The sequence below is a fragment of the Phaeobacter sp. G2 genome (genome assembly GCA_025163595.1).
In the GTDB taxonomy this organism is placed as follows: domain Bacteria; phylum Pseudomonadota; class Alphaproteobacteria; order Rhodobacterales; family Rhodobacteraceae; genus Pseudophaeobacter.
In genome coordinates this window covers 342,244-457,586 of sequence record CP104100.1, presented here as the reverse complement: position 1 = coordinate 457,586, position 115,343 = coordinate 342,244, and the positions used below count along the sequence as shown (strand labels likewise).

General features: G+C 60.4%; 97 protein-coding genes and 1 tRNA gene (2 of these 98 only partly in view). 56 read left to right on the top strand and 42 right to left on the bottom strand.

Features of this window, described 5'->3' with window-relative positions:
- The 6 genes from sthA to N1037_02125 all read left to right on the top strand — a co-directional run.
- Positions 1–588 carry the 3' portion of a Si-specific NAD(P)(+) transhydrogenase gene (gene sthA, locus N1037_02150; protein ID UWS81294.1) on the top strand. Its footprint begins 942 nt before the window's first position, so the window shows 588 of its 1,530 coding nt (coding positions 943–1,530); the start codon falls outside the window, past its left edge; the stop codon is at positions 586–588.
- A complete protein-coding gene (locus N1037_02145; GenBank protein UWS79845.1) occupies positions 585–1,043 on the top strand; it encodes a YaiI/YqxD family protein in 459 nt (152 codons plus the stop codon). Before sthA ends, N1037_02145 begins: the two co-directional genes overlap by 4 nt.
- 389 nt (positions 1,044–1,432) lie before the next feature.
- Complete coding sequence (locus tag N1037_02140; protein ID UWS79844.1) at positions 1,433–2,395, top strand: DMT family transporter; 963 nt, start codon at positions 1,433–1,435, stop codon at positions 2,393–2,395.
- A gap of 14 nt (positions 2,396–2,409) precedes the next feature.
- Positions 2,410–3,030 carry an HAD family phosphatase gene (locus N1037_02135; GenBank protein ID UWS79843.1) on the top strand — a complete coding sequence of 207 codons (621 nt, stop codon included), beginning with the start codon at positions 2,410–2,412 and terminating at the stop codon, positions 3,028–3,030.
- Complete coding sequence (locus N1037_02130; GenBank protein UWS79842.1) at positions 3,027–3,944, top strand: NAD(P)-binding domain-containing protein; 918 nt, start codon at positions 3,027–3,029, stop codon at positions 3,942–3,944. Before N1037_02135 ends, N1037_02130 begins: the two co-directional genes overlap by 4 nt.
- Complete coding sequence (locus N1037_02125; protein ID UWS79841.1) at positions 3,941–4,885, top strand: alpha/beta hydrolase; 945 nt, start codon at positions 3,941–3,943, stop codon at positions 4,883–4,885. Before N1037_02130 ends, N1037_02125 begins: the two co-directional genes overlap by 4 nt.
- 62 nt (positions 4,886–4,947) lie before the next feature.
- Here N1037_02125 and N1037_02120 read toward each other — a convergent pair whose 3' ends face one another.
- Together N1037_02120 and N1037_02115 are read right to left on the bottom strand one after the other, a co-directional pair.
- Positions 4,948–6,189: an MFS transporter gene (locus tag N1037_02120; protein UWS79840.1), complete on the bottom strand. Its 1,242-nt coding sequence runs from the start codon at positions 6,187–6,189 to the stop codon at positions 4,948–4,950.
- A 99-nt stretch (positions 6,190–6,288) separates the two neighbouring features.
- Complete coding sequence (locus N1037_02115; GenBank protein ID UWS79839.1) at positions 6,289–6,744, bottom strand: hypothetical protein; 456 nt, start codon at positions 6,742–6,744, stop codon at positions 6,289–6,291.
- 269 nt (positions 6,745–7,013) lie between these two features.
- Here N1037_02115 and zapE point away from each other — a divergent pair, with 269 nt between their 5' ends.
- Positions 7,014–8,087 carry a cell division protein ZapE gene (gene zapE, locus N1037_02110; protein UWS79838.1) on the top strand — a complete coding sequence of 358 codons (1,074 nt, stop codon included), beginning with the start codon at positions 7,014–7,016 and terminating at the stop codon, positions 8,085–8,087.
- A 160-nt stretch (positions 8,088–8,247) separates the two neighbouring features.
- On the opposite strand, the gene N1037_02105 is transcribed toward zapE, so the two are convergent.
- From N1037_02105 to N1037_02090, 4 genes are all read right to left on the bottom strand, one after another.
- A complete protein-coding gene (locus tag N1037_02105) occupies positions 8,248–9,522 on the bottom strand; it encodes a bifunctional folylpolyglutamate synthase/dihydrofolate synthase (GenBank protein ID UWS79837.1) in 1,275 nt (424 codons plus the stop codon).
- 102 nt (positions 9,523–9,624) lie between these two features.
- Positions 9,625–10,569 (bottom strand): acetyl-CoA carboxylase, carboxyltransferase subunit beta, encoded by a 945-nt coding sequence (gene accD, locus N1037_02100; GenBank protein UWS79836.1) that lies wholly within the window; start codon positions 10,567–10,569, stop codon positions 9,625–9,627.
- A 61-nt stretch (positions 10,570–10,630) separates the two neighbouring features.
- A complete protein-coding gene (locus N1037_02095) occupies positions 10,631–11,521 on the bottom strand; it encodes a CPBP family intramembrane metalloprotease (protein UWS79835.1) in 891 nt (296 codons plus the stop codon).
- The gene (locus N1037_02090) at positions 11,518–14,742 is read right to left on the bottom strand and encodes an ABC transporter transmembrane domain-containing protein (GenBank protein ID UWS79834.1); all 3,225 of its coding nucleotides are present in this window, start codon (positions 14,740–14,742) and stop codon (positions 11,518–11,520) included. The genes N1037_02095 and N1037_02090 overlap by 4 nt, the downstream gene beginning before the upstream one ends.
- Before the next feature lie 437 nt (positions 14,743–15,179).
- On the opposite strand from N1037_02090, the gene N1037_02085 reads away from it, so the two are divergent.
- The 3 genes from N1037_02085 to N1037_02075 all read left to right on the top strand — a co-directional run bounded on the left by N1037_02085 (position 15,180) and on the right by N1037_02075 (position 17,265).
- Positions 15,180–16,004, top strand: a complete 825-nt coding sequence (locus N1037_02085) for a hypothetical protein (GenBank protein UWS79833.1) — start codon at positions 15,180–15,182, stop codon at positions 16,002–16,004.
- Positions 16,005–16,121: 117 nt separating this feature from the next.
- Complete coding sequence (locus tag N1037_02080; protein UWS79832.1) at positions 16,122–16,883, top strand: DUF6478 family protein; 762 nt, start codon at positions 16,122–16,124, stop codon at positions 16,881–16,883.
- Between the two features lie 10 nt (positions 16,884–16,893).
- Positions 16,894–17,265, top strand: coding sequence for a hypothetical protein (locus tag N1037_02075; protein UWS79831.1), 372 nt, complete (start codon positions 16,894–16,896; stop codon positions 17,263–17,265).
- Positions 17,266–17,297: 32 nt separating this feature from the next.
- On the opposite strand, the gene N1037_02070 is transcribed toward N1037_02075, so the two are convergent.
- From N1037_02070 to gpmI, 6 genes are all read right to left on the bottom strand, one after another.
- Positions 17,298–18,044, bottom strand: a complete 747-nt coding sequence (locus tag N1037_02070) for an isocitrate lyase/phosphoenolpyruvate mutase family protein (protein UWS79830.1) — start codon at positions 18,042–18,044, stop codon at positions 17,298–17,300.
- The gene (locus tag N1037_02065; protein UWS79829.1) at positions 18,041–19,105 is read right to left on the bottom strand and encodes a trifunctional transcriptional activator/DNA repair protein Ada/methylated-DNA--[protein]-cysteine S-methyltransferase; all 1,065 of its coding nucleotides are present in this window, start codon (positions 19,103–19,105) and stop codon (positions 18,041–18,043) included. Before N1037_02065 ends, N1037_02070 begins: the two co-directional genes overlap by 4 nt.
- Before the next feature lie 93 nt (positions 19,106–19,198).
- Positions 19,199–20,296: a ribosome small subunit-dependent GTPase A gene (gene rsgA / locus N1037_02060; protein ID UWS79828.1), complete on the bottom strand. Its 1,098-nt coding sequence runs from the start codon at positions 20,294–20,296 to the stop codon at positions 19,199–19,201.
- A gap of 202 nt (positions 20,297–20,498) precedes the next feature.
- Positions 20,499–21,839: a S41 family peptidase gene (locus N1037_02055; protein ID UWS79827.1), complete on the bottom strand. Its 1,341-nt coding sequence runs from the start codon at positions 21,837–21,839 to the stop codon at positions 20,499–20,501.
- A 7-nt stretch (positions 21,840–21,846) separates the two neighbouring features.
- Positions 21,847–22,995, bottom strand: a complete 1,149-nt coding sequence (locus N1037_02050; GenBank protein ID UWS79826.1) for a peptidase M23 — start codon at positions 22,993–22,995, stop codon at positions 21,847–21,849.
- 55 nt (positions 22,996–23,050) lie between these two features.
- Entirely contained in the window at positions 23,051–24,568 is a 1,518-nt protein-coding gene (gene gpmI, locus N1037_02045) for a 2,3-bisphosphoglycerate-independent phosphoglycerate mutase (protein ID UWS79825.1), read from the bottom strand.
- Between the two features lie 419 nt (positions 24,569–24,987).
- Between gpmI and N1037_02040 the strand changes: the two genes are divergently transcribed.
- Together N1037_02040 and N1037_02035 are read left to right on the top strand one after the other, a co-directional pair.
- Positions 24,988–25,452 carry a DUF1203 domain-containing protein gene (locus N1037_02040; protein ID UWS79824.1) on the top strand — a complete coding sequence of 155 codons (465 nt, stop codon included), beginning with the start codon at positions 24,988–24,990 and terminating at the stop codon, positions 25,450–25,452.
- Positions 25,453–25,876: 424 nt separating this feature from the next.
- The gene (locus N1037_02035) at positions 25,877–27,535 is read left to right on the top strand and encodes a hypothetical protein (protein ID UWS79823.1); all 1,659 of its coding nucleotides are present in this window, start codon (positions 25,877–25,879) and stop codon (positions 27,533–27,535) included.
- Positions 27,536–27,561: 26 nt separating this feature from the next.
- Here the strand turns inward: N1037_02035 and N1037_02030 are convergent, their stop codons facing one another.
- Together N1037_02030 and N1037_02025 are read right to left on the bottom strand one after the other, a co-directional pair.
- The gene (locus N1037_02030; protein ID UWS79822.1) at positions 27,562–27,693 is read right to left on the bottom strand and encodes a hypothetical protein; all 132 of its coding nucleotides are present in this window, start codon (positions 27,691–27,693) and stop codon (positions 27,562–27,564) included.
- A 47-nt stretch (positions 27,694–27,740) separates the two neighbouring features.
- On the bottom strand, positions 27,741–28,670 hold the full coding sequence (locus N1037_02025; protein ID UWS79821.1) for an ABC transporter ATP-binding protein: 930 nt from the start codon (positions 28,668–28,670) through the stop codon (positions 27,741–27,743).
- Positions 28,671–28,752: 82 nt separating this feature from the next.
- Here N1037_02025 and N1037_02020 point away from each other — a divergent pair, with 82 nt between their 5' ends.
- Together N1037_02020 and N1037_02015 are read left to right on the top strand one after the other, a co-directional pair.
- Complete coding sequence (locus N1037_02020; protein UWS79820.1) at positions 28,753–28,935, top strand: zinc-finger domain-containing protein; 183 nt, start codon at positions 28,753–28,755, stop codon at positions 28,933–28,935.
- Between the two features lie 26 nt (positions 28,936–28,961).
- Positions 28,962–29,612: a TIGR02117 family protein gene (locus N1037_02015; protein ID UWS79819.1), complete on the top strand. Its 651-nt coding sequence runs from the start codon at positions 28,962–28,964 to the stop codon at positions 29,610–29,612.
- A 9-nt stretch (positions 29,613–29,621) separates the two neighbouring features.
- Here N1037_02015 and N1037_02010 read toward each other — a convergent pair whose 3' ends face one another.
- Positions 29,622–30,002: a hypothetical protein gene (locus N1037_02010; GenBank protein UWS79818.1), complete on the bottom strand. Its 381-nt coding sequence runs from the start codon at positions 30,000–30,002 to the stop codon at positions 29,622–29,624.
- A gap of 402 nt (positions 30,003–30,404) precedes the next feature.
- Between N1037_02010 and polA the strand changes: the two genes are divergently transcribed.
- Positions 30,405–33,227, top strand: coding sequence for a DNA polymerase I (gene polA / locus N1037_02005; protein ID UWS79817.1), 2,823 nt, complete (start codon positions 30,405–30,407; stop codon positions 33,225–33,227).
- Positions 33,228–33,884: 657 nt separating this feature from the next.
- Here the strand turns inward: polA and N1037_02000 are convergent.
- Both N1037_02000 and N1037_01995 read right to left on the bottom strand, forming a co-directional pair.
- Positions 33,885–34,640, bottom strand: a complete 756-nt coding sequence (locus N1037_02000) for a TIM barrel protein (GenBank protein ID UWS79816.1) — start codon at positions 34,638–34,640, stop codon at positions 33,885–33,887.
- Between the two features lie 117 nt (positions 34,641–34,757).
- Positions 34,758–35,357: a DUF1285 domain-containing protein gene (locus N1037_01995; protein ID UWS79815.1), complete on the bottom strand. Its 600-nt coding sequence runs from the start codon at positions 35,355–35,357 to the stop codon at positions 34,758–34,760.
- Positions 35,358–35,421: 64 nt separating this feature from the next.
- On the opposite strand from N1037_01995, the gene N1037_01990 reads away from it, so the two are divergent.
- The 4 genes from N1037_01990 to N1037_01975 are packed head-to-tail and all read left to right on the top strand — an operon-like array spanning position 35,422 to position 42,261.
- The gene (locus N1037_01990; GenBank protein ID UWS79814.1) at positions 35,422–36,429 is read left to right on the top strand and encodes a MoxR family ATPase; all 1,008 of its coding nucleotides are present in this window, start codon (positions 35,422–35,424) and stop codon (positions 36,427–36,429) included.
- Positions 36,426–37,349 (top strand): DUF58 domain-containing protein, encoded by a 924-nt coding sequence (locus N1037_01985; protein ID UWS79813.1) that lies wholly within the window; start codon positions 36,426–36,428, stop codon positions 37,347–37,349. The genes N1037_01990 and N1037_01985 overlap by 4 nt, the downstream gene beginning before the upstream one ends.
- Positions 37,346–40,192 (top strand): DUF4159 domain-containing protein, encoded by a 2,847-nt coding sequence (locus N1037_01980; protein ID UWS79812.1) that lies wholly within the window; start codon positions 37,346–37,348, stop codon positions 40,190–40,192. Before N1037_01985 ends, N1037_01980 begins: the two co-directional genes overlap by 4 nt.
- Before the next feature lie 11 nt (positions 40,193–40,203).
- Positions 40,204–42,261 (top strand): hypothetical protein, encoded by a 2,058-nt coding sequence (locus N1037_01975; protein ID UWS79811.1) that lies wholly within the window; start codon positions 40,204–40,206, stop codon positions 42,259–42,261.
- 65 nt (positions 42,262–42,326) lie between these two features.
- On the opposite strand, the gene pbpC is transcribed toward N1037_01975, so the two are convergent.
- Both pbpC and N1037_01965 read right to left on the bottom strand, forming a co-directional pair.
- Positions 42,327–44,354, bottom strand: a complete 2,028-nt coding sequence (gene pbpC, locus N1037_01970) for a penicillin-binding protein 1C (protein UWS79810.1) — start codon at positions 44,352–44,354, stop codon at positions 42,327–42,329.
- 116 nt (positions 44,355–44,470) lie between these two features.
- Positions 44,471–49,819 carry an alpha-2-macroglobulin family protein gene (locus N1037_01965; GenBank protein UWS81293.1) on the bottom strand — a complete coding sequence of 1,783 codons (5,349 nt, stop codon included), beginning with the start codon at positions 49,817–49,819 and terminating at the stop codon, positions 44,471–44,473.
- Positions 49,820–50,196: 377 nt separating this feature from the next.
- Here N1037_01965 and N1037_01960 point away from each other — a divergent pair, with 377 nt between their 5' ends.
- Positions 50,197–52,500, top strand: a complete 2,304-nt coding sequence (locus N1037_01960) for a response regulator (protein ID UWS79809.1) — start codon at positions 50,197–50,199, stop codon at positions 52,498–52,500.
- Positions 52,501–52,510: 10 nt separating this feature from the next.
- Here the strand turns inward: N1037_01960 and yaaA are convergent, their stop codons facing one another.
- The 3 genes from yaaA to N1037_01945 form a co-directional block, all read right to left on the bottom strand.
- Complete coding sequence (gene yaaA / locus N1037_01955) at positions 52,511–53,281, bottom strand: peroxide stress protein YaaA (GenBank protein ID UWS79808.1); 771 nt, start codon at positions 53,279–53,281, stop codon at positions 52,511–52,513.
- Between the two features lie 39 nt (positions 53,282–53,320).
- A complete protein-coding gene (gene recQ / locus N1037_01950; protein ID UWS79807.1) occupies positions 53,321–55,393 on the bottom strand; it encodes a DNA helicase RecQ in 2,073 nt (690 codons plus the stop codon).
- Positions 55,394–55,594: 201 nt separating this feature from the next.
- On the bottom strand, positions 55,595–55,882 hold the full coding sequence (locus N1037_01945; protein ID UWS79806.1) for a YggT family protein: 288 nt from the start codon (positions 55,880–55,882) through the stop codon (positions 55,595–55,597).
- Between the two features lie 133 nt (positions 55,883–56,015).
- On the opposite strand from N1037_01945, the gene N1037_01940 reads away from it, so the two are divergent.
- The 13 genes from N1037_01940 to N1037_01880 all read left to right on the top strand — a co-directional run bounded on the left by N1037_01940 (position 56,016) and on the right by N1037_01880 (position 66,431).
- Complete coding sequence (locus tag N1037_01940; protein ID UWS79805.1) at positions 56,016–56,564, top strand: acyl-CoA thioesterase; 549 nt, start codon at positions 56,016–56,018, stop codon at positions 56,562–56,564.
- 57 nt (positions 56,565–56,621) lie between these two features.
- Positions 56,622–57,986 (top strand): MFS transporter, encoded by a 1,365-nt coding sequence (locus tag N1037_01935; GenBank protein UWS79804.1) that lies wholly within the window; start codon positions 56,622–56,624, stop codon positions 57,984–57,986.
- Positions 57,983–58,852 (top strand): penicillin-insensitive murein endopeptidase, encoded by an 870-nt coding sequence (gene mepA / locus N1037_01930; GenBank protein UWS79803.1) that lies wholly within the window; start codon positions 57,983–57,985, stop codon positions 58,850–58,852. The genes N1037_01935 and mepA overlap by 4 nt, the downstream gene beginning before the upstream one ends.
- An 11-nt stretch (positions 58,853–58,863) precedes the next feature.
- Complete coding sequence (locus N1037_01925) at positions 58,864–59,772, top strand: esterase-like activity of phytase family protein (protein UWS79802.1); 909 nt, start codon at positions 58,864–58,866, stop codon at positions 59,770–59,772.
- Positions 59,773–59,869: 97 nt separating this feature from the next.
- Positions 59,870–60,103 carry a hypothetical protein gene (locus N1037_01920; protein ID UWS79801.1) on the top strand — a complete coding sequence of 78 codons (234 nt, stop codon included), beginning with the start codon at positions 59,870–59,872 and terminating at the stop codon, positions 60,101–60,103.
- Positions 60,104–60,255: 152 nt separating this feature from the next.
- Positions 60,256–60,879 (top strand): queuosine precursor transporter, encoded by a 624-nt coding sequence (locus N1037_01915; protein UWS79800.1) that lies wholly within the window; start codon positions 60,256–60,258, stop codon positions 60,877–60,879.
- Positions 60,880–60,970: 91 nt separating this feature from the next.
- On the top strand, positions 60,971–61,390 hold the full coding sequence (arfB, locus tag N1037_01910; GenBank protein UWS79799.1) for an alternative ribosome rescue aminoacyl-tRNA hydrolase ArfB: 420 nt from the start codon (positions 60,971–60,973) through the stop codon (positions 61,388–61,390).
- Positions 61,391–61,457: 67 nt separating this feature from the next.
- Entirely contained in the window at positions 61,458–62,204 is a 747-nt protein-coding gene (locus tag N1037_01905) for an SDR family oxidoreductase (GenBank protein ID UWS79798.1), read from the top strand.
- Positions 62,201–62,554 carry a cupin domain-containing protein gene (locus N1037_01900; protein ID UWS79797.1) on the top strand — a complete coding sequence of 118 codons (354 nt, stop codon included), beginning with the start codon at positions 62,201–62,203 and terminating at the stop codon, positions 62,552–62,554. The genes N1037_01905 and N1037_01900 overlap by 4 nt, the downstream gene beginning before the upstream one ends.
- Positions 62,555–62,744: 190 nt before the next feature.
- A complete protein-coding gene (locus N1037_01895; protein UWS79796.1) occupies positions 62,745–63,776 on the top strand; it encodes a P1 family peptidase in 1,032 nt (343 codons plus the stop codon).
- An 88-nt stretch (positions 63,777–63,864) separates the two neighbouring features.
- Positions 63,865–64,329 carry a c-type cytochrome gene (locus tag N1037_01890; GenBank protein ID UWS79795.1) on the top strand — a complete coding sequence of 155 codons (465 nt, stop codon included), beginning with the start codon at positions 63,865–63,867 and terminating at the stop codon, positions 64,327–64,329.
- A 186-nt stretch (positions 64,330–64,515) separates the two neighbouring features.
- The gene (idi, locus tag N1037_01885) at positions 64,516–65,058 is read left to right on the top strand and encodes an isopentenyl-diphosphate Delta-isomerase (protein ID UWS79794.1); all 543 of its coding nucleotides are present in this window, start codon (positions 64,516–64,518) and stop codon (positions 65,056–65,058) included.
- Between the two features lie 113 nt (positions 65,059–65,171).
- Positions 65,172–66,431: a flavin-dependent oxidoreductase gene (locus tag N1037_01880; protein ID UWS79793.1), complete on the top strand. Its 1,260-nt coding sequence runs from the start codon at positions 65,172–65,174 to the stop codon at positions 66,429–66,431.
- A gap of 251 nt (positions 66,432–66,682) precedes the next feature.
- Here the strand turns inward: N1037_01880 and glpK are convergent, their stop codons facing one another.
- The 3 genes from glpK to panB form a co-directional block, all read right to left on the bottom strand.
- Positions 66,683–68,167 (bottom strand): glycerol kinase GlpK, encoded by a 1,485-nt coding sequence (gene glpK / locus N1037_01875; GenBank protein UWS79792.1) that lies wholly within the window; start codon positions 68,165–68,167, stop codon positions 66,683–66,685.
- Positions 68,168–68,282: 115 nt separating this feature from the next.
- Positions 68,283–69,125 carry a pantoate--beta-alanine ligase gene (panC, locus tag N1037_01870; protein ID UWS79791.1) on the bottom strand — a complete coding sequence of 281 codons (843 nt, stop codon included), beginning with the start codon at positions 69,123–69,125 and terminating at the stop codon, positions 68,283–68,285.
- A gap of 8 nt (positions 69,126–69,133) precedes the next feature.
- The gene (gene panB, locus N1037_01865) at positions 69,134–69,967 is read right to left on the bottom strand and encodes a 3-methyl-2-oxobutanoate hydroxymethyltransferase (GenBank protein UWS79790.1); all 834 of its coding nucleotides are present in this window, start codon (positions 69,965–69,967) and stop codon (positions 69,134–69,136) included.
- Between the two features lie 164 nt (positions 69,968–70,131).
- Between panB and N1037_01860 the strand changes: the two genes are divergently transcribed.
- From N1037_01860 to N1037_01830, 7 genes are all read left to right on the top strand, one after another.
- Positions 70,132–71,610 (top strand): ABC transporter substrate-binding protein, encoded by a 1,479-nt coding sequence (locus N1037_01860; GenBank protein ID UWS79789.1) that lies wholly within the window; start codon positions 70,132–70,134, stop codon positions 71,608–71,610.
- Between the two features lie 70 nt (positions 71,611–71,680).
- Positions 71,681–72,097 (top strand): cupin domain-containing protein, encoded by a 417-nt coding sequence (locus N1037_01855; GenBank protein ID UWS79788.1) that lies wholly within the window; start codon positions 71,681–71,683, stop codon positions 72,095–72,097.
- Between the two features lie 5 nt (positions 72,098–72,102).
- Entirely contained in the window at positions 72,103–73,050 is a 948-nt protein-coding gene (locus N1037_01850) for an ABC transporter permease (GenBank protein UWS79787.1), read from the top strand.
- Positions 73,047–73,859: an ABC transporter permease gene (locus N1037_01845; GenBank protein UWS79786.1), complete on the top strand. Its 813-nt coding sequence runs from the start codon at positions 73,047–73,049 to the stop codon at positions 73,857–73,859. Before N1037_01850 ends, N1037_01845 begins: the two co-directional genes overlap by 4 nt.
- Complete coding sequence (locus N1037_01840) at positions 73,859–75,451, top strand: dipeptide ABC transporter ATP-binding protein (protein UWS79785.1); 1,593 nt, start codon at positions 73,859–73,861, stop codon at positions 75,449–75,451. The genes N1037_01845 and N1037_01840 overlap by 1 nt, the downstream gene beginning before the upstream one ends.
- On the top strand, positions 75,448–75,921 hold the full coding sequence (locus N1037_01835) for a GNAT family N-acetyltransferase (GenBank protein ID UWS81292.1): 474 nt from the start codon (positions 75,448–75,450) through the stop codon (positions 75,919–75,921). Before N1037_01840 ends, N1037_01835 begins: the two co-directional genes overlap by 4 nt.
- A 22-nt stretch (positions 75,922–75,943) precedes the next feature.
- Entirely contained in the window at positions 75,944–77,416 is a 1,473-nt protein-coding gene (locus tag N1037_01830) for an aldehyde dehydrogenase family protein (GenBank protein UWS81291.1), read from the top strand.
- A gap of 132 nt (positions 77,417–77,548) precedes the next feature.
- Here N1037_01830 and pncB read toward each other — a convergent pair whose 3' ends face one another.
- From pncB to pncA, 3 genes are all read right to left on the bottom strand, one after another.
- Complete coding sequence (gene pncB, locus N1037_01825; protein UWS79784.1) at positions 77,549–78,838, bottom strand: nicotinate phosphoribosyltransferase; 1,290 nt, start codon at positions 78,836–78,838, stop codon at positions 77,549–77,551.
- Positions 78,839–78,957: 119 nt separating this feature from the next.
- Entirely contained in the window at positions 78,958–81,234 is a 2,277-nt protein-coding gene (locus N1037_01820; GenBank protein UWS79783.1) for an ATP-binding protein, read from the bottom strand.
- A 105-nt stretch (positions 81,235–81,339) separates the two neighbouring features.
- Positions 81,340–81,939, bottom strand: coding sequence for a bifunctional nicotinamidase/pyrazinamidase (gene pncA, locus N1037_01815; protein ID UWS79782.1), 600 nt, complete (start codon positions 81,937–81,939; stop codon positions 81,340–81,342).
- Between the two features lie 165 nt (positions 81,940–82,104).
- Here pncA and N1037_01810 point away from each other — a divergent pair, with 165 nt between their 5' ends.
- Together N1037_01810 and N1037_01805 are read left to right on the top strand one after the other, a co-directional pair.
- On the top strand, positions 82,105–83,016 hold the full coding sequence (locus tag N1037_01810; protein UWS79781.1) for a rhodanese-related sulfurtransferase: 912 nt from the start codon (positions 82,105–82,107) through the stop codon (positions 83,014–83,016).
- A gap of 297 nt (positions 83,017–83,313) precedes the next feature.
- Positions 83,314–84,234 (top strand): PAS domain S-box protein, encoded by a 921-nt coding sequence (locus N1037_01805; protein ID UWS79780.1) that lies wholly within the window; start codon positions 83,314–83,316, stop codon positions 84,232–84,234.
- Positions 84,235–84,284: 50 nt separating this feature from the next.
- Here the strand turns inward: N1037_01805 and N1037_01800 are convergent, their stop codons facing one another.
- The 5 genes from N1037_01800 to gcvT form a co-directional block, all read right to left on the bottom strand.
- On the bottom strand, positions 84,285–84,743 hold the full coding sequence (locus tag N1037_01800; protein ID UWS79779.1) for a helix-turn-helix domain-containing protein: 459 nt from the start codon (positions 84,741–84,743) through the stop codon (positions 84,285–84,287).
- A gap of 1 nt (position 84,744) precedes the next feature.
- Positions 84,745–87,045: a heavy metal translocating P-type ATPase gene (locus N1037_01795; GenBank protein ID UWS79778.1), complete on the bottom strand. Its 2,301-nt coding sequence runs from the start codon at positions 87,043–87,045 to the stop codon at positions 84,745–84,747.
- A gap of 247 nt (positions 87,046–87,292) precedes the next feature.
- Entirely contained in the window at positions 87,293–90,151 is a 2,859-nt protein-coding gene (gcvP, locus tag N1037_01790) for an aminomethyl-transferring glycine dehydrogenase (GenBank protein ID UWS79777.1), read from the bottom strand.
- Between the two features lie 111 nt (positions 90,152–90,262).
- Complete coding sequence (gene gcvH, locus N1037_01785; GenBank protein UWS79776.1) at positions 90,263–90,628, bottom strand: glycine cleavage system protein GcvH; 366 nt, start codon at positions 90,626–90,628, stop codon at positions 90,263–90,265.
- Positions 90,629–90,660: 32 nt separating this feature from the next.
- The gene (gcvT, locus tag N1037_01780; GenBank protein UWS81290.1) at positions 90,661–91,758 is read right to left on the bottom strand and encodes a glycine cleavage system aminomethyltransferase GcvT; all 1,098 of its coding nucleotides are present in this window, start codon (positions 91,756–91,758) and stop codon (positions 90,661–90,663) included.
- Positions 91,759–92,049: 291 nt separating this feature from the next.
- Here gcvT and N1037_01775 point away from each other — a divergent pair, with 291 nt between their 5' ends.
- Positions 92,050–92,664 (top strand): XRE family transcriptional regulator, encoded by a 615-nt coding sequence (locus tag N1037_01775; GenBank protein ID UWS79775.1) that lies wholly within the window; start codon positions 92,050–92,052, stop codon positions 92,662–92,664.
- 62 nt (positions 92,665–92,726) lie between these two features.
- On the opposite strand, the gene N1037_01770 is transcribed toward N1037_01775, so the two are convergent.
- Together N1037_01770 and N1037_01765 are read right to left on the bottom strand one after the other, a co-directional pair.
- Entirely contained in the window at positions 92,727–93,014 is a 288-nt protein-coding gene (locus N1037_01770) for a DUF1330 domain-containing protein (protein ID UWS79774.1), read from the bottom strand.
- Between the two features lie 4 nt (positions 93,015–93,018).
- Positions 93,019–93,720, bottom strand: coding sequence for a GntR family transcriptional regulator (locus tag N1037_01765; protein UWS79773.1), 702 nt, complete (start codon positions 93,718–93,720; stop codon positions 93,019–93,021).
- Between the two features lie 107 nt (positions 93,721–93,827).
- Here N1037_01765 and N1037_01760 point away from each other — a divergent pair, with 107 nt between their 5' ends.
- From N1037_01760 to N1037_01720, 9 genes are all read left to right on the top strand, one after another.
- The gene (locus N1037_01760) at positions 93,828–94,430 is read left to right on the top strand and encodes an amino acid synthesis family protein (GenBank protein ID UWS79772.1); all 603 of its coding nucleotides are present in this window, start codon (positions 93,828–93,830) and stop codon (positions 94,428–94,430) included.
- Positions 94,402–96,144, top strand: coding sequence for an alpha/beta fold hydrolase (locus tag N1037_01755; protein ID UWS79771.1), 1,743 nt, complete (start codon positions 94,402–94,404; stop codon positions 96,142–96,144). Before N1037_01760 ends, N1037_01755 begins: the two co-directional genes overlap by 29 nt.
- Positions 96,141–97,178: an LLM class flavin-dependent oxidoreductase gene (locus tag N1037_01750; protein ID UWS79770.1), complete on the top strand. Its 1,038-nt coding sequence runs from the start codon at positions 96,141–96,143 to the stop codon at positions 97,176–97,178. The genes N1037_01755 and N1037_01750 overlap by 4 nt, the downstream gene beginning before the upstream one ends.
- Before the next feature lie 26 nt (positions 97,179–97,204).
- Complete coding sequence (locus tag N1037_01745; protein UWS79769.1) at positions 97,205–98,668, top strand: aldehyde dehydrogenase; 1,464 nt, start codon at positions 97,205–97,207, stop codon at positions 98,666–98,668.
- Between the two features lie 142 nt (positions 98,669–98,810).
- A complete protein-coding gene (locus N1037_01740) occupies positions 98,811–99,509 on the top strand; it encodes a fumarylacetoacetate hydrolase family protein (protein UWS79768.1) in 699 nt (232 codons plus the stop codon).
- A 503-nt stretch (positions 99,510–100,012) separates the two neighbouring features.
- Positions 100,013–101,059, top strand: coding sequence for a TRAP transporter substrate-binding protein (locus N1037_01735; protein UWS79767.1), 1,047 nt, complete (start codon positions 100,013–100,015; stop codon positions 101,057–101,059).
- A 77-nt stretch (positions 101,060–101,136) separates the two neighbouring features.
- A complete protein-coding gene (locus tag N1037_01730; GenBank protein ID UWS79766.1) occupies positions 101,137–101,718 on the top strand; it encodes a TRAP transporter small permease in 582 nt (193 codons plus the stop codon).
- A complete protein-coding gene (locus tag N1037_01725; GenBank protein UWS79765.1) occupies positions 101,715–103,220 on the top strand; it encodes a TRAP transporter large permease in 1,506 nt (501 codons plus the stop codon). The genes N1037_01730 and N1037_01725 overlap by 4 nt, the downstream gene beginning before the upstream one ends.
- 175 nt (positions 103,221–103,395) lie before the next feature.
- A complete protein-coding gene (locus tag N1037_01720; protein UWS79764.1) occupies positions 103,396–103,845 on the top strand; it encodes an acyl-CoA thioesterase in 450 nt (149 codons plus the stop codon).
- Positions 103,846–103,886: 41 nt separating this feature from the next.
- Here the strand turns inward: N1037_01720 and N1037_01715 are convergent, their stop codons facing one another.
- Both N1037_01715 and N1037_01710 read right to left on the bottom strand, forming a co-directional pair.
- Positions 103,887–105,101 carry a winged helix DNA-binding domain-containing protein gene (locus N1037_01715; protein UWS79763.1) on the bottom strand — a complete coding sequence of 405 codons (1,215 nt, stop codon included), beginning with the start codon at positions 105,099–105,101 and terminating at the stop codon, positions 103,887–103,889.
- Positions 105,101–106,060, bottom strand: a complete 960-nt coding sequence (locus N1037_01710; protein UWS81289.1) for a LacI family DNA-binding transcriptional regulator — start codon at positions 106,058–106,060, stop codon at positions 105,101–105,103. Before N1037_01710 ends, N1037_01715 begins: the two co-directional genes overlap by 1 nt.
- 235 nt (positions 106,061–106,295) lie before the next feature.
- Between N1037_01710 and N1037_01705 the strand changes: the two genes are divergently transcribed.
- The 4 genes from N1037_01705 to N1037_01690 all read left to right on the top strand — a co-directional run bounded on the left by N1037_01705 (position 106,296) and on the right by N1037_01690 (position 109,369).
- A tRNA-Arg gene (locus N1037_01705) sits at positions 106,296–106,372 on the top strand.
- 155 nt (positions 106,373–106,527) lie between these two features.
- Positions 106,528–107,382 carry a hypothetical protein gene (locus N1037_01700; GenBank protein ID UWS79762.1) on the top strand — a complete coding sequence of 285 codons (855 nt, stop codon included), beginning with the start codon at positions 106,528–106,530 and terminating at the stop codon, positions 107,380–107,382.
- Between the two features lie 41 nt (positions 107,383–107,423).
- On the top strand, positions 107,424–107,852 hold the full coding sequence (locus N1037_01695; GenBank protein ID UWS79761.1) for a MobC family plasmid mobilization relaxosome protein: 429 nt from the start codon (positions 107,424–107,426) through the stop codon (positions 107,850–107,852).
- A complete protein-coding gene (locus tag N1037_01690; GenBank protein ID UWS79760.1) occupies positions 107,846–109,369 on the top strand; it encodes a relaxase/mobilization nuclease domain-containing protein in 1,524 nt (507 codons plus the stop codon). Before N1037_01695 ends, N1037_01690 begins: the two co-directional genes overlap by 7 nt.
- Before the next feature lie 22 nt (positions 109,370–109,391).
- Here the strand turns inward: N1037_01690 and N1037_01685 are convergent, their stop codons facing one another.
- The 5 genes from N1037_01685 to N1037_01665 form a co-directional block, all read right to left on the bottom strand.
- On the bottom strand, positions 109,392–110,555 hold the full coding sequence (locus N1037_01685) for an RES family NAD+ phosphorylase (GenBank protein UWS79759.1): 1,164 nt from the start codon (positions 110,553–110,555) through the stop codon (positions 109,392–109,394).
- A gap of 236 nt (positions 110,556–110,791) precedes the next feature.
- A complete protein-coding gene (locus N1037_01680; protein ID UWS79758.1) occupies positions 110,792–111,082 on the bottom strand; it encodes a HigA family addiction module antitoxin in 291 nt (96 codons plus the stop codon).
- A gap of 23 nt (positions 111,083–111,105) precedes the next feature.
- A complete protein-coding gene (locus N1037_01675) occupies positions 111,106–113,205 on the bottom strand; it encodes a hypothetical protein (GenBank protein UWS79757.1) in 2,100 nt (699 codons plus the stop codon).
- Complete coding sequence (locus N1037_01670; GenBank protein UWS79756.1) at positions 113,192–114,880, bottom strand: hypothetical protein; 1,689 nt, start codon at positions 114,878–114,880, stop codon at positions 113,192–113,194. Before N1037_01670 ends, N1037_01675 begins: the two co-directional genes overlap by 14 nt.
- Positions 114,877–115,343, bottom strand: partial view of a Fic family protein gene (locus N1037_01665; GenBank protein ID UWS79755.1) — the end only. 712 nt of this gene lie beyond the right edge of the window; 467 of the gene's 1,179 nt are visible here — the last part of the coding sequence; its start codon lies off the right edge, out of view; its stop codon occupies positions 114,877–114,879. The genes N1037_01670 and N1037_01665 overlap by 4 nt, the downstream gene beginning before the upstream one ends.

Genomic DNA, 115,343 nt, shown 5'->3' with positions numbered 1-115,343 from the left:
GGCCACCCGTCGCTGGCCTCCACCTCGTTGCAGCAGGGCCGTGTTGCCGCCTGCCACGCGCTGGAAACGCCCACCCTGCCGGAAAGCCCCTGGTACCCCTATGGCATCTATTCGGTGCCAGAGATGTCCACCTGCGGCATGTCCGAAGAGGAACTGCAAGAGCGCGGCATCCACTACGAAATCGGCGTCGCCCGCTTCCGCGAGACCTCGCGCGGGCATATCATGGGGCTGGAACACGGCATGCTGAAGATGCTGATCAGCCTCAAAACCCGCCGGGTTCTGGGGGTACAGATCGTCGGCGAAGGCGCGACCGAGCTGATCCACATCGGCCAGGCGGTGATGAACCTGCAGGGCACCGTGGACTACTTTGTCCAGAACACCTTCAACTACCCCACCCTGGCCGAAGCCTATAAGATCGCCGGGTTGGACGCCTTTAATCGGATGCCCATCCCCGAGGAATTCAAGGCGAAAAAGCCTGCAAAATCGACTGAAAAGGCCCCGGCCAAAGCCTCAACCAAAGCCCCAACCAAAGCCAAGGATAAACCCGCCGAGGCCAGCAAAGACACTGACGAAAAGACAGCCAAGTGAGCGCGCTCTATATTGATGCGGATGCCTGCCCGGTCAAAGAAGAGGCCGAGCGGGTGGCCAGCCGCCACAAGCTGAAAATGTATGTGGTCTCCAACGGCGGGTTGCGCCCCTCGCGCAATCCGCTGGTGGAGAATATTATCGTCTCCGAAGGCGCCGATGTCGCCGACATGTGGATCGCCGAGCGCTGCGGCACCGGCGATGTGGTTGTCACCGGCGACATCCCGCTGGCGGCCAAATGTATCGAAACCGGCGCCCAGGTACTGCGCCACAATGGCGAGCGTTTCACCCCGGCCAATATCGGCCAGCAACTGGCGATGCGCGATCTGATGGCCGACCTGCGGGCCGCCAATCCGCTGGGGGCCGGCGGCTCTGGCAAGGGCTTTACCAAGGCGGATCGGTCGCGTTTTCTGGACGCATTGGAACGCGAGATCCGCGCCGCGAAGTCAGCAACCTGAGTGTAAGAAACCCTTTTACAAAAGCGATTTTTGCACTGTCTGGGACTTGGCACTGCACTCTGTGATTTCACCGGCACAGAATTGACCGGGATGAGCCGCCGCCAGGCTGACAGGATCCGTCGCCTCCAGCAGGTCGCGGGTCAAGGAGGGCCGCAAGGCCCCCGCGTCAGCGGCTTGTCCTTGAGGCGGGATCTGTTGGTATAGACTGGAGGAGGCGTGTTTGAAGGGCAGCATGCCCCCTCAAACAGCTTCTCAGCAAATAAAATTTCTGCCAGCCACAGGTGCAGGAGCTGGCACTGCAAAATCTTTTCCGCGCCAGCCCCGCGCCGCCATTGCCCCAGCCCGGTTTTTGCGCGATGCATTTCCCTGTAGCGCACAGGGAGGCTTTGATGAGCGACACGATGAAAGTCAGCCTTCTTGGGCTCATGGCTGCTGCCGGCTCGGCCATTTGCTTTTCCATCATCGACGTCTTGGTCAAATTCCTGTCCGGGGATTATCCGCTCTATCAGGTGGTGTTGCTGCGCTCCTTGGTAGCGATGCCCATCCTGCTGCTGATCCTGGTGCCGCTAGAGGGCGGTTTTCACGTCTTGCGCACCCGCCAGCCCAAACTGCACCTGATCCGCTGTTGCGCGGTGCTGTTTGCCAATATCTGTTTTTACACCGGGCTTGCCACCATGCCCATGGCCGATGCGGTGGCGATTGCCTTTGCCACGCCTCTGATCGTCACCCTGCTGTCGGTGGTGCTGTTGGGCGAACGGCCCGGCATCTGGCGCTGGAGCGCCGTTGCAGTGGGCTTTATCGGCGTGTTGATCATCATGCGCCCAGGTCCCGGCACCTTTCAAGCCGCTGCCCTATTGCCGTTCTTTGGCGCCTGCGGCTATGCCACTCTGCATGTTCTAACCCGCCGCGCCGGCGGTGCCGACAGCCCTGCGGCGCTGACCTTTTATCCCTCGCTGGCCTTTATGACTGTCAGCGCCCTTGTCGGGCTCACCACCGGAGATGGCCGCTTTGCCACGGGTGACAGCGCCGCGCTGGATTTCATCCTGCGTGCCTGGATCTGGCCCGCTGCAGACGATTGGTGGGCCTTTGTCGCCCTTGGGCTGACCGCCTCTATCGGTGGCTATCTGATCAGTTTTGCCTATCGCCAGTGTGAAGCTGGGCTGGTGGCCCCCTTTGAATACATCGCCATGCCCCTGGCGGTGCTCTGGGGTATACTGGTGTTTCAGGAATGGCCCGATTTGCCGGTCTGGCTCGGAAGTGGCTTGATCATTGGCGCCGGTCTTGTTTCCCTCTGGCGCGAGACCCGCAACAACCGCCCGCCCAGTCGCCCACGGCCCCGCTCCACAGGATAGGAAACAGCAGACCCATGACCATTGAAGCCGTCGTTTTTGATATCGGCAATGTGCTGATCCAATGGGATCCCGAACGGTTCTATGACGCCCGTCTCGGCGTTGAGGACCGCAAGCGCCTGTTTGCCGAGGTGCCCCTGCACGACATGAACCTTGACCTGGATCGCGGCGCCCCCTTTCGCGCCTCGGTCTATGATCTCGCCGATCAGCACCCCACCTGGGCCGAAGAAATACGCCACTGGCACGACAGCTGGCTGGCGTTTGCCCACAGCGATATCCCGCAGTCGGTCCGACTGCTGCGCGCCCTGCGGGCCAAGGGTGTGCCGGTTCTGGCGCTCAGCAACTTTGGTATCGGCACCTTTGAAGTCGCCGTCACAGCCTATCCCTTTCTGGCTGAGTTTGATCAATCCTACATTTCGGGCCATCTGGGCTGTATCAAGCCCGATGCCGAGATCTACCAGCATCTGGAGCAGGGGGCAGGCCTCACTGCGAACCGTCTGCTGTTTGCCGATGACCGCCCTGAAAATGTCGCCGCCGCCGAGGCGCGCGGTTGGCAGGGCCATCTTTTCACCACCCCCCAGGCCTGGGCCGCGCGCCTGGTCGAGGCCGGATTACTCTCAGAACAGGACGCCCAATGAGCATTCCCATGATCACCTTTGACGCCGGCGAAGCCCTGCTGGACTGGATCGACTTCACCAAGGCCCTGACCCGCGGCCACGACCTGCCCAAGGCCGAGATCGGCGATACCTTTCTGTACCGCGACCCGGATACGCTGCTCAGCCGCTCTGCCTGGATTGATGGCATGGGGCTGGCGGTCAAAACCGCCAATATCTTCCCGCGCAACCCTGATGCGGGCAAGCCGATGATCAATGGCTCGGTCTGTCTGTATTCGGATCTCGACGGCACGCTGGAAGCGCTGGTGGATTTCCATCTGGTGACCAAATGGAAGACCGCAGGCGACAGTCTGCTCGGCGCGCTGCGGCTGGCCAACCCCGACAGCCGCGAGGTGCTGATTGTCGGCGCTGGCACCGTTGCCGGATCGCTGGTTGAGGCCTTTGGCACCGCCTACCCGCAGGCGCAGATCCGCATCTGTAACCGCACCCAATCCAAGGCCGAAGAGCTGGCGGCGCGCTACCCCGGCACCGCCGTTGCCACCGATCTTGAAGCGGCGGTCAAAGCGGCAGATATCATCGTCACCTCAACCATGTCCTCCAGCCCGGTGATCAAGGGGGAGTGGCTGCGCCCCGGCCAGCACCTGAACATGATCGGCGCCTATCGCCCCGACATGCGCGAGGCAGATGATACCGCCCTGACCCGCGCGCAGATCTATTGTGACAGCTTTGACACCACCCTGGATCATATCGGCGAGTTCAAGATCCCGCTGGCCGAGGGCGTGATCCAGCGCAGCGATGTGCTGGCGGATTTCTACAGCATCGACCAGTTTCCGGCCTATGACCCTGCCGCGATCACCCTGTTCAAAAACGGCGGCGGCGCCCATCTCGATCTGATGACCAGCCATCATGTTCTGGAGAAATGGAAAGCCGCCGCATGAGCTGGCTGCTGCTCTCCGGCCTGCTGTTTCTTGGCCTGCTGTTGCTGGGCCCGTTGCCGCTGGTGCGGGAGCGGTGGCGCAGGACCATGGGGCCTGGGGCGCGCAATGCCGCACCGGGGCGCTTTGCCCGCCTTTCGCGCGGGCTCACTCATTATCAATGGCACGGCCCCACGCGCGGGCCCATTGCTGTCTGCGTGCATGGGCTCACCACGCCCTCTTTTGTCTGGGGCGGTCTTGCCGAGGGGCTGGTGGCCCAAGGCTACCGCGTGCTGACCTATGATCTCTACGGGCGTGGCTTTTCTGACCGACCCGCAGGGGCGCAGGACAAAGCATTCTTTGTCACCCAGCTGGAAGATATTCTGGCGCATGAAGGGATCACCGAAGATATTACCCTGGTGGGCTATTCCATGGGCGGCGCCATCGCCACGGCCTATACCGCAACCCATCCCGACCGCATCCGCACGCTGGTGCTGCTGGCCTCAGCCGGGCTGAAAACCGAACCGGGCAAGATGGGGCGCTTCATCCGGGACCACAGCCCCCTGGGCGACTGGCTGATGCTGGCGCTTTTTCCCCAACTTCATCGCCGTGGCTGTGAGGCAGAGCGCGCCCTGCCCTCTTCGGTGCCCGGCATCGTCGATCTGCAGAAAAACGAGCTGCGCTACAAAGGCTTTGTGCCAGCGGTTCTGGCCTCATTGCGCGGCATACTGGCCGAAGACAGGGGCGATGATCTGCGCCAGATCCATCGCAGCGGCGTACCGATCCTGGCGATCTGGGGGGATGCGGACCAAGTAATACCCATCAGCGCGGTGGGGCGGATGACCGAACAGGCGCGCTCTGCCCGTCAGGAGGTCATCAAATCCGCCGGCCATGGGCTGCCCTACACCCATACCCAGGAGGTGCTGGAGATCATCGCTGCCAACAGTCGCAACCGGCTTGACTAAAGGCGCAGGACAGCGCGGCCTTTGCGCTTAGCGGGGGGGCGACTTTGCCATATCAGCGCAGGTCAGGCAGCCTGCGCCATCGGGGCTTTCTCCCGTACCGGCAGATGCACCACGGCGCTAAAGGCCCCGACCGCAACGCCAATCCACCAGACAAAGGTGTAATCGCCGTAGACATCATACATCCGCCCGCCCAGCCAAACGCCTAAGAAACCGCCCAGCTGGTGGCTAAAGAACACAATGCCGTAAAGCGTACCCATGTAGCGCAGCCCGTAAAGATGCGCGATCAGGCCAGAGGTCAGCGGCACCGTGGCCAGCCAAAGTGATCCCATGACCACCGAGAAGATGATCACGCTCATCGGGGTGATCGGCAGCAGGATAAACATCGCCGCCACCACCGTGCGCGCCGTGTAGATCCCCGCCAGCAGGTATTTCTTGCTGTAGCGATTGCCCAGCCAGCCGGCAAACAGCGTGCCGCCCACATTGGCGGCGCCAATCAGAGCAATCGACACCGCCCCCAGGGCAGAGGTGGTGGTAATACCAATGCTATGCAGCGCCCCACCCGGCAGGATCGGCCCGCACATTTCAGTGACAAAGGCGGGAAAATGCGCGGTGATAAAGGCCAGCTGATAGCCGCAGGAAAAGAACCCGAGGAAGATCAGGGTAAAAGACGGATCCTTAAAGGCCTGCTTCAGGACAGATCCCATACTGGCCTCAAGCTCGGCCTTGCTGGCCGCCTGCGGGGCGCGCATCAGCGGCAGGGTCAAAATGAGGGCCAGTACCGCACCGGCAAAAACCAAGAACACCGATTGCCAGCTCATCATCGACAGCAAATATTCCGCCGTAGGCGCGCCAATGATCTGGCCGGCAGACCCGGCAGCGGTGACAATCGCCAACGACATCGACCGGTTTGCATCGGAGCTGGCCCGCCCCACCACCGCCAAAACCACGCCAAAGCCGGTGCCGGCGATGCCAAAACCCACCAGCCATTCATAGGCCTGCATTTCAAGCGGCGTGGTGGCACCAGAGCTGAGCACCAGCCCGGCAGCATAGATGATCGCCCCCAGAACAATGGCCTTACGATCGCCGATCTTTTCTGCCAGCGCGCCAAAAATCGGCTGGCCAATCCCCCAGGCCAGATTCTGGATGGCGATGGCCAGGGAAAACTCGGCCCGCAGCCAGCCAAATTCCTCGGCGATGGGGATCTGAAACACCCCAAAGGAAGCCCGCACAGCAAAGCTGGCCATGATAATAACGCAGCCGACAATCAAGACCGGCGTAAAAAGGGGCGCAGCACTGCGGGGCATGGGGTATTCTCCTGATCAGATTGGCGAGAGTATGGGAAATCTCCCCCCGGTCAAATCAAAGATATTGCTTTCCCAGTTAAGCAAATTTGATGTGACCTCTTATCCCTCGGATACCCACACCACACTAGGAAAGAACAACTCACTTGGTGCCGAGTTGAATTCATCCCGCCATTTCCGATTTACCCGCAAACACTCTACCTCTGTCCCATAAAGCGATCTGACATCCCCCGACAGGACCCTCAGCGACTTTGAAAACAGGCTTAGATAATCGATTTCACGGAGGATCGGCTCCATACCACGCCGCAGTGTTTTGCTACCCAGCTTTAGCGTGATCTGACGAAAAAACTCATGTGCGTGGGGAAAACGAACCCCGACTTTAAAACCAGCACAAACATAGGGTTTGCCTTCGTGCTGAATTATTTTGTGGTAGCTGATGACCGGATGGACAGTTTTTCCATCCACAACCTCCGATTCATAATGCCCTTTAACCGTAAAGCTACTATCCAGTTTGTGTTTAATGAGGGGCGCCGCGGTCAGGTTATTTGATGTGAGCACTGAACAAATCACGCTGAGAGCTATCACCCAGACATAGCTAGAAACATGACAAATCGATTGGTTTGGAGAGCTGCTAAAGAATCGCATAAATCAATGCCCGCCTTAGAAAATTCACTTGAAGCAAGGGTGCAACTTTTGCGAGCAGTATCAACCTCAATACCGCTTTAACTTGTGCACTCGACAGGCTTGCAAACAGGTTTTGGGTGCCCAATAGCACTGCACGCACCGGATATCTTTTCAATCAGCGACGAGCACGGTAAGCCTAGCCCATGACCAATCTCAGCACGCTTTACGCCCAAAAGATTGCCGATGGCGATCTACGCCCCGACCCCGCACAAGAGGCGGTTCTGCCGCAATTCGACCGGATCTCAGCCGGGTTGCAGGCCGAGCCGGTGAAACGCGGGCTGTTTCGCCGCGCCAGCCCACCGCCTGCGCCAAAAGGTCTGTATCTGTGGGGCGGCGTGGGGCGAGGCAAATCCATGTTAATGGATCTCTTTGTCGACAGCCTCGGCGATATCCCGTCCCGGCGGGTGCATTTCCATGCCTTCATGCAGGAGATCCACGCCAAGATGCACGATGCCCGTCAGCAGGGGGTGCAGGACGCGCTGGCGCCGGTAGCGCAGGAGGTGGCAGACTCGGTGCGGGTCCTGGCCTTTGACGAGATGCAGATCTCTGACATCACCGATGCGATGATTGTTGGGCGGTTGTTTGAGGCCCTGTTCAAGGCAGATGTCTGCGTGGTGACCACGTCCAACCGACTGCCCGATGAGCTGTATAAGAACGGGCTGAACCGGCAGCTGTTTTTGCCCTTCATCGACCTGATCAAGGAAAAGATGGAAATCTGGGAGATGGTCAGCCCGGTGGATTACCGCCAGGACCGCCTGAAGGGCAGCGAGGTCTATTTTGCGCCGGCGGATGCGCAGGCCCGCGCCAGCCTGCAGGCCATCTGGGAGGATCTCTCCGGGGGCGATGCACAGCCGCTTACCCTAGAGGTAAAGGGGCGCGAAGTGGTTCTGCCGGCCTTTCGCAATGGTGTGGCCCGGGCGCGTTTCTTTGATCTCTGCGGCAAGATGCTCGGCCCAGGGGATTATCTCGCCATTGCAGAAGAGGCGAAGGTCCTGGTGCTGGAGGATATCCCCCGGCTCAGCCGCAACAACTTCAACGAGGCCAAGCGCTTTGTCACTCTGATTGATGCCCTGTATGAGGCGCAGGTCCGGCTGATCTGCTCTGCCGCAGCAGAGCCAGAGTTTCTCTATGTCGAAGGGGATGGCGCCTTTGAGTTTGAGCGCACAGCCTCGCGCCTACGCGAGATGCAGGACCAGGATTGGGGCCAGGCAGAGTAAATGGGCTTTGCCCCCTTACAGCGCCGGCACTCAGCTCCAGGATATTTTGGGCCAAATGAAAGCGCCACCGCGCCGCGTCAGCGGCGCCGGGCCCAACGGGCGGGGATCATTCTGCAAGAATGATCCAAGACGGGCGGGAGCCCCCCCTTGCCGGACCTGATCAGCCGTTTTCACGCAGGATATGGCCTGCAAGGTAAAGGGAGCCACAGATCAGCACGCGGCAGTCTGGCGCTTTTTGCAAAATTGCCTGCAAAGCCTCTGCAGCGTTTGCGGCGGTTGTGGCCTGCAGCCCCACCGATTGCGCGGCGGACTGGGTTGACTCGGCTGGCAGGGTGTTGACTTCATCAGGGATTGAGATGGCCGTGAGGCTCTGGGCTTGCCGGGCCAGGGGCGCTAGATATCCACTGACATCCTTGGTGTTGAGCATCCCGCAAATCAGATGGGTCGGCCGCTTCGGCAGCCCTGCCAGGACCTGTTCCAGCGCCAGCCCTGCCGCTGCATTGTGGCCACCATCCAACCAGAGCTCGGCCTGTCCTGCCGCCGCAACCAGCGGACCGGATGTCAGCCGCTGCATCCGTGCGGGCCAGCGCGCCTGTGTCATGGCGGCCTCGCAGGCGGCTTCCTCCGCGCCCAGGTGGCGCAGGGCGGCAAGCGCCGCGCCGGCATTTTGCACCTGATGCGCCCCCAAAAGCGCCGGCATCGGCAGGTCCAGCAAGCCACGCTCATCCTGGAACACCAGCCGGTCGCGCTCCTGGCTCACATGCCACTGCTGACCAGAGGCAATCAACGGAGCCCCCAGACGCGCAGCTGTGGCCTCGATGACCTCCAGGGCCTCATCCGGTTGCGGGCCGACAACCACTGGCACCCCTCGTTTGATAATCCCGGCCTTCTCGGTGGCAATCTTGGTCAGGGTATCGCCGAGGAATTGTTCGTGATCAATGGAGATCGGCGTGATCACCGTGAGCGCTGGCTGGGCAATCACATTGGTGGCATCCAACCGCCCGCCCAGGCCGACCTCCAGCAGGGTGTAATCCGCCGCCGTGCGGGCAAAGGCCAGAAGAGCGGCCACTGTGGTGATTTCAAAATAGGTGATGCTCTCGTCGCCATTGGTCGCATAGCATTCATCCAGCACCTCGGTGAGATGCTGTTCTGTGATCAGCTCTCCTGCCAGACGGATACGTTCATGGAAACGCGCCAGATGCGGCGAGGTATAGGCATGCACGGATTTGCCCCAGCCTTCCAGCCCGGCGCGGATCATCGCCTGGGTTGACCCCTTGCCATTGGTGCCGGCCAAATGGATTACCGGAGGCAGCTTGTCCTGCGGATTGTCCAGACGTTCCAGCAGGCGCCAGACCCGGTCGAGCGTCAGGTCGATGATCTTGGGGTGCAGCGCCAGCATACGGGCAAGGATGGCGTCAGATGTCGGCTGGGTCATGGGGGCACACTCAACGGCAGCAAGAGGGGGAGGACGGGATCAGCAAAACGACAAACGGCCCACCCAAGAAAGGCGGGCCGCGTCAAAACACTATAGGGTCAATCAGCCCTCTGTCGCAGCTGTTTCTGCGGCATCTTCTGCCTCATTCGCGGCTTCTGGGTCGGCAACCGGCGCGGGCAGATCCCCCACCACCTGCGGCGGAAGCCCCATCAACATGCGGATAATGGTGATCAGCTCGGCGCGCATTTCGGTGCGCGGGATCACCCGGTCCAGCATGCCGTGATCCAGCAGATATTCCGCCCGCTGAAAACCCTCGGGGAGCTTTTCGCGAATGGTCTGTTCGATCACCCGGGGACCGGCAAAACAGATCAGCGCGTTGGGTTCGGAGATATGCACATCGCCCAGCATCGCATAAGAGGCGGTGACACCGCCGGTGGTGGGATGGGTCAACACCACGATATAGGGCAGGTTGGCCTCTTTCAGCATCTGCACCGCCACCGTGGTGCGGGGCATCTGCATCAGCGACAGGATGCCTTCCTGCATGCGCGCGCCGCCAGCAGCCGAGAACAGCACCAACGGGCGGCCCAGCCTGACGGCCTCTTCGGCGGCAGCGATAATCGCGTTGCCCACATACATGCCCATGGAGCCCCCCATAAAGGAGAAATCCTGCGCCGCAGCGATGATTGGCGTGCGGCCAATTTCGCCGGACGCCACCAGCATGGCTTCTTTTTCGTCGGTCTTTTTCTGCGCCGCCTTCATCCGGTCAGGATATTTTTTCTGATCGCGGAACTTCAGCGGGTCGGTGATTGGCTCTGGCACCGCAACCTCAGAGAACACGCCACCATCAAACAGCGCGGCAAAGCGATCGCGCGGAGTGATGTGCATATGGTGGCCGCAGCTGGTGCAGACGTTCTGATTATCGCTCAGCTCACGGTGAAACAGCATGGTGCCGCATTCACTGCATTTCTGCCAAAGATTCTCGGGCACTTCGCGACGCGAAAACAGCGAGTTGATCGTTGGGCGGACGTAGTTGGTGATCCAGTTCATATCATGCCTCTAGCGGGAGCCAGTTTGGACCCCAGATAAGCTGCCTTGCGCCGAATTGCAATCAGCGCCGTATCGCCAGCCGTGCCACCAACCACAGGACCAGTGTCGTCGCGCAGTCAACCCACAGCCAGGGGCGCAGTGCCGCCACATCCGACAGCTCATAGGGCAGCAGGTAAAGCGCCAGCCCATGCAGACTGCTGGGCGACCCCAGGATCAACAGGGCCACGATATTGTTGACAAAATGCACCGCAATGGCAGGCCCCAGGGTGCCGGCACGGGCGGTGAGATCCGCCATCAGCAGGCCAAACCCCGTGGCCCACAGGCACAAAAGCAGGGCATTTTCCCCGGCCTCTTGCGGCATGTAATGCGCCGCGCCAAACAGCGCCGAAGGCAGCCCCAGCCAAATCACCGGATGACTGAAACGCGCCGCCAGCGCCTGTTGCAGATAGCCGCGAAACACCAGTTCTTCGGCGCTGACCTGGATCAGCAGGGCCAAAAGTGACAGCGGCAGCAGGCCAAGCCAAAGCTGCCAGTGCAGGTTGGCCACAAGTGGTGCGCCAAAATCATAGGGGGGCAAAATCATGATAACCACAAAGACAGCCGCCACCCCCAGACAGGTCCGGGTAAACTGCTGCACCGCCAGCCCCGGTGGCCCGATCAGACCAACAAGGGAGCGCTCGTGCAGCAGGCGCGCCGCCAAGCCTACACCCAGTGTCATAAACCCAAAACTCGCCAGCAGGATTAATAGGGCCGCGGGGGTACTTCCCTGTTCCAATGCCAGCAACCACTCGACCGAGGTAAAGCCCAGCACAACCACAACCGTTACGATCTGCAAGCCATAGCTGACCATCGCAATCAGGCCGAGCCCCAGCAGCAGACGCCAGAGCTGCGCTCTGGATCGCCCCGGTGCCACCAGGTCTTCATGGGCGGCGTAGGCAGACCCTGGGATCATCTTGGTTCATCCTCTTTTGGCTCTTTTGGCTCTATTCGCTCTTTTGGCGCAAAACCCGTGTCACTGCTGGAGACTTCAGCAGCAGTTGCTACGTCGCCTGAAAAACCCATGGCAGGCAAGCCCGCCGCGCGCACCTTGGAGGCCAGAGCCACCAGATGGCCCGAAACGGTTTCCAGCAATTGGGTGGCGACGCCCGCGTCGCTTTCGATGACCGCGCGGTATTCTTCGGCACCAATCCGCAAGAACAGGCAGGGTTCCACCGCGCGCAGGTCCATTTCACGCGGCTGCCGCAGGATCACCGCCAAATCGCCAATCAGCCGGCCCGGTTCAATCACCGCTATCGGGGCCATGTCAGCTAGCGCCTCCGGCCAGAGCAGCTCTGCCCGGCCTTCAAGACACAGATACACCGCATCGCCGCTCTCGCCGCGCGAAAAAACCAGATCGCCCTCAGCGACCCGGTGCCACTGGGCAGAAAAGGCCAGCAGCCGCTGGTTGCGCGCATCCAGTTGGGTAAACAGACCCGCCCGGCCTATCACATCCAGCTTTTGGCGGAAATCTTCGGCAACCAGACCCTCGGAGCGGTCTTTCTGACGGCGTTCGACACCGCCGACGCGCCCGTTGATATGGCCGTCATGGATCTCGACAAACAGATCATAGCGTTCCGGGTGGCGGAACTCTTCCTCAAGGAAAATCATCGTGGTTGCGGGCATCAGCGCCCGCAGCCTGTCACGGGTGCGCAGGCGGCTGTCGGAATCATGGCTGGCGAGGGCGCGATCCAGTATCAGCACGTCCGGCCGTTTGATAGCCGCCCGGGTAAAGGCAGCGCGTTCCTGAAACACCGGATCCAGCAGCGAGCCCCCCAGACCGGTGGGCAGATCATACAGGATCATCGCCAGGCGTTTTTGCAAGCCATGGTCCGTCACCACCTCGCTCACCAGGGCCTCCACCTGACGCGCCTTATCCCCGGCATGCAGCGAGACTTTGCCAAACAGCGCGTTCTCCATCACCGAAAGGCGCGGCACATAGCTGCCTGCGTTCAACGGCACAAACAGCCCCTGGGACCGGGCTGTCAGCGCGCCGCCGCTGGTGGCGCGGATCTTCAGAATGCGGGCCTTGAAGGCTGCGGGAAATCCAGGGCCGATCTGTTCCGCCGAAAGCAGAAAAGGCAGCGTCATCAGCGCCGCGCGTGACGCCTCGCTCAGGCCCTGACGGCCACTGCGCGCCCCCGCCTTGCTGCGGGACTCACTGCGCCCAGCGCTCTCCAGCGCGGCGTATTCCTCGGCCGCATTGCACAGGCGACAATAGAGCTCTGCGTCCAGGCCCAGACGTTGAAACAGCGGATGATCCAGATCGTCGCGGCCAAAGGTCTTGATCAGGGTCTCGGCCACCCCCAGACCAATTTCCAGCGTTTCCTCGGCCAGCTTCTGATCCCGGATCACCTGATAAAACAACTGTCCCGGCGCCAATAGCTCCTCGGGGGCAATGTCGCGGGTCGGGGTTGCAAAAAGCATGTTGCTCGCCAGAGGCACCGCCGGGTTAAAGCTCTCGGGATCGAAATGCAGCACCGCGCTGTCCAGCCCGGCCTTGATCAGCCGACGCTTGATCAGCGGCCGCAGCCGTACGATGTGCTTTTCCAGCAGTGGATGCGCGCCGGGTTGCAACTGGGCGTGCAGGGTGCGGCGAAACAGATGCTGGTCGGCGCCCATGGCCTCGATCAGCTGGAACCACCAGTCACGCATATCGTCTTCCGAGCCCAGCCCCGCCAGCGCCGGGCTCACCCAGTCTGCCTCCAGCGGGTCGGGGCTGTTGCCGGCCCGGATCGCCTCGGCAATCTGGCGCTCGACCGTGGCCGAGGGGCGCGGCAGGCTGGGGGCGCTGCGCAGGGGCATCAGCACATTGTCGCCCAGCGAGCCTGAAAACAGGTAGGGATGGGAATGGGCATAGCCCACCCGCGCCGCAATCACCGCCTGATGCAGGGCCTCCAGCCGGTGTCCGGCCACGGTGATCGAGCCCCGCGTTGGCAGCACCTCGCGGGTCAGGAGCTGGGCAAAGGCGGCGCGCTCGGCATCGCTGCTGCTTTTGACCGCCACCCGGGCGCCCTGGGGAATGGTCAGGGACAGGTTTTCGATCACCATGTTGCCCTCACTGTCGCGCAGCGAGACATTGCGAAACACCACATCCCCCCGCAGATGCGGCAGATTATCCGGCATGCCTTCGATCAGATTGGCATCAATCATGTCCTTGGGGGCAAACCGTTCTGTCATAACCGACCAGCGCAGCCCCATGTCCTGCATCTGGTTGTAATAGGTCAAAAGCTCCTTCCAGGGGGCGGAAAGATCCTTATAGGCCGCCAGCCCCGCCACCAGCGCCCCAACGGTGATTTCCCCACGGATCGCCAGCACCCCTCCTGCGGAATAAAACACAAAGGGGGTCATATGGCCGATCAGGTTGTTGAGGAACTTCATGAAGTATTTCTTGTTGTAGATCCGGCGGCGGATTTCAAACAGGCGTCCCAGCCGATCCGAGATCTGCGCCAGCCGATAGCGCCAGCCGCCATTGCCGCGCAGATCGGAAATCCCGGCGGCGGTCTCGCCAATCTCGGCGGCCAGGGCGCGCACCTGCTGGATGCGCTCCTTGTTCAGCAGGTTGATCTGGCGCTGCAACATCGGGATCAGCCAGGCCTGCAGGGGGATCAGCGCGATAGAGACCAATCCAAACCAGACGCTTTGCATGAACAAAAAGGCCACGATGGTCAGCATCTGCCCCGCCTGAAACACCGGCTGCGCCAGCGCATCCCCCATCAAGCCCCCCATGGGCTCGCTTTCAGAGGTGATCATCGACACCAGCTCGCCCTGGCTGGTGGTGCGGAAATAGGGTTTGGGAAAGCGGATCATCCGGCTGATCAGGGTATAGCGCAGCCGCCGCAACAGCCGTTCCGCCGTCACCCCCTTGGCGGTGTTGAGGCGCATCTTCAACACCCCGGCAATAATCACCGCCGCCAGAAAGCCACAACACAGCACCAAGAGATATTCGACCTGGCTCATCTCATGGCCCCAGACCTCGACCCGGGGCGTTGGCGCGCCAATGGCATCGTTGATGATCCGTTTGGGCAGTTCCAGAGACGCAAAAAGAAACGGAAATATCAGCAAGGTTAGTGCCAATAGCCCCATCTGCTGCCGCTTTGAATAGCGCCAGATAAATGAAAACAGCGTGCGCGGCATGTCCGGTCCTTGTTGCATAAAAGCTGCATGGCTGAGCCTTGCGAGTGGCTCTGACTTGCCGCCTGCGGCAGAAATTGAGTCACTGTGTCAAAACTTGGCAAACCTATGCACCAAATTTAAGAAAGCCAAGGTGATCTAGGTCACGCAACTTTGTCGTTGCAGCCACAAAGCTGCAAATTTATTGCGCGACCAAACCAACAGACCCCCGGCAGCGGGGCAACAGAGGCTGACCGGGACAGGTCAGAAGACCAACAGAGATGAATTTCACCACAGCCTGTCGGCCTTTCAGACAGCATAGGCCCCCAGTCACCACGGCCAAAGCGCCCTCTCAGTGTTGGAGCTTTGGTCACGGAACGCCAGAAGACGGGGCAACAAAAGACGGGACCGCAAGAGCAAGCAGACGCTTTGCGGGCCTGAGGCCCCTCGCGGCGCTGGCGGTGACCTGCGCGCTGTCCGCCTGTTCCACACTGCCGCAGGCGGGGTTTTCCTTTGCCACCCGCGGTGAACAGAACAAGGATCAGCACAGCCAGACCGCGCGCGCTCCAACAAAGACCCAGGCCCAGTTTTCCCAGGGCAAGGTCACACTGGTTGCCCCTGCGGGCCATTGCATCGACACCACCATGCTGCGCCAGGATGCCGATGGTGGGTTTGCCCTGCTGCCCCGCTGCAATCTGTTGCATGGCCCCAGTCTGTTCGGGCGAAATCGCGCCGCCGTCATCACCGCCACCATCGGCCCGGCCCAGGGGGCTGAGGCGCCCTCAACCACAGAGCTGGCCCAGACTGCCACGGGGGCAAAGCTGCTGTATTATGATGACAAGGGCCTGTTGCCCCTGGTCCGGTTGCAGTGGCCAGGCCATAATGCCATGGGCGGCTCTGGCGCCAGTGACCAGCATTGGCGGGGGGCCTTTGTGGTGAACAACCATCTGGTTGTCCTTGCGCTTTATGCCCCCGACGGCAGCAGCCTGCTGGGACCGGCCGGTGCCAAGCTGCTGACCGAGATGACCCGGCGCAGTCAAAATGCCAGCTTGATAACAGCGCCGCAGCCTGCGCCTCTTTCGACCCAGGACCGGCAGTCGCCCCCTCTGGCGCAGCCGCCGGCAGCTGCCTCCCTCCGGCCAAAGGCGCGCTCCGAAACAGCCAGGCCCCCATCAGATGCTGCTGTTGCCCTCGCGCAGAACGCTCCGGCGGAAAAACTCTCGCTGGGGCAGCGGATTCGCGGTTTATTTCACAGCTCTTCCACGGCTAGATTGACAACAGAGTAAAGAAGGTCGATGGCTCGGTCGAACCCACCCGCCTGCGGCCAGACCTGCTGAACAAAAACGCCCAAGGCAGAAGCTGCGGGCAAAAGGCCAAACATAACAAAAGGTGCAGAACGCAATATGGGCGGTTTTCTAAACAAGCTGTTTCATCGGCGCGCCCTGCGGCGCTGGCAGCGGGGCACAGCCCAGGCCGCGCGCATGCCGCTGTCACAACTGCGCCAACTGCGAAACCAGGCCCGTGCGCTGCGGGGGGAGTTGGACCGGTTGATCCATATCGCCGAAGGACGTCTGGCCCTGCCGCAAATTGGCACCTCCTTTTTTCCACGTCCCCATGGCACCGACTGGTCCTGGCGGCCCGAGCTGTGGCGCGGACCAATGCCGACACCGGGAATTTCCTCGGTGCCCTCCAAATCCAAGCTTGGTGACGAAATCACCCTGTTTCACGATTGCAGCATTTCGGAGCTGACTTTGCGCCAGTTGCGCAACAGCCGCGAAGAGGATCTCGCCCCCTTTGGCCTGCGCATGGACGTGTTTAATTTTGACGGATCCTTCCTGTCGTTGGTCGTCGACCTCCCGACTGAGGCCTGCCAGGGCCTGTCGCGGCATCATCTGATGCGCATCGACAGCATAATAGAGACCGAAAAGCCCATCGAAATTTTTGCCCGTCTCAATATTCGCCACGGCCCCAACACCGAACAATTGGTGCGCGAATTGCCCTTGGGTGAAAAAAACGTCACCGTGGAATTTGACCTCGCCTATTCCGACCTGAACGAAAAGCGCATCGAGCGTATCTGGCTCGACCTCATCTTTGAGGCGCCTGACATGAACCAGGTCATTCTGCGCGATCTGACTTTTGCGCGCCACCGCCGCGCCAATATCTGAGGCCCAAAACATGAGCGACCTGACCGTCACCAAGATCCGTTTTCAAAATGGCACCTGGGAAGGGGTAATCCAGAACGCAGGCGACAGCGGCCTGCCGCCGGATATTCAGGTGCTCTATCAGGACCAACCCATCGAAGGTCTCTCAATCAGCGAGGGCAGCACCGCCAGCGAGTGGGCCCTGCATATTACCATTCCGGCCCAGGCGATCTCTGATGGGGTGCAGACCTTTGTCATCGCCGAAGGCGGCAAGAAACTGGAAAGCTTTTCGCTGATCGCCGGGGAGGCCGCAGTGGATGACATGCGTGCCGAGATTGATCTGTTACGGGCCGAACTGGACATGCTGAAACGCGCCTTTCGCCGCCATTGCCTGGAAACCAGCTGATCCGATCTACACCGGGCCAGCCCAGCTAGCGGCTACTCTAGCGCCGCAAAGTCCGCACCCAGTTGTTGCATTGCCTTGACATAGGGCTGCGGCCCATAGCTGGCCCGTGCCACACCGGAAGCGGCCATGGCTGACAGGGTCATGCCGGGACGCATCATCACATTGACCGGCAGCGGCGAGGCCTCCGTGATACGGGCAATCAACCCCGCATCCGTCAGGCCGGGAACAAAAAAGCCACTGGCCCCGGCGGCGGCATAGGCGGCCGCCCGCGTCAGCGCTTCATCCAGCAGATCCTCATGGCGGTCAGGCGCCGGGGTTTTCAAAAACAAATCGGTACGGGCATTGATAAAGTAATCCGCATCAGCCGCGCGCATCGCTGCAATCCGGTTGGTTTGCTCATTGATCTCATAAAGCCCGTCGCCGCCGATGATCTGATCCTCAAAATTGATCCCAACCGCGCCCGTTGCCACCAGTTTTTTGGCATTCAAGGTCAGCGTCTCGGGCTGTCGCGCAAATCCGCCTTCAAAATCAACCGTCAACGGTAGATCACAATGGGCGGTGATCCGCGTGACAATCTGCAACAGCAGCTCCAGTGGGATCGTCTCCCCATCACCATAGCCCTGTGCTGCCGCCACCGACCAGCTGCCGGTGCCCAGCGCCTGAGCACCGTTTTGGGCAATCGCAGCCGCGCTGCCCGCATCCCAGATATTATACAGCACCAGGGGGGTGCCCGGTTGGTGCAGGGTGCCAAAGGCACGAGCCCGTTGGGAATAAGTCATGCAGTCAGCCTTTCTGTGTAGCTGGTTTCAATCTCGATGAGCCGTTGTTTGCGCCACAGCCCGCCGCCATAGCCGGTCAGGCTGCCATCCGCCGCAAGAACCCGGTGGCAGGGAATGACCACGGCAATTTGATTACTGCCATTGGCCCGCGCCACCGCGCGGGTTGCGGTCGGGCGGCCCAGCTCCTGGGCGATCTGCGAATAGCTGCGGGTCTCACCCGCCGGGATCTGCAACAGGGCGCGCCAGACCTGCCGTTCAAAATCGGTACCATGCAGCGCCAGAGGCGTATCAAATCGCGCCTGGGTACCGGCAAAATAATCAGCCAGTTCCGCCGCAATCTGCTGCGTCGGCGCCGGGCGACCAAAGCCAATGCCGCCGGGCTGCGCCTTTTGCAGCCGCTGCATCTCCCGCGGCAGGGCCTTGCGATCGGCAAATTCAAGCAGATGCAGCTGGTGCTGACAGCTGATGGCAATCATCGCTCCAAGCGGCGTATCGATCCAATCCGCCAACAGCAGCGCATCCTTGCGAAAGGCACCGGGGGCCATGCCAACCAACCGGGCAAAGGCAGCGCGAAAGGCCGAGGGGCTGTCAAAGCCCGCATCGATCTGCGCCGCAATCACCGGCTCTCCGGCGGACAGGGCGGTAAAGCCCTCACGCAGCCGCCGTTGCCGCGCCATTTCCAGAAAGGTCATGCCAAAATGGCGCTTGAAAGCCCGCCGCACGGTCGAAGGATCATAACCCAGCTGCACCAGGTCATCCTCGCGCCACCGGTGGGTCGGACGCGCCTCCAGCGCGTCGATCAGCGGCTGCACCATCGGGTCATCCCCGGCGGCAGCTTTCAGCGGCTTGCAGCGTTTGCAGGCACGAAAACCTGCCTCGATGCAGGCGCCGGGCGAGGCAAAGAACTGGCAGTTCTCGAACTTGGGGTTGCGCGCCGGGCAACTGAGGCGACAAAAGATACCAGTGGAAGAGACGCCAACATAGGCGCGCCCCTCATAGCTCGCATCACGGGCGCAAAGCGCGGCATAAAGCGTTTGGGAATCAGGCAGGTCAAACATCATGGCAGCAGATTAGCCAATCCATAGGCCCGCCGTCGCCGGTTTCCGGGCGTTACTGTCGAAAAAGCAAATCATCCGCCAAATTGCGCTGCGCCGTCAGCGGCCAAGCTTCTTGTTCAGCTTTTTCATGCTGCGGATGGTTTTGCGCAGGGCCTTGCCGCCTCGTTTGCGCTCTGCAAGCGACGCGGTGTTGCTGCGGTCCTCGACAACCAGCTTGCGCCAGCGCTCCAGCCGCACGGGATCAAGATCACCGCGCGTACGGGCGGCGATCAAGGCACAGCCGGGCTCGTTTTCGTGTTTGCAATTGCGGAACTTACACTGACCGGCGAGGTCGGTCAGATCCTCAAACAGATCGGCAATGCCGGCCTCTGCCTCGGCCATCTGCAGCTCGCGCATGCCCGGCGTGTCCATCACAGCGCAGCCATTGGGCAAAAACCGCATCTGCCGGTGCCGCGTGGTATGGCGACCACGGGCATCATCCTCGCGAATTTCAGCCGTCTCAGCGGTGTCCCGGCCAAACAGAGCATTGACCAGTGTCGATTTCCCCACCCCCGAGGTGCCCAGAAACACCAGCGTGTCACCCGGTTTGCACCAGGGCGCGAGCTGGTCTTTGGCGCTATCGCTTTTGGCATTCAGCAGCACCACCGGCACCCGTGACGAGATGCTCTGCGCCTGTTCCACATAGGGCGCAGGATCGTCGCAGAGATCCGGCTTGGTCAGCAGGATCACTGGCGTCACCTCGGCCTCAAAGGCCAGCGCCAGATAGCGTTCCAGCCGGGCCAGGTTGAAATCGGGATTGCAGGAGGTGACAATAAAACTGGTATCGGTATTGGCCGCGATCAACTGGATACTGCGGTCATGCCCCGGAGCGCGCCGCTTGAACAGGCTTTTGCGCTCCAGCACCCGACTGGCGGTTGGCAGCACCCGGTCGAGCAACACCCAGTCACCAACCGTGGCAGCCAGTTTCGGCGGTACCAGCTGGTCGATACCGTCCCCCTGAACGCGTAACCCGCTGCGATGGGCCTCGACAACCCGCACCGGCGGGGTCTGCTCCAGGTCCTCTCCCATCACCTGATCGGCAAAGAACGGCTGCCAGCCGAGCTTCTCCAGCACGGACAGATCTGCGCCGTGTTGATCTGGAGCGCCCTGATCAACACCGCTTGCTGGCGCTTGGGGATCATCCCGGGTGGTCATAAAGGATCTGCTTTCTTACGGAGACGTGGCAGCACAGGTTGCGCGCTAAGAACCACAGATTGCCAGTCGGCTAAAGCCCCTTTGCGTTCGCTGCCCCGCTGCGGTTCCCTTGGTGACAAAAAAGGACCGCCCCCAAAGGAGCGGTCCTGATCAATATCTGGCAGAAAATACAGGGACTCCGCCCCTGATATTTCACACCCGGTTATTGCTTTGGCCCCAGGGCAACAAGACCCTTGAGGATGTCGATGGCATAGGCCAGCTGGTAATCCTGCTCACGCAGTGCAGCGGCTTTTTCTGCCCGCTCACGATCCTCTTTGATCTGGCGGATTTCATCCTCGGTCAGGCTGTCGTTGTTGAGGCTGCCACGCAGATCCGCCTCGGTGCGGGTCCGGCGGGCTGCGCTCTCTTCCTCGGCCTCTTCTGTCTCGGCGGTGCGGCGCGGCTGCTCGACCACGATGTCGGGGGACACGCCCAGCGCCTGGATCGACCGGCCAGAGGGGGTGTAATAACGCGCCGTGGTCAAGCGCATGGCGCCATTGCCCCGCAGCGGCATCACGGTCTGAACCGAACCTTTGCCAAAGCTTTTGCTGCCCACGACGATGGCGCGGCGATGATCCTGCAGTGCACCGGCGACAATTTCAGACGCCGAAGCAGAGCCACCGTTGATCAGCACCACGATGGGTTTGCCACCAGAGAGATCCCCGGGGGTGGCGTTGAATCGCTCGCCGTCTTCTGGGTTGCGGCCACGGGTCGAGACGATCTCGCCGCTGTCGAGGAAACTATCAGCAACGCTGATCGCCTCGGTCAGCAAGCCGCCGGGGTTGTTACGCAGATCCAGCACAATGCCGCTGACCTTGTCGATGCCGCCGGCCTCTTCGATCTGTTCCTGCAAACCGGATACCAGGTTGGGGGTGGTCTGACGGTTAAAGGTGGTGATCCGCAGCACCACGGTTTCGCCTTCGGTGCGGGCCCGTACGGCTGTCAACTTGATGGTGTCGCGGATGATCGACACATCAAAGGGCTCTCCCTCGCCTTCGCGCACCACAGTGATCACAATTTCAGATCCCACCGGACCGCGCATCAGGTCAACCGCTTCGTTCAGACCCAGACCAAGCACGCTTTCGCCATCTACATGGGTAATGAAATCGCCGGCTTCCATGCCAGCCTCATCCGCCGGGGTGCCATCAATGGGCGAGACAACTTTGACAAAGCCCTCTTCCTGGGTCACCTCGATGCCGAGCCCGCCAAATTCACCGCGAGTCTGCACCTGCATGCTGGCCGCATCATCTGGTTTCAGATAGCTGGAATGCGGATCAAGCGACGACAGCATGCCACCAATGGCCGCCTCGATCAGCTCTTTCTCGTCAACCTCTTCGACATACTGGGCGCGAATACGCTCAAAGATATCGCCAAAAAGATCCAGCTGCTCATAGACCGTTGCTTCGCGGTCCGTCTCCTGCGCCAGCAGCGGGCCGGCCACATAGGTTGTTGCAACGATTCCGGCCAGCGTGCCGCCAATAGCCGCCATGGCAAATTTTCTCATGAAACCTTCATCCACCTTTTCCGATGCGGAACCATGTTGCAGGATCCACCGGGCTGTTATCCATTCTAACTTCTATATAGAGCGTTTCTGTCCGGTCAGTTCCACCCCCTTCACCACTTAGTGACAAAATGGCACCAGCCTGCGGAGCACTTCCCCCCATCAGGCCCACCGGCGTGCCTGCGGGAATGACCTGACCAGCCGCGCCATACACCTCTGCCAGTCCTGACAAAATAAAAAGCGTATCCGGCTGTGGTTCAAGGATCACCACATTGCCAAGGTCCAAAAGCGGGCCACGGTAGCGGATTGTCGCCGCCGTTGGCGTGCTCACCAAGGCGCGGGGCCGGGCGGCAATCAGCAGGCCGGGACGGGCAATCCCCGCCGCATCGCGTTTTTCAAAGCCGCGCAGCAGCAGGCCTTCAACCGGCAGGTCAAGCTCTCCCCGTTGGGCGCTGATATCCACTGAAAGGGGCGTAATCTTTTCAGCACCGCCGGCAATTTCAGCCAAGCCACTGGCAAATCCGGTCAGTGTCTCAGTCGAGGAAATCAAAATAGCAGTGCGCACGGAGTTTTCGGTAAAGCGCCGCGGCAGATCGGTGCGGTCAGCAATTGCGGCGGACAGGGCGGTCCGGGCCTCTTGCACCCCGGACAGACCCTTTTCCAGGGTGCCAGCAGCGTTTTGCTGCAACAGGCGTAGGGTCTGCACCTCTTCCAGGTCACGGCGCAGCGCCTCGGCGCGGGCATAAAGCCCCGGTGTTACCTCAGCCACCATCATGGCCGAGCGCGCCGCCCCCAGCGGCCCCGAAGGATGCAGCATCAGCACCGGCGGCGCAGAAGTTTCTATGGTCTGCAGGATGCCCAACAGCTCTGCCACGTCGTCCTCGCGGGATTTCAGCTGGGTCAGCAGTTGCGATTCGCGGCGCGCCACCCGCCGCAACCCCTCACGCATGGCCCCCAGCCCGGCCTCGTAGGCGCGCACCGTGCCAGTTAGCGCCTTGACCCGATCCCGCGCACTTTCGGCGGCTTCCAAAGCCACCGTTGCCGCCTCCAACTGATCCGCTGCCGCCTGTGCAGCCTCGGCAGGCGCCTGCTGGCCCTGCAGCGGTGCGGCAAAGCTGATCAATGCAAAAAGAAGCAGCCCTGCGGCGCGGTTGGTCATATGGTTCAGATCTTTTTGGCCAGGTCGTTTTGGTCAGGTCGTTTTGGTCTGGGTCTCAGGTCAGCAGGCTCTCACCGGTCATTTCCTTCGGCTTGGGCAAGCCCATAAGCTCTAGCAGGGTGGGGGCAAGATCGGCAAGACGGCCATTGCGCAGCCCAGTCCCCGCTGGCCCGCCAACCAGCGCCACCGGCACCAGGTTGGTGGTATGCGCGGTATGAGCGCCACCGGTTTTGGGGTCCACCATAACCTCGCAATTGCCATGATCCGCCGTGACCAGCATGGCGCCACCGGCCTTTTCCAAGGCCGCAACCACCTGGGCCAATCCCTGATCCACCGCCTCGCAGGCCTTGATTGCGGCCTGAATGTCACCGGTGTGGCCAACCATATCGGGGTTGGCGTAGTTGGTCACAATCAGATCATAGCCGGCCTCAATCGCCGCAACGAATTTCGCTGTCACCTCCGGCGCGCTCATCTCTGGCTGCAGATCATAGGTCGCCACCTTGGGCGATTTGGGCATGGCGCGGTCTTCGCCCTGTTCCGGCTCTTCCTTGCCGCCGTTGAGGAAAAAGGTCACATGCGGATACTTCTCAGTCTCCGCCAAACGGAACTGGCGTTTGCCCTGCTTGGCCACCCATTCGCCCAGGGTATTGACCAGCTCGGCCTTGGGGTAGGCGGTTGTCATGTAGTCATTATGGGCCTTGGAGTAGTCCACCATACCCAAAAGCGCCGCCAGTTTCGGGCGCTCCCCGGTGTCAAACTCGGCAAAGCCCGGCTCGCCAATGGCGCGCAGAATCTCACGGGCGCGGTCGGCGCGGAAGTTGAGACAGAAAAACCCGTCGCCATCCTGCACCCCCTCATAGCCGCGCAACACGCTGGCCCCGATGAATTCATCGGTTTCCGACTGGTTATAGCCATGGGTCACAGCGTCATGCGCATCCGCGACCGAGCGCCCCTCGCCCTTGATCATGGCGTTATAGGCCTCGCTCACCCGCTCCCAGCGGTTGTCACGGTCCATGGCAAAATAGCGCCCGGTAACACTGGCAATTTTGGCGCCTCTGGGCAGGCCCTCTTTCAGCTGTTCAAAGTACCCGTAGGCGGATTTTGGCGCCACATCGCGCCCATCCGTGATGGCATGCAGCCAAACCGGCACACCCGCTGCAGTGATCGCCCGGATTGCCGCCAGGATATGGCTGATATGCCCATGTACCCCACCATCCGAGACCAGCCCCATCAGATGCGCCGCACCGCCAGTTTCTTGCAGCTTGGCGATAAAATCCAAAAGTTCCGGATTTTGTTCAAAAGAGCCATCCTCGATCGCCAAATCAATCTGACCCAGATCCATCGCCACCACCCGGCCAGCACCGATATTGGTATGCCCCACCTCCGAGTTCCCCATCTGGCCGCTGGGCAGTCCCACATCCGGCCCATGGGTCACCAGCCGCGCCTGCGGACCTGCCGCCATCAGCGCATCAAAAGTGGGGGTCTGTGCCAGATGCGGCGCATTGGCCTCTCCGGGCGCGGCACTGCCCCAACCATCAAGAATACACAGAACGACGGGTTTGGGCGTGGACATGTCAAAGCTCCGGAGCAAGGGCAGGTGAAATAGATCGTCCCCGTCTTCTAACCGCTTGCCCCCTCGGGGTGAACCGACAACCTGTCACAGGTGGCGTTATCAGTCGCACCATCCGCTCCGACACGGCAAAAGCCCCCCCCCCGGCGGGCCAGATCCGAGACCAAAATATCCGAAGGCTCAGCCAGGACCTGCGCTGCGCTTACATATTCCTTGGCTGCCCAAGGCGCCGCGCGCGAGCCTCCGCAGGAGCGCTTCGCGCCGGGCCCAACGGGTGGGCTGGGCATCTGTGATGCACTGCCACCGGGCGGGAGCCCCCCCCCTTTTGAATACCCCGGCTGATTACCCGCATGTTTCGGGTCGCCTGCAGATCGGGATCTACGCCAGGATCACAGCCAATCGTCTCCAAGAAGGACCCCCAGATGACCAAAATCACCGCCCTCCCTACTGAGATCACCCGCCAGCTGCAGAACGGCGGGATGGACGCCCATGGCCAGCTGCCAGAACGCGTGACATCGGACGGTGGCGGAAATCCCTGCCGCCATTGCCTACGCTATATTCCCAAGGGCGCCGAGATGCTGATCCTGGCCCATCGCCCCTTTGCCACGGCGCAGCCCTATGCGGAAACCGGCCCAATCTTCCTCTGTGCCGCCCCCTGCCCCCGCCACGACAGCGCTGAGCTCCCCGAGGCGCTGACACGCGCCCCCGACTATCTGATCAAGGGCTACACCACCGAAGACCGCATCGTTTACGGCACCGGCATCGTGATCCCGCAGGCGCAGATGATGCAGCAGGCGGGGACCATTCTTGCAAATGACCGCGTCGCCTATGTCCATATTCGATCCGCCCGCAACAACTGCTACCAAGCCCGCATCGACCGGGCCTGACAGCGCCGCAAATGTTTCGCCCGCGAAACAGAGCAAGGATTTGGCAAGGAAGATTGCCCGCCCCCGACCCTAGCGTACGGGGGCAGGGCAACACATCAATGGCAACAATGCGCAGGTAGCGGGCTTTGCAAGGTCAGTGTGCTGCCCAGCGAACTTAGCCTGCACTCACTGCGCTGCCGCACGAGAAGCGGTAATTGGTGAGATTTGTTGTGGAGGGAAGCTATGTCGACAATTCCGAAACCAATGTCTTGCTTAAATGGAGAAACGACAAGGGTTGGCCCTAAATGACTTTCTAAGGCATTGAAAAAGCGCTATATCGAATGGCGGGCTAGTTGGCCAAAGCAACAGCTTAATAGTTGTGGCTTTCCCCGCAGGGTGATCTATTGGCCGCTATTGGAATGACCAAAGAAGAGATAGCAATTTGATGAAAGTAATTTCAAGATCAGGACGGGAACAAGCTGTTCTTGGAGCAGGTGATGTCATAGACGATCACGAGGTATCGGCCTTACAAAACGGTGGCTACATCCTAACGTGGTGTGGGAGTGACAGCGTTACCAGAGCCCAGATTATTGGAGAAAATGGGAAGCCAAAGTCCGAGGTTTTTGATGTAAGCAGCAGCACAAATGACGAAAATCGCCCTGCAGTTACTACTTTGGCGGACGGCAGCTTTGTCATCACTTACACTTCGTTGCAAACAGCAACCAATGCATCGATTAATGCACAAAGGTTTTCTGCCGACGGCACCCCCATCGGCGATGAGTTTACAGTTTATGGGAACTCTAGTCACACCAGTATCGCTCCGGAAATCACTGCTCTGACAGACGGCGGATATGTGGTTTCCTACACCGGACTTGGTCGGGACGGATCCTATTTTAGTTGTCATGCCCGCGTCTTTGATGCTGATGGGACTCCCCGCGGAAATGATTTTCGCATAAACCAGACCACCGAAAGCTTCCAGTCATTCGGTGAGGTGACCTCTCTTGAGGATGGCGGTTTTGCCGTAACTTGGCGGTCACGAGAGGTGGATGGTAGCTTTTATGCCATAATGCTGCGCCTTTATGATCCAGATGGATCTCCACGCACCAATGAGTTTCAGGTCAACCAGTACTGGCATTTCAGCCAGACCAACCCGACCATCGCCCGTTTGAAAAACGGAAATATCCTGCTCGCCTGGGATTCAGAAGGCCAAGATGGGAGTGACAAAGGGGTTTATGCCCGCATCATCGGTCCAGACGGTAGCCCGGTCGGCAGCGAGTTTCAGGTCCATACGCAAACCCTAGGCGATCAATATGCCCCAGAAGTAACAGCTCTCTCAGACGGCGGGTTTCTTGTGGTCTGGGTCGATGTCACTTCGGAAGAGACGAGCGTAGTTATGGCGCAACGGTTTTCGGCTAGTGGCGAGCAAATCGGCGATGAGACCACCCTTTCACAGGGGAGCGAAGACCTTGAAGCAAGGCCGAAAGTGATTGAACTCTCCGAGGGTGTTCTCTCTGTAAGCTGGCAAGATTATGATAGGAACACCTTCACAGGTCAGATCGAGACAAGGCTAGTCTTGACACCGGACTTGGGAAGTAGTGGGGACGACGTTTTGTCGGGGACCAGGTTTCGTGACCGACTGGAGGCGATGCGAGGTGATGATAAAATTCTAGGCTACGCGGGCAACGACAGACTGATAGGTGGACATGGTCAAGACACACTTAAAGGCCATTCCGGCTCTGACCGCCTGCTCGGAGGGAACCAAAATGACAAAATTTTGGGTGGCAGCGGCGACGACGTAATCCGTGGAGGCCGAGGTAGAGACTTTTTGAACGGTCAAGCTGGTGATGACATTTTGCAGGGCGGTGCCGGAGCGGATGTGTTTGTATTCGGGAGAGGTCATGACACAATCACTGATTTTGACAACGATTTAATTCGGCTTGACGATAGTCTTTGGCAAAATGGTAATCTTACTTCCGATGAAATCATGCAGTTTGCGGAAATCGAAAACGGAAACTTGGTCTTTGACTTCGAGGGTGGGAACACACTTACATTGACCGGCTATACAGATTGGGACACGCTTGAAAGTGCCCTCTCAGTTTTTTGAATTCCAGCTTTGTGATTGATTGTAGGTTATACAAACTTAGGAAACTGCGCCTCGCTGACTTTTCCGCCAGGCGCAGCATCACCTTGGACGATCTTGCCAAGCTGAATGTCTGATTCGGTGAAAATGGCTACAAGCCTTCGCGCCTGCAGCAAGTCCATCGCTGTGTCTCATACGAATGTCGTGAAAGGGCTGCAACTGGTCCCGTTCAACCAGACTTCGTTAGCGCCAGGAAAACATCCTCCAGATCCGCCTCAGCGGTTTTGACGTCGCGGATCGAAATGCCGGCGGCATGGACGGCGGCCAGCACCTCTTCGGCGCTGGTTGTATTGCCGTGATAGCGCAGCAGAACCGCGCCATCGTCGCGCAGATCGGCGGTGATGCCGGCGCCCTGCGGCAGGGTTTCAACCGGGCTGGCGGGATGCACCACCATGGATTTCGCATCCAGCCGTCCTAACAGATTGGCGGTGCTGTCGCGTGCCACCACTTCGCCCTTGTCGATGATGGCGATCTCGTCGCACATCTCTTCGGCCTCTTCCAGGTAATGGGTGGTCAGGATAATGGTCATGCCCTGCTGGTTCAGCTTGCGAATGTTTTCCCACAACATCTGGCGCAGCCCGATATCCACCCCGGCGGTGGGTTCATCCAGCACCAGAATATGCGGGTGATGCACCAGCGCCTTGCCCAGCAAGAGCCGCCGCCGCATGCCCCCCGACAGGGTGCGCGCATAGGCATGGGCCTTGTCCGTCAGCCCCACCATCTCGAGGATTTCATCGCTGCGGCGCTGCTGTTTTGGCACGCCATACAACCCGGCCTGCACCTCCAGCGCGCCGCGCGGGGTAAAGAAGGGATCCAGGTTCAGCTCCTGCGGCATCACTCCAATGGCGGCGCGGCTTTGGCGGGGGTTGGTGTCCTGATCAAACCCCCAGATCGTCACCCGGCCCGAAGTCTTGCGCACCAGACCGGCCATGATGTTGATCATGGTGGACTTACCGGCCCCATTGGGCCCCAGCAGGCCAAAGACAGATCCGCGCGGAATGGTCAGGTCGATGCCTTTCAGGGCCTGCTTTTCCGGTTGGCCCTTGGCGCCTATGTAGGTTTTGCGCAAGCTTTCGATACGGATTGCATCATCTCTCATAGCAGTACTTGCCCCCGGTTTTGGCATCAGACATACATGGTTCACCCATGCGCCTAGCCGAAATTCAAAAGGACCGCCAGCGATGACTATTGAAGCGCCCGAAACCAAGATCGTTGAAACCTACCGCGTTGCCTGCGATGGCGGCGAAGGCGCGCTGGGTCATCCCCGGGTCTACCTGCAGATCCCCGAAGGCGACGGCTTTGTCGAATGCCCCTATTGCGACTGCAAATACATCCATAAGGATCATGTAGACTCCGCTGCGTGATCTCCTGGCTGGCAAGAGCCCTGCTTTTGCCACTTGGGTTGGTCTGCGCCTATTGCTTCGCAGCCGTTGTCGGCGCCGCGATTCCCTCTGGACCAGCCAAGACAGCAGAAACGGCACCCAGCCATCAGGTGCGACTGGTTGCCGGGCCAATTCACTATGATTTTCTGCTGCCGCTGGATGACGCCACACGGGCGCAGTTTCAGTTTCTGGAGGCCAGCGGATTACCGGTGGGCCACCCAGACGCACGCTGGCTGGTGATTGGCTGGGGCGCCCGTGGCTTTTACACCGCGACAGACTATCACGACCTGACCCCGACAACCCTGCTAAATGCCGCCATTGGTGACCGCTCTGTGTTGCGCGCAGAGGTGCTGGGGCCGCTGAACACTTTGCCCGACCTGCGCAGCATCAACTTTGACGAGGCGGAATATGCAGCCTTCCTAGCCGCCATTGCCGATAGTTTCGACCGGCCCGTGACCGGCCCGGTGCAGAGCCTCAATCTCCCTGGGTTCACCCCGGGGGATCGCTTTTATGCCGCCAAGGGGCGGTTTCACCTCTTGCGCACCTGCAATACCTGGGTCTCACGCATGATCCGGGCCTCGGGTCGCCGTTTTGGTCTCTGGACCCCCTTGCCCTATTCCGTCAGCCTGTCCCATTGGCTGTTTGCCGGACCAGACTGAGCCTGGAAGTCACGACGCGGGCAAATTGGCAGGATCGAACTGGCACCACTCACCAGCCTTGACAACAGTGGCGGAAAACCCGGTGGCCGAAAACAGCCCATAGACCCAACGTTCCCCCAGTTTTTCACGATCAAAGGCCACTTCGACGTTGCTGGTCGCCGCCCGGATCATCGCGATCATCTCGGGCACAAACCCTGCCGTCAGACTGGCAAAATCGCCATGGGAATCCAAACCGGTGGTCATTTCATCACCAAGCCAGGACTCGCTGCCATCAACGGACAGGACGACATAATCCTCCTGGTCCCAGGGCGAACCGGTCTCCCCCGGGTAGGGGGTATAGCGATACTCAAAACTGGCGTTGTAGCCCTTTTCCAGGAAGCCAAAGATCAAGGTACCAGAGGTATCCTTGGCTGATCTCAGCGCTTAGACATAGCACACCTGGCCTATTTTGACCGTCGCCCAGTTGCCGTGCTCAAAATAGTCGGCATGGGCGCGCGATGTGCTAAAAACCAGGGAAGACAGCGTAGACAAGGCCAAAATCAGGGCTTTCACTTTATAAATCCTTTCAAAGAGTATTCCGTTTTTGTTGATAGCTTTATTCGAGATCAATCGGGAAAATCTACTGCTGTGAAACCCAATAACGGCTCTGTGACCTGACCAACAGCCACGGGCTGCTGCCCTGTATTACGCCAATCGCATCGCCTACCGCAAATCCTGCCGGAATGGGCAATTGCCCTCTGCCGCGCGATCACCGATAACGGGACAAACGCGCAACAGCCGGAGCATCAGCCCATGAGCGAAAGTACACTTGGCCAGGCCAAATTCGGCAAAGGATGCCATCTGCATTTGATTGATGGCTCTGCCTTTATCTTTCGGGCCTATCACGCGCTGCCGCCGCTGACGCGCAAATCAGATGGGCTGCCCATCGGCGCCGTTGCCGGCTTTTGCAACATGCTGCACCGCTATGTCGAGGCCAACACCGGCCCGGATGCCCCCACCCATGTGGCGGTGATCTTTGATCATTCCGGCAAAAGCTTCCGTAATGACATGTATGATCTCTACAAGGCCAACCGCCCGCCGGCGCCCGAGGATCTGCGCCCCCAGTTCCCGCTGACCCGCGATGCCACCCGCGCCTTCAATATCGCCTGCAAAGAGGTCGAAGGCTTTGAGGCCGACGATATCATCGCCACCCTTGCCCATCAGGCGCGTGATGCTGGCGGGCGCTGCACCATCATTTCGTCAGACAAGGATCTGATGCAGCTGGTGGGCGGCGGCGTTGAAATGCTGGACGCGATGAAAAACAAGCGCATCGACAGCGATGGCGTGGTAGAGAAATTTGGCGTTGGCCCCGACCGGGTGGTGGATGTGCAGGCGCTGGCCGGCGATAGCGTCGACAATGTGCCCGGCGCCCCCGGCATTGGCATCAAGACCGCGGCGCTTTTGATCAACGAATATGGCTCGCTCGAAGAATTGCTGGACCGCGCCGAAGAGATCAAACAGCCCAAGCGTCGCCAGACCCTGATCGATAACCGCGCGCAGATCGAGATGTCCAAACAGCTGGTGCAGCTGGATTGCACAATGGAGCTGGATTTCTCCCTCGAAGACCTAGAGGTGCTGGAACCCGATGCCGAGGTGTTGATGGAATTCCTGGGACTGATGGAATTCCGCACCCTGGCCAAACGCATGGCGGAACAGATGGGGATTGACGCCCCCGCCCTCCCCGAAGCCAGTGCTGCAGGCGCCACTGCCGCGACCGAAGTCGCCGCAGCCGTGGCCTTTGATGCTGAAAAATATGAATGCCTTGGCGACGTGGCTGGGCTGCAGGGCTGGATCGACCGGATCTATGAGCGCGGCTATGTGGCGGTGGATACCGAAACCACCGGGCTGGATGCCATGGTGGTGGATCTGGTTGGGGTGTCGCTCTGCGTTGATCCTGGCGAGGCCTGCTATATTCCGCTGGCCCATAAACAGGGCGGCGATGATCTCTTTGGCGGTGAGGGCCTTGCCGAGGGGCAGATGCCGCTGGAGCAGGCGCTGGCCATGCTCAAGCCGATGCTGGAGGACCCTGCGGTGCTCAAGATCGGCCAGAACATGAAATATGACGCCAAGATCCTGCACCGCTATGGCATTGATGTGGCCCCGATTGATGACACCATGCTGATGTCCTATGCGCTGCACGCCGGCGAACATAACCATGGTATGGATATCCTGTCGGAGCGTTATCTCGATCACAAACCGATCCCGATCAAACCGCTGCTGGGCACGGGGAAATCCGCCATCACCTTTGACCGGGTGCCCATGGCCGATGCAGTGCCCTATGCCGCCGAAGACGCCGATATCACCCTGCGCCTGTGGCAACATTTCAAACCGGAACTGCACCAGCGGCAGGTGACCACCGTCTATGAAACCCTGGAACGACCGCTGGTGCCGGTGCTGGCCGAGATGGAGCGCAACGGCATCAAGGTGGACCGCGACACGCTGAGCCGCATGTCCAACGCCTTTGCCCAGAAAATGGCCGGGCTGGAGGATGAGATCCACAGCCTGGCGGGCCAGTCTTTCAACGTCGGTTCCCCCAAACAGCTGGGTGAGATCCTGTTTGACAAGCTGGAGCTGCCCGGCGGCAAAAAGGGCAAGACCGGCGCCTATGCAACCGGCGCCGATATCCTCGAGGATCTGGCCACCGAACACGCGCTGCCCGCTCTGGTGCTGGACTGGCGCCAGCTGAGCAAGCTGAAATCCACCTATACGGACGCGCTGCAGGACCATATCAACCCGGATACTGGCCGGGTGCATACCTCCTATATCCAGACCGGGGCCAACACCGGCCGCATGGCCTCCTCTGATCCGAACCTGCAGAATATTCCTGTGCGCTCCGAGGAAGGCCGTCGCATCCGCGAGGCCTTTGTCGCAGAAGAGGGCAATGTGCTCTTGTCGCTCGACTATAGCCAGATCGAGCTGCGCATTCTGGCCCATGTGGCCGGGATTGACGCGCTGAAAGCCGCCTTTGCTGCCGGTCAGGATATTCACGCCATGACCGCGTCGGAAATGTTCAACGTACCGATGGAAGAGATGACCTCGGAGATTCGCCGCCAGGCCAAGGCAATCAACTTTGGCGTCATCTACGGCATCTCCGGCTTTGGCCTCGCCCGCAATCTGCGCATCCCCCGGGCCGAGGCCCAGGGCTTTATCGACCGCTACTTTGAACGCTTCCCCGGCATCCGCGCCTATATGGATCAGACGGTGGAGTTTGCCAAAGAGCACGGCTATGTGCAGACGCTGTTTGGCCGCAAGATCCACACGCCAGAGATCGCCGCCAAAGGCCCACGCGCCGGGTTTGCCAAACGCGCCGCCATCAATGCTCCGATCCAGGGTACCGCCGCCGATGTGATCCGCCGCGCCATGGTCCGCATGCCACAGGCCATCGCCCATCTGCCCGCCCGGATGTTGTTGCAGGTCCATGATGAACTGCTGTTCGAAGTGCCGCAGGCTGCGGTTGAAGAGACCATCGAAACGGCCCGCCAAGTGATGGAAAATGCCGCAGACCCAGCCGTGCATCTGGACGTGAAACTCAGCGTCGACGCAGGTCAGGGCAGCAACTGGGCTGAAGCGCATTAACCCAAGCGGCCATAGAACCCTGAAAACAAAAAGGGGGGGCTCCCGCCCGTCTCGGAACAATCAAGATTGATCCTCCCCCGTTGGGGGTGGCGCCGCGCTGACGCGCGGCGCGGGGGTGCCTGCCCGCAAAGTCTTCACGCCATCGGTCTGACCCTTATTGTTGCGATTCGGGTCAAGGGCGGCAAAGCCGCCGCGCCACGCGCGGCTTGCCCTTGAGGCGAATCGGAACCTCCCACCCTTGCACTGGCGCTTCAGGGCAGACCTGCCCCTGAAACGCATCTCAGCAAATCTGTCTGCGCCGCGCGTCAGCGCGGCGCCAAGCCCAACAATAGAGGGACATCCAAAGGATGTCTCGGAATTGGCGGGAGCACCACCGGCCCGGCAAAGGCCCGACAAAGATGTAGCAAAAGTCTGACAAAGGCCCAGCGAAGCTCTGGCAATGACTCCGCATTTCCTGGAGTGAGGGGTTCATCCCTCTGCCGATCAGGCCACACCCCCCTCGCCCCAACCGTTTTGAAGGACACTCACGCAACGATCCAGCACATCAATCCCGGCAGGAGAAATCCAACCAGTACAGGAGCAGAACCGACTGGTTTCAGTGCCGCAATTCTTATGTGCAGGCCAAAGTACCCACAGCCCGCAGTCATAAGCCCGCTGTTATTCAGGCAGCCAGCTCAGACTATCCTCGGTCCGCAAAGTCGATGGGGTATACTCTGCACTGACCCAGCCCCCATAGCCACTGTCATCTATGGCCTGAAACAAGGCGGCAAAATCAACAGGTCCGGTTCCCGGTTCACAGCGACTGGGGGCAGCACCAATCTGCACATGCATCGCCGCTGAGCCAAAACTTTCCCAGACCTGGGCGGCATCGCCGTGGATCATCTGGGCGTGATAGGCGTCATATTGCAGCCCGACATTGGGCCGGTTGACCGCCTCCAGTATCTCAGCGGCCAGATTGTAATCATCCAGAAAATACCCTGGCTGATCGCCGGCATTCAGCGGCTCGATGGTAAAGCGCTGCTTGGGCGCAAAATCCGCCGCCCAGCGCAGGTTGTTGATGAAGGCATCGCGCGCCTCATCGCCCTTGGCATAGCCCGCCATCACATGGATAAGGCCCACATTCAGCACCTCGCCATAGCGCAGCACCCGGCGGATATCGCGCTGAAACCGGTCCGTGCCGCCGGGATGGGCCGCATAGCCCGGCACACCTCCGGTGTAATTTGGCGGTGGCGCGTTGATCAGCAACAGCTCCAGCCCATTGGACAACAAGGCCCGCTGGGTTTCCTTGGCGGCAACCTCATAGGGAGACAGGATCTCTACCGCTTTGAACCCGGCATTGGCCGCCGCCGCAAAACGATCAAGATAGGGCAGCTCAGCAAAGAGCATTGAGATATTTGCCGCAAATCTTGGCATGTCAGAGACCTCCTGTCTGTCGTCGCCAGTGGTCTAGCCCTATCGCGGCCTTGCAGCCAAGCAGAGAAAACACTGCATTTTTTCTAACCGGCGCCGCCGCTCACAGCCGCAGGTAGCTCAGGGCAATTCCTTTGACGGGATCACCGGGAAAAAGCGTCCCCCCGACCACAGACCAAACCAGCCCTCATGGTGGCAGCCCAGCTCCACCAGCCGGTAAAAACTCTTGCGGTCAATCAGCGCTTCAAGATCGCTGCGCACCAAGACATAGGGCGAAGGCTCACCGGTCTGCGGATCCCGCTCAACCCGAATCGGATGGTCAGGCCCTGCCAGCATCTGATCGCCCACATGGGTGGTAAAATGCAGTTCCTGGGCGTCGCCCTCACCGCTTGCCTCAAAATCCACCGCCACAAAGGGCGCATCATCAACGGTGATGCCGACCTTCTCGACCGGGGTCACCAAAAAATATTTGCCATCTTCACGCTTCAGGATCGAAGAAAACAGTTTGACCAGCTCAAAGCGGCCAATGGGCGTGCCAAGGTAGAACCAGGTGCCGTCGCGGGCGATACGCATGTCCAGATCGCCGCAAAAGGGCGGGTTCCACAGATGCACCGGCGGTAATCCGCCCTTAGCCCCAGACTTGCCCCCGGCTTCGCCTGCTGCCTTGATCGAAGCCGCCAAGCCATCTGCCGATGGTGTCACAGATTTTTGTCCACTCATTGCTTTTGCCATTTCCCTCAACCGCGATACAGTAAGAGCATATATGCGCCGTGAAAGGAATGTCATGTCCGAACCTGACGATCTGCTGATCCAGATTGAAGCTCTGGAAGCCAAGCTGCAACTGGCACGGGAGTCGATCACCCGCCGTTTCATCGGGCAGGAAAGGGTCGTGGACCTGACCCTGGCTACCCTGCTCTGTGGCGGCCATGGCTTGCTGGTGGGGCTGCCCGGCCTGGGTAAAACCAGGCTGGTTGAAACCCTGTCCACCGTCATGGGGCTGGATGGCAAGCGTGTGCAGTTCACCCCGGATCTGATGCCCGCTGACATCCTCGGCTCCGAGGTGCTGGAGACCAACACCGATGGCAGCCGCGCCTTTCGGTTCCTGCCCGGACCGGTGTTCTGCCAGCTGCTGATGGCGGATGAGATCAACCGCGCCAGCCCGCGCACCCAATCGGCGCTACTGCAGGCGATGCAGGAACGCCAAGTGACGGTTGCAGGCGCTGACCGGTCTCTGGGCTTGCCCTTTCACGTGCTGGCCACCCAGAACCCGATCGAACAGGAAGGCACCTACCCCCTGCCCGAAGCACAGCTGGACCGTTTTCTGTTTCAGATCGACGTGCCCTATCCCACCCGCGACACCGAACGCGATATCCTGCTGACCACCACCGGCACCGAGGAAGGCGCCGCCCATCAGGTGTTTTCCGCCACCGAGCTGATCGCCGCGCAAGAGCTGCTGCGGCGCATGCCGGTGGGCGAATCAGTGGTGGAGATGATCCTGGATCTGGTGCGCGCCTTCCGCCCCGAAGAGCCCGGCGTCTCGGATCGGGTGGCGCAGACCGTTGCCTGGGGTCCTGGCCCCCGTGCGGCGCAGGCCCTGATGCTGGCGGTGCGCGCCCGCGCCCTGCTGCACAGCCGCCTGGCCCCCAATGCCGAAGACGTGCTCGATATGGCGCTGCCAGTGCTGAGCCACCGCATGCAGCTGAGCTTTGCCGCCAGGGCACGCGGTGACAGTCTCAGTGATCTCATCGCGCAGACCGCTGCGGATCTGGCCCAGAACGGGATCGCCGCATGAGCCAGCCCGCCGCGCCCTCAAGCACCGGCCGCTCTGTCGGCGCCTCTGCCGAGGCGGCACAGCTGCGCAGCCGCGCCGAAAGTGCTGCCAGTGCTTTGCCGCCGCTCTTGGTGCAGGCGCAGCAACTGGCCGGATCGGTGCTGGGTGGCGAACACGGGCGGCGGCGGGCCGGTATGGGGGATGATTTCTGGCAATACCGCCCCCTGCAACAGGGCGACAGCCGCCGGATGATTGATCATCGCCGCTCCGCCCGTGGGGACCAGCAATTTGTGCGCGAACGGGAATTGCAGATCGCCCAGACGGTGCATCTCTGGATCGATCAAGGCGCCTCGATGCGCTTTGCCTCAACCCCTGACCTGCCCCGCAAGATCGAGCGCGCCCGGCTGATCGGCCTCGCCCTGTCGATCCTGATGCTGCGCGGCGGTGAACGGGTCGGCCTGACCGGTGGCAGCCTGCCGCCGCGGCGTGGCAACCTGCAAATCCTGCGCCTGTGTGATGCGCTCAGCGCCGATGATGCCCAGGACTATGCCCCACCCGAGCATCGCGCCATGGCCCCCCATGCCCGCGCCCTGTTCATTTCAGATTTCCTGGGTTCTTTTGAACCGCTGGAGCACGCCCTGTCGAAAGCCGCAGATCGCGGCGTACATGGCGTTTTGCTGCAGGTGCTGGACCCGGCCGAGGAACGCTTTCCCTTTGCGGGCCGCACCCGGTTCGAAAGCGTCACCGGCGCGCTGTCCCATGAGACCCTCAAGGCGGCCTCTCTGCGGCAGCAGTATCTGGACCGTCTGGCCGAGCGACGGGACGCGCTGGAGCACCTGTGCCGCACCACAGGCTGGCGCATCGGCCAGCATCACAGCGATACGCCTGCGCTCTCGGCTTTGATGTGGCTTTATCACGCGATGGATCGGGGTCAGCTATGACGATGATTGCTGGGCTTGGCTTTACTGCGCCCTGGCTGTTGCTGGGACTACTGGGGCTGCCGCTGCTGTGGATCCTGCTGCGGGCGGTGCCGCCGGCGCCAAAGAAACAGATCTTTCCCGCCGTGACGCTGCTGCTGGGCCTGTCGGATAAGGACAGCCAATCCGACCGCACCCCCTGGTGGCTGTTGCTGTTGCGGCTTTTGGCGGTGGCGGCGGCGATCCTGGGCTTTGCCGGTCCGGTGCTGAACCCAACCCGCGACACCGCAGGATCCGGTCCGCTGGTCCTGGTGCTTGATGGCTCTTGGGCCGGGGCGACCAACTGGCAGGAAACCGGCAAACAGATCAGCAGCCGCCTGGAAGAGGCCGGACGCGCCAACCGCCCCGTGGCGCTGTTGCAGCTTACCGCCCCCAAGGCGCTGCAGTTTCAGGCCGCCGCAACCTGGCAACAGCAACTGCCCGGCCTGCTGCCGCAGCCCTGGCAGCCCTCGGCGGATCAGATCGACGCCGCCACAGCCCATCTGGCTGCCAGCGACCAGCGCTTTGACAGCCTCTGGTTCAGCGATGGACTGGCCTATGCGGGTCAACAGGACATCACAGAGGCCCTGTCCAGCCATGGCGCCGTCACGGTGATCTCCTCTGGTCTGCCCATCCTGGGGCTGTTGCCACCTGTTGCCAAAGACGGCGCGCTGGAGATTTCGCTGTTGCGCAGCGCCCCCGGTGGCCCCACGCTGGGCGCCCAATCGGTTGAGGTGCTGGCCCGTGGCCGCGATCCCGGTGGCACCCACCGCACCCTGGCCCAGGTCACCGCGCAGTTTGAACCAGGGGCCACCAGCACCAGCCTGCAACTGGCGCTACCCGCAGAACTGCGTGCCAGGATTGAACGGTTTGAGCTGCCAGACCAGCGCTCTGCCGGGGCGGTGGCCCTGAGCGATGACAGCCTGCGACGGCGCGAAGTGGCGCTGATTTCATCCGGTGCCCCGGACGAAGGCCTGGCGCTGTTGTCGTCGCTGCACTACCTGCGCCAAGCGCTGAAACCCACAGCCGAGCTGATCGAGGGTAGCCTGGGGGACATTCTGCCCGCCAACCCGGATGTGATCGTGCTGGCCGATGTGGCCCGCATCGCCCCGGACCTGCAGGACGCACTGGCCGAATGGGTCGAGGCGGGCGGTTTGCTGTTGCGGTTTGCCGGACCGCGCCTGGCCTCCAGCGACACCGCCCGCGACAGCGAAGAGCTGCTGATGCCGGTGCGGCTGCGCATTGGCGGGCGCAGCATCGGTGGCGCCATGAGCTGGGGAGAGCCCAAAACCCTGGCGCCCTTTGCCGAAGGCTCGCCCTTCTTTGGTCTCACTATCCCGGCTGAGGTCTCGGTCTCGTCGCAGGTGGTGGCGCAGCCCGATCCCAGCCTCGCCGCCCGCGTTATTGCCGCGCTCGACGATGGCACGCCCTTGGTAACCCGCAAGGCCCTGGGACAGGGACAGGTGGTGCTGTTTCACGTCACCGCCAATGCCGAATGGAGCAGCCTGCCGCTGTCGGGTCTGTTTGTGCGCATGCTGGAACGGCTGGCGGTGTCGTCAGCCGCAAAACCACCAGAGGCACAAAGTCTGGAAGGCACCACCTGGCGTCCCCTCACCATTCTGGACGGGTTTGGCCGCAACGCCGACGCCTCTCGCCTGTCGGGGGTGGCTGGACCTGACCTGATTGACCTGCCAACCGGACCCGCGCTGCCCCCCGGCCTGTACCAAAGCGAAAGCCGCAGTCTGGCGCGCAACACGCTGGCTCAGGGGGCTGTCTTGACCGCCGCCAGCTGGGGCAATGAGGTGACCCAGGCCGGATACCACAGCAACCAGGAGCAGGCGCTGGCCGGGCTGCTGCTGGGGCTGGCGCTCCTCTTGCTGAGCCTCGATGTGGTGGCGACACTGCTGATCAGTGGCCTTTTGGCGCGGCGCCAAAGCCTTGCCATGATTGCTCTGGTCCTGGGGGCAGGGCTGGGCATGGCCGCAGGCTGGCCCACTGCGAGCCAGGCCCAAACCAGCCAGGCCCAAAATAACCAGGCCCAAACCAGCCAGGATACAGCCCGAGATACCACCCAGGACGAACATGCCATCCGCGCCGGAGAGCTCACCCTGGCCCATGTGCTTACCGGGGAGGCCAAGACCGACCGCATTGCCCTGGCGGGGCTGCGCGGCCTGTCAGACACGCTGTTCTTCCGCACCTCTGTCGAGCCATCTCCCCCCGTCAGCATTGATCTGGAGCGCGACGATCTGGCGCTCTATCCGCTGCTCTACTGGCCCGTCACCGCCAGCCAGCCGCTGCCCTCGGGGGAGGCTTATGCGCGGCTTAACAGATATCTGGGATCCGGCGGCATGATCCTGTTTGACACCCGCGACGCCGGGCGCCCGGCAAGTGGCAGCGCCAGCCCGGCAGCGCAGCGGTTGCAGCAACTGGCCCTGCCGCTGGATATCCCGCCGCTGGAGCCGCTGCCCAACGATCACGTGCTGACCCGCGCATTCTATCTGTTGCAGGATTTCCCCGGCCGCCACCCACGCGGCGCGCTTTGGGTTGAGGCCGCGCCGGCAGATGCCCAACAGGTTGAGGGCATTCCCTTTCGCGATCTGAACGACGGGGTGACGCCGGTGGTGATTGGCGGCAATGACTGGGCTGCGGCCTGGGCGGTGGATACCAATGGCAGGCCGATGCTGCCCGTGGGCCGCGGCTATGCCGGCGAGCGCCAACGGGAACTCGCCTATCGCTTTGGCGTCAATCTGGTGATGCATGTGCTCACCGGGAATTACAAATCCGATCAGGTGCATGTACCGGCCCTGCTGGAACGGCTGGGACAATAGGGACGGATTTGATGACACAGACCATACTCTTTGACCCGCTGCTGCCCTGGCCTGTTCTTGCCGGTTTGGCGGCACTGGTGCTGGCCAGTATCGTGCTGGCCATTTGGCGGCGCTTACCCGGCTGGGGGCTGCGTGGGCTGGCAGCGCTCTGCCTGCTGGGGGCCCTGACTGGCCCGCTCAGCCAGAGCGAAGACCGCGCGCCGCTCAGCGATATTGTGCTGGTGGCCGTGGACAACAGCGCCAGCCAGCAGCTGTCGGACCGGCAGGCGCAGATGGCAGAGGCCCGCGCCGGGTTGCAACGCCAACTCAACGCCCGCCCCAATACCGAAACCCGCTGGATCACCGTCGAGGACAGCCCCGGAGACGGCGGCACCACGCTGATGCAAAGACTGTCTCAGGCGCTGGCGGATGAACCCCAGGGACGCGTGGCCGGCATCATTGCCCTGTCAGATGGCCAGGTGCATGACACCGAACAGCCCATAGATCTGCCCGCACCGATGCATCTGTTGATGACCGGCCGAGAGGGGGACTGGGACCGGCGCCTGATTCTGCGCAATGCCCCGGCCTTTGCCATCATCGGCGAACCGATCACCCTGACCCTGCGGATCGAAGATCAGGGCACCCCGCCCCCGGATCAACGTCAGGCCCCGCTTGAAATCTCCATTGATGGCGGCCCGCCCCAACGCTTTAACCTGCCGCTTGGGGTGGATTTTGACCTGCCCCTGACCCTGCCCCATGGCGGGCGCAACGTGATCCGCTTTGCCACCCCGGAAATCCCGGGGGAGCTCACCGATCGCAACAATGCCGCCCTGGTGCAGATCAACGGCGTGCGGGACCGGCTGCGGGTGCTCTTGGTCTCGGGCGAGCCCCATGCCGGCGGGCGCACCTGGCGCAATCTGTTGAAATCCGACAGCTCGGTTGATCTGGTGCATTTCACCATCCTGCGGCCACCTGAGAAACAGGACGGGGTGCCGGTGGATGAGCTGTCGCTGATCGCCTTTCCCACCCGCGAGCTGTTTCTGGAAAAAATTGACGACTTTGATCTGATTATCTTTGACCGCTACAAGCGGCGCGGCATCCTGCCGGCGATCTATCTCGACAATGTGGCCAACTATGTGGAACAGGGCGGCGCGGTTCTGATCGCAGCAGGACCGGATTTTGCCAGTGCCGATTCGATCTATCGCTCGCCGCTGGCGCGGGTGCTGCCCGCAGCCCCAACCGCACGGGTGCTGGAGCAGGCCTATCGCCCCAAAGTCACCGAGCTGGGCCATCGCCATCCCGTCACCGCAGGGCTGGAACCGCCGGGGAAAGAGAACGAGCCGCACTGGGGCAGCTGGCTGCGCCAGATCGAAGTTGCCGCACCCCAGGGCCATGTCCTGATGCAAGGTGTCGAGACCCGGCCACTGCTGGTGCTGAACCGGGTCGCCGCCGGGCGGGTGGCCCTGCTGGCCTCGGACCATGCCTGGCTGTGGAGCCGGGGCTATCAGGGCGGCGGACCACAGCTGGAACTGCTGCGCCGGCTGGCCCATTGGATGATGAAAGAGCCCGAGCTGGAAGAGGAAATGCTCTGGGCAGAGGTCACCGGACAGACCATGCAGGTGTTTCGCCGCCGGATGAGTGGCACCGCAGGCGCGCTCACCGTGACGGCGCCGGATGGCAGCGAAACCAGCCTGCAGATGCAGCAACGCGCGCCGGGCCTGTGGGAGGTCAGCTATACCGGGGCTGAACCCGGGCTCTACCGGCTGAGCGAAGGCGCAGTCGATACGGTTGTTGGCCTCGGCCCCGCCGCGCCGCGCGAATTCCAACAGACCATTGCCACAGCGGATCTTTTGGCCCCGGTGCTGGCGCCGCTGCGTGGGGGCGCCATGGCCCTGGAAGACGGGCTGCCGCGCCTGCGCGAGGTCAGCGCTGGTCGTCCCGCCTCGGGGCGCGGCTGGATCGGGCTGACGCCACGCGCCGCCTATGAGACCCGATCGGTATCCCAAACCACGCTGCTGCCAGCCTGGCTGGGCCTGTTGCTGGCAGCGGGTTTGATCATTGCCGGCTGGCTGCGCGAGGGACGCCGCTAGCAGACCGTGTGGCCTTTCCCAGCAAGCCGCAAGAGAACAAAGGCAAGGGGCAGATCGCGTGCGGGCTAATGAAGCAACCTGTCGATTTCGACGTCAACACTGACGCTATGACCGGCGCTATCCAGCACCACCAGATTGGCAAAGCCCGGCCCCGGATTTGGCACTTCAAACTCGCGGCGGCGCTGGCCCTTGGCCAGAACCCGACCATCCGCCAACAGGGCAAAGGGGGCAGTGCCGCCGCGCAGCTTCACCACCAGCGGCGCGCCCTCCAGCGCTAGGGCGGCCCCATCCGGGGGAAACAGCACCTGCGGTGCGGCAGCGCTTTGGGCAAAAACCGCATCCCGCGGCCGGAACCGGCGCAGCGGCAGCGGCAGCTCTGCCGCCCCCAGGATCAAGGTGGCGGCGGGTGGTGGCGGCGGTGGCGCAGTTTCGGGCTTGAGACGGCCAAAGGCTTCGAACAGCACCGGCGCAGCCAGATCGCCACCAAAAGCCCCCGGCACCGGGGTGCCATCGGCCCGCCCCAGCCAGACGCCAATCACATGCTGCCCATCCCAGCCAATCGCCCAGGCGTCGCGGTGGCCATAGGAGGTTCCGGTTTTATAGGCCAGCACCCCGGCCCGGGCACCGGGCGGCGGCGCCAGCCCGCGCAGGATATCTCCCAGCTGCCAGGCGGCGACCTCGGACATCATCCGGGGCAGATCTTTGGCTCCGGCGCTCTGCAGCGCCCGCAGCTGCGGCCCCTGACCACCGGCGGCAATACCAACATAGAGCTGCACCAGATCCTGTAGCGAGGTGCCAATACCGCCCAGGCTGATGGCCAATCCGGGCTTGCCACCTGGCAGCTTGGGGGTGGCGCCGCCACGCCGCATCACCGCCAACAGCTGCGCCGGGCCGATCTCTCGCGTTAGCCGGACCACCGGGATGTTCAGGGACAGTTGCAGCGCCTCACGCACCCGCAGGTCGCCGCGAAACTGCCCATCAAAATTCTGCGGCGCATAGCCATCAAAATCCACCGGGCCGTCATGGATCAGGCTCTCGGGGTGGACCAGGCCGGAGTCAAACCCCAGTCCATAGACCAGCGGCTTCAGGGTCGAGCCCGGCGAGCGCTGCGCCTGGGTCATATCGACAAACCCCTGACGCGCGCTGTCCTCGTAAGAGGGCGAGCCAACCGAGGCCAGGATTTCGCCGCTGCGATGATCCACCGCCAACAACGCCGCAGAAACCCGTGGACCCGCCTTGCGGGCGGCCTCTGCCACCAGCGTCGCCATTTTGGCCTGCACCTGTGCATCCAGGGTCACCGCCAGACGCGAGACCCCGGGGCGCGCTGCCAACAACCGATCCGACAGATGCGGCGCCAGCCGGGGAAAGCCCTGCATCCGGCGCGGCAGGGGCGCCTGTTGCGCCACCGCAACCTGCGCCCCAGTCAGCAGACCCGCCTGCGCCAGCCGCGCCAAGACCCGATCCCGCGCTGCCGCGGCGGCCCCAGCGGCACGATCCGGGCGGCGGCGCTCGGGCGATTGCGGCAGCGCGATCAGCAGCGCCGCCTGCGAGGGTGTCAACCGGTTGGGGGCCTTGCCAAACCAGGCATAGCTCGCCGCGCGGATGCCTTCGAGATTGCCACCATAGGGCGCATGGGTGAGATAGAGCCCCAGGATCTGCTGCTTGGAAAGGCGGCGCTCCAGCGCCAGCGCCAGACGGATCTGACGTAGCTTGCCGGCCCAGGCTCCGGTGGTGCCATCCTCCAGCAGCCGCGCCAGTTGCATGGTCAGGGTTGATCCCCCCGAAATGGTCCGCCCATGCCACAGCGCCTGCCCCACCGCCCGCAGCATGGCCAGGGGATCCACCCCGGCATGGGTCTGAAACCGCTTGTCCTCATAGGCGATCAGCATGGCGATGAAATCCGGATCCACCTGCGCCAGCTGCGGCGCCATGCGCCAGATGCCATCGCCAACCGGATAGACCCGCATGAGCGCCCCGTCGCGGTCCAGAACCTCGGTTGAGGTTTCCGCTAGCGTCACCGGCAGAGCCGTCTGCGCGATCCATTGGTCAAAGCGCTGCAGCCCCGCCCCGGCGACCGCCAGGAGCAGGGCCAAGGCAAAGCCGCGCTGCCACAGCCCCCAGCCCGATCCGCCCCTGCGTCTTCGCCAATGCCCAGCTAAGAGCCTGGCAAAAGGCGCAGCCAAGCGCGCCTTTGCCTTCAGACGGCGGATCACCGGATCACAACCGAGCCCGCAGCAGTATGGGCGCGGTAGGCCGGGCGATACATATCCTCGACCTGGGCGGCCGGACGATGGAAGGTACCCGGCGTCACCGCGCGGCTGATATAGGCCAGCGTTGCGGTTTTGCGTCCTGACAGATCAATCGCCGCCAAAAACCGGTCACTGCGGAACTCGGCATGTTCTGCTGAGGTTGGTTTCAGCCAGGCCAAATCGCGCAGATCCCCCGAGCGCAACAGATTGGGGTTGTCGATCTCGATCCCGGCGGCCAGCGGATCGCTGATCATCAGCCGCGCCCCCACGGTCTCATGGGGCGTGACCCGCAGCACGGTGACAAAACGATCCCCGATTTCAAAGGCCGTGCCATCCAGCTCCTGCCCCTCCAGGCTGTAGTAGCTGCGCGTAATCGTATAGCCATAACCGCCGGCAGCTGGTGGCACCTCAGGCACCCCCAGCGTGGTCAGGGTGAGATCCGTTACCGCGCCACTGGCACTGGTGATCGACATATCAGGCAGGCTCTGGCCGCCATCTATCTGCACAAAGGGCCCGTCTGAGGGTTGGCCATTGATCAACATCCCCGAGCTCTCGGGGTTTTTGATCAGCGCATGGGCCGCCAAAAGCGTCCAGGCGGATTCCTGCGTCGACATCCGGGTGGTGTTTGTGCTGACACGGGTGCTCAGCGTCTCGGCGCTGATCACATCCGACCCCGCCTCGGTGATCAAGGCCAGAACCGCCGCCGCATCGCGACGCTGGGTGCCATAGTCCGCCCGCCAGACCGGACCTTCCTGCTCGGCCCGCTGCAACAGCTCGCCTGCGCGGGCAAACATCCGGTCGGCACGGCGCTGATCGCCATAGGCCGCCAGCGCGCCGCCCAGCTGAGCCGCCGTCAAAGGTGTGGCAAAGGCCCGTGCCTTTACATCGGCATAGTAGCGCAGATCACCCATGGAGGCCGCGCCTTCGCGGGCCAGAACCAGCAGCGCATAGGCCACGTCTTCACCGCCCTCATCAAAATCAGAGGCGTAGTTCAGCCGGTTGCGCAGATTGTCCATCGCCCGCACAAAGGCGGCCTCTGGCACTTGGTGGCCCTGCCGACGCGCCCGCGACAGGAAGTCAGAGGCATAGGCATCTAGCCAGAAATCACCGCTTTCGGCCCGCCACAAACCAAAGGCACCATTGCTGGCCTGACGCGTCAACACCCGCTGGATCGCCGATTGGATCCGCTCCTTGACCTGCGGCCCGCGGCCCAACCCCAGCGACTGCGCCACCGAAGACAGATAGAGCAGCGGCAGCGCCTTGGAGGTCACCTGCTCGGTGCAGCCATAGGGATACTGATCAAGGCTTGCGAGCAGTCCCGGCACGTCAAATTTTGCCAGTGGTCCCGCCGACAGAACCGCCCGTGCCGTGCCCGGTCTGAGCCCGGCAAAGACATCCTCGGTCAGCTCAAAATTGCTGCCTTTGTTGAGGGTGAACCGGCGGGTAGTGGCCAGCACCGGATCATTGGCCCGCACCGGCAGGCGCAAGACCTGGCTCAGGTGTTTGCCATCTGGGGTAATCAGCGACAGGATCACCTCGGGGTCGCCCACAGCTGTTGCCGTGACCGGCAGCTCCAGCACCGCCTTGCCCTGGTCGCCCAGGGTGATTGATCCCGGCAGATTGCCCAGGGTGATCCCGGCGCCCAGAGACTGCGCCAGCAGGGTCATTTCTCCGGCGGGGCCATCAGCGTGTACCAGTTCAATATTGATCCGGCTTTGATCCCCAGGGGCCAGGAAGCGCGGCAAGGAGGCCGTAACCACCACCGGGTCGCGCACCAGCATATCGGCCTCGGCCTGGCCAACTGCAGCCCCGGACCAGGCCATGGCCATCAGCCGCACGGTGCCGTTAAAGGCAGGCAGATCCATCGGGAACGCAACCATACCGCTGGCATCGACCTGCACCGCGCCAGAGAAGAAGGCCACCAGATCCTGCGTCGGGGGCGGCGATTGCATCTGCATGCCACGATCTGCATCGCCGCCAGAGCGCAGCTGCCCCAAGGCGCCATTGCCCGGATCAATCAACCGCCCGTAGATGTCGCGCAGCTCCATCCCCAGACGACGTTGACCGTGATAATGGGCGCTGGGATCCGGGCTTTTGAAGTCGGTGAGGTTGAGAATGCCAAGATCCACCGCCGCCACCGTCAGCCAGACCTGCTCCCCCGGCTTGGCGCCAGTGACTTTGATCTGCGCCGTCTCGGTACTGCGGGGGCGGGCTACCTCGGGCACCTCGATGGCAACCTCGAGCTCTTGTCCCGGCTGGGTGATGGTTGCATGGGCCAGCCCCAGCGCCCGGGTTGGAGTGCGGCTGGTCTTGCCGGTCAGGGGCTGTAGCATCATCGCAGTGACATAGGCACCGCTGCCCCAGTCCTGGGTGACGGTCAGTGGCACCAGCACCTCGCCGGCCTCGACCTCAACCGCGTGGCGTTCGATCACCTGGTTCGACAGCACCGAAATCAACGCCGTGCCGGCGCTTTGTGGCACCAGCCGCAGCTGGGCGGTATCGCCGGGCTGATAGCTGTCGGCATCCAGGGACATCTCCAGCCGGTCCGGCGTGGCCGAAGCATCGGCGGGGGCATACCAGCCCGCGTAGAAATCCAAAGCCGCCTCGACGTAATCGCCATCCAGCCGCTCAACCACCAGTTCATAGCGGCCCCAGTCCGTCGGGGTCGACAGCAGAACAGGTGTCTCCCCCAGCAGGGCTTCGCCCGTGGCGATGCTTTTGCGGCGGGTGCTGCGCTCCCAGTTCCAATTGCCATAAAGCTGATACCAGTGATAACGGGTCTCGATCCGGTTCAGGCTCCATTTCACCCGCATGGGCATCGGCTGCTGATCCGGCGACAGGGCCACCAGTTCAAACCCGGCTTCGGTGCCCTCGGCGACCACTTCGTCAAACAGTGGTTTGATGCCCAGGATCGGCCCCGAGGGGCTGACCGGAAGATCCATCCGACGCTCAACCGGGCGGCCCGATCCATCTGTCAGTCGGGTGGTGAGTGAGGCTTCAAAGGGCTGACCCGTGGCCTCGACCACCGGCAGCTCAACGGTAAGCCGGGCCGCGCCACTGGCATCCGTCTTGTCGCCGCCAAAATAGTTCCTTTGGCTGTCATTGGGCGCATCATAGCGGCCAAAGTGATAGCCGGGCCATTTCGCCAGAGTGCTGACCGGGCGCAGGCGCAGATCCCCATCAATGCCAAGATCCGCCCCCGGCGCGCCAAAGAGATAGCGCGCAGAGATATCCAGCTGGGCAAATTCACCCGGGCGCAGATTGCCGGAATTGGCAATGCTTTGGTCAAAATCTATACGTTCGGGCAGGAAATCTTCGACCAGGATCTGACGGCTGGCCAGGGCAGGCGCTTTGACATCGCTCTTGATCTCTAGCCGCCAGGTGCCCCGTGGCGCGGTGCTGCCAACGGGCAGGCCAAAGACATGGCCCCCCATGTTTCCCCCGGTTGACACATGACGGCTGTATTCCACCCCGTCAGGCCGGGTGAGTATCGCAGTCAGCGGCAGATCCTGGATCGCCTGGGCCGCGCTGTCGCGGGTCAAAGCAGTGACATGGATCTCCTCCCCGGCGCGGTACGCCCCACGGTCGGTGGCCAAAAACACATCCACCGGCCCCGGCGAGGGCCGTCCCTCGACACCACGGTCGGACAGATCAAAGGCGGCATCTTTCAACGACAGGAAGGCAAAATCCTCAACCTCTGTGGCGCCCATGACCTGCGCCTGGATCATCGCCGCAGCCGAGCCGCCGCGCCCCCGGGCCAGACCCGGTGCAAAATGGGCATAGCCGGTGGCGTCGCTTGTGGCTGTGCCCAGCACCGCATTGGCATTGGAGATCAGCGTCACCTCGACCCCGGCGCGCGGCTTGGCATCAGACAGCCCCTGCACCTGAACGTGCAGCCCGTCGCTGCCCGACATGGTGCTGAGCCCAAGATCAGTCAGAACAAACCACTGGTTGGCACTGGGATCTTCATAGGGGTCAGCGCCCTTGTAGCTGGCCGAGAGCACGTAAATCCCCACCGGCTGGTCGGCAATGGCTTCGGCCAGGGGCAGACGGGTGGTCATGTCCTGGTTCAGGGTGTTTTGCACCACTGCGGTGCCGCTCCAGACCTCTTCGGCGATGTCGCGGGCAAAATCTTCTTCCTGCCACTGCGACAGGGGGCGGCCAAAATAGCCCTCTTGCAGGCTGCGCAGCAGGTTCCGGTCACTGACCCGGCGCAGTTGCAGGGTGAGCTCCGTCAGGTTTACGGTTTCAACCGGCAGCGCCGCCTGATCGGTCTTGGCCAAAACATAGGCTCGCCCCGGAAACCGCACTGCCGGGCTGCGATCGCCAATGTAATGGGTCAGTTCCACATCCTTGATCAGCGCATCGCCATTGCCCGCAGGCAGACCGCTGCGCAGGGTCATCTGGTAGCGGCGACCATGTTCCAGCCCCTCGACACAAAGCTCCCGACCCTCGGCAGTGGCGACGATTCCTGGCGCTGACAGTTTGAGATAATCCTCATAGGTGACGCCGCTCAGCAGCAGGGGTTCGGAGAACTCAACACAGAGACGCGGCGTGGCGCTGTCGCTTTGCACCCGGCTGTCGGTGACGCGAAAGCCGTATTTTTCGATCATCCGGTCCAGCAGCCGGGCGGTATCCCGGCGCGGTGCAATCTCTTCGGCCAACCGCAGCAGCGGCAGCATATCCCGCCCCCGTCCCAGTTTTTCCAGCGCCCGTGCAGCGGCAACCAAACCGTTGACCTGAACCTCACCGGAGGAGGCACGCAGATAGGCGTTGAGACCAGCCGCCAGCGCCTGTTTCCGCGCCTCCCGCTTGGCAGAGGAGCCGCTTTGATTATCGCTATGGCGCAGCAGCACAGCGGAATATTCCGCCCAAAGCCCGGCTTCATCGCTCAGCGCAACCGCCTGCGCCAACCACCGCAGTGCGCCTTTGGTATTGCCGCCCCGCGCCTGAATCCGCGCCGCCGCGACCATGTCTTCCAATGCCGCACCCTCGGACGGGAACTGGCGCCCCATCTCTGCAGCAATCCGGTAGGCATTTTTGAAATCCGCGTCTCGCAGGCTGGTCAAGCGCTTGGCCCGTGCGGCGCCCTGGGCCAAAAGAGCAGCAGGCTGATCCTGCTTCAGGGCCGAAATCGCCCCGACGAATTGCGACGCCGACTGCATGTTCTGCTTTGGAAAACAGGCGTTTGAACGGCTATTGTAGGAGAACCCAGCGCAGCTGTCCTGGGCGCTACAGGCCGCCTGACACGATGCCAGATCCGTATCAAACAGCGCCTGCAGATCCGATCCGTAATAATCGGTATCCATAAAGCCCTGATAGCGCTGCGGCGGGATAACGGAATCAGCCTGCGCCGCAGTTGCAAAACCCGTTGAAATCCCAGTGATCAGCACAAGGGCAAGATGCGCGATGACGGCCGCTCGCTGCCGCTGTTGCGGGTCGCTGTATGCAGGCCGCCCTGTCCAGACGAAAACACGCTGGCAAAATGCGTGGAGAAAAAAGGTGAACCGTTGAATAAAACAAACTGGCATAGCGCCCTCCTAAATCAAGCACAGGCTGGCACGAGCTTAACATCATAGCAAGAAGTTCACGCGTAAGACTGTTGCTACGACCTTTGTATTTTCACCCGACTGTCGCCCCCCATATTTTGGGGGACTGTTTGTTGTATTTGTTGGAGCCTGCAGGGATGAGCCTTGCTGACAAAATCGCGGAAGAGCGCCGGGCCAGACTGGCGGCAGAGCGCCTGCTTGAACTCAAGCAGGCCGAACTCTCAGCTGCGAATCGCAAACTTGGCCGCCACGCTCTGGCTCTAACTAAACAGATTGGGGTAACCCAGGCCGAAGTGGCCACCGTGCGGGATGAAAACGCCAAGGTAAAATCAGACCTGAGCATGGCCAATGAAAAGATCGAAACAGCAGAGCGGCGGCTCTGGCATTCGATCCAGGCCTTTCAGGACGGGTTTGCCTTTTTCAACGCCGACAGTCAGCTCATCGGTGCCAATACCGCCTATCTCAATATTTTTGACGGGCTGGAGGAGGTCACGCCGGGCATCTCTTACATGCGCATTTTGCAGATCCTGACCGACGAAGGCCTGGTCAACACCGGTGATATGAAGCCGGACGCCTGGCGCGCAATGATGAGCGAGCGCTGGCTGTCGATGTCACCGGATCCCGTGATCATCCAAATGTGGGATGATCGCTATCTGCGTCTCATTGACCAACGGGGGCACGGGGGCGATGTGGTGAGTCTGGCGCTCGATATCACCTCGTCGGTGCATTACGAAGAAGAACTGCGCAACGCCCGTGAACGTGCCGAAGCCGCCAACCGCGCCAAGTCGGCGTTCCTGGCCAATATGAGCCACGAAATCCGCACGCCGATGAACGGTGTGGTCGGTATGGCCGAGTTGCTGAACGACACCACGCTCAATGACGAACAAAAACTCTACGCCACCACCATCAAGAACTCAGGCGAAGCGCTGCTGGTGATCATCAATGATGTGCTCGACTATTCCAAGATCGAAGCCGACAAACTGGTGCTACACGAAGAAGCCTTTGATCTGGAGCGCTGCATCCACGAAATTGTCATGCTGCTGCAGCCCACCGCACGGGACAAGGGACTGTCGATTCTGGTGGATTATGACCTATTCCTGCCAACACAGTTTGTAGGTGATCCAGGGCGCATCCGTCAGGTGTTGACCAATCTTGCCGGCAATGCGGTCAAGTTCACCAACGAGGGCCATGTAACCCTGCGGGTAACCGGAATTTTCAACCATGACCAAGGCATCTGCGCGGTGCATTGCATGATAGAAGACACCGGCATTGGTATCCCGGAAGAAAAGATCGACCACGTGTTTGGGGAGTTCAACCAGGTCGAAGATGAGCGCAATCGCAAGTTTGAAGGCACCGGTCTGGGGCTGGCAATCTCGCGGCGGTTGATTGAAATGATGGAGGGCGAGATCTGGGTCGAAAGCGACGAAGGCAAAGGCTCCTGCTTTGGCTTCCGCATTCCCCTGCCGATCGTGGAAGGCTCCCATGGTGCAACGCCCAAACTGCCCAAAAGCTTGCGCCATATTATGTTGGTGGACGAATCCACCCTCAACAGCGAAATCCTGCAACGCCAGCTGATGCTGCTGGGCGTAGAGACAACAATCGCGGACAGCGTCTCTGCAGCCTTGGCAAAAATGAATATCGGCGTCGATTTGATTCTGGCCGATCATGCCATTGCCGGTGGCGGCGGGCTCGCACTGGCGCGCCAATTGCGGCAAAGCAAATGGGCCAGCCTCCCAATGGTCATGCTGTGCAGCAACCCCCATGAATACTCCGAAAATGAAATTCTGGACCTCAAGGTGGACCTTCTGCCGCGTCCAACGCCACGCGATGAATTGTTTTCCAAGCTTGAAAGCCTCGGCAATGCGCTCATCGATAAACCCGACCGGACCGGATTGGCAGCAACCGACGCCACAGAGCTGACAGACCAGACAGGGGCAGACGCAGAGACCGACGCCGCTTCCCAGACCTTGGAAGAGGCCTATGCAGCCGACAATGCCGCCATGCAGCTGTCGGCACCTGACGATCCCGGGACACGCCAGATGCGCATTCTGGCGGCCGAGGACAACAGGACCAACCAGCTGGTTTTCCGCAAGATGGTCAAGGATTTCAACATCGAACTGCAATTTGCCAATAACGGCGTCGAAGCGGTGGCGCTGTATCAGTCCTTTGAGCCGGATCTGATCTTTATGGATATTTCCATGCCGGAAATGGATGGCAAAGAGGCAACCGGCGAGATCCGCAAGCTGGAAGCCCAAACCGGGCGCCATGTGCCGATCGTTGCCCTGACCGCCCATGCGATGAGCGGCGATTCCGATGGCATCCTTGCCGCCGGGCTGGATCATTACCTGACCAAGCCCCTGCGCAAGGCGGTTATTCTGGAGCGCATTTTGCAACATACCACGCAGGCGTTTCAGTCCATCGAAGTCACCTCAGCCGCCTAGGGTCAGCGCCTCACACCGCCGCGTGACGCAGAAATACCGGCTTCATCGGCTCTGACAGCTGTGGCTGATAGACATATCCGCCGCTGTCAAACTCCTGCAATGCCGAGGCATCAGCAATCCGGTTCTGGATCACATAGCGCGCCATCGCCCCACGGGCGCGTTTGGCATAAAAGCTGACCACCTTGGGGGTGCCGTTTTTGTCTTCCATAAAGACCGGCGTCACCACCTGCGGTTTGAGCGCCTTCAGATCCACTGCGCCAAAATACTCCTGGCTGGCGCAGTTCACCAGGACCTTGGCCCCGACCGCTTCGGCCTGGGCATTCAGCGCCTCGGCGATCTGGCTGCCCCAGTATTCATACAGGTTTTTGCCGCGTGGATTTTTCAGCCGCGAGCCCATTTCCAGCCGGTAGGGCTGCATTGCGTCCAGCGGCCGCAGCAGGCCATACAGACCAGACAGAATGCGAAAATGATCCTGTGCCCAGGCCATTTCGTCGGGCTCCAGCGAGGCAGCTTCCAGCCCCTGATAGGTGTCGCCGGCAAAGGCCAGCGCCGCAGGGCGCAGATCCGCAGCCTGTGGATCCGCAGCAAAATCGCGGAACCGATCATAGTTCAGCTTGGCCAGATCCTCACTGATATGCATCAGCTTCATCAGCTCTGGCACAGTGAGCGCACGCGCCACGGCATTCAGAGCGATGGCATCATCCTGAAAGGCAGGAAAGCTCATCTCCTGATCCCGCTCCGACCAATCCAGCTTTTTGGCCGGGGATACCACTACCAGCATCGCGCGCTCCTTTTGTTTCCGCTTTGTTTCCCGTTAGACTTAGTCAGTCTGGCGCAAAACGTCCAGAAAGGCGGGCAAGAATCTCTCGGCCCGGCGTTCGCCTAACAACATGGTTATGCCGCGCTCATCCTCTGGCCGCATTTGGGTCAGTTTCGCCAGCAGGGCCGCCGGGCAGCTCAGCGGTTTCAGGGTGCCGCAATCGCCCCGGATCAACTGGGTCTGTGCTTCCATCAAGGCATCATAGGTCGAGCCCGCCCCGGCCCGATTGGCCAACTTGCGCCGCTGGGGGTGCAGCTGCTCCACCGCGCCGGTGATCACCTCCAGGAACTCATCGCCATAGCGGTCCAGCTTTTTGGCGCCGACGCCCCCGATCCGCGCCATCTGGTCCAGCGTGGCGGGGCGGGTTTCAGCCATCTCGATCAGGGTTTTGTCGTTGAACACCACATAGGCGGGCACTTTTTGCGCCTCCGCCAGGGCACGGCGCTTGGCCTTCAGCGCCGACAGCAGCGGCGCGTCTTCTTCCGAGACCAGCATCTTGACCGCAGGACGACGCTCCGCCGATTTGATGGTATCCTTGCGCAGGGAGATCTGCGCCTCGCCTTTCAGCACTGGCAGGGCGGCCTCGGTCATGCGCAGGGCACCGTGGCGTTCGGGGTCGGGACGCACCAGATCATGGCCCATCATTTGCCGGAACACCGCCTGCCACTGGCGCTTGCTGTATTCCTTGCCGCAGCCAAAGACCGACAGGTCACTATGGCCCTTTTCCCGCACCCGGTCGGTTTCATTGCCATACAGAATGTCAATAAGATGCCCGGCGCCATAGGTTTCATTGGTCCGCAGGATCGCCGAAAGCGCCTTGCGCACCGCTGTGGTGCCATCAAAGACCTCCACCGGCGTGTCGCAAAGATCGCAGTTGCCGCAGGGCGCGGCCTCTTCCTCGAAATATCCCAGCAATGTCTGACGGCGGCAGGTCAGGGCCTCGGCCAGCCCCAAAAGCGCGTTAAGCCGCCCATGGTCTGCGGCGCGGCGCTCGGGTGGGGCGAGGCCTTCGTCGATCTGGCTGCGGCGCAGGCGGATGTCATCTGATCCAAACAGGGTGAGGGTCTCTGCCGGGGCGCCATCACGGCCCGCGCGGCCAATTTCCTGATAATAGGACTCGATTGATTTGGGCAGATCCGCATGGGCCACCCAGCGGATGTCAGGTTTATCAATGCCCATGCCAAAGGCCACGGTGGCCACCACGATCAGCCCATCTTCGCGGGCAAAGCGCGTTTCCACATCGCGGCGCTCCCCGGCCTCCATGCCGCCATGATAATGGCAGGCCGCATGACCGGCATCGCGCAGGGCCCGGGCCAGGTCTTCGGTCTTGGCGCGGGTGCCGCAGTAGACAATGCCGGACTGCCCTTTGCGCGCCGCTGCAAACTCAAGGATCTGCCGTCGCGGACCGTCCTTGGCGGCAAAGGCCAGGTGAATATTGGGCCGGTCAAAGCCGCGCAAGAAGCTGCGCGGGGCCTGACCGTCAAACAGCTTGCGCACGATCTCTTCGCGGGTCTCGGAATCGGCGGTGGCGGTAAAGGCGGCCAGGGGCACGTCCAGCGCCTGACGCAGCTCACCGATGCGCAGATAATCCGGGCGGAAATCATGGCCCCACTGGCTGACGCAATGGGCCTCATCCACCGCGATGAGACTGACATTGATACGATGCAACATATTCAGGGTCGAGCCCGAGGCCAGACGTTCGGGTGCCATATACAAGAGCTTCAGCTCGCCCGCTTCGATGGACTGCCAAACCGCTTCGGTCTCTTCCTCGGTATTGCCAGAGGTCAGCGCCCCTGCGGTAACGCCGACCGCCTGTAGGGCGCGTACCTGATCGCGCATCAGGGCAATCAGCGGCGAGATCACCACGGTGATGCCGGCCCGTTGCAGCGCGGGCAGCTGAAAACACAGTGATTTGCCGCCCCCCGTGGGCATGATCGCCAGCACGTTTTCCCCACGCGTCACCGCATCAACGATCTCTTCCTGGCCGGGACGAAAAGCGTCAAAGCCAAAAATCTCACGCAGGAGCGGACTAGCGGTGCTTTCCGGCTCGGGGATCGCTGGCGCGGCTGTCATGGAGTGGGACCTCGTTGGGGGCGGCTGCTCTGATTTAAGCGGTACAATCCCACAGGTCGATTCGGGCGACAAGAGCAAGGGGCAAAGCTTTATGCCTCACCCCTCGACTTTTACGCGCGTCAATCGCTGAAACCAGCGCTTAGCTACGGCAGAGCTGCCCAGCCAAGCGGCGGGGCAACGACCTGACCGACAGCGCCCTGACTATAAGAAATAGACCATGTTGTTCTGGATGATGATACGCAGCGCATAGACCGCAATCAGCACCACCAGCGGCGCCAGATCAATGCCGCTCATATTGGGCAGAATACGGCGCACCGGATCATAAAGCGGCTCAAGAATGCGCTGCAACATGTACCAGATCTGGCCAACCAGTTGCTGTTGCAGGTTCAGCACCTGGAAATTGATCAGCCAGCTCATGATCACATGGGCGATAATAAAGAACCAGACGATGTCCAGGATCAGCAGCAGAATTTGGAACAGAGAGAGCATTCTTTACCTCTTTGGAATAGCAGCCTTACAGGTAAGCAGCCCTGTGCCCATGTGCAAGGCTTCCGCGAGGTTGCGGTTGACCATTGGTTAATCGGTGGCAAGAGGGGCACAATGCGCAAAGAAAGTAATGCCGATGTTTCCCATTGTCCGCCTGATCAAAGACCTGCTCAAGGCGCGCCGTATGGCGCCGCTGGCTCTGACCGAGACCCATGTCTCCAGCCATATCTGCTGGCCCTGGGATCTGGATTTCTGGCTGGAGCTGAACAATGGCCGCGCCATGACGCTGTATGATCTGGGGCGCACCATGCTGGCGCAACGGGTTGGCTTGATCACCACCCTGCGGCAAAACCGCTGGGGCATGACCGTGGCCGGTACCACGGTACGGTTTCGCCAGCGCATTCGCGGCTTTGAACGGTTTGAGATGCGCAGCCGGGCCGTGGCCTGGGATGATAAGTTCATCTACCTGGAACAAAGCATGTGGAAAAAGGACGGCACCTGCGCCAGCCACGTGATGCTGCGCACCGCGCTGACCGACAAAAACGGCATCGTGCCCCCTGCCCGCGTGCTCAAGGCCATGGGCCATCCTGACCTGCCCAGCCTGGAAATGCCCGACTGGATTGACGCCTGGCGCGCGGCGGACGCGCAACGTCCCTGGCCGCCCATGCAAGATCCCCTTGCCTAGGGACCTAAGTGCCTGTCTTATCGCAGATAACAAATCGGTGAGCACAGGCAGGAACACATGAGCAATATTTCATCGCGCAAGCGTATTTGGGGCTGGTGGTTCTTTGACTGGGCCAGCCAGCCCTATCACACACTGCTGGTCACCTTTGTCTTTGGCCCCTTCTTTGCCGCTGTGGCTGCCAATTACTATTTGGGAGAGGGCCTGGCCCCAGAAGCCGCCAAGGCCCAGGCGCAGACCATGTGGTCAATCGGGATGACCGTAACCGGGTTGATGATCGGCTTTGGCGCGCCTTTCATCGGCGCATTGGCGGATATTTCCGGACGCAAACGGCCCTGGCTGATCGGCTTTTCGCTGATGTATGCGCTCGGCGCCTGGGGAATCTGGTATTCAGATCCAGCCGGCAGCAACCTGTGGTGGATGTTGGTGACCTTTGGCTTTGGCTTCATCGGTGCGGAATTTGCCCTGATCTTTGCCAATTCGCAACTGCCCAGCCTCGGCGACAAGGATGATGTCGGAGCCATCTCCGGTTCTGGCTTTGCCTTTGGCTACCTTGGCGGCGTTCTGGCGCTGTTCATCATGCTGCTGCTGTTTGTTGAACAGGGCAGCGGCAAAACCCTGATCGGGCTGGACCCGGTCCTGGGGTTGGATGCTGAAACCCGCGAGGGCACCCGCGCCGTCGGGCCGTTCACCGCCCTGTGGTTCATTCTCTTCATGGTGCCCTATTTTCTGTGGGTCAAAGATGACGCCCGCACCGGCAAGCGGGGCTCCCTGGGACAGGCCATCTCTTTGGTAATCGCATCCGTCAAGGCCCTGCGCTATCGCGGCAGTCTGGCCCGCTATCTGGGGTCATCGATGCTCTACCGGGATGCGCTGAACGGGCTTTATGGCTTTGGCGGCGTCTATGCCAGCCTGGTGCTGGACTGGGAAATCACCAGTATCGGCATCTTTGGCGTCATATCTGCAATTGCCGCCGCAGCCTTTAGCTGGGTCGGCGGTATGGCCGACAAACGGTTTGGCCCCAAACCCGTGATCGTCGCCGCGATTCTGGTGCTGACGCTGGTCTGCCTAACCGTGGTGAACATGTCGCGTGAGGCATTGTTTGGCATCGAGCTGGCGACGGGCTCCAAGCTGCCGGACGCTATCTTCTTTGGCTGCGGCATGCTGATCGGTGGTTTCGGCGGAATCTTGCAGGCCGCCAGCCGCAGCCTGATGGTGCGTCATACCAACCCTGCAAAGGCAACCGAGAGCTTTGGGCTCTATGGTTTGTCCGGGCGCGCCACCGCCTTTTTGGCGCCTGGGCTAATTGGGGTTGCCACAACCCTGACAGGTAGCGCACGATTGGGCATTAGCCCGGTGATTTTTCTGTTTATCCTCGGATTGATCGTATTGTACCGGGTCAAGGCAGAAGGAGATCAGGTTTGAGACTGCTTGTAGCGAGTTTTTGTTTCATCTTTGCAGCGCTCAGTGGCGCCAGCGCCGCCACCCCGGCCAAGCAGCTGTTTGGTGCCAAGGATACCGGATCGCAACAGGCGCCGGCCCCCTATGGCTCCTACGCCAAGGGCTGCGTCGCCGGCGCGGTGCAGCTGCCGGAAACCGGCGCCACCTGGCAGGCCATGCGGCTGAGCCGCAACCGCAACTGGGGCCATCCCGAAACCATCAGCTTTATCGAAAAGCTCAGCAAATTTGCCGCACGTCAGCCCGGCTGGAACGGGCTTTATATTGGCGACATCAGCCAGCCCCGTGGTGGCCCGATGCTGTCAGGGCACCGCAGCCATCAGGTGGGGCTGGATATTGATATCTGGATGCGCCCGGCGAACAAGCTGACCTATAGCCGCGCCCAGCGCGAAAAGATCTCCTCTATCTCGATGCGGCGCAACAACGGCGCCTATGTGAATTCAGACTGGACCCGCGCCCATCACGAGATCATCAAGGCCGCAGCACAGGACAAACGGGTGGCGCGGATTTTTGTCTTTCCCGGCGCCAAGGTACAGATGTGCAAGGACGCCAAGGGCGATCGGCGCTGGCTGCGCAAAATCCGTCCCTGGTGGGGACACCATTACCATTTCCATGTGCGTCTGGCCTGCCCCAGGGGCGCCCGAGGCTGCGTTGATCAGGATCGCCCACCACGCGGTGACGGCTGTGACGCTGCACAAAAATGGGTCAATGACATCTTGAGCCCTCCGCCGCCAAAACCGGCAGATCCAAATGCTCCGGCCCCCAAACCCCGCCGCGAATACACCCTGACGGACCTGCCCAAACAATGCGCCGCCGTTTTGCAATCTAACTGAGCATAAACACCATGAAGCGTAGGAAACTGGTCGGTGGCCTTGTTCTGGCCTCCGGCCTCATTGCAGCGGCGGCAGCCTTTGCCGCGGCCCGGTTGGACCGACAGCACAACACCGCGCAACTGGCAGGCAGCTATACCTGGCGGGCAAGCCCCGATTGGTTTGGGGGGTTCTCCGGGATTGAGCTCTCGGCGGATGGGGCGCAGATGGTGGTTCTCAGTGATCGCGCCCATGTGGCCCGTGCCGATATCCATCGACAGGACGGCGAGATCTCAGAGATCACCCTGCGCAGTGCCCAACATCTGCGCACCTCCAAGGGGCGACAGCTGTTGGGTCGGATCATGGACAGCGAAGGCCTGGCCCTGGCGCCGGATGGCTCGCTCTATATTTCCTTCGAAGGACTGTCCCGGGTGGTGCATCACCAAACCGAGGCCAGCCGTGCCCGTGTCCTGCCCCGCCCTAATGAGTTTCGCGGCTTACCACTGAACAAATCCCTGGAAGCCCTGGCCATTGACCCCCAGGGACGGCTGTACACCATGCCCGAAAACGCGCTGAATGCCGATGGGGAGATCCCTGTCTGGCGCTGGAACGGAGCGCAGTGGAGCCAGCCCTTCACCCTGCCCCGACGGGGAGGTTTCTTGCCTGTTGGTGCCGATTTTGGCCCCGACGGCCGTTTCTATCTGCTGGAACGCAACTTTGTCTTTATCGGTTTTCGCAGCCGCTTGCGCCGCTGGGATATCACCGAACAGGGCGCGATAAACGAAGTCACCCTGCTGGAAAGCAGCACCGGGGTGCATGACAACCTCGAAGGTTTGTCCGTCTGGCGCGACGCCAAAGGCCTGTTGCGCGCCACCATGGTGTCGGACAACAACTTCAAAGCCCTGCAACGCACCGAGCTGGTGGAATACACTCTGCCAGAGTGACGGGAATTAGGTTTTTCTTTGCTCTCGCAGCGTTTGTCATTTACGGGCTACATGCCCTGCGCATGAGCGAAAAGCCCCTGCTGGTGCGCTTGCAACAGTGCTCGAACAAGAGCTGCAGCCATTGATGGAAGGCGGCGCAAGCAAGACGATCATCGGGGAAACGAGCCCCTTGTTCTATGAAACCATATTCACATCTTTGGCCGCAAAAATCATCATTTCACAATCTGCAGGTTTTTTGGAAGAACGGTCCAAACTGTTCGAACTGGACATCCAGTTTATCTGCCCGGAACCGCAACCAATAGTTCAGTCAGCCTCTGTTACGCCTGCATAGCTTGATCAAAGGCGGTCTAAACTGAGTTGGCTGCGCGCGTCGCAATTGGCAAAACACTTGCCAAACGGCTGCAACACAGCTAGGTGAGCCCGTCTTCCGCACAAGCTGCGGAACAAGTCGCCGCGACCTTGTATAAAAAACGGAACTGAAAAATGAATCGTTCTCATCTACCTGGCATTCTTGCCATGGCTGCCGTTGTGGTGGCCTCCAATATCCTGGTGCAATTCCTGTTTGGCCAATGGCTGACCTGGGGCGCCTTTACCTATCCAATTGCCTTTCTCATCACTGATGTGATGAACCGCGTCTATGGCGCCGGGCCTGCCCGTCGTGTGGTCTTTGTGGGCTTTGTGGTGGGCGTTGTCTGCTCGCTCATTGGCACCCAGATCATGGGCGAGTTTGGCCCGCTTGTGACCCTGCGCATCGCGCTTGGCTCTGGACTTGCCTTCCTCACGGCGCAGCTGCTCGACGTGTCGATCTTTGCCGCCCTGCGGAGCGGCAAATGGTGGCGCGCGCCGCTGGCCTCCACGCTTGTGGGCTCCTCGGTGGATACCGTCATCTTCTTTACCATCGCCTTTTCCGGCGCGCTGACCTGGATCGAACCGGCCAATGACGTCTCCTGGGCTGGTGAAATGCTGCCGCTTTTGGGCGCAGGCCCCATGGCGCCGCTGTGGGTTTCTCTGGCCCTGGCTGACTGGCTGGTGAAACTTTCGCTGGCACTGCTGGCGCTGGTGCCCTTCCGCATGATCGTCACCCACCTGACGGCAAAGCCCGCCTAAGGCACACGCCAATACAACAGTCTCGGCAAAAGGCCGTGGTCCAGCGGACTGCGGCCTTTTCCATTTTCGCCAACCACGTTACATCCGCCCCATGTTGCATATCACAAATGATATAGCGCTGCAGGACTGGGAACTGTCCGAGAGCTTCATGCGCGCCTCGGGGCCCGGCGGGCAGAACGTCAACAAGGTGGCCACCGCAGTCGAGCTGCGGTTCGAGGCCGCCCGCAGCCCTGCGCTCACCCCGGCGGTGAAATCCCGACTCAAACGTCTCGCAGGTCGACGCTGGACCAAAGAGGGCGCGATTCTGATGCAATGCGACGAGACCCGCTCGCAACTGCGCAACCGCGAGCTGGTTCGGGACCGCCTGGCCGAGCTCATCCGCAAGGCCCTGGTGGCGCCAAAACGTCGTATAGCGACCAAACCAACGCGCGGATCGGTGAAACGACGGCTTGACAGCAAGAAACAGCGTAGCGCAGTCAAATCAATGCGCGGAAAAATCACTCCAGAGTAATCCTAGCGATTGCACCCGGCCGTCACCTTGGCCATGTTTGCCGCAAATGGATTTGAAGGAGAGCATTATGCGGCTTGCAGGAAAATGCGCCATTGTGACTGGCGGCGCTTCTGGCTTTGGCCTTGGCATCGTTGATAAATTCCTGGCCGAAGGGGCTAGGGTGATGATTGCTGACATCAATGGTGACAGCGCCTCTGCGTTGGCCGCCGAACGCGGCGACGCGGCGCTGGCCCAGCAGGTCGATGTTGCCAATGCGGCCTCTGTGAAGGCCATGGCCGAGGCCGCGATTGCCGGTTTTGGCAAGGTCGATATTCTGATCAACAACGCCGGGGTCACCCATCTGCCCACACCGCTGGACGAGGTGAGCGAGGAAGACTTTGACCGGGTGTACAATGTGAACATGAAATCGGTCTATCTAACCGCCCGCGCCCTGGTGCCGCATATGAAAACCAATGGCAGCGGCGCCATCCTCAACGTGGCCTCCACCGCCGGGGTCTCCCCCCGGGCAAACCTCAACTGGTACAATGCCTCCAAGGGCTGGATGATCACCGCGACCAAGACCATGGCGGTTGAACTGGCCCCCAAGGGCATCCGCGTCAATGCCATCAACCCAGTGGCTGGCGAGACACCTTTGTTGCAGTCCTTCATGGGCGAAGACACCCCGGAAGTGCGCGCCAAATTCCTGTCCACCATCCCCATCGGGCGTTTTTCCACCCCCGAGGACATGGGAAATGCCGCCTGCTATCTGTGCTCTGACGAGGCCAGCATGGTGACAGGCGTCGCCATGGAAGTCGACGGCGGCCGCTGTATATGAAGACCATCAACCTGGCAGAAAAACTGGCGCTGTTTGACAGCCATTGGGATCCCAAGGTCATTGCCGACTACAATGACAACGAAATCATGGTGGTCAAATTCCAAGGCGCCTTTCCCTTTCATCTGCACGAAGACACCGATGATTTCTTCCTGGTGTTAGAGGGCGAGATGGTGATGGAGATCGAAGGTGGCGCGGCGCATGTCGTCAAAGCCGGGGAGCTGTTTGTGGTGCCCAAGGGCGTCACCCACCGCCCCCGGGCCGAGGCGGAATGCAAGGTTTTGCTGATCGAACCCAAGGGCGAGCCAAACTCCGGCGATGCCAGCACAGCGGCCGCCAAAAACCGGATCTAGCGCCACAGCGCACAGCAGATCCCTGAAAGCCGGCGCAGCCTGTTTGCGCCGGATCAAAGACCCAATCAAAATAGCATCTAAAAAGGGAGGGATTTTGCCCCGCCCTTTGCCTTGGAACAGGAGATCATAAGATGATGCATCCCTCAGGAAACCAGGCCTCTGGCAACAACACCTCAGGTCATCTGGCACCATGAAACCTGGACCCAAAAACCTGATCACCGATGTCCCTGGCCTCATGGTCGGCAATGCCAGTGATGCGGCGCTGAAATCCGGCACCACGGTTTTGCTGGCAAGCGAACCACTGACCGCCTCGGTGCATGTCATGGGGGGCGCGCCGGGCACCCGCGAAACAGATCTGCTGGCACCTGATAAATCCGTGGCCAAGATCGACGCCCTGGTGCTGTCGGGCGGGTCTGCCTTTGGGCTGGATGCCTGTTCCGGTGTCGTGGACGGGCTGCGCGATCAGGGGCGTGGCTTTACCCTGGGGCCTGCACTCATTCCACTGGTGCCCGGCGCCATCCTGTTTGACCTGCTGAACGGCGGCGACAAGGACTGGCAGGACAACCCCTATCGCGCCTTGGGTCGCGCCGCTTTTGAGGATGTCTCAAGCGATTTCTCCCTTGGCTCCCATGGGGCTGGCACCGGCGCCCTGACCGCGATGGTCAAAGGCGGGCTTGGCTCTGCCTCTTTTGTGCTGGACAGTGGCGTGACTGTTGGCGCGCTGGTTGCTGCCAATCCGATGGGCAGCGTCACCACCCCCGGAGATCGCCATTTCTGGGCCGCACCTTTTGAGGTCGACGGAGAATTTGGCGGCCTCGGCCCTGACAGCGCAGTGGGGCTGGGACGCAGTCTCGACAGTCGCAAAATGCAGGCCATGCGCGCTCTTGCGGCCGATAACGACCTGCCCTCGGAGCGTGGCAATACCACCATTGCCATCGTCGCCACCGATGCCGCCCTGACCAAGGCTGAATGCCAGCGCATGGCCACTGCGGCCCATGACGGTATTGGCCGAGCCACCGTTCCGGCCCATGCGCCGGGGGATGGCGACCTGGTCTTTGCCGCCAGCACTGGCGGCCGGACACTCGCCTCTGCGGAGGCTGAGCTGGGCGAGATCGGTCATGCTGCCGCGCTCTGTCTCAGTCGCGCCATTGCACGGGCGATCTACTGCGCCACACCAGCGGAAAATGACCTGCTGCCCTGCTGGAGCCCCACCCAAACCTGAAACCTCAGATGCGGCAGATTCGCCCGTTGACACTCAGCGCCAACAAGCGCCGTATTCTATCAAAGCCAACTCAAACCGGAGCAAGCCTATGAAACCTATCCTAACCGCAGCCATTCTTGGCCTTCTGGCCGCACCTGCTTTCGCCGAAGGCGACGCTGCCAAAGGCGAAAAGGCCTTTAACAAATGCAAATCCTGCCACACCATTGTCTCTGACACTGGCGAGAAAATCGTCAAGGGTGGCAAAACCGGCCCGAATCTTTGGGGTGTTGTTGGCCGCACGGCGGGCACCTACGAAGGGTTTAGATACGGCAAGGATCTGGTTGCCGCCGGCGAAGGTGGTCTGGTCTGGGATCTTGCTAGCTTTGAGGCCTATACCCAAGATCCCCGTGGCTTCCTGCGCGAGCACCTGGACGATGGCAAGGCCAAGTCAAAAATGTCGTACAAGCTGAAAAAAGGTGCCGAAGACATCTATGCCTTCCTGGCCCAGTTCAGCCCGGCCGCCGAAGAGCCAGCCGAAGATGCCGCAGCCAGCGAGGACGCGGCCTCCGAGTAATCTGCCGCTTGTGTATCAGGCCTTTTGGCCCGCTGTGGCGGGCCGGGGCCAGATCTGACTGCCTGAAACTTAGGCATCAAAGGCCGCGACCGCAGGGGCGCGGCCTTTCGCGTAGTTGCTTTGCTCTGCGACCCGCGTTAGCCATTGCAGGCTGCGTGATGGCGGCACACTGATTACGGATTCGGAATGCCCCATTTGATCCCGGCCTGGGTGAACGGCGAACTGACACCGGTAGAAAAGCTCCTGGCGCATGAACAGGGGCTCAAGCACAAGGCTGTCTCGGTGTTTGTGGTCAAGGGAGTCAAAATTCTGATGCAACGCCGCGCCCTGGGGAAATATCACACGCCTGGGCTCTGGGCCAATACCTGCTGCACCCATCCCATGTGGGAGGAAAGCTCCTCGGCCTGCGCGGTCCGGCGGATGCAACAAGAGCTGGGCATCAGAGGGCTGTACCCTGAGTTTCGCCATCAGTTGGAATATCGGGCCGATGTGGGCCATGGGATGGTGGAACATGAGGTGGTGGATGTGTTTCTCGCCCATGCGCACCGGCCACTGGCTCCGGTTGCCAACCCCGATGAGGTGATGGAGACCCGCTGGATGGACTACCATGACCTGTTGGCAGAGGTGCAGCGTCACCCGGAACGTTTCACCCCCTGGCTAAAGATTTACCTGCACAAATACGCCGATATCATCTTTGGCCCCGATCTGATCATCGCCTCCAAAACCTGATCCTGAGCGCGCCATTTTGCCCCAGATGCCGGCCGTGATCCGGCTTGTTTCCCCTTGCCCTTTAACCAGGCTCTATGGTTCTGTGCCGTCAAATATTGGGAGGCACAGATATCATGTCAGTTCTTATTGCCGGTGGCGGTATCGCCGGGCTTAGCCTGGGTTTGACGCTGCATCAGATTGGGGTGCCGTTTCACATCTACGAAGCCGCCGCTGAACTGCGCCCCATGGGGGTTGGTATCAACCTGCAGCCCAACGCCGTACGCGAACTGTTTGACCTTGGCCTGGAAGCGGAGCTGGAAGAGATCGGCATCCGCACCCGGCAGCTGGGGTTTTATTCAAAACTCGGCAAGACAATCTGGGAAGAGCCGCGCGGGCTTGAGGCGGGCTACGCCTGGCCGCAGTACTCGGTCCATCGCGGCGCCTTGCAAATGATGCTGTACCAGGCACTGGTGGAACGGGCGGGTGCCGACTGCATCACCACCGATGCGCGCGCCGTGGGGTTTGAACAGACTGCGTCCGGTGCAGATCTGCTGTTTGCGGACGGGTCTCGTCAAAGCGGTACGCTGGTTATTGCAGCAGACGGCATTCATTCCGCCCTGCGCGCGCAGATGTACCCCGAAGAAGGCGCGCCTATCTGGAATGGCCGGATCCTGTGGCGCGCCACCACCCAGGGCACCCCCTGGAAGGGCGAGGCCTCCATGGCGATGATCGGTCACGACAGCCTGCGCATGGTGGCCTATCCGATCTCCCGCCCCGACGCTGATGGGCGCGCCACCCTCAACTGGATCGCGGAGAAAAGCTTTGACCCTTCCGCGCCCTGGAAGAAAGAGGACTGGAACCGCGCCGCCGATATCGATGACTTTGTTGCCGAGTTCGAAGACTGGCAGTTTGACTGGATTGATGTGCCTGGCCTCATTCGCGGAGCCGAGGTGGTCTATGAATATCCCATGGTGGATCGCGACCCGCTGCCACAATGGAGTTTTGGCGCCGTGACCTTGATGGGAGACGCCGCGCATCCGACCTATCCTGTTGGCTCCAACGGCGCCAGTCAGGCCATCATTGACGCGCGGATCATCGGCGCATCTTTCCTGTCCCATGGCCTCACCTCAGACGCGCTTGCCGCCTTTGAGGCAGAGGTGCGCCCCCTGGCAACAGGCATCGGCAAGACCAACCGCGCCGGCAAGGGGCCGGATGGGGTGTTGCAGCAGGTCGAAGATCTCTGCGGTGGCGATTTTTCCAGTATCAATGAGGTCATCCCACAGGCCGAGCTTGCCGCCCATGCTGCGCGCTACAAATCCATCGCAGGCTTTTCGATAGAGGAACTGAATGCCCGTCCGGCAACGATCAAAGCTGGGGCACGGCTGAGCAGCTAACGGGGGGCTCCCGCCCGTCATCAGGCCCTTTGGGCCCTCTTCCCGTTGGGCCCAGCGCCGTGCTGACGCACGGCGGGCGCTCTGCCACTTCTGCTGCAGCTATCGCAACCGCGCCGCGCGACAGCGCGGCGCCGGGCCCAACACCGCCAGGGGCTTTCGGCGCCAGCCGATGACCCGCGGGGGCGGGAGCCCCCCTTGCCCCTTGGTGATCCGAAAATTGTGTAGCTGATACAGGGCAGCAAACGATTTTCTTAAACGCCAATGACGGCCTGCACCGCCCGTTGCCAGCGGCCATAGGCCGCGTCGCGCTGCGCTGGGGCCATTTGAGGCGTGAATTTGCGATCCAGCGCCCAGGTTGCAGCAAAACCGGCCTGATCCGGGTAGATCCCGGCCTGCATACCGGCAAGCCAGCCAGCCCCCAGAACTGTTGTCTCCTGCATCTTGGGACGATCCACAGCGGCCCCCAACAGGTCCGACAGGCTTTGCATCGTCCAGTCACTGGCGCTCATGCCGCCATCAACCCGCAGGGTCACATGGGTTTCTTCCGGCCAGTCGGCCCGCATCGCCTCCCACAGGTCCCGCGTCTGATAGGCCACGCTTTGCAGCGCCGCGCGGGCCATTTCAGCTGGGCCAGTGCCCCGTGTCAGACCAAAGACCGCGCCGCGACATTCGGGTTGCCAATAGGGCGCGCCCAGCCCGGTAAAGGCGGGCACCAACAGCACATCCTGTTCGGGGTCCGCCTGCCGGGCCAATGCCCCAGACTGGGCCGCATCCTCAAGCAGCCCCAATCCATCCCGCAGCCACTGCACCGCAGCGCCAGCAATAAAGATGGACCCCTCCAGCGCATAGGTGGGCTTGCCGCCCAGCTGATAGGCCACGGTGGTCAGCAGACGATTGTGCGACACAACCGGTGTTTCGCCCGTGTTCAGCAGCGCAAAACACCCGGTTCCATAGGTGGATTTCATCATCCCCGGCGCAAAACAGGCCTGGCCAATACCCGCCGCCTGCTGGTCGCCGGCAACGCCCAGAATAGGCACTGCCTCGCCCAGAATCTCAGGCACCGTGATGCCAAAATCTGCCGCGCAGTCCTTCACCTCCGGCAGCATCGCCATGGGCACCTGCAGCAGGCCGCAGATCTCTTCGCTCCAGGCCCCTTCGCGAATGTCATAGAGCATGGTGCGTGACGCATTGGTGGCATCGGTCACATGGGAGGCGCCGCCCGTCAGCCGCCAGATCAAAAAGCTGTCGATGGTGCCAAACAGCAGCTCCCCGCGCGCGGCGCGATCGCGGGCCTCTGGGTTCTGATCCAGGATCCAGCTGGCCTTGGTGCCGGAAAAATAGGGGTCCAGCAGCAGGCCGGTCTTGTGGCGGATCATATCCTCATGGCCACCACCGCGCAAAGCCTCGCAGATCTCAACTGTGCGGCGATCCTGCCAGACGATGGCCCGGTGGAGTGGCGCACCTGTCGCCTTGTCCCACACCGCCGTGGTTTCGCGCTGGTTGGTAATGCCGATGCCTGCCAGATCCCCAGCTGTGATCCCTGTTTCCGCCAGAACCTGGCGACAGGTTGCAACAACCGAATCCCAGATCTCATCCAGATCATGTTCAACCCAGCCCGCCTTGGGGAAATACTGGGGGAACTCCTGCTGCGCTGTGCCCACGGCCTGCATGTCGCCGTCAAACAACACCGCCCGTGTTGACGTGGTGCCCTGATCGATTGCCAGAATATATTTCATGTCCCGCCCCTGTGATGGATCTCCTCAGGGCGGGACTTTAGCCGCAAGATGTTACCGCTGCCAGTCCCTCTTAAAGCTTTAGTTGCCGAAACTGCTGAGGCGCAGGCGCAGCTCCCTAGACGGCGACATTGTCAATCAGGCGCACCCCTTCCAGCCAGGCCGCCACAAAAAGCCGCGCCGGGCGGTCGGCCCTGTCCAGAGCGCTCAGGTCTTCTGCGCAGCACAGCGACAGGTATTCCACCTCGTCAAAGCCCGCTGCCAGGATCGCCGCCTCCGCTGCCGTGCCCAGAGGGGTAAAATTACCCCCAGCAGCCAGCGCCGTCGCCAGTTTGGTCAGGATCGGATGCAGCGCCCCGGCCTGGGCCGTACCCGCAGCCGAGAGCCGCATATTGCGTGAGGACATCGCCAGGCCTGAGGCCTCGCGCACGGTTGGACAGCCGACCACCTGGATTGGGATATCAAGGTCCCGCGCCATGCGCCGGACAACCAAAAGCTGCTGATAATCCTTTTCGCCAAAAAACGCCTGATGGGCACCGGTCTGCAAAAACAGCTTGGCCACCACCGTGGCGACCCCGTCAAAATGACCAGGGCGACAGGCCCCCTCCATCTGATCGGCCACCCCAGCCACCGAAACCGTGCTGGCAAAACCATCCGGGTAGATCTGATCCGGGTCCGGCACATAGATCACGTCAACCCCGTAGGGGGCCAGCTTGGTGGCATCGTCATGTTCGGTGCGCGGGTAATTGGCCAGATCTTCGGGGTTGTTGAACTGCTTGGGATTGACAAAGATCGTCACGATCACCCGGTCGCAGGCGGCCTTGGCGGCCTCCACCAGGGACAGATGCCCCGCATGGAGCGCCCCCATGGTGGGCACCACGGCGACGCGTTCACCGGCGCGAATCCAGTCACTATGTTTGGCCCGCAACGCGGCGAGCTGGCGAATAATCGGAGCGGTCATGGCAACTGTTACCCTTTTGCAGGTGCTGTCTGGTCAGCAAAGACATGTTCAGCAGCAGGGAAGGCGCGGGCGCGCACCTCGGCTGCATAGGCGGCGATTGCGGCTTCGGCATCGACGCCCAGCGTGCCATAGCGTTTGACGAACTTTGGCTTAAAGGCGGTGAACAGCCCCAGCATGTCATCCACCACCAGAACCTGACCATCGCATCCTGCGGAGGCTCCTATACCAATGGTGGGAATGGCAACGGCGGCGGTGATCTCATCCGCCAGGCTCTGGGGCACTTTCTCCAGCACCACGGCAAAGGCGCCCGCCTCGGCCACGGCCTGCGCCCCCGCCAGCACGGCGGCCCCAGCGGCGTCGCGCCCCTGCACCTTATAGCCGCCCAGAGTGTTGATCGACTGCGGCGTCAGCCCCACATGGGCCATCACCGGAATGCCGCGCGCCACCAGAAACCGGATGGTCGCAGCCATCTCGACACCGCCCTCCAGCTTGACCGCCGCCGCATTGGTTTCCCGCATCAAGCGGGCCGCATTGCGAAAGGCCTGATCGGGGCTTTCCTCGTAGGAGCCAAAAGGCATGTCGATAACCAACATGGCACGCGACAGACCACGCGCAACCGCCGCGCCATGTAGAATCATCATCTCCATGGTGACGCCCAGCGTCGAAGAAAGCCCGTGCAGAACCATGCCAACGCTGTCACCGACTAAAACAAAGTCACAATGTTGATCCATCATCTGCGCCATCGGCGTGGTATAGGCGGTCAGGCTGACAATCGGCGCTTTTCCCTTCTGAGCAAGGATATCGCTCGCGGTGATGGCAGAGGTTTGTGAGGTCGCGCTCATGTTTTTTCCCGGTTTGGTGCGGCTTTCGCACGCCTAGCAACTTACGCGACGCACCTCCAGTGGGCGAAATGTCTCGCACCCCTTGATTACCCGGCAGAAAACGGGAAACCTGCGTTCCAAGACCCCCGGCGACAGGGGATCAGACGCAACTAGGGAATTGAGAAATGACATTCAGATCAATCGTTTTTGCCGCCAGTTCAACACTGGCCCTCATGGCTGGCACTGCCTTTGCCAAGGATTCCGTCACCATCGGGATGCAGCTGGAACCACCACATCTGGACCCCACCAGCGCCGCCGCCGGGGCGATTGATCAGGTGCTGTATTCCAACGTCTTTGAAGGGCTGACCCGGTTCATGGGCGATGGCTCTGTGGTGCCTGGCCTGGCCAAAAGCTGGGAGATCTCCGCTGACGGGCTGAGCTATACGTTTCATCTGAACCAGGGTGTCACCTTCCATGACGGCACCACAATGGATGCCGAGGACGTGAAGTTCTCGTTGGATCGCGCCCGCGCCGAGGACAGCACCAACGCGCAAAAGGCCCTGTTTGCCGATATCGCCAGCGTGGATGTCGTCGACCCCGCCACGGTCAAAGTCACCCTGAGCAAAGCCAACGGCAACATGCTGTTCAACCTGGCCTGGGGAGACGCGGTTATCGTTGCCCCTGAAAGCATCGATGACATCAAAACCGCCCCTGTTGGTACCGGCGCCTTCAAGTTCTCCGGCTGGGTGCAGGGCGACAGCATCTCCCTGGAAAAGAACGCCGACTACTGGGGCACCCCGGCAGTGCTCGACGGTGCCACCTTCAAGTTCATTTCCGATCCCACCGCCGCCTTTGCAGCGGTCATGGCCGAAGATCTAGATGCCTTTTCCGCCTTCCCGGCGCCGGAAAACCTGCCGCAGTTTGATGCAGACCCGCGTTTTCAGGTCCTGGTCGGGTCGACCGAGGGGGAAACCATCCTGTCGACCAATAACCTGAAAGCGCCCTTTGACGATATCCGCGTGCGGCAAGCGCTGGCGCATGCGATTGACCGTCAGGCGATCATCGACGGCGCCATGTTTGGCTATGGCACCCCAATCGGCAGCCATTTTGCCCCCCATCACCCCGCCTATGTCGATCTGACCGGCCAGTCCGCCTATGATCCGGAACGCGCCAAGGCGCTGCTGGCCGAGGCCGGCCTTGCAGATGGCTTTAAAACCACCCTGCACCTGCCGCCCCCCTCCTATGCCCGTCGCGGTGGCGAAATCGTCGCCGCCCAGCTGGCACAGGTTGGCATCGAGGCCGAAATCATCAATGTGGAATGGGCCCAGTGGCTGGAAACCGTATTCCGCGGCAAGGATTTTGGCCTCACCATCGTCAGCCATACCGAGCCAATGGACATCGGCATCTATGCCCGCCCGGACTACTACTTTCAGTATGACAATCCTGAATTCCAGGAGCTGATGACCAGCCTGAACGCAACCACAGATCCCGATCAGCGCATGGCGATGCTCAAGCAGGCGCAGGAAACCATCGCAAATGACTATGTGAACGGATACCTGTTCCAGATGGCCTCTCTCAGCGTGGCCAAGGCCGATCTACAGGGGCTTTGGGCCAATGCGCCGACCCAAGCCATCGACCTGACCGCCGTAAGCTGGGCTGACTAAGCCACCCGTTCCCCTGCCGGGCGCCGCATTTCTGGCGCCCGACAGGCCTCAATATTTCAGGACCAGGCCAATGATTGATATCTACCCCGCGGGCAGTCGACCCAGCCGCAAAGCCCCGGCCCAATGGTTCACCGGAGAAGTCTGGATGGATCCGATCATTGCTGCCCCTGCCCCCGCCCGGATCAATGCCCTGCGGGTGAGCTTTGCCCCGGCTGCGCGCACCGCCTGGCACAGCCATCCCCTGGGACAAACATTGCAGATCATCAGCGGCTTGGGCCTGGTTGGACTGCGTGACCGCGCCCCGCAACACATGCGCCCCGGCGATACCATCTGGATCCCGCCCGGCGTGGAACACTGGCACGGCGCCGCACCAGAAACCGCCATGGTGCATCTGGCCCTGCAGGAAGAGCAGGATGGCTCGGCCGCCGACTGGCTGGAACATGTTACTGACGCAGACTATCTGCGCAGCCCTGAGAGCACCTACTGACCCCTATGATTCGTTATGCTTTGAAACGCGGCCTGTCGCTGGTGATCAGCCTCGCAGTCGCCTCGCTGGTTATCTTTTTCGTCATCGAAATTGCGCCAGGAGACCCCGCCTCCTTTATGCTTGGCATCAATGCCGAGCCCGAAACCGTTGCCGCCCTGCGAACCGAACTGGGTTTGGACCAGAGCAAACTGCAGCGCTACCTCGCCTGGGTGGGTGGGCTGCTGAGTGGTGACTTTGGCATGTCCTATACCTATCGCACCCCCGTTGCGGGGATGATTGCCGATCGCCTGTGGGTGTCGCTGCCGCTGGCGCTTTATGCCCTGGCGCTATCGACGCTGATCGCCTTTCCTGCCGGGATCTATGCCGCCGCTCGTCGCGGCAAGGCCGGGGACATGGCGGTGATGGGGGCCACTCAGTTGGGAGTCGCGGTGCCCAATTTCTGGTTTGCCATGATCCTGGTGCTGATCTTTGCCATCAACCTGCGCTGGTTTGGCGCCGGCGGCTTTGCTGGCTGGGACAAAGGCTTTGGCGCCGCCATCCACTCGTTGACCCTGCCCGCCATCGCCCTGGCGCTGCCGCAGGCGGCGATTCTGGCCCGCGTCATGCGCTCTTCCCTGTTGGATATCCTGGGCGAAGATTTCATGCGCACCGCCCGTGCCAAAGGCCTGACCCGCCGGCAGGCGCTGTGGCGTCATGGCCTGCGCAACGCGATGATCCCGGTGCTGACCATCATTGGGCTGCAGTTTTCCTTTTTGCTGGCCGGCGCCATCATCATCGAACAGGTGTTTTTCCTGCCGGGTCTGGGGCGGCTGGTGTTTCAGGCAATTTCCTCACGCGATCTGATCGTGGTGGAATCCGTGGTGATGATCCTGGTCTTTGCCGTGATCACGGTGAATTTTCTGGTTGATCTAGCCTATGCGCTGGTCGACCCCCGTCTGAGGAGCCGCACATGAGCCGTAATCTATTCCTGGGCTGTCTGCTCTCTTCGCTCGTGGTATTGGCGGCTTTGGTCTCGTTTATCTGGACGCCCTTTGATCATACGGCGATGGATATCCCGGCCAAGCTGCAACAGCCCAATGGCACCCACTGGCTGGGCACCGATCACTTTGGGCGCGACATCTTCTCGATGATCATGGTCGGGGCGCGGACCTCGATCGCCGTGGCCCTGGTCGCTGTCGGCATCGGCATGGGGCTGGGCGTGCCCCTGGGGCTGGCCGCCGCCGCCAACAAGGGCAGCTGGCTGGATGAAATCATCATGCGGGCCAATGATCTGGTCTTTGCCTTCCCGTCCTTGGTCATTGCCATCCTGATCACCGCCATCTTTGGCGCCGGCGCCATCAATGCCATCGCCGCCATCGGCATCTTTAACATCCCGGTCTTTGCCCGCATCACCCGGGGCGCGGCCCTGTCCCTTTGGGAACGTGAGTTCATCCTGGCCGCGCGGGTCTCGGGCAAGGGGGCGGCGCGCATTTCCGGCGAACATATCCTGCCCAATATCGCCAACCTGCTGATCGTGCAGGGCACCATTCAGTTCTCGCTTGGCATTCTGGCCGAGGCTGGCCTGTCCTATGTCGGGCTTGGCGCGCAACCGCCCACCCCCAGCTGGGGCCGCATGCTGGCGGATGCCCAAACCATGGTGAGCTTTGCCCCGCACCTCGCCCTTATTCCCGGCTCTGCCATTGTGATCACCGTGCTGGGGCTCAACCTGATGGGAGACGGCCTGCGTGACTGGCTGGACCCCAAACTGAGGCTGGCACGCTGATGACCTTGCTTGATATCTCCAACCTTTCGCTGCGGATCGGCACCCATAAGATCCTCAAAGAGGTCTCCTTGTCGGTGCAGGCTGGCGAAATTGTCGCCATCACCGGCGAAAGCGGCTCTGGCAAATCCCTGACCGCTTTTACCGTCATGGGCTTGCTGCCGGATACTGCGACCACCTCGGGTCAGATCACCCTGTCCGGCACCAACCTGCTAAGCCAGAGCGAGGCCCAGATGTGCGGGTTGCGGGGGCACAGCATCGGCATGGTGTTTCAGGAACCAATGACGGCGCTGAACCCGGTCAAAACCATCGGCGACCAGGTGATGGAAACCATCCTGATTCACAAGGCCCTGCCGCCGGATCAGGCCCACGCCCGGGCCCGCGAATTGCTCGACCGGGTTGGCCTGCCGGCGGATCGCTTCCCGCTTGGCCGCTTCCCACACGAGCTGTCAGGGGGGCAAAGGCAACGGGTGGTCATCGCCATGGCCATTGCCCTGCGCCCCAAGCTGCTGATCGCCGATGAACCCACCACGGCGCTGGATGTCACCACTCAGGCGCAAATTCTGGAGCTGCTGCGTGACCTGGTGCGGGAATTTGACATGGGGTTGATGATCATCACCCACGACCTGGCGGTGGTGGCCGATCTGGCCGATCGCATCGTGGTCATGCGCCATGGGGAGGTGGTGGAAACCGGCACCACCCAGGAGCTTTTGCACAATATGCAGCATCCCTACACCAAGATGTTGTTTGCAGCCTCCAACCATCAGGTGACCCTGCCAGAGCCCCCAGCGCCAAGCCCGCTGCTAGAAATCAAGGGTGCGGTACGGGACTATCCGCTGCCCCGCAAAAGCCTGTTTGCAAAGCCCGAGTATTTTCGCGCCGTCAAAGATGTCTCCTTTACCCTTTACCGGGGGGAACGCCTGGGGCTGGTGGGGGAGTCGGGCTGTGGGAAATCGACCCTAACACGGGCCATTTTGGGGCTAGAGCCGCTGCAGGGCGGTGACATCAGCCTGGATGGCATGGCGATCACCACCACCCAGAATCCGGAAATCCGCCGCCGCATGCAGGTGGTGTTTCAGGATCCCTTTGGCAGTTTCAACCCGCGTCACCGGGTTGATCGGCTGATCACCGAACCCTTTTACACCCTGACCGATCCGCCCACAGGCTCGGCCCGCAGCGATCTCATTGCCGAGACCCTGCGCGCGGTTGGGCTGCAGCCGGAAGATGCCCAAAAATATGTGCATCAGTTCTCCGGTGGCCAGCGCCAGCGCATCGCCATTGCCCGCGCGCTCATCACCCGTCCCGAGCTGATCTTGTTTGATGAGGCCGTCTCGGCGCTGGATGTTTCGGTGCGGGCGCAGATCCTGGATCTGCTGGCAGAGCTTTGTGAGGCTTATGGCCTCAGCTATCTGTTCATCAGCCATGACCTGAGTGTTGTGCGCACCATCACCGACCGCTGTCTGGTGATGCAGAAAGGCGAGATTGTCGAGGCCGCCCCGACCGAAGAAATCTTTGCCGAGCCCAAACACCCCTATACCCGCGCGCTGATCGCCGCGGCGCCACAGCTGCCAGACCTTGCACAGGGGGCGGCATAGTGGTCTCACTGTCCTTGATCCTGCCCCGAGAGCAAACAGTCTTTGCCTCGGTTCTGGCGCCCTATTTCCACGAGGTGGCGCCCGGCGCGCCGATTGATCCGGTCAAGCGGGCGGAGCAGATGTTGAACCGCAAGGACGTCACTGCCTTTTGGCTGCATCACGCCGCAGCCCGCATTGGGTTTGCCCTGGTGCTGAACCTGCCGGATGACCGCCGCGAGCTGTCAGAGTTCATGATAGTGCCGCAGTATCGCCGTCAGGGCCACGGGCAAGAGGCCGCCAGCCTGATCCTGCAGGAGTTTCCCGGACGCTGGCGCATGGGCATTTCAGAAGGTTCCCCACAGGCTGCTGCCTTTTGGGGCACCTGTCTTAGCCTGGTGCCCGGCCTCAGCGCTCTGCAAACCGGCGCGCCCTTCACCGAACATCAGACCAAAAGCTACACATTTGATATTGCAGGACCCAATAATGCCTAACTCGCAGATCCCAGCCTCCGTTATGCCAGACACAAAAACAGCTGACGCAACCCCAATTTGGTTCGACCCAAGTCTCTGCCTGATTGGTGGCGTCTGGACGCCTGCCTGCTCTGGCGAAACGCTGGCGCTGGTGGATCCTTCGGATGGGTCGAACCTGTGCCAGATCGCCCGAGGCGGGGCCGCTGATATTGATGCCGCCGTTGCGGCAGCCGAGGCCGCGCTGGCGGGCGACTGGGGCCGGATGACCGCGCTGGAGCGGGGCCGCATCCTGACCCGTATTGGCCAACTGGTGCTGGAGCGGGTCGATGAACTGGCCGCGCTGGAAGTGCGCGACGTTGGCAAGCCCCTGACACAGGCGCGCGCAGATGCCGTGGCGCTGGCGCGCTATTGCGAATTCTACGGAGGTGCCGCCGATAAGGTGCATGGCGAAACCATTCCCTATCTGGACGGGTACACGGTTTACACCCTGCGCGAACCCCATGGGGTGACGGGCCATATCGTGCCCTGGAACTATCCGATGCAAATTATCGGCCGCTCGGTTGGCGCCGCCCTGACCATGGGCAATGCCTGCGTGCTGAAACCCGCCGAGGAGGCCTGCCTGACAGCGCTTGCCTTTGCCCATATCGCCCAGGAGGCCGGTCTGCCCGCCGGGGCGCTGAATGTGGTTCCGGGCATCGGTGCCGAAGCCGGCGCGGCATTGACCGCCCATCCACAGGTGCATCACATCTCCTTTACTGGGTCGGTGGCCACGGGGGCGCTGGTGCAACAGGCCGCAGGCAAGAACGTGGTGCCAGTGACCTTGGAGTTGGGCGGCAAGTCACCGCAACTGGTGTTTGACGATGCCGATCTGGACGCCGCCCTGCCGTTTCTGGTCAATGCCGGCATTCAGAACGGTGGCCAGACCTGCTCTGCCTCCTCGCGTATTCTGGTTCAACGGGGGGTCTATGACACAGTCAAGGCGCGCATGTCCGCCGCCTATGGCGACCTGACCGTAGGCCCGGCTGCTGACGACCTGCGGCTTGGGCCACTGATCTCGAACCGGCAAAAAGACATTGTCGAAGGCTTTCTTGCCAAGGGGGCTGATCTTGAAATTGCCGGACAGGGGCAGATAGTGGACAGTGCCCCTGCAACGGGTGCCTATGTGCGACCGACGCTTTTTGCCGATGTCCCTGCGGACCATGCGCTGGCACAGCAGGAGATCTTTGGCCCGGTTCAGGTTCTGATCCCCTTTGATACCGAAGAAGAGGCCCTGGCAATTGCCAATGGCACCGAATTTGGCCTGGTTGCCAGCGTCTGGACCCGTGATGGGGCGCGGCAGATGCGTCTGGCCAAGAAGCTGCGGGCCGGTCAGGTATTTCTGAACAACTACGGCGCTGGCGGCGGTGCTGAACTGCCCTTTGGTGGCGTTGGAAAATCCGGCCACGGCCGCGAAAAAGGCTTTGAGGCGCTTTATGGGTTTTCCCAGCTGAAAACAGTGGCGGCCCATCACGGCTGACCCCTAAACCAAGCCAGTATCACTCGTTTGGGAGAAGGAATGAGCAATCCGCCGCTTTCACCTTCTCCCAACAATTCCCGCCGGAGACATCACCGCGCGCAAGCGCGGTGAACACCACTCAATACAGGGCGACTAGACGATCACGTCGATATGGTCCTGTTCTCCAATCCCAAACACGCGTTTATAGCGGGCGATTTCATCCGCCGACCCCATGGCTTTTTCCGGGTTATCCGACAATTTTACCGTTGGTTTTCCATTGGCGGAGATCGCTTTGCACACCAGCGAGAAGGGGGCCAACCCATCATCGGGGACCAGGCCGCGAAAATCATTGGTCAGCAGGGTGCCCCAACCAAAAGAGACTTTCGTCCGCCCCGCAAATTTCCCGTGCAGCTCGGCGATTTTATCGACGTCCAACCCATCTGAGAAAATCACCCGCTTTTGCAGCGGATCTTCGCCGCGCTCCTGCCACCATTTGATCGCCACCTCCGCCCATGCGGCTGGATCACCGCTGTCGATACGGATCCCGGTCCAGCCCGCCAGCCAGTCCGGCGCGTGATCCAGAAACCCCTGGGTGCCATAGGTATCGGGCAGGATGATGCGCAGATTACCGTCATGTTCCTCATGCCAGTCTGACAACACATCATAGGGCGCACGGGCCAAAGCTGCATCATCCGCTGCCAAAGCCGAATAGACCATCGGCAGCTCATGGGCATTGGTGCCAATGGCTTCGACCTCGCGCCGCATGGCGATCAGACAGTTCGAGGTGCCGGTGAATTTGCTTCCCAGCCCTTCGCGCATCGCCTGCACGCACCAGTCCTGCCAGAGGAATCCATGGCGGCGGCGGGTGCCAAAATCGGCAATGCTCAACCCGTCGATATCGCGCAGGCGCTCGATCTTTTCCCAGACCCGCGTCATGGCGCGGGCATAAAGCACCTGCAGTTCAAACCGGCCCATGTCATTCAGAACCGCCCGCGAGCGCAGCTCCATCAGCACCGCCAGGGCTGAAATCTCCCAGAGCATGACCTCGTGCCATTTGCCTTCAAAGGTCAGCTCATACTGATCACCGACGCGTTCCAGATGATAGGCGGGCAGGCGCAGGTTTTCGAACCACTCCATAAAGTCCGGGCGAAACATCTGGCGCTTGCCATAAAAGGTATTGCCGCGCAGCCAGGTGCTTTCGCCACGGGACAGCGACAAAGAACGGATATGATCCAACTGCTCGCGCAGCTCTCCCTCGTCGATCAGATGCGCCAGCGGCACCGAGGTTGACCGGTTGATCAACGAGAATGTCACCTCGGTCTGCGGTTTATTGCGAAAGACTGACTGACACATCAGCAGTTTGTAAAAATCTGTATCAATCAAGGAACGGATGATCGGGTCGATCTTCCATTTATGATTGTAAACGCGGGTTGCGATATCCACCGGCGGCCTCATGCAAGTTGGGTCACGACTTGATAGGACAGGCAGCAAGCCAGAGCAAGGCAAGGCCGGCCCCAAGGGTTTCCGGTGACGATCCCCCAGGCCTGGTCAGCCAGTCGCAGTCACCCTGTCATTTGCACCCGGTGGGCTTGCGCAAAGCTGGCCAGAACCTCCAAAAGCTGGGTTCTGGAAATCGGCTTGGTGACAAATTCATTCATGCCAGCGGCCAGACAGACCTCACGATCGGTATCAAATGCATTTGCGGTCAAGGCGATGATCGCCGGTTGCGGCTGGCCCCAAGAGCGAATGATCCGCGTCGCCTCCAATCCGTCCATGACCGGCATGCTAACATCCATCAGGATGATATCCGGCTCGAACGATTTGACCTTGTCTACCGCCTCAGCGCCATCATGGGCAAACTCCAGCTCCAGATCTGTCTGTTTCAGGAACTTCTGTATCAACAACCGGTTGACCCGGTTGTCTTCGGCCACCAGCACCCGCAGCCCAGACAATCCATCAGTGTCCCCTGTCCGCTCTGGCACTGGCGCCACTGTGATGTCCGCAGCGCTGGCCAGGCCAAAAGGCAGGGCCAGGGTGAAACATGATCCGGTCCCGATTTCCGAGGTTACGGTGATGCGCCCATCCATGGCCTCGGCCAAGCGCCTGGAGATGGCCAGGCCAAGCCCTGAGCCGCCAAAACGGCGACTGATGGCCGCATCAGCCTGCGAGAAACGCTCAAAAATGCCCGTAAGCATTTCTTTTGGGATGCCGATGCCGGTGTCAATAATTGAACAGTTCAGCAATACCCCACCGCCGGATGTTGGCTCTGCTTCGACCGTGACCTTGACCCGGCCCTGTTCAGTGAACTTGATCGCATTGCCCACCAGATTATTCAAAATTTGGCGCAGCCGGTGATCGTCGCCATTGAGGTAGCGGGGTAAATCGGCATCACGCTCAACATCCAGGGTCAGCCCCTTGGCTTCGGCCTGGGTACGCAGCAATCGAATTGTCTCGTCAATGCATTGGTGCAGGTCAAAATCACAGGGGTTGATCGAAATCTGCCCTGCGTCCAGCTTTGACAGATCCAAGATGTCGTTGATCAGTGCCAACAAGGTTTTGGCTGAGCTGAGAATCGTGTTGGCATAGAGCTTTTGATCGGTATCCAGATCGGTTTCTTCCAGCAGCTGTGCCATACCAATGACCCCATTCATCGGAGTGCGGATTTCGTGGCTCATGGTGGCCAGGAAATCCGATTTGGCACGGCTCCCTTCTTCGGCTGCCTGGCGGGCTTCTTCGAGCTGCTGGGCGTTTTGTTTGGCCGCTGTTATGTCACGCTCGATGGCGATGTAGGACATCTCTCCACCCTGCTCGCCCCGTATGGGAACCTGGTTGGTTTCCAGCCAGATATCCCGCCCATCCTTGTGGCGGTTCAGAATCTCCATCCTGAAAGGTCGCGCCTTGCGCCGCCCCTCGAGGATTTGATCAAGCGCGTCTGGATCGGTGTCTGGATGGTTCAGCAAGTCACCAGGCTCTCGGTCCAGAATTTCATCAAAGCCGTATCCCGTCAGCCGGGTGAAGGCCTCGTTCACCCATTTTACCTTGTTGTTTTCATCTATGAGAAGAACACTGTCATTTGCATGGCGTGCCACCAAGGCCAGCCGCTTTGCCTCGACCTGCTGCTCCAGCAAGCGCTGATAGGCGCCCTCCAGCTCCTGCTGCTGCAAGGCCTGGGTCAACAACATGCTGCGGGTGCGCGAAAAGCTGCGGTTAACAAAATGCAGATACCAAAACAGCGTCCCATCGAGTATCAGCAATCCGCCGAGACGTAGTTGAAATTCCATTTGGCTGAGAACGTTGTCACCACTGAACATCAAAACATAGGGCGCCAGCATATAGACGCTCAGACGGGCCACAGTTGCCAGCCTATTGTAGGGCATCAGCAGGCCCGCATTTATCGCTGCCCCCGCCAAAACACTAATTGCAAAAAGCGGATCTATTTCTGCCAGATTGGTTTCGCCAATCAGCGAACCCACCCAATAGGGGCTCGCTGTACTGAGAAACATGCCACAGCTCTGCAGAAAGCCAGTAACCGCGCTGATGCGACGCAATCCCCGGCTGGGAGCCCCAGCCTTCAGCTTTCGCTGGGCATAGCGCATGAATGTGCCATCTATCACCTCGACTGTACCGGCGACCAAAAATGCAACCAGCCCGGCCACGATTGAGGCAAACACCACCATCATCAGAGACACCAGCGCAATAAAGGCCAAACGTGGCCAAAAAATCCTCACCTGACCACGCACATAGCGCCGGAACAACCCGTCCTGGCTATATCGCTCGTGGTGTTGGGCCAGCGAGCTGATACGAGGCTCTTCTTCGCCAGACTTTCCTTGGGTCGTCATTCTGTGCTGTTGCCTCCGCGCAATCAGCCAAATATTGCCTCCCCACTCTTTCAAACTCCTAAAGACCCGTAGCAAGAAAAATGAGGGCGGACTATGTTTCGGTCTTCAAACCTGTTGTAATTGCACCCCAGCGGCGCGCATCTCTGCCAAAGACTTCGCCAGTGACCCCTCCAGGTCTATCCCCCGGCATGCGGTGAGATCGACATGGACCTTAAAGCCCAGTTTGACGGCATCCAGGGCCGAAAAAGCAACGCAGAAATCGGTCGCCAGCCCAACAAAGGTCAGCTCCGACACCCCACGAGAGCGCAGATACCCGTCCAACCCCGTGGGGGTCTTTTGATCATTTTCAAAGAACCCGGAATAGCTGTCGATCAGGGGGCGAAACCCCTTGCGGATAATCAGATCACCGCTCACATCCAGTTCCGGGTGAAATTCGGCTCCGGCGCTGCCCTGAACACAGTGATCCGGCCACAAAACCTGCGGCCCATAGCTCATCCCGACGCTCTCAAACGGCGACATGCCAGAGTGCGAGCTGGCAAAGGAGGAATGCCCCGCCGGGTGCCAGTCCTGGGTCAGGATCACAGTGTCGAAATTCCCCATCATAGCATTGATCGGCGCCACCACTTCATCGCCTCCGGGGACCGCAAGCGCGCCACCTGGACAAAAATCGTTCTGGACATCAATTACGATCAGGGCCTGCGTCATCTCTGTTCCTCCAAGCGTTTGTTCTATCAACCTACCTAGACGTCTATTGCCACACAGGAAATACGTCACCTTGATGCAGGGCGAAAGGGCGCGATCCGGCGGCAAAACAGCCCGCCTTTTTTTGTTTTTCTTGAAAAATGCAGCGCAGAGTTCTAAGGGCGCATCATGTATAAAATCGCCGCCCTTTATCACTTCACCCGTTTCACCGATCCTGCCGCTCTCAAACCGGCACTGCTGGAGCTTTGTCTGCACCACGCGGTGACGGGGTCCCTGCTGCTGGCACAGGAGGGTATCAATGGCACTATTGCAGGCCCTGAAGCCGGGATCGAAGCGGTGCTCAACCATATCAAAACGCTGCCGGGCTGCGCGGATCTTGCCTGGAAAGAGGCCTTTAGCGAGCAGCCACCTTTTGGCAAGATCAAGGTCCGCCTGAAAAAGGAGATCGTCACCATGGGGCAGCCCGATGTCGATCCCAAAGCCAGTGTTGGCCATTATGTTGAACCCGAAGACTGGAACGACCTGATCCGCGCCGAAGATGTGGCGGTCATCGACACCCGCAACGACTATGAGGTGCAGATTGGCACCTTTGAGGGCGCAATCGACCCGGAAACCGCCAGCTTTCGCGACTTCCCCGCCTGGTGGCAGGCCAACAAGGACCGGTTTCACAACAAACGCGTGGCGATGTTTTGCACCGGTGGCATTCGCTGCGAGAAATCAACAAACTACCTGCTGAGCCAGGGTGTCGAGGATGTCTATCACCTCAAAGGTGGCATTCTGCGCTACCTGGAGGAAATGCCCCCCGAAGACAGCAGCTGGCAAGGCGAATGTTTTGTCTTTGACAACCGGGTATCGGTTGGCCACGGGTTGGTCGAAGGCCCACATGAGCTGTGCCACGGCTGTCGCCGCCCCATCCTGCCCAAGGATAAGACATTACCGTCATTTGAAATGGGGGTCTCTTGCTATCAGTGCATTGATGAGACCACTGAGGCAGACAAGGCCCGGTTCCGCGAGCGGCAAAAGCAGATGCGTCTCGCCCGTGAACGCGGGGAAGCCCATCACGGCGGGCGCAGCGTCTAAAAAGTTCGCAGCCCAACAATTGAAAATTAAAATATTGAAATTAGAGGACCCCTACTGAACGCCCACCCAATTTTGATCATAGTCAAAGCAAGTTCACCCTGTGCGGTATGAGCATCATTTGTTCACTTTCCACACTGCACAGATCTGTCCAAGCCTGACTTTAACTAACAGATTTCCCGTTGCGTTTCTCTGATATCTCAACGCCCGGCGGCCACAACAGGCCGGGGCGGTTACGCGGTAACAAAGGCGAGAGGCGCGCGCAAAAATAAAGCGAACGACAGTATGAGCCTAGACAGGATGCCGAGTAATGAGCCTCCCGCACCACGGACAAAAGACGTCTCAATCGGCGACATTCGTATTCCCGATCTGTTTCGAGACCTGCCAGATGCAGTGATCATCGCGGACGAAACCCAACGTATTACGTGGTACAATACTGCCTTTCAGACCCTATTTGGATATAGCCAGCAAGAATTGATCGGGCAAAGCGCCGAACAGCTTTATGCCGCCCCACAGAGCTATGAAAAACAACGCAGCGCCGGGTTTTCGGTTGCGGTTGAAGATCTCGATCACAACTACGAAATGCGCTACAAGCGCAAGGACGGCACCAGTTTTCTGACCCGCACCACTGGCGGCCCCATCCGCGACAAAGAGGGCCGGGTCATGGGCCTGTTTGCCATTATCAGGGATATCTCCCAGACCCGTGCGATCGAAGATCTCTTGCACAGGTTGTTTGACATTTCCACGGATCAAGCCCTGGATCAATCCGGCAAGATCCTGGCCATTTTGAAACTTGGCTGCGCTCATTTTAAAACCGACTCGGCCTTGGTCAGCTGGGTGCAGGGGGAGCGTTATACCATCCTCTACAGCTATTCGGATCTGGTAGATATTCCACGGGGCACAGTCTTCCCGCTGGGCGATACTTATTGTTCTGAAATGTTGAACAGCGGCGGCCCCCTGGCCTGTCACACGGCCAAACAGTCGCAGTTTGGCACGCATCCCTGCTATGATCTCTTCCTGTTGGAGACCTATATTGGCGTGCCGCTGATTGTCGACGGAGAGATTTTTGGCACCTTGAACTTCACCTCCCCCGAAGAGCGCCATCCGTTTGAAGCAGGCGATCTGGAAGTGATCAAGATGTTTGCAGCCTGGGTCGGGCAACAGTTGAATTTTGAAAAAGCCACCAACCAGCTGCCAACGGAAACCACCACACTGACATAGGATCGGGCACACGGCTGATGCCGGGCCTGTCCAGAACCTGCCCTGCCCGGTCAGGTGCCAATGGGGTCGTGACCTCTGTGATCCTGGCCCGTGTGTTCGTGATCCGTCAGGCACTCTGTGTGGTCTCGCAGCACCTCCAGCACCCGGCATTCCGCCACCGAATGATGGCCGCAGTCGCTGATCATCCGCTTCAGCTCGATCTGCAGCGCCTGCAGCCTGGCGATGCGGTCCTCCACCTGTTTCAACTGTCGCTGTGCAATAGAATCCGCATCGGCACAGGACTGCGCCGGATTGTCCGCCAGATCCAGCAACTCACGTATGGCCTCCAGCGAAAACCCCAACTGCCGCCCATGACGGACAAACCCCAGCCGGTCCAGCTCGGCCTGGCCATAGCGCCGCTGGCCGCCTTCGGTGCGCTCGGGTTCCGGCATCAGGCCGATGGTCTCATAGTAGCGAATGGTCTGCACCTTGGTGCCAGTGCGTTTGGCCAGGGTTCCAATGGTCAGCATCTTAACTCTCCTTTCCCTTCAACAGCCGCAGCGCGTTCCCCACCACCAGCAGGGAAACCCCCACATCAGCGGCAATTGCACCCCACATGGAGGCCAGACCAAAGGCGGTTGCCAGGGCAAACCCCAGCTTGGTCACCAGCGACAGCCCGATATTCTGATGGATCACCGCCATGGTCCGGCGCGAATGGGCGATCAACCAGGGCAAGCGGCTGATGTCGTCGCTCATCAGGGCGATATCAGCGGTTTCAATCGCCGCATCAGAGCCCACAGCCCCCATTGCCACGGCAAAATGCGCCCGTGCCATCGCCGGGGCATCATTCACCCCATCGCCCATCATCGCCACCATATCATAGCGCTCGGTGAGCCGCTCGACCTCGGCAAGCTTATCTGCGGGCAGCAACCCGGCATGCACCTGATCTATCCCAGTGGCTTGCGCAACGGCACCAGCGGCGGCCGCATTGTCGCCCGTAAGCATAACAACCTGTTTGACCCCCAGTTCATGCAGGGCCGCGATGGTGTCGCGCGCCCCCGGACGCAGCCGATCACGCAGGGCAATCAGCCCTATTGGCCCGCTGGCATCCCCCACCACCACAAGCGTCGCTCCCTCAGCCTCGATCTCGGCCATCTGGGCGGCGGGCAGCGCGGTGCCAAAGCCCTTTTCCGTCGCAAACCGAGGGGAGCCGAGCCAGATCGCCCGCTCTCCCTGTCGGCCCTCCACCCCGCGCCCGGGTATGGTACGGCTGTCGGTGGCGGCCACATAGGCCAGATCCTGGCGTGTTGCCTCGGCCAGGATGGCCAGCGCCAGCGGGTGCGAGGCCCGCGCCTCCAGCGCTGCTGCGGCCTGCAATACCTCGGCCTGACTGGCACTGCCGAGGGGGTGGATCCCGGCGACTTCGGGGCGGCCTTCGGTCAATGTGCCGGTCTTATCCAGCGCAATGGCCTGCAGTTTGCCCGGGGCCTCGATATAGGCGCCACCTTTGATCAGCACCCCGGCGCGGGCCGCCGCTGCAAGGGCGGCCACAATCGACACCGGGGTCGAAATCACCAAGGCACAGGGGCAGGCAATCACCAGCAACACCAGCGCATTATAGACCCAAAAGCCCCAATCCCCGCCCGCCAGCAACGGCGGGAGGCAGGCCAGAGCAATGGCCAGGGCCAGAACTGACGGGGTATAGATACGGGCGAACTTTGCCACCCATTGCTCCACCGGGGCGCGGCGGGCATGGGCGTCGCCGACCATGCGGGTGATCTTGGCCAGCACTGTATCGCTGGCCAGTTTGGTTGCTTGCACGGTCAGGCTGCCGTCGCCATTCAGCGTGCCTGCGTAGACCTCATCGCCGGGTTCTTTGGCAACCAGGGCGCTTTCCCCGGTGATGGGGGCCTGATCCACCGCACCTGCCCCTGAAATCACCCGCCCATCCATCGGGATACGGTCGCCGCCACGCAGAACAAAGTGCTGGCCGATCTGCACCTCACCGGCGGGCATTTCAACCTCGCGGCCATCGTCGTGGATCACCCGCGCTGTGGCGGGTGCCAGATTGAGCAACGCCGACACCGCGTTGCGCGCCCGCCCGACGCTCCAGGATTCCAGCGTCAGTGACAGAGCAAAGAATAACGCCACCGTTGCCGCTTCGAAATATTCGCCCAGGCTGATGGCGCCGGCAACGGCCACCACCATCAGCAGGTTCATATCAGGGGAAAGGTTGCGCAGCGCATACCAGGCCTTTGGCAGCACCAGCCAAACCCCCAGCGCTACCGCGACCAGAAACAAACCCAGCTCGCCCAAAGGCACCGGTACATCGCCATGACCGGCAAACAGCTCCCCTAGACCACTGGCTCCGGAATGGGCCACATGCCAGGCCAGACCACCGCTCCAGAACAGCGCGCTGGCGGCGGTAAAACGCTTTTGGCGGCGCAGATGGGCCGCCTGATCCGCCTCGGCGCTTTTGGCGTCCCAGGGCTTGGCGCTCATGCCGGTGGTGGCAACCAGGCTCAGCACCTGTTCATCGGGGATTTGCACTGCTGAAGCCAGCAAGGTCATGCGCCCGTTCAGCACATCAAAGCCCAGATGGTCAGCGCCGCCCACCACAGAGCCTAAGGCGCGGTTTAGGCTCGCAACCTCTTCGGCGCAGCACAGACCATTGACACGAAAACTGCGTCCCGCCGTTAGCTCTGCGGCATCCGGCGGAGCCACAGTCCCACTGCCACAACAACCCGCGGGTTCAGCCGCATGGGCATGGTTATGGGCTTTGGCGTTGGTAGGGGTCGGATTGACGGAGCTACAGCAGCTATCCTGGGGCATTGGGGCCTCTTAGTTTGCAAAGACCTGCCCTAGATAGGACCTACAGTGACTAGAGGTTCAAGAGATTTCTTAAAAAAACTTTGGCCACAGGATGTGCCGAGACTTTGACCCTGATGGTGGCTGCAGCCTGACCCGCCCTTGCAAAGCGGTTCAAGACCTTAGTGTTGGGCCCTTTTGCAGCCAAAAAGCAGGAAGGGGTGAGCGCTGCCCCAAGATGGGTCAGGGGGCAGCGCCAATCGGGCTGGTGTCAGCTGTCACCGCTTTCGTCGTAATCCGACATCGGCGGGCAGGTGCAGATCAGGTTGCGATCCCCGTAAGCGTTATCCACCCGGTTTACCGGCGACCAGTATTTATCGACCCCCAGCGACCCCGGAGGGAAGCAGGCGGCTTCGCGGCTGTAGGGACGATCCCAGTCCCCCACCAGATCGCGCACCGTGTGCGGCGCGTTTTTCAGCGGGTTGTTCTGCGGGTCGATCTTGCCGTCGATGACATCCTGCGCCTCTGACCGGATCGACAGCATGGCATCGCAGAACCGGTCCAGCTCATCCTTGGGCTCGGACTCGGTGGGCTCCACCATCAGGGTGCCAGCCACAGGCCAGCTCATGGTGGGGGCGTGAAAACCCGAATCCACCAGACGCTTGGCCACGTCATCCACGGTGACGCCCCCCTCGTCATTCAACGCACGGGTGTCCAGAATGCATTCATGGGCCACACGCCCCGTCGCCGAGGTATAGAGGATACCATAGGCGTCTTTGAGCCGGGCGGCGATGTAGTTGGCGTTGAGGATTGCCACCTTGGTTGCCTGGGTCAGACCGGCGCCGCCCATCAACAGGATATAGGCCCAGGATACCGGCAGGATCGAGGGCGAGCCAAAAGGCGCAGCCGAGACCGGGCCAACGGCAGAGCCATACTCGGGGTGACCGGGCAGATGGTCTGTCAGGTGGGATTTGACACCGATAGGGCCCATGCCGGGACCGCCGCCGCCATGGGGAATGCAAAAGGTTTTGTGCAGGTTCAGGTGGCTGACATCACCACCAATCTTGCCGGGCTGGGCCAGACCCACCATGGCGTTCATATTGGCGCCATCAATATAGACCTGGCCGCCGTGCTCATGGGTGATCTCGCAGACCTCCTGCACGGTGTCCTCAAACACGCCGTGGGTGGAGGGATAGGTGATCATGCAGGCTGCCAGGTTATCGCTGTGCTTTTCCGCTTTGGCGCGGAAGTCAGCCACATCAATATTGCCGTGATCGTCCGCCACCACGGGCACCACCTTATAGCCCACCATCTGCGCCGAGGCCGGGTTGGTGCCATGGGCCGAGGTCGGGATCAGGCAGACATTGCGATGGGCCTCTCCCCGCGCGGCATGGTAATTGCGGATGGTTAGCAGCCCGGCATATTCCCCCTGGGCGCCCGAGTTGGGCTGCTGGGAAATCGCGTCATAGCCGGTGATCTGGCAGAGCTTGTCGTTCAGATCCTCGATCATCGCATGATAGCCCATCGCCTGATCTTTGGGGCAGAAGGGGTGCAGGTTGCCAAACTCGGGCCAGGTGACCGGGATCATCTCAACCGTGGCGTTCAGCTTCATGGTGCAAGAGCCCAGCGGGATCATCGAACGGTCCAAAGCCAGATCGCGGTCCGCCAGACGGCGAATATAGCGGGTGATCTCTGCCTCGGCCCGGTTCTTGTGAAAGATCGGGTGGGTCAGATAGGCGCTTTCGCGCAGCGCATAGTCCGGCAGCCGATACTGTTTGTTCGAACTGTCATCCTCGCGGTCGATGCCAAAAGCACCCCAGACCGCCTCGATGGTTTCCTTGCGGGTCTGTTCGTCCAGGCTGATGCCCACCTTGGTTTCGCCAACCTTGCGCAGGTTGATACCACGGGCAACGGCAGCCTCCATGACGGTCTGTTGCAGCGGGCCGACCTCAACGGTGATGGTATCAAAGAAGACTTCGGGCTCAACCTTGAAGCCATGCTCTTCCAGGCCGGCAGCCAGACGCGAGGTCTTGCGGTGCACCGACTGGGCAATCGCCTTGATGCCATCGGGGCCATGGTAGACCGCATACATCGAGGCCATGACCGCCAGCAGCGCCTGTGCTGTGCAGACGTTGGAATTGGCCTTTTCACGGCGGATGTGCTGCTCGCGGGTTTGCAGCGCCAGACGGTAGGCCTTGTTGCCACGGCTGTCGATCGAGACACCGATGATGCGCCCCGGCATGGCGCGCTTGAGCTTATCCGTGGTGGCCATATAGGCGGCGTGGGGGCCGCCATAGCCCATGGGGACACCAAAGCGCTGGGTGGAGCCGATAGCGATATCCGCGCCCATTTCACCGGGGGATTTCAGCAGCGCCAGCGATAGGATGTCGGCGGCGACAACGGCGATGCCTTTGTGGTCATGCAGCGCTTTGATTTCATCGGTAAAGTCGCGCACATGGCCATAGGTACCGGGATATTGGAAGATGGCGCCAAAGACCGCACCGGCGTCCAGCTCATCCGGGTCGGCAACCACCACGTCGATGCCCAGGGGCGCGGCGCGGGTCTGGATCACCGCGATGGTCTGCGCGTGGCAGTTCTGATCGACAAAGAAGGCGGCGTTATTGGCTTTGGACCGGGCACCGCGATGCGCCATGGCCATGGCCTCGGCTGCCGCTGTGGCCTCGTCCAGCAATGAGGCATTGGCGATATCCATACCTGTGAGATCGCTGACCATAGTCTGGTAGTTCAACAGCGCCTCAAGACGCCCCTGGGAGATCTCGGGCTGGTAGGGCGTATAGGCAGTGTACCAGGCGGGGTTTTCCAGGATGTTGCGCAGGATCGGTGCCGGGGTTGAGGTGCCATAGTAGCCCTGCCCGATCAGTGAGGTCAGCACCTTGTTCTGACCGGCGACTTCTTTCATATGATAGAGCGCGTCGCGCTCGGTCATCGCCGGACCCCAGTCCAGCGGCTCTTGCTGACGAATGGCTTCGGGCACGGTGGCGTCGATCAGATCATCCAGGGTTTTGAAGCCAATCACCTTGAGCATCTCGGCCATCTCCGTGGGAGAGGGGCCGATGTGGCGGCGGTTGGCAAAATCATAGGCTTCGTAGTCGGTCAGTTTAAAGGCCATGTGCAGCGCTCCTATGGAGAGGGGGCATCCAACCGGAGCTGTTGGAGCCTCCGGCGGAGATATTTGGAGAAAGGTGAAACAGCGGGGCCAGACCAGCCGGCCCCGACACACTCAGCCAATCAGGGTTTTGTAACCGTGCAGATCCATCAGATCGTCGAGCTGGGTAGCATCCGACAATTTGATTTTATAGATCCAGGCATCACCTTCGGGGTTTTCGTTCAAAGTGCCGGGATTATCGGCGAGGGTCTCGTTGGCGGCGATGACTTCGCCATCCAGTGGCGCGTAGATTTCCGAGGCCGCCTTGACGGATTCGATGACGCCAATTTCGTCCCCTTTTTCAAAGGTATCGCCTGCTTCTTTCTGTTCGCAAAAGACGATTTCGCCCAGTTGATCAGCCGCGTGTTGGGTGATGCCAAGGGTTGCGGTATCGCCTTCTACGGTGATCCATTCGTGCTCTTCTGAATAATAAGTGGCCATCTGGGACGCTCCTCGTGTCCAAGTTTAGTGTCTTAGCGTTTGTAGTTCTGGGTCACAAAGGGGAGCGCGACCACTTCGGCCGGCTGGGACTTGCCCCGTATGATCAGGTTTACCGTCTCGCCGGGGGTGCTGTGGCCGGCTGCGACATATCCCATGGCGACGGGTCCGCCGACCGTAGGACCAAACCCCCCCGAGGTGATCGCCCCGATGGTCTCGCCCTCGGTGCTTTGCACTTCGACGCCCTGGCGGGCAGGGGCGCGGCCAATGGGCTTAATCCCGACCAGTTTGCGGGCAGCGCCCTCAGTCAGCTGTTTCTGAATGCGGGCAGCGCCGGGAAAGCCGCCCTCTTCGCGGCGCCGTTTCTGCATTGCCCAGGTCAACGCGGCCTCAACCGGCGTGGTCTCGGTGTCGATGTCATTGCCATACAGACAAAGGCCGGCCTCAAGACGCAAGGAATCGCGCGCGCCCAGACCTGCGGGTTCGCAATCCTCATGGGCCAGCAGGGCACGGGTGATCTCTACCGCCTTGTCTTCCGGGATGGAAATCTCATAGCCATCTTCGCCGGTATAGCCCAGGCGCGACAGGCGGCACTCGACCCCCATGATGTCAGCCAGGATGGTTTCCATGAATTTCATATCGCGCGCGGCAGGACAGAGCGCCCCCACCACGTTTTCCGCCGCCGGGCCCTGCACCGCAACCAGGGCGCGGTCAAAAATCTCGGTGACCTCGATGCCCTCAAGATGTTGGGCCATATGGGGAATATCCTGGTGCCGCATGGAGGCGTTGACCACGACAAAGAAATGATCACCGGCATTGGAAACGATCAAATCGTCCATGATGCCGCCCTGGTCATTGGTAAAGAAGGTGTAGCGGGCCTTGCCCTCTTTCAGAGTGGTAAAGGCGGAGGGCGCGATCTTTTCCAGCTGGGCGGCGATATTGTCGCCCTTCAGGATCACCTGCCCCATATGGGAGACGTCAAACAGCCCTGCCTTTTCGCGGCACTGCTTGTGCTCTCCCATGATGCCCATGGGGTATTGAACCGGCATTTCCCAGCCAGCAAAATCTACCATCTTGCCGCCAAGTTCCACATGCAGGTCATAAAGCGGTGTGCGTTTGGGTACGTCAGTCAGTGTATCGGACATTGTATCGGGCCTTTGTTTGCGAAGAGCAGTCACGGGACACCATAACGGTGTAAGGCGCATTGCGCACCACACGGGCCAGGCCTCTGATCTGTACATCTTCGCGCGTCACAGCTCCGCCTCCGATCAGGACACGCCCAGTTTGGGAAAATGCGCCCATACGTCCCGCATATCTCCTTTAGGAAACTTTTCCCCCTTAATCAACAAAAGATGTTCTAGTGAAATTTTGACTGCTGCAAGCATCACAGCTAAGGTTCAACCGCAACAGGAGAAACCGCCAACATGGAACCGGTTCAATCAGAAGAAGCAGGGCTCGCGCCCGAGGCAGGCGAAGCCCCGGACGGGCAGGTTCTGGGCAAAATGATTCGCGACGCGCGCAAGGAAAAGGGCCTGACCCTGGAAGAAGCGGCCAAGGCCGCGGCCATCGGGCGTTCAACCCTGTCAAAGATCGAGAACAACCAGACCCGCCCGAGTTTTGAGATTATCCGCCGCCTGATGCAGACATTGGAGCTGGAAACGCCGCAATTATTCGTCCAATCGGCGCAAAGCAGCATTTCGGGGCGCCGTGACTACACCCTGTCGGGGCGCGGCGAGCATCAGGAAACCAAGACCTATGACCATGAGCTGTTGTGTACCGAGCTCACCAGCAAGCGGATGCTGCCCTATATCAGCACCATCAAGGCGCGGGATGTGACCGAATATGACAGCTGGGTACGCCATCGCGGCGAAGAGTTCATGTATGTGATCAGCGGCGATCTGGTGCTCTATACCGAACACTATCGCCCGCTCAGCATGACCGCAGGTGATTCGGTCTATTACGACAGCGGCATGGGCCATGGCTGCGTATCCACCAGCGCAGAGGACGCAAAGGTTCTTTGGGTCTCGCTGGAAATCTGACGCCAGTAACATCAACCTGTGCAGCAGTATCCGCCAGGTCTGCAGCCAAGTCTGCAGCCAGCTCAGCAACCCTCAACGATGGTAATGCTGGCCTCGCAGGCGCCTGCGCGGCGGGCGCGGGCATCGGTGTATTCGGATGAATTGTAGCAGTCGCGCGCCTGTTGCAGGCTGTCGAACTGGATCACCACATGGCGCTGCCAGCTGTCGCCCTCCAGGGTTTGTGCACTGCCGCCACGGGCTAGGAATATGGCACCATACTGCGCAAACGCAGCCGGAGCGATGGCCTGATAGCCCAGATAGGCCTCTGGGTCTGTCACTGTGACATGGGCAATCCAATAGGCCTTGGGCACCAGACTATTCCCTTTCTGTCCCCGCCAGCAGCCGCTCTGCCACGGCTGAGGCATCCGCCAGATGCGCCTCCACCGCGCGGCGTGCCGCCTCGGGGTCGCCTGCAATGATGGCATCACAGATCGCCTGCATATGAAACAGCCCAGGCTGGGCCCGGTCGCTGGCTGACAGCGTCATCGCCCGCAGCCGGCTGATCCGACCATTGAGCCGATTGACCACCTCCCAGGCGATATGATGGCCGGCGGCCTCAAACATCACCTGATAAAACCCGGTCGAAGCCTTATACAAAGCCCCCGGCTCTACATCTGCGCCGGTCTGGGCAAAGGCCCGTTTCAGGGCCGCCAGTGCTGCCCGCAAATCGCGGTGCAAACTGGGCGCGCCAGATCGGGCGCAGGCCATGGCAACCGAGGTCTCGAGCATGCGGCGGATCTCATAGATCTGGCGCGCATCTTCCCAGCTCAGCGAGGCCACGATGGGGCCGCGATTGGGCAGGATCTCCACCAGCCCTTCGGCCTCGAGGTATCGAATCGTCTCTCGGATGACCGTCCGGCTAACCCCCAGTTGATCACACAGGGGCCGCTCCACCAGCCGCTCACCCGGGGAAAACACCCCCGCGATGATCGCCTCACGCATTTTTTCCTGCACGATTTCACGAAGCGTTGCAGGGGGTTGTTCGATTCTCAGCTGAGCCAGACCAGGGTTTTCCATGGGTGCTATCTACCAGCAGCCCTGCGGCAAGACAATAGATTCTTGACTAACGAGATTATGGTATACCATAAGTTGGCTCAACAGATTCACTCCAACTCAGGTGCCCCATGCCAGCTGTCATTCGCAAAACTCTCCTCCATATCGAAGAAACCCTGATCGAGGGCGGTAAGGAAGCCGCAACTCCGCTCAAACTGATTGCCGCCATCGCGGTGGTCAAAAACCCCTGGGCAGGTCGGGGGTTCGTTGAGGACCTGAAGCCGGAAATCCATGACTGCGCGCCAGAGCTGGGCGAGTTGCTGACCAAGATGGTGCTGGATGCTGCCGGTGGTGGCGACAAGGTCGAAGCCTATGGCAAATCCGCCATTGTCGGGTTGGACGGCGAGGTCGAGCATGCCTCGGCGCTGATCCACACCCTGCGGTTTGGCAACCACTACCGCGAGGCCGTGGGCGCCAAGAGCTACCTGGCCTTTTGCAACACCCGTGGCCCGGCCAATGCGCCGCTGATGATCCCCCTGATGGATAAAAACGACGGCGGTCGCCGCTCGCATTATCTCACCATTCAATGCGCGGTGGCGGATGCCCCGGCGGCGGATGAGATTGTCATCGCCCTGGGCGCCTCAATTGGTGGGCGACCACATCACCGTATTGGTGACCGTTATCAGGATCTAAAGGATCTGGGCCATGATCTCGACAACCCTGCCTCTGTCTGATCCCTTCGGCAGCCTCAGCTACCGCGACGCCGGTAGCGGCGAAGCTCTGGTGTTGATCCATGGGGTCGGCATGCAGAGCGCCGCCTGGGCGCCGCAGATTGAGGCGTTGTCGAAAACCCATCGGGTCCTGTCGCTGGACATGCCCGGCCACGGTGGCAGTAGCGCCCTGGCAGAAGGTGCCGATCTGCCGACCTATGTGGCCTGGCTGCATGCGGCCCTGGGTGCGCTGAATTTAGGCCCGGTCAATCTGGCCGGCCACTCCATGGGGGCGTTAATCGCGGGTGGCTTTGCCTGCACGCATCCCCAAATGCTGCGCCGGGTTGCGCTGATCAATGGCGTGTTCAGGCGCTCAGACCCGGCCCGGTCTGCGGTGCTGGCCCGTGCTGGCGAAATCAAGGCCGGCAGAGTGGATCTGGAAACGCCGCTCAGCCGCTGGTTTGGCGATAGCCCGGCTGAACAGCAGGCCAGAACACAGGTCGCGCGCTGGCTGTCGCAGGTTGATCAAGCGGGCTATGCCACCGCCTATGGCGCCTTTGCCCGGGGCGATGCCACCTATGCACAAGCCTGGCCACAGATTGCCTGCCCGCTGCTGGCGCTCACCGGTGACGCCGATCCAAACTCGACCCCGGCAATGGCCCGCGCCATGGCGGATCTGGCCCAGAACGGCACGGCGGAAATTCTGCCCGGCCGCCATATGGTCAATCTGACCGACCCAGATGCGGTGACACAAAGCCTAAGCCGCTGGTTGCGACGCCCAACACCCAATATAAAGGAGACCCCAATGGCCCCCGCCCCGCTTGATCCGCGCGCCCTGCGCGATGCCTTTGGCACCTTCCTGACCGGTGTCACCGTGGTCACCAGCCATGACGACACCGGCACACCGCTGGGTTTTACCGCCAATTCCTTTGCCTCGGTGTCGCTAGACCCGCCGCTGGTGCTGGTCTGCCTGGCCAATAGCTCCCGGAACTTCGAGGCTCTGACCCAGGCCTCTGGCTTTGCGGTGAACATTCTTGCGGAAGACCAGAAAGACATCTCCAACACCTTTGCGCGGCCTGCTGAGGACCGCTTTGCAGCGGTGGACTGGCAGATCGGGCCCCAGGGCTCGCCCATTCTGGCCGGGGTTTCGGCCTGGTTTGACTGCAGCATGCATAAAACGGTTGAGGCCGGCGACCATGTGATCCTGATCGGCCAAGTGGAGGCCTTTGACACCAGCACCGCCCCTGGTCTGGGCTATGCCCGTGGCGCCTATGTCACTCCCGCCGCCGAAGCAGAGGCGCTGGCCCATGGCGCCAACCTGGTGGTCTCGGCTTTGATTGAACGGGCTGGCGAAGTGCTGCTGATCGACGACGGGTTTGGCGGGCTGACCCTGCCGCAAAAACCCGTTGGCCGCGCCGGGGCCTCGGTAGCGCTGAGCGAGCTGATCACCAGCTGCGGAATTGAGGCGGATCCGGGCTTTATCTACTCGGTCTTTGAAGACGCCGCCCGCGAGCATCAGCATATTTCCTTCCTCTGTCAGGCTGGCGAAGGCACCCCAAAACAGGGCTGTTTCACGGCTCTGACCGCATCAACCATGATGGAGGTCACCGACCCGGCGCTGCGCATTATGCTGGAACGTTTCGCCAGCGAAAGCCGCATGGGCAATTACGGGGTGTTTTACGGCACTCAAACCAGCGGCAATATCCGCAAAATCGTGTCAGGGAGTGCAACGGCATGAAGTTTTCCTTGTTTGCCCATATGGAGCGGATCTCACCGGATCAGGACCAAAAGCAGCTGTATGACGAGTTCATAGAACTGTGCAAAATTGCCGATCGCGGCGGGATGCATGCGATCTGGACGGGGGAGCACCACGGGATGAATTTCACCATCTCGCCCAACCCGTTTCTGAACCTCGTTGATGTGGCCCGCCATACGGAAAACGTGCGGCTGGGCACCGGTACCGTGATTGCCCCCTTCTGGCACCCGATCCGTCTAGCGGGCGAGGCGGCGCTGACCGATATCATCACCGATGGGCGATTGGATCTGGGCATTGCCCGTGGCGCCTATTCCTTTGAGTATGAGCGTATGATGCCCGGCATGGATGCCTGGGAAGCAGGCCAGCGCATGCGCGAGCTGATCCCCGCTGTGCAGGGGCTTTGGCAGGGCGATTATGCCCAGGAGGGAGAGTTCCATTCCTTCCCCAAAACCACCTCTGCCCCCAAGCCCGTGCAGCAGGACGGCCCGCCGATCTGGGTTGCCGCCCGCGATCCCAACAGCCATGAGTTTGCTGTCGCCAATCACTGCAATGTGCAGGTGACGCCGCTGTGGCAGGGCGACGGTGAGATCAGCAGCCTGATGCAGCGTTTCAACGATGCCTGCGCCAAACACCCCGACACCCCGCGTCCCAAGATCATGCTGCTGCTGCACACCTATGTGGCCGACAGCGCCGAAGACGTGAAGCAGGCCGCAGCAGAGCTGAACCGGTTCTACTGCTACTTTGGCGCCTGGTTCAAAAACGAACGCGCCGTTGATCAGGGCCTGATCGCACCGCTCTCAGACGAAGAAATCGCCGCGCATCCTTTCTACTCGCCGGACGCGATGGAACGTGATCTGGTGATCGCCGAACCTGCAGGTGTTATTGACCGGATCAAGACATATGAGGCCCTGGGCTATGATGAGTACTCCTTCTGGATCGACTCCAGCATGAGCTTTGAGCGCAAAAAGGCCTCGCTTGAGCGCTTCATCCATGAGGTCATGCCCGCCTTTGCCTAAAGGCCGCCGTCGCAAAAGGACAGATCATGCAGCAGTTCCATCACTATATCGGCGGCCAGTTTGAGGCCGGATCAGCCCAGTTTGATAGCCTGGATCCCGCCACCGGCGCGGCCTGGGCCAGGATGCCAGAGGCCAGCCCGGCGGATGTGGACCGGGCCGTTGACGCCGCCGAGGCGGCCTTTTATGCGCCCGACTGGGCAGAGATGACCGCCAGCCAGCGCGGCAAGCTGTTGCTGCGGCTGGCGGATCTGGTGGCCGAAAACGCCCCGCGTCTGGCCGAGCTGGAAACCCGCGACACCGGCAAGATCATCCGCGAGACCTCAGCCCAGATTGCCTATGTGGCGGAGTACTACCGCTATTATGCCGGGCTGGCGGATAAGATCGAAGGCGCGCATCTGCCCATTGATAAACCGGACATGGAGGTCTGGCTGCGGCGCGAACCCCTGGGGGTGGTGGCCGCCATTGTCCCCTGGAACTCGCAACTGTTTCTGTCGGCGGTCAAGATCGGCCCGGCGCTGGCCGCAGGCTGCACCGTGGTGCTGAAGGCCTCAGAAGAAGCCCCGGCGCCACTGCTGGAATTTGCCCGTCTTTTTGATCAGGCGGGTTTTCCGCCCGGTGTGCTCAACGTGATGACCGGCGGGGCGGCGGCGGGGGCGGCGCTGACCTCGCATCCCAAGGTTGCCCATGTGGCCTTTACCGGCGGGCCGGAAACCGCCCGCCATATTGTCCGCAACTCCGCCGAAAACCTGGCCTCCACCTCGCTGGAGCTGGGGGGCAAATCGCCCTTTATCGTCTTTGAAGACGCCGATATCGACAGCGCGGTGAATGCGCAGATCTCCGGCATCTTTGCCGCCACTGGCCAAAGCTGCGTCGCAGGCTCACGGCTGGTGATCGCCAGTTCGATCAAGGATCAATTCCTGGCGCGGCTGAAACAAAAGGCCGAAGCCGTGGTGATCGGCGCCCCAGATGATATGGCTACCGAGGTGGGCCCGCTGTGTACCCAGGCGCAGCGTGACCATGCACTGGCGCTGATTGCCGCCTCCACCACAGCAGGTGCCAAGCTGGTCACTGGCGGCACCGCGCCTGATCGGCCGGGCTACTACTTTCCGCCCACCATTCTGGATTGCTCCGATGCGCCGGACGCCCCCTGTCTGCACACAGAATTCTTTGGCCCGGTTTTGTCAGTCGTTAGTTTCAACACTGAGGCCGAAGCCCTGGCCATCGCCAATGATACCCAGTTTGGCCTTGCCTCGGGTGTGTTCACCCAAAGCCTGACACGGGCCCATCGGATGATCCGGGGCATTCGTGCCGGCATCGTCTGGGTCAACACCTATCGGGCGGTTTCTCCCATTGCGCCCTTTGGCGGTCACGGGTTGTCAGGGCATGGACGCGAAGGCGGTTTGCAGGCGGCGCTGGACTATACAAAGGTCAAAGCGGTCTGGCTGCGTACCTCTGACGATCCGATCCCGGATCCCTTTGTGATGCGCTAAGCCCACCGGGAAGGTTGGGCCGAGGGGTGCCGGGGTTTTAGCAGGGGCTTTGAATTGAAGCTTTGACATGGGCATTGCGCGATTTCTGCCTATGGTGGACATAGGCAGGACACCGCTGTCTTGTCCCAAAGGAGCCGATGACATGACCAAATCCCTGTTCCCCCTGCCAGAACCGCTGATCATTCCCGTCCACGGGGAAGAGCGCGGCTATCCGGTAGGTCGCATTTTCTGCGTTGGGCGCAACTATGCGGCGCATGCCGCCGAAATGGGGGTCGAGGTCGACCGGGAGGCGCCGTTCTATTTCACCAAATCCAGCGCCAATGCGGTGCTGAGCGGGGCAAGCTGCCCCTACCCCCCCGGCACCGAGAACTTTCACTATGAAATGGAGCTGGCCCTGGCCATTGGCGCGCCGGTGTTCCGCGCCACACCGGCTGAGGCCTGCGCCGCCATCTATGGCTATGGCTGCGCCCTGGACATGACCCGGCGCGATTTGCAGATCCGCGAGCGCAAAAAGCAGCGCCCCTGGGATCTGGGTAAAGATCTGGAACAGGGCACCGTCTTTGCCCCACTGACCAAGGCGAGCGATTGGGGGCCGGTGGCGGATCAGCGGATTTGGTTGACGCTGGACGGCGACACCAAACAGGATGCCACCCTGACCGAGCTGATCTGGTCGGTTGAGGAAATCATCTGCCACCTGTCCGGTTTCTACCATTTGCGTCCCGGTGACCTGATCCTGACGGGCACCCCTGCCGGGGTCGGACCCGCCCTGGCCGGGCAACATATGCAGGGTGGAATCACCGGTCTTGCTCCGATCTCGCTGCATCTCTCAGATGCCGCATAGTCTTCAACCATAGAGCGTGATCAGGTACGAAAGGTACAATGCTATGTGCGCTCGGTCCATTCGCAAAGGCACCTGTGCTTTGCATATTAGAGCTTAAACCGCTCTGGCAGCGACAGGCACCGGCACGGGCGCCACGGGAAAATGCAGAAACCAGCCTGTGCGTTCTTGTCGCCTTAGTGTCCGGCAAAGAGGGATTGAAAAACGCGATACATAGTGCTGATATGTATCACACCGTGGGATGGGGCCGGAAATTCGTAACATGTCTGTGTCATATTGGGGGACGGGAACCGATGACATCTCTGACCGCTGAATTCATGAGTGAGAAATACATAATCCGGCATTGATAGTTACAAATGCACCCAATAGCAGAGGGGCAGCCCGTTCCTTTCGCGAAGAAATATCAGCGTTCTGGAAACAAACTGGAAAGAATCGAGCCTCCTGTTGCAATATCGTTTTCCGATGGCAATAGGATGGTAAATTATAAGGTCAAAGGGAGGAATCATATGACCACTCGTAGAAAGCTTCTTGGAGCCGCTGGCGCCGCCGCCATCGTCGCCCTGAGCGCCACTTCGGCATTTGCCGAAAATGTCACCCTGAAACTGCACCAGTTTCTGCCTGCGCAGGCCAATGTGCCAAAGTTGGTCCTGGACGTCTGGGCTGACAACGTCGAAGCGGCTTCCGGTGGTGAAATCACCATTGACCGTTTTCCCTCGATGCAGCTGGGCGGTAAGCCACCAGAGCTGATGGACCAGGCGATCGACGGCGTTGCAGACATCGTTTGGACCGTTGTTGCCTATACACCCGGTCGTTTCCCTTCGACCGAAGTCTTTGAACTGCCCTTCATGATGACCAATGCCCGTGCCACATCGCACGCCTATTGGGAAATGTTCGATAAACACATGAAAGACACCGAGTTCAAGGACGTCAAAATCCTTGGCACCTGGGTGCACGGCCCTGGTGTGATCCATACCTCCGATCCAGTGAGCACCCCTGCCGACATGCAGGGCATGAAGATCCGTGGCGGTGGCCGGTCGGTCAACTCGCTGCTGACACAACTGGGTGCAACCCCTGTTGGCATGCCGGTTCCCGCAATCCCCGAAGGTCTGTCCAAGGGCGTGATTGACGGCACCACCATCCCATGGGAAGTCACTGCCGCGCTGAAAGTTCCAGAACTGGTTGAAAACCACACCGAGTTCACCGGAAAAGCGCTCTATACTCTGACTTTCGTCCTGGCGATGAACAAAGAAAAATACGAAAGCCTGTCGGACGCCCAGAAAGCGGCAATCGACGACAACTCCGGCCTGGAATTCTCGGTCTTTGCCGGTGGCACCATGGCGGCCTCTGATGACCCCTCGCGTGAAGCGGCGCTGGATAACGGCAACAACGTCATCACCCTGGACGAAGAGCAGACTGCTGAATGGCGCAAGCTGGCGCAGCCTGTCTACGACACATGGCTGGCAGATATGACCGAAAAGGGCATCGACGGTCAGGCGCTTCTGGATGAAGCCTCTTATCTGATTGAAAAGTACACGCCACAATACGTCGAGTAAGCTAGAAATATTGTCAAAGGGCCGCAGCAGCACTTGGTGCCGCGGCCCTTTTGCGCACAAAAAAGGGGTTCTTAACCATGCACAAGCTCATGATGGGGCTGGCCAGATCCATGGCCATTATCGGCGGTATGGTCCTCTCTCTTCTGATCATTATGACCTGCCTGTCGATTATCGGCCGCTTGCTCAATGGCGTCTTCCACGGCGGTGTTATGCAATCAATTGCACCGGGCTTTTCAAACTGGATGATCACCTGGGTGGGGCCGATCAACGGCGATTTTGAATTGGTAGAAGCTGGCGTTGCCTTTGCCATCTTTGCGTTCCTGCCGCTTTGCCAGATCTCTGTTGGCCATGCTGCAGTTGATGTCGTCGCCAATTCCTTTCCACGTGGCGTAAACCGCTTTTTGCGCATGGTGACCGAACTGCTGTTTGCCGGGGTGCTGGTGCTGATCGCCTGGCGTCTTGCGGCTGGTACCATCAGCAAGTTTGGCAATGGCGAAACGTCGTTTCTACTGGAGTTCCCAGTCTGGTGGGCCTTTGGCGCCAGTCTGTTTGGCGCAATCATCGCCGCTATCCTTGGCATCTACATGGCTGCTGTCCGCACCATGGAATTTTTTACCGGCCGTATCCAGATCTGGGACGGCGTGGAGGGTGAACAGTGACTACTCTTGAAATTGGTATCGCCTCATTTCCTGTTCTGATGGTGCTGATCTTCCTGCGAGTGCCCATTGGGTTGTCGATGTTTTTGGTCGGCCTTGGTGGGTTGATCATGGTCACCGATGGCACGCAGGTGGCTTTTGGCCGTCTCAAAAGTGAGACCTACTCGACCTTCTCCTCCTATTCGCTGACCATCGTGCCGATGTTCCTGCTGATGGGCCATTTTGCCACCCTGGGCGGCATGTCCTCGGCCTTGTTCAAAGCAGCCGAAGGATTTCTGGGCCATAAAAAGGGCGGCGTCGCCATGGCCTCGATCGGGGCCTGCGCTGGCTTTGGGGCCATCTGTGGCTCCTCGCTGGCAACAGCTGCCACCATGGGCCGGGTCGCCCTGCCCGAACTGAAACAATATGGCTACGCCGGCGGGTTTTCCACCGCGACCCTGGCAGCAGGCGGCACCCTGGGTATTCTGATCCCGCCCTCTGTGGTGCTGGTGATCTATGCCATTCTGACCGAACAAAACATCGCCAAACTGTTCCTCGCCGCCTTTATCCCTGGCCTGCTGGCAGCCATTGGCTATGTCATCGTGATTTCTATCTACGTGCGCCTGAACCCCAAGGCCGCAGGCACCCGCCCGGCCATTCCCTGGTCCGAGCGCTTTGCCAATCTGATCAAGGTCTGGCCGGTACTGACAGTTTTTGGCCTGGTTGTTGGCGGCATCTATGGCGGCTTGTTCACCCCAACCGAAGGCGCCGCTGTTGGCGCCACGGGTACCGGTTTCATCGCCTGGATGAACGGTGGGCTGGATCGTGAAAATCTGGTCGACAGCTTTATGGTGACAGCACGCTCCACCGCGATGATCTTTTTCATCGTCCTGGGGGCAGGCTTTTACAATGGCTTTCTCGCCCTGACCAAAGTGCCGCAAGAGCTGGCTGATTTTGTGGTCAGCCAGGGCTTTAGCCCCTGGATGGTGCTGGCGCTGATCCTGGCCTTCTATCTGGTCTTTGGCTGCCTGATGGACAGTCTGTCGATGATCCTGCTGACCATTCCAATCTTTTTCCCGGTGATTTCGGTGATGGATTTTGGCCTGCTGTCGCTTATCGACATGCAAGCAAGTGCCGCAATGGAGGTGCTGAACAACGGCATACCCGATGGCATGGGAGCAGAGATGCTCGCCTCAATTCAAGATGCCATTGCCACCGGTACTGAGCTGACCCGGGAACAGATGAAAGAGCTGGGCATTCGGGTGACCGAGGGGCGCGTCAACCGCATCGAGTCCGAGTATGTCGCCATCTGGTTTGGTATTCTGGTGCTCATCGTGGTCGAGGTCGGCCTGATCACTCCGCCGGTTGGGATGAACCTGTTCATCATCAACGCGATGGATCGCAAGACCAAGATGATCGACACCTACAAGGCGGTGATGTTCTTTGTCGCCTCCGATATCATCCGCGTGATTATCCTGGTGCTCTTCCCCTTCATCACCCTGCTGCCGCTGTATCTTTTGTACTAAAGCCCAACACAGCAAATCGGCCCGGAAAATTCCTGGCACGGCACGGACAAACAGCGCCCTCTTCCAGCTTGGCTGGGAGGGGGCTTTTCATCGGGGCGGTTTGAAAGATCACTGCCCCATCGTTAGGGTGGCGCACCGGCAGTTGCAGCACCGGCAGTTGAGGCAAGGAATTCAGATGTCCAAACAGGTTGACAGCACAGGTGACAGCCCGGCTTTTGTTCATAGCATTCGGGTTGGCTGGGGGCACTGTGACCCGGCGCAAATCGCCTATACTGGCCATTTGCCCAGATTTGCGCTCGAGGCGATTGATGCCTGGTGGGAGCACCACCTGGATGGCGACGGCTGGTTTCAGATGGAATTGGACCGCGGCACCGGCACCCCCTTTGTCAGCATGAACCTGGAATTTCGCTCCCCGGTCACGCCGCGCCACCGACTGGAGTGCGCTGTCTGGCCCTGTGCGATCGGCACCAAATCCGTGACCTTCCGCGTCGATGCACATCAGAATGGTACGCTTTGTTTTGAAGGCCGGTTCACCTGTGTCTTCATCACCCAGCCAGAGTTCAAGGCCCGTCCTGCCCCGGCGGATTACCGCGCGGTGATCGAAGCCAACCTGCAGCCCGAATAGCGCTCACTCATAGCACTCACCCAAAACACTCATCCGATGGATCAGACCGGCTCTCGCAGCCAGTCTGCTGCAAAGTCAACGGTTCCAAGCCCGGCAAAACGGGCGGTGCGCTCCAGCTCGGCCTCTAACCGTTTGATGCGCGCAGGGGTGAATGTAACGCCGCGCTCCGGCCATAGCGCACTTACCCGCAGACACTCAGCCGGGCGATCCGCCTTCATGTCGATGCGCCCGACCATGCGCTGCCCCTCAATCAGGGGAAAGACATAATAGCCATAGATGCGTTTGGGGGCCGGAGTGAAAACTTCGATGCGGTAATAAAACCCAAACAGCCGTTCAGCCCGTTTGCGATCCCGCAGCATCGGGTCAAAGGGGCTGAGAACCCGCATCCGGCCCGGCGCAGGTGCCAGCTCTGCCGCCTGATCCACTGTGCCCGGTCGGGCAAAGCATTTGCGCAGGCTGCCGTCTGCCGCCTCGACCTCGATCTCTTCGATCTCATCGCGCGCCTTGGCCTGTTGGCACCACTGCCGCGCCTCAGCAGCACTGGCAGTGTCCCAAAATGCCGCCAGCTCACCTGAGGTGGCAAAGCCAAGCCGGTCCAGCGCCTGTGAGCACAGCCAATCCACCGTCGGCGCCGGATCCAGCGGCGCCGCAGGCGCATGCAGCGCCTCGTCAATCACCCGCTCTGTCAGGTCATAGCGTTTTTGAAAGCCGGACCGCCCAACAACGGTCAGCGCGCCGGTGCGCCACAGATACTCCAGCGCCGTCTTGGACGGGTGCCAGTCCCACCAGCCGCCCGAGCTCTTTTTCTCGCCCTTGCCCAAATCCGACGAGCTGACCGGCCCATGGTCCCGAATATGGGTCAACACCGTGTCAAACTGCTGCTCAAACCCGTCACGGCGCCAATTGCGCCAGCGTTTGCGCAGCAGCGCCTCGTCGCGCTGAAACCGCAGATGCCACTGCGGATAAAACGCCAGCGGGATCATCGCCGCATCATGGGTCCAGTGCTCAAACAGCGCCCCGCCGCCATGATAGAGATCCGTCAGATGTTTGGCACGATAGCTGGGGCGGCGGGAATAGAGGATCATATCATGGGCCCGCGCCACAGTATTGATACTGTCGAGCTGCACAAATCCCAGCCGGGATATCAGCTGCAACAGGTCCCCGCCTTTGGAGGCCCCGCTTGGCTGTTCCAACAGGGCGTGGCGATCCATAAACAGCCGCCGCGCCACCGCATTTTCAAGACGTGGCAGAGCCATCAGCGCCGCTTGAGCGTGTCACCATAAGAAATGGTGGGGGTCAGCGTCACATGGTGTTCTTGCGCCGCCTCGGGATCATCCAATTGCGCCGCAATAATCTCGGCGGCCTTGCGACCGATCTCCAGCCGACAGGCATCCATGGTGGCCAATTGGCGCGGCAGGCCCTGCAGCAGCTCAACCCCGTTAAAGCCAGCAAGACCAATCTGTCCGGGCACATCAATGCCCTGATCCATCAGATACAAAAGCCCGCCTGCACCAATCATATCGTTGGAATAATAGAGAAAATCCAACTCAGGAGAGCGTTCCAGCATCTCTTGCGTCATCTCACGCCCCTTGGCCAGGGCTGAGCCGCCGGAATAAAACGCCCGGTCTTCGATCTCGACGCCTTCTTTGGCCAGGGCTCCGGTAAAGCCCTCAAACCGTTTGCGGGCGCGGTGATCCAGTGGCATTTTGGTGCCCATGAAACCGATATGGCGATAGCCCGCTTTCAGGATCGCCTTAGCCATCTCACTGCCGGCCCGGCGATGCGAAATCCCCACCATCGAATCCACCGGCTTGCCGTCGGTGTCCATGATCTCCACCACCGGAATACCCGAGGCATTGAGCATCGCCCGCGCCGCTTCGGTATGCTCCAACCCGGCAATGATCACCCCAGAGGGCCGCCAGGACAGCATCTCATAGAGAACTTTTTCTTCTTTCTCCGGCTGATAGTCCGTCACCCCGACAACGGGCTGCAACGGGGTATTTTCCAGCACCTGATTGATGCCCGTCAGCACCTCGGGAAACACCATATTGGACAGCGAGGGGATGATCACCGCCACCAGATTGACCCGCTTAGAGGCCAGCGCCCCGGCAATCTTGTTGGGCACATAGCCCAATTCCTTGGCGGCGGTCAGAACCTTCACCCGGGTCTTTTCAGAAACATCTCCGCGGTTTCGCAACACACGGCTCACGGTCATTTCTGACACGCCTGTGGCTTCTGATACATCACGTAGGGTGAGCGGGCGCTTGGGGTCCGTGGTCACGTTCTAAGGCCTCATATTTTCTGCTGCTTTTAAGGTTAGCCAGTGCGCGCGCCCAGTACAATGGGGCGTTGCAGGAAAGGAGCGCGACAAAGCCGTCGAATAATCAATAACCAAGGCGCCACGCCTCATTGTGATACCCCGGAGGATTTGCTATCGCGTAAACAAGCCCGGCCCCGTGGCTCAACTGGATAGAGCAGCCCCCTCCTAAGGGGCAGGTTGCAGGTTCGAATCCTGCCGGGGTCACCAAAAACACCTGAAAAATATGGCTTATTTACAGGGCTTTGTGCAGAAGCGTGCAGAAAGTCCCGCGAGCTTTCGGGCCGAATTCTGCTGAAACAGCGGAATTCTCGTACAAAACCTGTACAAAATTCGCACGTCTTTGCGCAGTTTGGGGCCTTCCAATGAGCTGGCGGGTTGCGAACACATGCGCGGAACGAAAGTTCGGAAGCGCAACGCGCAAGCAGATCATCATGTTTTTGGCGGATAAGGCGAGCGACGATGGCTCAGGCATCTGGTGTTCGAAGGGAACGATCCAGCGGCACACCGAGCTGGGGGAGACCACAGTCAAGCGAACCGTGCGTGAGTTCCTGAGGGAAGGTATCCTGATCGAGACTGGCGCGCGGACCTGCAAGAACGGATTCACCGTCGTTTACCGGATCGATCTAGCGAAGGTGGAAGCGCTGGAACCCACGCTTGAGCCCGAGATTGAGACGGGGGCCACAGTGGACCCCGTCCAGACTGGACCCGGAGCGGGGGCCACAGTGGCCGGGGTACCGGGGCCACCACGGCCCCCAAACCACCCTAAAACCGTCCATAGACCACCTACGCGCGAACGCGAGGCGGCGGAGTATGAAGAGGCTGAGAAGATTTTGGGAGCCTATCCGCCCGACCGATTGCGCGGCAAAGAGGCCTGCCTTGCCCATATCGAAGAGGCCATGAAGGAAGGGATAAGGCCGGAGGATTTGCTACAAGCCGTCAAAGCCTACGCCACCGACAGCGCAGGTTTCAGCCGCTCCAAGGTCTGCTTTTCTGACAACTGGTTTCAGTCGCGGCGCTGGCAGGCCTATGTTGAGAAGCAAGCGGAGGACCTAGAAAAGACAGCGGCGCTGCAAGCCGACCACAATGCACGGCTGGCCTGCTGGATCAGTGACCGCAGCCCGATGTGCAAGCACATCACGGCCCCTCAGGTCACGGCGTTGCTGGCGTCGAAGATGGTGACCGAGGCCCAAATCCAAGCCGCAGGCCTCAGATCATGACCGCTACCGATCCGACAGAAGAGCAAACAGCAAGGCGACCCATGTCATACGCTGGCGCTGCTGACACGGGACCTTGCGAGGGGCGGCAAGCCTCCCCTTCGAACCCCACCGGCGCGGGAAAAGCCCGCACCAAAGAGCCGCTGACCGAGACCTTCGTCTTCCGGTGCACAGCAGCAGAGAAGGCCCAGTTGCGCGCCAAGGCCGAGGCTGCTGGCCTGCCCGCTGCGACCCTGATGCGCGAGGCGCTTGGCCTGACCGAAGCCCGCCGTCGCAAGCCGATCCCCCGCGTTGACCCAGCGCTGGTGCTAGCTGTCGGGCGCATCGGTGGCAACCTCAACCAGATCGCCCGCTGGCTGAACCGCGCGATGCTGGTGAGCCGTGTCGACCTGGACGCGCTCACCGTTGCCCGCCGCCTGCTGACCATCGAGCGCCAGCTTGCCCAGATCATCGAGGCCGCCCGCCGATGCTGATCAAGTTCTTCCGCAACGGCAAAGGCGCGGGCGCTGGTCCGGTCGGCTACCTCGTGGCGGACAAGGTGCTGGCCTATGACGACAACCGCGACCTGATCCGCGATGCAGACGGCGAGCCGGTGACCGTCACCCGCGACCCGCTGCCGGAGGTCTTGCGCGGCAATCCCGACCGCACAGAAGCCTTGATCGACGCCAGCCGTCACCAGTGGACCTACCGCGCGGGCGTGATCAGCTTTGCCGCCGAGGATGCCCCTAGCGATGAACAGCAAGCCGAGGTCATGGACCACTTCGAGCGGCTGGCCTTCGCGGGGCTGGACCCGACGCAATATGAGGTGCTCTGGGTCCGACATACCCACGAAGACCGCGTTGAGCTTCACTTCTGCACACCGCGCTTGGAGCTGACCTCGGGCCGCAGCCTGAACATCGCGCCGCCGGGCTATGAGAAAGCCTTCGACAGCCTGCGCGACGTGATGAACCAGCGCCACGGCTGGGCCGACCCGATGGAGCTGGAGCGCACCCAAGAGGTCCGCGACACCATCGAGACCCCGACACGCGCCCAAGGTCGCGACGAGCTGCATTCGTGGGTTCTAGATCAGGTCAGCGTGGGCCTAATTACTGACCGCGCTAGCATGCTCGATGCACTCGCCGATGCAGGCTTCGACCTGCCCCGCGTCGGCAAAGCCTACCTAACTGCCCGCGATCCCGACACCGACGAGCGCTGGCGTCTTAAAGGAGAGATTTTCCATGAAGGCTGGCAAGCCGACCCGGCTGAGCGAGAAGCTGAACGCGGAACTGGACACGATCCGGCAGGACTACGCCGCCTCGATGGCATCCCAACTGGAGAGCTTCAGGACCGATTTGAACAGCATTGCGACCAACGCGCAGCGTACAATCGAGATCGATACCCGCACCTTTCTGCGACAGAACAAGAGCTGGCTGACGATCTCACCCTGGCTGATCACGGGGGCGTTCTTGGCGGGGATCGTCTCGATGATGACGGCGAGCTTGCTCTGGACGCTGATGCTGGCGAACTCCGAGATGACGGACTTGGGCCTGACGCGGATCGACAGGGAGGACGGGACGTGGCTGGTGCTGGACCCGACCAAGACGCGCCTGAGGACCTGCACACTAGGCGGCAGGTCAGTGACCTGCATCAAGATCGAGGAGGATTAGATGACGACACCCCTGACAGCCTTGGAACGCGACTTGCTCGCCTGCGTCGAGCGGTTGGTGACGGCCTGCGAAACCTCAGCAAAGGAATTGAGCGGGTTAGAGGAACGCTCGACGACGAGGATGCAGAGCCAGCTGGATGGATTGGCCGCCTGCGTGTCGGTGCTCATTCAATCGCAAACGGCATCCGTGGCTGCGTTGCACGGCTTGCTGAGCGAGGGCTCGAACTACGGGAAGCTGCGGAGGCAACTCGAGACCAGCTTGAAATTAGTGAAGGCCGCCGAAGAGAGGTTGAGACAGAGCTAGAAGAGCGAGAGGTCGAGATGGACCGGGGGATGACGCATTAGGGATAAGTTGAGTTGGTCGGTCCTAGAAATCTGATGGAATTTTCATAGCGACATCAGAAAACGAGTAACTCAGGCTATCAACGCGCCTCACATAAGACTGGTCCTCATCAAATTTGAACTTGGCTGCGTTAAAAATGCATATATTTCGGCCAGATCCAACTGAGCTACCAAATGCTATTCCGTCAAAACCTCGGCGTATCAAGCAATCGGACAAGAGTTGCGTTGCAGCATAACGATGGCGCTCTTCCGGAACGACGGGCGCGCGAAGAAGGGCGTCGACATGATGAACGATGGAAAAATCGTCGAGTCGCTGATCGCAAGAGGCAAAATTCGATATCGATTGATCAAAACTGGCGATCCGCAAGCGTTCTGTCGAACGAAAGCCGCCAACTGACATTAAATGCCCAGGATGTGGCCGGATTTCAGATAATGCGGTATCAACATCACTGGCTAGATAAAGCACCGAGACACCCTGGCGATTTGCCCGGCCTGCGTTAGCAGAAGGGGGTGGGAGAGCTCCAATTTCGTTACCTTTGAATGGCACCGCTATATGTGTAACCTCTCCCGCACCGACGTGATACGACTCTTCACTGACCCCCGTTCTTGAGCGAAACCAAAGACTTCCTTCATCGATCCAATAATCGAGGTCATTCTCGACACGGGATAATAGTGCCTCCATCTCCGGTTCGATCAAATGAAAATTCTTGTGCGTCAGACCCTGCTCTATGTCCCGTAAGGGCTTACAGACGGTTTCTTGAAGAGAGAATTGAAGTCCCCGCATTCCACCTTCATCGCTGCCTGCATATAGACAAATACCTTTGTCAAAATCGGGATAGACCCCACCTTCCTCCTCAATTCGTATGGTAAAAGCATCGGCGTATTCATCGGAGGTAGCATTGCTCACCAGTGGGTTATCTTCGGATAAGAGCAGGCTCTGGATCGAAGTTCCTCCCCAGTGGTGGTTGTATTGATCCTCATTAAAATGAAACCTGATCAACGCTCTGAAAAGGTTCACCATTTTCTGAAAATTCTTAGGGTTAAAAACCTTAGCAGAGTCGGACGCGCAAATGCCACACACGCCTTCCGCCAAGTCACTCTCAACCAGTGCTAATATTTCTGGGTGCTTTGCACAATTTGCGCAAAGGCTAACGCTGTCATCTTCCCAGCTATCTTCTTGTTCAACCATTCAGTGTTCCTGCATCTTAGAAAGAAAACCCCAATGTTTTTAATCGCTAATGTGGAGATGGAGCATCAAAAACTATGGAGCACATGTCGTCATAAGCCAAGGTCAAAGACTTTGGATGACTCCAGTTGGAGAGCGACGTCGCATCGGTCGAACTTGGGTTCGAACCGGCCTTTTCTGTGTCACAGAACCCTTCAGTACAATCGCAGGATTTCACATATTTGCGCGGCTGATGTCCGCTAGGCGGCAACGAGCGGCTCGATACCAGACACGTCGATTTCTTTGGCCGCCACCGCCATGTTGTAATTCGTCTGCAAGTTGACCCAATATGCCGGAGTAGTGTTGAAAACACGAGCGAGGCGCAGAGCCGTGTCAGGCGTGATCCCAGTCGTGCCCTTGATCAACCGCTCGATGCGCGTCCGAGGGACATCCAGCCGCCGCGCAAACGCGATTGCCCCCATGTCCAGGGGGTCAAGGTAAAGCTCCTTCAGGACTTCACCGGGGTGCATTGGTTCTTCAAGCAGGCTCATCAGCGTATCCTCTTATTGGTATACTATCTTACCTGATCTAGTTTGGCTAAATCCGCAGAAGTCCACGGCGGCAGGTCTCCATCCGCCTCAGCACGACGGTAAGCCAATTTTTCCATCCAATCGCGTGATCCCTCGTTTGGGTGATCCCGAGCCAGCTCTTTCAGGGCAATGTAGGTTTCCTTTCCTGGAATCTCAGCTAAGAGGTTGAAAATAGAGTTTCTTCCATCTTGGGCATCGTCGCGCAGCCCAGGCGAGTAAACACCGGTTCCCGCTCGCTCAATATCGTCAGAAGAGCGGATGTAACGATGCATAAGCACATAAAGGCTCTTAAGAATTTGAGCCGTCCGATAACTTCCCATGGCAGGACCTCTTCCGGCACCATGGCGCCCACCCATCAGCGCCGTGACAAAAAGCTGCGCTGACTTTGATGCCTCTGCGTCGCCCTGGCTCTCCAGCCACGTCTCCAGTGCCGGGACAGCATCTTCGGCATCCGTATCGACCCAAAGAGCATAAATACTTGCCTTATCTTCGACTTCTTTGCCACGATCCAGCCGCTCCCGCGCGAAATTTGCTAAGCTGTCGCCAGATGCACCTCCGCTTCGCAATATGTGAAGAGAATGGCGTAGTGTGTCAGGATGTATAGACCCAGACCTTTCGAGTTCGCTCAAGATGTGCTCGATCAGTGCGCTGTGAAGCCAGGGTGCATGGTAAACGATGTCTTGCAAAACATGGTGTGGCGTCTTTTCTGGCGTAGAGTTCTCAAACTCCCAGCGAATTTCTGGAATCAAGGCCTTCACCACAAGAGCACCACGCACCTTGTTAGCCGCTTCGAGCCAAGTCGGAAAACCGTTCAATTCCCATGTTGCGTACCGCAACATGTGCCTGAACTCTGCTTCGGAAAGACTACCTAAGAAGTCCTCCTGCTCCGCTGCTTCAATCTCAAGTCCAACAAGCCCAAAGATGACTGCGTAAGGGATCCCGTCTGATTCCGTGCCTTCAGACCTTAAGGTCGGCTTGTAGATCCGCCAATGCGCAATTGCCGCATCTCGATATGCTTGCGCAACATCTTCGCCAAACTCGGGTATCAGAGCCTTCCAGTCTGCTCCGCCATGGCGATCCGTTCTCAGACCATCTTTCTCAATCTCTGACATCAACCAGAGATGGTCATACGTAATCTCGCCTGGCTCGACGCCTTCTCGGCTTCGAATTCGGTTCGGATTGGATTGCAGTTCACCAATCCACCGCGTCCTGTCTTCGGCCTGCTTTCTGAGTTTACGCTCCTGTTTACGCTCAAACTTTCTTTCTCTTCTTTCGAACGCTTCTGCCTCTTTCGATTTGGAAGCATCCAGAAGCTCCTCCAAACGTGTTGAAAGAGGTGCTGCGCCGCTGACCGCCGACCGAAGGACATCAAGCGAAGCAGGCGGCAAATCATATGATTTGTAGATGCGATAGGCCAACGAAACAGCGATCAATTGGTCGTCTTCGATCGGACGTTCGGCGATGAAGCGCGTCACGCGGTCAAAATCTCCAGCTCGGAAACTCCAAAAGTGCCCCAAGTACTGGACGGGCCAGTCGTCCGTAAGTCGCTCCCCTTTTTCTTCTAATGGGCGGCGCACTACTTCCACGCTACTCCAAAATAGCACGTCATTTAACTCCGGCCATCTTGCTAGACGGTCTGCAAGTTCATCCTTGCGGTCCCTGAATTCAACATCTTGCCAGAACCGTGCCGCAGGAATTTTCAACATGATTTCGATGGATGCCTGATCAAATGCTGCTGTTGCACGTTGAACTACGAGACGTTCAACTGCGTGCAGGGCCGGGGCCAAAAGCCAAGCGAATTCTTTCGATACTTGGCATTCTCTACGCTCTGCAACGGGCGGGCGGTCGAGGAACTCGTTCAATCCACTCACCAAAGCTGCAAGCGGGCCCTTTCTTCCATCTCTCTCGGTCGGAAGGCGGTCGATAAAAGCATGGATCGCTTCTGTAAGGCCACTTGTCTGAAACCTTTGATAGGGAGGAAGAAGGTCAAGTGACGCCAACAAACGCTCAACGCTAGCAAGATTTGGCGCACAGTTGTGCAGAATTTCTGCGAGAAGTCGTCGGTCTATTTTATTGGTCTCCATCTGGCACCTCCAAGAGCGAGTCCCATAGCCTGTCGCGTTGTTCATCGGAGCCGCTGGTAAACACGGCTCTAGCTGCTGCGATGCGTGCATAAAGCCCTCGAGACCTGTTGCAAGCAATGTCCAGGAGCAAAGGCAGGCAATCGGTCATCTGACCTTGCCAAACCAGGCGACCTAAGAAGAATAGGGCGTCGTCGTTCTCGGAGTGCTTATCAATTAAGGTTGCGACATCCGTGGTCAAATCAGCATGAGCAATTCGGGCAATTGCTTCATTGTCGCGCGCTCCGCGATCATCTTCGCCTCGAGCGATCTGTTCGACAATGCTATGTATTAGGCTTCTGCGTTCCTCGACTGGAAGACTCGCTACATCTCCGCCTTCTACCGCAATTTCGGGGCGAATTGCAGTCGCCTCACGACGAATTCCGTCATCGAGCAATACAAGCCATGGAAGAATCGGTCGAAAGCGTGGAGTTAGTATCCGTTCCCCATACTGCTCCCTGATCAGCATCGCTTCGATTTCTGTTCTCCGCTCAGGTTTCGCTAAGTGTTGAGCAAACCACTCGGCTGCTAACAGTTCGCGAATGTCCCTATGTCTGAATCTGACCAGACCGTAGACTGGATCAGTGAACAGAGTGCATCCGAGCAATGCTTGGATATCCTCTTTGGGCCAATCTGGCAGCGCTTCCAACAGGTTAAATCCGCGGTCAGTGATGTCGGATCCAGGAACACGTATCTCAGCTTCGCCGGTCAGGATCACTGAAACTGCGATGCAGCATGTAGCTTCGCGAAGTTTGCTTTTGTCGATTGATCCAGTAGTCTGATCGATGTCATCGAGTTGGGTCGTAATGCTATGGCTAAGGTACCCAAGCCGACCACCTAGCTCTCGGTCGGACCGCCACTTTGCAAGAATTCCGAGTAGATCGAAGGGGCGGCCCGACAGAGTGGACAATCCAGTCCTTTTGATCTCGCTCATCATCTCCTCAATATTGGCAGCGCCTAGATGAGCGGCAAACATCCTGATGTCATCGTCATCAAGATCGTCAAGGAGGACGACCTCAACCGAATCTGCAAGCTTACTCGGATCAGACGCTGCTGCCTGGGCGGCCTCCTCGAGATCTTCTTCGCCAAGCTCCTCAGCTTTGGGAGGTTCGTATGGCAATAGCTGTTCCAAAAGCTGCCGATCCGTTAAGGCCCGCCACGCATAGCTACGACTCGAAATAATGATGTAAGCGCGTTCTCGTGCGTCTGCTATTCGTGTAGCAAATTCTTGCATCGCTCTTTCGAAGGTCAGAGAGTCTTTAAGAAGGGCTTCGTCGACGGAATCTAGGAAGAACCAAGCATCATCGTTTGATCCAAGCCATGCCTCGAAGCTTTCGGCGTCTCCAATGTCGAACGCAGCTTCAAAGGCTTCGCTTATGTTCTCGATCCTTATGAAGAAAGCGTGCCTGCCGCGCTGCTCAGAATAACGAGCGCGTCCAAGCATTTCATGCGTCTTACCTGCGCCTGCGTCCGCGATAATCACACAGCGCCGCTTTTCTTCGATGACCTCCCATCCAAAGCTGCTTTTGCCAAAAAGGTCTGGCTGAACGGTTTCGCGGTCGGCATCTCCGTCTTCAGACGGTCGAAAAGTAGGGGAAAAACGCCTTTCTAAGGGAACACTTGGTCCTTGACTGCTCATCCTGCGTCTCCCGGTGTATTGGGATATAAGAGAGGGAACCATCGCTCGACCGCGTCTGTCGGAAACGCGAGTCTAAGTGGAGCACGATGGTTTGCCGTGACCAGCATCCCGCGTTTCAAAAGCGCCGAAGTAACCTTACGTGCGGCACGTTCTTCGTAGTTCGTCAGCATCGGGATTTTGGCGCGCTCTACCTGACCGGCGAGCGCGGCTTCTCGCAAAACCATGAAGCTTCCTTTCTCTAGCCGCTTAGCACGAATTTCCTCCTCAATATGGATTTCCATGCGGCGCAAAAGCTCCGACGGGTCAAGCAACCCTTCCATGAATTCTACCTGGTCGATTGAGCGCTCGAGGAAAAATTTACAAAATGAGAGCAAGCCGGACTGAGTAAGGTTTCCACGGCCATCGCGGTCACCGTGTCGAGGATGATCTGCGGCCGTAAGGCGTAACTTATAATCTGTCTCTT

Excerpts from the sequence above, each read along its gene's own strand:
- N1037_02140 (UWS79844.1), top strand. The coding sequence starts at position 1,433 with ATGAGCGACACGATGAAAGTCAGCCTTCTTGGGCTCATGGCTGCTGCC.
- N1037_02135 (UWS79843.1), top strand. The coding sequence starts at position 2,410 with ATGACCATTGAAGCCGTCGTTTTTGATATCGGCAATGTGCTGATCCAA.
- N1037_02130 (UWS79842.1), top strand. The coding sequence starts at position 3,027 with ATGAGCATTCCCATGATCACCTTTGACGCCGGCGAAGCCCTGCTGGAC.
- N1037_02125 (UWS79841.1), top strand. The coding sequence starts at position 3,941 with ATGAGCTGGCTGCTGCTCTCCGGCCTGCTGTTTCTTGGCCTGCTGTTG.
- N1037_02120 (UWS79840.1), bottom strand. The coding sequence starts at position 6,189 with ATGCCCCGCAGTGCTGCGCCCCTTTTTACGCCGGTCTTGATTGTCGGC.
- zapE (UWS79838.1), top strand. The coding sequence starts at position 7,014 with ATGACCAATCTCAGCACGCTTTACGCCCAAAAGATTGCCGATGGCGAT.
- N1037_02105 (UWS79837.1), bottom strand. The coding sequence starts at position 9,522 with ATGACCCAGCCGACATCTGACGCCATCCTTGCCCGTATGCTGGCGCTG.
- accD (UWS79836.1), bottom strand. The coding sequence starts at position 10,569 with ATGAACTGGATCACCAACTACGTCCGCCCAACGATCAACTCGCTGTTT.
- N1037_02095 (UWS79835.1), bottom strand. The coding sequence starts at position 11,521 with ATGATCCCAGGGTCTGCCTACGCCGCCCATGAAGACCTGGTGGCACCG.
- N1037_02090 (UWS79834.1), bottom strand. The coding sequence starts at position 14,742 with ATGCCGCGCACGCTGTTTTCATTTATCTGGCGCTATTCAAAGCGGCAG.
- N1037_02080 (UWS79832.1), top strand. The coding sequence starts at position 16,122 with ATGGGCGGTTTTCTAAACAAGCTGTTTCATCGGCGCGCCCTGCGGCGC.
- N1037_02075 (UWS79831.1), top strand. The coding sequence starts at position 16,894 with ATGAGCGACCTGACCGTCACCAAGATCCGTTTTCAAAATGGCACCTGG.
- N1037_02070 (UWS79830.1), bottom strand. The coding sequence starts at position 18,044 with ATGACTTATTCCCAACGGGCTCGTGCCTTTGGCACCCTGCACCAACCG.
- N1037_02065 (UWS79829.1), bottom strand. The coding sequence starts at position 19,105 with ATGATGTTTGACCTGCCTGATTCCCAAACGCTTTATGCCGCGCTTTGC.
- rsgA (UWS79828.1), bottom strand. The coding sequence starts at position 20,296 with ATGACCACCCGGGATGATCCCCAAGCGCCAGCAAGCGGTGTTGATCAG.
- N1037_02055 (UWS79827.1), bottom strand. The coding sequence starts at position 21,839 with ATGAGAAAATTTGCCATGGCGGCTATTGGCGGCACGCTGGCCGGAATC.
- N1037_02050 (UWS79826.1), bottom strand. The coding sequence starts at position 22,995 with ATGACCAACCGCGCCGCAGGGCTGCTTCTTTTTGCATTGATCAGCTTT.
- gpmI (UWS79825.1), bottom strand. The coding sequence starts at position 24,568 with ATGTCCACGCCCAAACCCGTCGTTCTGTGTATTCTTGATGGTTGGGGC.
- N1037_02040 (UWS79824.1), top strand. The coding sequence starts at position 24,988 with ATGACCAAAATCACCGCCCTCCCTACTGAGATCACCCGCCAGCTGCAG.
- N1037_02035 (UWS79823.1), top strand. The coding sequence starts at position 25,877 with ATGAAAGTAATTTCAAGATCAGGACGGGAACAAGCTGTTCTTGGAGCA.
- N1037_02030 (UWS79822.1), bottom strand. The coding sequence starts at position 27,693 with ATGGACTTGCTGCAGGCGCGAAGGCTTGTAGCCATTTTCACCGAATCA.
- N1037_02025 (UWS79821.1), bottom strand. The coding sequence starts at position 28,670 with ATGAGAGATGATGCAATCCGTATCGAAAGCTTGCGCAAAACCTACATA.
- N1037_02020 (UWS79820.1), top strand. The coding sequence starts at position 28,753 with ATGACTATTGAAGCGCCCGAAACCAAGATCGTTGAAACCTACCGCGTT.
- polA (UWS79817.1), top strand. The coding sequence starts at position 30,405 with ATGAGCGAAAGTACACTTGGCCAGGCCAAATTCGGCAAAGGATGCCAT.
- N1037_02000 (UWS79816.1), bottom strand. The coding sequence starts at position 34,640 with ATGCCAAGATTTGCGGCAAATATCTCAATGCTCTTTGCTGAGCTGCCC.
- N1037_01995 (UWS79815.1), bottom strand. The coding sequence starts at position 35,357 with ATGAGTGGACAAAAATCTGTGACACCATCGGCAGATGGCTTGGCGGCT.
- N1037_01990 (UWS79814.1), top strand. The coding sequence starts at position 35,422 with ATGTCCGAACCTGACGATCTGCTGATCCAGATTGAAGCTCTGGAAGCC.
- N1037_01985 (UWS79813.1), top strand. The coding sequence starts at position 36,426 with ATGAGCCAGCCCGCCGCGCCCTCAAGCACCGGCCGCTCTGTCGGCGCC.
- N1037_01980 (UWS79812.1), top strand. The coding sequence starts at position 37,346 with ATGACGATGATTGCTGGGCTTGGCTTTACTGCGCCCTGGCTGTTGCTG.
- N1037_01975 (UWS79811.1), top strand. The coding sequence starts at position 40,204 with ATGACACAGACCATACTCTTTGACCCGCTGCTGCCCTGGCCTGTTCTT.
- N1037_01965 (UWS81293.1), bottom strand. The coding sequence starts at position 49,819 with ATGGATACCGATTATTACGGATCGGATCTGCAGGCGCTGTTTGATACG.
- N1037_01960 (UWS79809.1), top strand. The coding sequence starts at position 50,197 with ATGAGCCTTGCTGACAAAATCGCGGAAGAGCGCCGGGCCAGACTGGCG.
- yaaA (UWS79808.1), bottom strand. The coding sequence starts at position 53,281 with ATGCTGGTAGTGGTATCCCCGGCCAAAAAGCTGGATTGGTCGGAGCGG.
- recQ (UWS79807.1), bottom strand. The coding sequence starts at position 55,393 with ATGACAGCCGCGCCAGCGATCCCCGAGCCGGAAAGCACCGCTAGTCCG.
- N1037_01945 (UWS79806.1), bottom strand. The coding sequence starts at position 55,882 with ATGCTCTCTCTGTTCCAAATTCTGCTGCTGATCCTGGACATCGTCTGG.
- N1037_01940 (UWS79805.1), top strand. The coding sequence starts at position 56,016 with ATGTTTCCCATTGTCCGCCTGATCAAAGACCTGCTCAAGGCGCGCCGT.
- N1037_01935 (UWS79804.1), top strand. The coding sequence starts at position 56,622 with ATGAGCAATATTTCATCGCGCAAGCGTATTTGGGGCTGGTGGTTCTTT.
- N1037_01925 (UWS79802.1), top strand. The coding sequence starts at position 58,864 with ATGAAGCGTAGGAAACTGGTCGGTGGCCTTGTTCTGGCCTCCGGCCTC.
- N1037_01915 (UWS79800.1), top strand. The coding sequence starts at position 60,256 with ATGAATCGTTCTCATCTACCTGGCATTCTTGCCATGGCTGCCGTTGTG.
- arfB (UWS79799.1), top strand. The coding sequence starts at position 60,971 with ATGTTGCATATCACAAATGATATAGCGCTGCAGGACTGGGAACTGTCC.
- N1037_01905 (UWS79798.1), top strand. The coding sequence starts at position 61,458 with ATGCGGCTTGCAGGAAAATGCGCCATTGTGACTGGCGGCGCTTCTGGC.
- N1037_01900 (UWS79797.1), top strand. The coding sequence starts at position 62,201 with ATGAAGACCATCAACCTGGCAGAAAAACTGGCGCTGTTTGACAGCCAT.
- N1037_01895 (UWS79796.1), top strand. The coding sequence starts at position 62,745 with ATGAAACCTGGACCCAAAAACCTGATCACCGATGTCCCTGGCCTCATG.
- N1037_01890 (UWS79795.1), top strand. The coding sequence starts at position 63,865 with ATGAAACCTATCCTAACCGCAGCCATTCTTGGCCTTCTGGCCGCACCT.
- idi (UWS79794.1), top strand. The coding sequence starts at position 64,516 with ATGCCCCATTTGATCCCGGCCTGGGTGAACGGCGAACTGACACCGGTA.
- N1037_01880 (UWS79793.1), top strand. The coding sequence starts at position 65,172 with ATGTCAGTTCTTATTGCCGGTGGCGGTATCGCCGGGCTTAGCCTGGGT.
- glpK (UWS79792.1), bottom strand. The coding sequence starts at position 68,167 with ATGAAATATATTCTGGCAATCGATCAGGGCACCACGTCAACACGGGCG.
- panC (UWS79791.1), bottom strand. The coding sequence starts at position 69,125 with ATGACCGCTCCGATTATTCGCCAGCTCGCCGCGTTGCGGGCCAAACAT.
- panB (UWS79790.1), bottom strand. The coding sequence starts at position 69,967 with ATGAGCGCGACCTCACAAACCTCTGCCATCACCGCGAGCGATATCCTT.
- N1037_01860 (UWS79789.1), top strand. The coding sequence starts at position 70,132 with ATGACATTCAGATCAATCGTTTTTGCCGCCAGTTCAACACTGGCCCTC.
- N1037_01855 (UWS79788.1), top strand. The coding sequence starts at position 71,681 with ATGATTGATATCTACCCCGCGGGCAGTCGACCCAGCCGCAAAGCCCCG.
- N1037_01850 (UWS79787.1), top strand. The coding sequence starts at position 72,103 with ATGATTCGTTATGCTTTGAAACGCGGCCTGTCGCTGGTGATCAGCCTC.
- N1037_01845 (UWS79786.1), top strand. The coding sequence starts at position 73,047 with ATGAGCCGTAATCTATTCCTGGGCTGTCTGCTCTCTTCGCTCGTGGTA.
- N1037_01840 (UWS79785.1), top strand. The coding sequence starts at position 73,859 with ATGACCTTGCTTGATATCTCCAACCTTTCGCTGCGGATCGGCACCCAT.
- N1037_01830 (UWS81291.1), top strand. The coding sequence starts at position 75,944 with ATGCCAGACACAAAAACAGCTGACGCAACCCCAATTTGGTTCGACCCA.
- N1037_01820 (UWS79783.1), bottom strand. The coding sequence starts at position 81,234 with ATGACGACCCAAGGAAAGTCTGGCGAAGAAGAGCCTCGTATCAGCTCG.
- pncA (UWS79782.1), bottom strand. The coding sequence starts at position 81,939 with ATGACGCAGGCCCTGATCGTAATTGATGTCCAGAACGATTTTTGTCCA.
- N1037_01810 (UWS79781.1), top strand. The coding sequence starts at position 82,105 with ATGTATAAAATCGCCGCCCTTTATCACTTCACCCGTTTCACCGATCCT.
- N1037_01805 (UWS79780.1), top strand. The coding sequence starts at position 83,314 with ATGCCGAGTAATGAGCCTCCCGCACCACGGACAAAAGACGTCTCAATC.
- N1037_01800 (UWS79779.1), bottom strand. The coding sequence starts at position 84,743 with ATGCTGACCATTGGAACCCTGGCCAAACGCACTGGCACCAAGGTGCAG.
- N1037_01795 (UWS79778.1), bottom strand. The coding sequence starts at position 87,045 with ATGCCCCAGGATAGCTGCTGTAGCTCCGTCAATCCGACCCCTACCAAC.
- gcvP (UWS79777.1), bottom strand. The coding sequence starts at position 90,151 with ATGGCCTTTAAACTGACCGACTACGAAGCCTATGATTTTGCCAACCGC.
- gcvH (UWS79776.1), bottom strand. The coding sequence starts at position 90,628 with ATGGCCACTTATTATTCAGAAGAGCACGAATGGATCACCGTAGAAGGC.
- N1037_01775 (UWS79775.1), top strand. The coding sequence starts at position 92,050 with ATGGAACCGGTTCAATCAGAAGAAGCAGGGCTCGCGCCCGAGGCAGGC.
- N1037_01765 (UWS79773.1), bottom strand. The coding sequence starts at position 93,720 with ATGGAAAACCCTGGTCTGGCTCAGCTGAGAATCGAACAACCCCCTGCA.
- N1037_01760 (UWS79772.1), top strand. The coding sequence starts at position 93,828 with ATGCCAGCTGTCATTCGCAAAACTCTCCTCCATATCGAAGAAACCCTG.
- N1037_01755 (UWS79771.1), top strand. The coding sequence starts at position 94,402 with ATGATCTCGACAACCCTGCCTCTGTCTGATCCCTTCGGCAGCCTCAGC.
- N1037_01750 (UWS79770.1), top strand. The coding sequence starts at position 96,141 with ATGAAGTTTTCCTTGTTTGCCCATATGGAGCGGATCTCACCGGATCAG.
- N1037_01745 (UWS79769.1), top strand. The coding sequence starts at position 97,205 with ATGCAGCAGTTCCATCACTATATCGGCGGCCAGTTTGAGGCCGGATCA.
- N1037_01740 (UWS79768.1), top strand. The coding sequence starts at position 98,811 with ATGACCAAATCCCTGTTCCCCCTGCCAGAACCGCTGATCATTCCCGTC.
- N1037_01735 (UWS79767.1), top strand. The coding sequence starts at position 100,013 with ATGACCACTCGTAGAAAGCTTCTTGGAGCCGCTGGCGCCGCCGCCATC.
- N1037_01730 (UWS79766.1), top strand. The coding sequence starts at position 101,137 with ATGCACAAGCTCATGATGGGGCTGGCCAGATCCATGGCCATTATCGGC.
- N1037_01720 (UWS79764.1), top strand. The coding sequence starts at position 103,396 with ATGTCCAAACAGGTTGACAGCACAGGTGACAGCCCGGCTTTTGTTCAT.
- N1037_01715 (UWS79763.1), bottom strand. The coding sequence starts at position 105,101 with ATGGCTCTGCCACGTCTTGAAAATGCGGTGGCGCGGCGGCTGTTTATG.
- N1037_01710 (UWS81289.1), bottom strand. The coding sequence starts at position 106,060 with ATGACCGTGAGCCGTGTGTTGCGAAACCGCGGAGATGTTTCTGAAAAG.
- N1037_01700 (UWS79762.1), top strand. The coding sequence starts at position 106,528 with ATGAGCTGGCGGGTTGCGAACACATGCGCGGAACGAAAGTTCGGAAGC.
- N1037_01695 (UWS79761.1), top strand. The coding sequence starts at position 107,424 with ATGTCATACGCTGGCGCTGCTGACACGGGACCTTGCGAGGGGCGGCAA.
- N1037_01690 (UWS79760.1), top strand. The coding sequence starts at position 107,846 with ATGCTGATCAAGTTCTTCCGCAACGGCAAAGGCGCGGGCGCTGGTCCG.
- N1037_01685 (UWS79759.1), bottom strand. The coding sequence starts at position 110,555 with ATGGTTGAACAAGAAGATAGCTGGGAAGATGACAGCGTTAGCCTTTGC.
- N1037_01680 (UWS79758.1), bottom strand. The coding sequence starts at position 111,082 with ATGAGCCTGCTTGAAGAACCAATGCACCCCGGTGAAGTCCTGAAGGAG.
- N1037_01675 (UWS79757.1), bottom strand. The coding sequence starts at position 113,205 with ATGGAGACCAATAAAATAGACCGACGACTTCTCGCAGAAATTCTGCAC.
- N1037_01670 (UWS79756.1), bottom strand. The coding sequence starts at position 114,880 with ATGAGCAGTCAAGGACCAAGTGTTCCCTTAGAAAGGCGTTTTTCCCCT.